This window comes from Sphingomonas sp. KR3-1, assembly GCF_040049295.1.
In the GTDB taxonomy this organism is placed as follows: domain Bacteria; phylum Pseudomonadota; class Alphaproteobacteria; order Sphingomonadales; family Sphingomonadaceae; genus Sphingomonas.
Genome location: NZ_JBDZDQ010000002.1, coordinates 288,356 through 399,454 on the forward strand (window position 1 = coordinate 288,356; position 111,099 = coordinate 399,454).

General features: G+C 67.9%; 112 protein-coding genes (2 of these 112 only partly in view). 45 read left to right on the forward strand and 67 right to left on the reverse strand.

The window, feature by feature from the left end:
- Nucleotides 1–174, forward strand: the end of a protein-coding gene (locus ABLE38_RS13195; protein WP_348974689.1) for a glycoside hydrolase family 43 protein. 1,500 nt of this gene lie to the left of the window's left edge; the window shows 174 of its 1,674 coding nt (coding positions 1,501–1,674); its start codon lies off the left edge, out of view; it ends in the stop codon at nt 172–174.
- A gap of 41 nt (nt 175–215) precedes the next feature.
- Nucleotides 216–1,979 (forward strand): glycoside hydrolase family 9 protein, encoded by a 1,764-nt coding sequence (locus ABLE38_RS13200; RefSeq protein WP_348974690.1) that lies wholly within the window; start codon nt 216–218, stop codon nt 1,977–1,979.
- Between the two features lie 155 nt (nt 1,980–2,134).
- Here the strand turns inward: ABLE38_RS13200 and ABLE38_RS13205 are convergent, their stop codons facing one another.
- On the reverse strand, nt 2,135–4,525 hold the full coding sequence (locus tag ABLE38_RS13205) for a glycoside hydrolase family 3 N-terminal domain-containing protein (RefSeq protein WP_348974691.1): 2,391 nt from the start codon (nt 4,523–4,525) through the stop codon (nt 2,135–2,137).
- A gap of 144 nt (nt 4,526–4,669) precedes the next feature.
- Between ABLE38_RS13205 and ABLE38_RS13210 the strand changes: the two genes are divergently transcribed.
- The 3 genes from ABLE38_RS13210 to ABLE38_RS13220 all read left to right on the forward strand — a co-directional run bounded on the left by ABLE38_RS13210 (nt 4,670) and on the right by ABLE38_RS13220 (nt 9,369).
- Entirely contained in the window at nt 4,670–5,761 is a 1,092-nt protein-coding gene (locus ABLE38_RS13210) for a LacI family DNA-binding transcriptional regulator (RefSeq protein WP_348974692.1), read from the forward strand.
- Between the two features lie 255 nt (nt 5,762–6,016).
- Nucleotides 6,017–7,420, forward strand: a complete 1,404-nt coding sequence (locus ABLE38_RS13215) for a sugar porter family MFS transporter (protein ID WP_348974693.1) — start codon at nt 6,017–6,019, stop codon at nt 7,418–7,420.
- A gap of 170 nt (nt 7,421–7,590) precedes the next feature.
- Nucleotides 7,591–9,369: an IlvD/Edd family dehydratase gene (locus tag ABLE38_RS13220; protein WP_348974694.1), complete on the forward strand. Its 1,779-nt coding sequence runs from the start codon at nt 7,591–7,593 to the stop codon at nt 9,367–9,369.
- A gap of 156 nt (nt 9,370–9,525) precedes the next feature.
- Here ABLE38_RS13220 and ABLE38_RS13225 read toward each other — a convergent pair whose 3' ends face one another.
- The 14 genes from ABLE38_RS13225 to ABLE38_RS13290 form a co-directional block, all read right to left on the reverse strand.
- Nucleotides 9,526–11,574, reverse strand: coding sequence for a hypothetical protein (locus ABLE38_RS13225; protein WP_348974695.1), 2,049 nt, complete (start codon nt 11,572–11,574; stop codon nt 9,526–9,528).
- A gap of 73 nt (nt 11,575–11,647) precedes the next feature.
- Nucleotides 11,648–12,727 carry an FUSC family protein gene (locus ABLE38_RS13230; protein ID WP_348974696.1) on the reverse strand — a complete coding sequence of 360 codons (1,080 nt, stop codon included), beginning with the start codon at nt 12,725–12,727 and terminating at the stop codon, nt 11,648–11,650.
- Between the two features lie 159 nt (nt 12,728–12,886).
- Complete coding sequence (locus ABLE38_RS13235; protein WP_348974697.1) at nt 12,887–13,348, reverse strand: MarR family transcriptional regulator; 462 nt, start codon at nt 13,346–13,348, stop codon at nt 12,887–12,889.
- Between the two features lie 100 nt (nt 13,349–13,448).
- The gene (locus ABLE38_RS13240) at nt 13,449–14,336 is read right to left on the reverse strand and encodes an SMP-30/gluconolactonase/LRE family protein (RefSeq protein WP_348974698.1); all 888 of its coding nucleotides are present in this window, start codon (nt 14,334–14,336) and stop codon (nt 13,449–13,451) included.
- 3 nt (nt 14,337–14,339) lie between these two features.
- The gene (locus tag ABLE38_RS13245; RefSeq protein ID WP_348974699.1) at nt 14,340–15,119 is read right to left on the reverse strand and encodes an SDR family oxidoreductase; all 780 of its coding nucleotides are present in this window, start codon (nt 15,117–15,119) and stop codon (nt 14,340–14,342) included.
- Between the two features lie 66 nt (nt 15,120–15,185).
- Nucleotides 15,186–16,289, reverse strand: a complete 1,104-nt coding sequence (locus ABLE38_RS13250) for a fumarylacetoacetate hydrolase family protein (protein ID WP_348974700.1) — start codon at nt 16,287–16,289, stop codon at nt 15,186–15,188.
- 108 nt (nt 16,290–16,397) lie between these two features.
- Complete coding sequence (locus ABLE38_RS13255) at nt 16,398–17,069, reverse strand: thymidylate kinase (protein ID WP_348974701.1); 672 nt, start codon at nt 17,067–17,069, stop codon at nt 16,398–16,400.
- A 46-nt stretch (nt 17,070–17,115) separates the two neighbouring features.
- Complete coding sequence (locus ABLE38_RS13260) at nt 17,116–18,243, reverse strand: helix-turn-helix transcriptional regulator (protein WP_348974702.1); 1,128 nt, start codon at nt 18,241–18,243, stop codon at nt 17,116–17,118.
- Nucleotides 18,244–18,332: 89 nt separating this feature from the next.
- A complete protein-coding gene (locus ABLE38_RS13265; protein WP_348974703.1) occupies nt 18,333–18,845 on the reverse strand; it encodes a hypothetical protein in 513 nt (170 codons plus the stop codon).
- Nucleotides 18,846–18,909: 64 nt separating this feature from the next.
- A complete protein-coding gene (locus ABLE38_RS13270) occupies nt 18,910–19,965 on the reverse strand; it encodes a sigma factor-like helix-turn-helix DNA-binding protein (protein WP_348974704.1) in 1,056 nt (351 codons plus the stop codon).
- A gap of 222 nt (nt 19,966–20,187) precedes the next feature.
- Nucleotides 20,188–21,246 (reverse strand): peptidoglycan-binding protein, encoded by a 1,059-nt coding sequence (locus tag ABLE38_RS13275; protein WP_348974705.1) that lies wholly within the window; start codon nt 21,244–21,246, stop codon nt 20,188–20,190.
- Complete coding sequence (locus ABLE38_RS13280) at nt 21,243–21,668, reverse strand: hypothetical protein (RefSeq protein WP_348974706.1); 426 nt, start codon at nt 21,666–21,668, stop codon at nt 21,243–21,245. Before ABLE38_RS13280 ends, ABLE38_RS13275 begins: the two co-directional genes overlap by 4 nt.
- Complete coding sequence (gene fliI / locus ABLE38_RS13285; protein WP_348974707.1) at nt 21,665–23,002, reverse strand: flagellar protein export ATPase FliI; 1,338 nt, start codon at nt 23,000–23,002, stop codon at nt 21,665–21,667. The genes ABLE38_RS13280 and fliI overlap by 4 nt, the downstream gene beginning before the upstream one ends.
- Nucleotides 23,003–23,013: 11 nt before the next feature.
- Nucleotides 23,014–23,406: a flagellar biosynthesis repressor FlbT gene (locus tag ABLE38_RS13290; RefSeq protein ID WP_348974708.1), complete on the reverse strand. Its 393-nt coding sequence runs from the start codon at nt 23,404–23,406 to the stop codon at nt 23,014–23,016.
- Between the two features lie 184 nt (nt 23,407–23,590).
- Here ABLE38_RS13290 and flgE point away from each other — a divergent pair, with 184 nt between their 5' ends.
- The 3 genes from flgE to ABLE38_RS13305 are packed head-to-tail and all read left to right on the forward strand — an operon-like array spanning nt 23,591 to nt 27,930.
- A complete protein-coding gene (gene flgE / locus ABLE38_RS13295; RefSeq protein ID WP_348974709.1) occupies nt 23,591–24,892 on the forward strand; it encodes a flagellar hook protein FlgE in 1,302 nt (433 codons plus the stop codon).
- Nucleotides 24,893–24,916: 24 nt separating this feature from the next.
- The gene (locus ABLE38_RS13300) at nt 24,917–27,001 is read left to right on the forward strand and encodes a flagellar basal body rod C-terminal domain-containing protein (RefSeq protein ID WP_348974710.1); all 2,085 of its coding nucleotides are present in this window, start codon (nt 24,917–24,919) and stop codon (nt 26,999–27,001) included.
- Nucleotides 27,002–27,021: 20 nt separating this feature from the next.
- Nucleotides 27,022–27,930, forward strand: coding sequence for a flagellin (locus tag ABLE38_RS13305; protein WP_348974711.1), 909 nt, complete (start codon nt 27,022–27,024; stop codon nt 27,928–27,930).
- Between the two features lie 44 nt (nt 27,931–27,974).
- On the opposite strand, the gene ABLE38_RS13310 is transcribed toward ABLE38_RS13305, so the two are convergent.
- Nucleotides 27,975–28,529, reverse strand: coding sequence for a DUF308 domain-containing protein (locus ABLE38_RS13310; RefSeq protein ID WP_348974712.1), 555 nt, complete (start codon nt 28,527–28,529; stop codon nt 27,975–27,977).
- Nucleotides 28,530–28,623: 94 nt separating this feature from the next.
- Between ABLE38_RS13310 and ABLE38_RS13315 the strand changes: the two genes are divergently transcribed.
- Nucleotides 28,624–29,208, forward strand: a complete 585-nt coding sequence (locus tag ABLE38_RS13315) for a TetR/AcrR family transcriptional regulator (RefSeq protein WP_348974713.1) — start codon at nt 28,624–28,626, stop codon at nt 29,206–29,208.
- A gap of 15 nt (nt 29,209–29,223) precedes the next feature.
- On the opposite strand, the gene ABLE38_RS13320 is transcribed toward ABLE38_RS13315, so the two are convergent.
- The gene (locus tag ABLE38_RS13320; RefSeq protein ID WP_348974714.1) at nt 29,224–31,044 is read right to left on the reverse strand and encodes a hypothetical protein; all 1,821 of its coding nucleotides are present in this window, start codon (nt 31,042–31,044) and stop codon (nt 29,224–29,226) included.
- Nucleotides 31,044–31,238, reverse strand: a complete 195-nt coding sequence (locus ABLE38_RS13325; RefSeq protein WP_348974715.1) for a hypothetical protein — start codon at nt 31,236–31,238, stop codon at nt 31,044–31,046. Before ABLE38_RS13325 ends, ABLE38_RS13320 begins: the two co-directional genes overlap by 1 nt.
- A gap of 112 nt (nt 31,239–31,350) precedes the next feature.
- On the opposite strand from ABLE38_RS13325, the gene ABLE38_RS13330 reads away from it, so the two are divergent.
- Nucleotides 31,351–31,755 carry a hypothetical protein gene (locus ABLE38_RS13330; protein WP_348974716.1) on the forward strand — a complete coding sequence of 135 codons (405 nt, stop codon included), beginning with the start codon at nt 31,351–31,353 and terminating at the stop codon, nt 31,753–31,755.
- A gap of 99 nt (nt 31,756–31,854) precedes the next feature.
- On the forward strand, nt 31,855–33,006 hold the full coding sequence (locus ABLE38_RS13335; RefSeq protein ID WP_348974717.1) for a hypothetical protein: 1,152 nt from the start codon (nt 31,855–31,857) through the stop codon (nt 33,004–33,006).
- A 121-nt stretch (nt 33,007–33,127) separates the two neighbouring features.
- Here the strand turns inward: ABLE38_RS13335 and ABLE38_RS13340 are convergent, their stop codons facing one another.
- Genes ABLE38_RS13340 through ABLE38_RS13355 form a run of 4 tightly spaced genes read right to left on the reverse strand, consistent with a single transcriptional unit; the run spans nt 33,128 to nt 35,740 of the window.
- Nucleotides 33,128–33,724, reverse strand: coding sequence for a hypothetical protein (locus tag ABLE38_RS13340; RefSeq protein WP_348974718.1), 597 nt, complete (start codon nt 33,722–33,724; stop codon nt 33,128–33,130).
- On the reverse strand, nt 33,724–34,131 hold the full coding sequence (locus tag ABLE38_RS13345; RefSeq protein ID WP_348974719.1) for a DUF6468 domain-containing protein: 408 nt from the start codon (nt 34,129–34,131) through the stop codon (nt 33,724–33,726). The genes ABLE38_RS13340 and ABLE38_RS13345 overlap by 1 nt, the downstream gene beginning before the upstream one ends.
- Nucleotides 34,131–35,150: a flagellar motor switch protein FliM gene (gene fliM, locus ABLE38_RS13350; protein WP_348974720.1), complete on the reverse strand. Its 1,020-nt coding sequence runs from the start codon at nt 35,148–35,150 to the stop codon at nt 34,131–34,133. The genes ABLE38_RS13345 and fliM overlap by 1 nt, the downstream gene beginning before the upstream one ends.
- Nucleotides 35,147–35,740 (reverse strand): flagellar basal body-associated FliL family protein, encoded by a 594-nt coding sequence (locus ABLE38_RS13355; protein WP_348974721.1) that lies wholly within the window; start codon nt 35,738–35,740, stop codon nt 35,147–35,149. The genes fliM and ABLE38_RS13355 overlap by 4 nt, the downstream gene beginning before the upstream one ends.
- A 65-nt stretch (nt 35,741–35,805) precedes the next feature.
- Here ABLE38_RS13355 and flgF point away from each other — a divergent pair, with 65 nt between their 5' ends.
- The 7 genes from flgF (at nt 35,806) to ABLE38_RS13390 (ending at nt 40,742) form a co-directional block, all read left to right on the forward strand.
- Nucleotides 35,806–36,543: a flagellar basal-body rod protein FlgF gene (gene flgF / locus ABLE38_RS13360; protein WP_348974722.1), complete on the forward strand. Its 738-nt coding sequence runs from the start codon at nt 35,806–35,808 to the stop codon at nt 36,541–36,543.
- A 29-nt stretch (nt 36,544–36,572) separates the two neighbouring features.
- Entirely contained in the window at nt 36,573–37,355 is a 783-nt protein-coding gene (gene flgG / locus ABLE38_RS13365) for a flagellar basal-body rod protein FlgG (RefSeq protein ID WP_348974723.1), read from the forward strand.
- The gene (gene flgA, locus ABLE38_RS13370) at nt 37,355–37,783 is read left to right on the forward strand and encodes a flagellar basal body P-ring formation chaperone FlgA (RefSeq protein ID WP_348974724.1); all 429 of its coding nucleotides are present in this window, start codon (nt 37,355–37,357) and stop codon (nt 37,781–37,783) included. Before flgG ends, flgA begins: the two co-directional genes overlap by 1 nt.
- A gap of 39 nt (nt 37,784–37,822) precedes the next feature.
- The gene (gene flgH, locus ABLE38_RS13375) at nt 37,823–38,569 is read left to right on the forward strand and encodes a flagellar basal body L-ring protein FlgH (protein WP_348974725.1); all 747 of its coding nucleotides are present in this window, start codon (nt 37,823–37,825) and stop codon (nt 38,567–38,569) included.
- Between the two features lie 333 nt (nt 38,570–38,902).
- Nucleotides 38,903–39,760, forward strand: coding sequence for a flagellin (locus tag ABLE38_RS13380; protein ID WP_348974726.1), 858 nt, complete (start codon nt 38,903–38,905; stop codon nt 39,758–39,760).
- A 152-nt stretch (nt 39,761–39,912) separates the two neighbouring features.
- Nucleotides 39,913–40,314, forward strand: a complete 402-nt coding sequence (locus tag ABLE38_RS13385; protein ID WP_348974727.1) for a hypothetical protein — start codon at nt 39,913–39,915, stop codon at nt 40,312–40,314.
- Nucleotides 40,315–40,469: 155 nt separating this feature from the next.
- Complete coding sequence (locus ABLE38_RS13390) at nt 40,470–40,742, forward strand: hypothetical protein (protein WP_348974728.1); 273 nt, start codon at nt 40,470–40,472, stop codon at nt 40,740–40,742.
- 303 nt (nt 40,743–41,045) lie between these two features.
- Here ABLE38_RS13390 and ABLE38_RS13395 read toward each other — a convergent pair whose 3' ends face one another.
- The 8 genes from ABLE38_RS13395 to ABLE38_RS13430 all read right to left on the reverse strand — a co-directional run bounded on the left by ABLE38_RS13395 (nt 41,046) and on the right by ABLE38_RS13430 (nt 50,698).
- The gene (locus ABLE38_RS13395; protein ID WP_348974729.1) at nt 41,046–41,723 is read right to left on the reverse strand and encodes a flagellar hook capping FlgD N-terminal domain-containing protein; all 678 of its coding nucleotides are present in this window, start codon (nt 41,721–41,723) and stop codon (nt 41,046–41,048) included.
- 9 nt (nt 41,724–41,732) lie between these two features.
- On the reverse strand, nt 41,733–43,229 hold the full coding sequence (locus tag ABLE38_RS13400; protein ID WP_348974730.1) for a flagellar hook-length control protein FliK: 1,497 nt from the start codon (nt 43,227–43,229) through the stop codon (nt 41,733–41,735).
- A 75-nt stretch (nt 43,230–43,304) separates the two neighbouring features.
- Nucleotides 43,305–45,386 carry a flagellar biosynthesis protein FlhA gene (gene flhA, locus ABLE38_RS13405; protein WP_348974731.1) on the reverse strand — a complete coding sequence of 694 codons (2,082 nt, stop codon included), beginning with the start codon at nt 45,384–45,386 and terminating at the stop codon, nt 43,305–43,307.
- Between the two features lie 37 nt (nt 45,387–45,423).
- On the reverse strand, nt 45,424–46,761 hold the full coding sequence (locus tag ABLE38_RS13410) for a sigma-54 dependent transcriptional regulator (RefSeq protein ID WP_348974732.1): 1,338 nt from the start codon (nt 46,759–46,761) through the stop codon (nt 45,424–45,426).
- 2 nt (nt 46,762–46,763) lie between these two features.
- Nucleotides 46,764–47,117 (reverse strand): flagellar motor switch protein FliN, encoded by a 354-nt coding sequence (fliN, locus tag ABLE38_RS13415; RefSeq protein ID WP_348974733.1) that lies wholly within the window; start codon nt 47,115–47,117, stop codon nt 46,764–46,766.
- Nucleotides 47,118–47,127: 10 nt separating this feature from the next.
- Nucleotides 47,128–48,738, reverse strand: coding sequence for a flagellar basal-body MS-ring/collar protein FliF (fliF, locus tag ABLE38_RS13420; RefSeq protein WP_348974734.1), 1,611 nt, complete (start codon nt 48,736–48,738; stop codon nt 47,128–47,130).
- Between the two features lie 259 nt (nt 48,739–48,997).
- Nucleotides 48,998–49,651 carry a FliH/SctL family protein gene (locus ABLE38_RS13425; protein ID WP_348974735.1) on the reverse strand — a complete coding sequence of 218 codons (654 nt, stop codon included), beginning with the start codon at nt 49,649–49,651 and terminating at the stop codon, nt 48,998–49,000.
- Nucleotides 49,652–49,663: 12 nt separating this feature from the next.
- Nucleotides 49,664–50,698, reverse strand: coding sequence for a flagellar motor switch protein FliG (locus ABLE38_RS13430; RefSeq protein ID WP_348974736.1), 1,035 nt, complete (start codon nt 50,696–50,698; stop codon nt 49,664–49,666).
- A gap of 95 nt (nt 50,699–50,793) precedes the next feature.
- Here ABLE38_RS13430 and ABLE38_RS13435 point away from each other — a divergent pair, with 95 nt between their 5' ends.
- Both ABLE38_RS13435 and ABLE38_RS13440 read left to right on the forward strand, forming a co-directional pair.
- Entirely contained in the window at nt 50,794–53,577 is a 2,784-nt protein-coding gene (locus ABLE38_RS13435) for a hypothetical protein (protein WP_348974737.1), read from the forward strand.
- A gap of 4 nt (nt 53,578–53,581) precedes the next feature.
- Complete coding sequence (locus ABLE38_RS13440; RefSeq protein ID WP_348974738.1) at nt 53,582–53,992, forward strand: flagellar basal body protein; 411 nt, start codon at nt 53,582–53,584, stop codon at nt 53,990–53,992.
- A 331-nt stretch (nt 53,993–54,323) separates the two neighbouring features.
- Here ABLE38_RS13440 and ABLE38_RS13445 read toward each other — a convergent pair whose 3' ends face one another.
- From ABLE38_RS13445 to ABLE38_RS13455, 3 genes are read right to left on the reverse strand one after another with little or no spacing between them, the layout of a single operon-like run.
- Nucleotides 54,324–54,749 (reverse strand): flagellar protein FlgN, encoded by a 426-nt coding sequence (locus ABLE38_RS13445; protein ID WP_348974739.1) that lies wholly within the window; start codon nt 54,747–54,749, stop codon nt 54,324–54,326.
- Nucleotides 54,749–55,051: a rod-binding protein gene (locus ABLE38_RS13450; protein WP_348975213.1), complete on the reverse strand. Its 303-nt coding sequence runs from the start codon at nt 55,049–55,051 to the stop codon at nt 54,749–54,751. The genes ABLE38_RS13445 and ABLE38_RS13450 overlap by 1 nt, the downstream gene beginning before the upstream one ends.
- Nucleotides 55,051–56,133: a flagellar basal body P-ring protein FlgI gene (locus tag ABLE38_RS13455; protein ID WP_348974740.1), complete on the reverse strand. Its 1,083-nt coding sequence runs from the start codon at nt 56,131–56,133 to the stop codon at nt 55,051–55,053. The genes ABLE38_RS13450 and ABLE38_RS13455 overlap by 1 nt, the downstream gene beginning before the upstream one ends.
- 101 nt (nt 56,134–56,234) lie before the next feature.
- Here ABLE38_RS13455 and ABLE38_RS13460 point away from each other — a divergent pair, with 101 nt between their 5' ends.
- The 3 genes from ABLE38_RS13460 (at nt 56,235) to ABLE38_RS13470 (ending at nt 58,602) form a co-directional block, all read left to right on the forward strand.
- Nucleotides 56,235–56,657: a flagellar assembly protein FliX gene (locus ABLE38_RS13460; protein WP_348974741.1), complete on the forward strand. Its 423-nt coding sequence runs from the start codon at nt 56,235–56,237 to the stop codon at nt 56,655–56,657.
- 182 nt (nt 56,658–56,839) lie between these two features.
- Nucleotides 56,840–57,253 (forward strand): DUF2147 domain-containing protein, encoded by a 414-nt coding sequence (locus ABLE38_RS13465; protein WP_348975214.1) that lies wholly within the window; start codon nt 56,840–56,842, stop codon nt 57,251–57,253.
- Between the two features lie 47 nt (nt 57,254–57,300).
- Nucleotides 57,301–58,602, forward strand: a complete 1,302-nt coding sequence (locus tag ABLE38_RS13470; protein ID WP_348974742.1) for an outer membrane protein transport protein — start codon at nt 57,301–57,303, stop codon at nt 58,600–58,602.
- A 33-nt stretch (nt 58,603–58,635) separates the two neighbouring features.
- Here ABLE38_RS13470 and ABLE38_RS13475 read toward each other — a convergent pair whose 3' ends face one another.
- The 6 genes from ABLE38_RS13475 to flgC all read right to left on the reverse strand — a co-directional run bounded on the left by ABLE38_RS13475 (nt 58,636) and on the right by flgC (nt 63,044).
- Complete coding sequence (locus tag ABLE38_RS13475) at nt 58,636–59,691, reverse strand: MBL fold metallo-hydrolase (protein WP_348974743.1); 1,056 nt, start codon at nt 59,689–59,691, stop codon at nt 58,636–58,638.
- Nucleotides 59,692–59,992: 301 nt separating this feature from the next.
- A complete protein-coding gene (flhB, locus tag ABLE38_RS13480) occupies nt 59,993–61,063 on the reverse strand; it encodes a flagellar biosynthesis protein FlhB (protein ID WP_348974744.1) in 1,071 nt (356 codons plus the stop codon).
- On the reverse strand, nt 61,063–61,821 hold the full coding sequence (gene fliR / locus ABLE38_RS13485) for a flagellar biosynthetic protein FliR (protein WP_348974745.1): 759 nt from the start codon (nt 61,819–61,821) through the stop codon (nt 61,063–61,065). The genes flhB and fliR overlap by 1 nt, the downstream gene beginning before the upstream one ends.
- Complete coding sequence (locus ABLE38_RS13490) at nt 61,818–62,084, reverse strand: flagellar biosynthetic protein FliQ (protein WP_348974746.1); 267 nt, start codon at nt 62,082–62,084, stop codon at nt 61,818–61,820. The genes fliR and ABLE38_RS13490 overlap by 4 nt, the downstream gene beginning before the upstream one ends.
- A gap of 215 nt (nt 62,085–62,299) precedes the next feature.
- A complete protein-coding gene (locus ABLE38_RS13495; RefSeq protein ID WP_348974747.1) occupies nt 62,300–62,614 on the reverse strand; it encodes a flagellar hook-basal body complex protein FliE in 315 nt (104 codons plus the stop codon).
- 22 nt (nt 62,615–62,636) lie between these two features.
- Nucleotides 62,637–63,044, reverse strand: a complete 408-nt coding sequence (gene flgC, locus ABLE38_RS13500) for a flagellar basal body rod protein FlgC (RefSeq protein ID WP_348974748.1) — start codon at nt 63,042–63,044, stop codon at nt 62,637–62,639.
- Nucleotides 63,045–63,159: 115 nt separating this feature from the next.
- Between flgC and ABLE38_RS13505 the strand changes: the two genes are divergently transcribed.
- The 5 genes from ABLE38_RS13505 to ABLE38_RS13525 all read left to right on the forward strand — a co-directional run bounded on the left by ABLE38_RS13505 (nt 63,160) and on the right by ABLE38_RS13525 (nt 66,064).
- Nucleotides 63,160–63,396: a FliM/FliN family flagellar motor switch protein gene (locus ABLE38_RS13505; protein ID WP_348974749.1), complete on the forward strand. Its 237-nt coding sequence runs from the start codon at nt 63,160–63,162 to the stop codon at nt 63,394–63,396.
- Nucleotides 63,396–63,950 carry a flagellar biosynthetic protein FliO gene (locus ABLE38_RS13510; protein ID WP_348974750.1) on the forward strand — a complete coding sequence of 185 codons (555 nt, stop codon included), beginning with the start codon at nt 63,396–63,398 and terminating at the stop codon, nt 63,948–63,950. Before ABLE38_RS13505 ends, ABLE38_RS13510 begins: the two co-directional genes overlap by 1 nt.
- Complete coding sequence (fliP, locus tag ABLE38_RS13515; protein WP_348974751.1) at nt 63,943–64,689, forward strand: flagellar type III secretion system pore protein FliP; 747 nt, start codon at nt 63,943–63,945, stop codon at nt 64,687–64,689. The genes ABLE38_RS13510 and fliP overlap by 8 nt, the downstream gene beginning before the upstream one ends.
- Nucleotides 64,690–65,157: 468 nt before the next feature.
- The gene (locus ABLE38_RS13520) at nt 65,158–65,559 is read left to right on the forward strand and encodes a hypothetical protein (protein WP_348974752.1); all 402 of its coding nucleotides are present in this window, start codon (nt 65,158–65,160) and stop codon (nt 65,557–65,559) included.
- Nucleotides 65,560–65,683: 124 nt separating this feature from the next.
- The gene (locus ABLE38_RS13525; protein WP_348974753.1) at nt 65,684–66,064 is read left to right on the forward strand and encodes a hypothetical protein; all 381 of its coding nucleotides are present in this window, start codon (nt 65,684–65,686) and stop codon (nt 66,062–66,064) included.
- A 365-nt stretch (nt 66,065–66,429) separates the two neighbouring features.
- On the opposite strand, the gene ABLE38_RS13530 is transcribed toward ABLE38_RS13525, so the two are convergent.
- The 15 genes from ABLE38_RS13530 to ABLE38_RS13600 form a co-directional block, all read right to left on the reverse strand.
- A complete protein-coding gene (locus ABLE38_RS13530) occupies nt 66,430–67,047 on the reverse strand; it encodes a PilZ domain-containing protein (RefSeq protein WP_348974754.1) in 618 nt (205 codons plus the stop codon).
- 86 nt (nt 67,048–67,133) lie between these two features.
- On the reverse strand, nt 67,134–67,583 hold the full coding sequence (locus tag ABLE38_RS13535) for a hypothetical protein (RefSeq protein WP_348974755.1): 450 nt from the start codon (nt 67,581–67,583) through the stop codon (nt 67,134–67,136).
- A gap of 22 nt (nt 67,584–67,605) precedes the next feature.
- Nucleotides 67,606–68,463 (reverse strand): flagellar motor protein MotB, encoded by an 858-nt coding sequence (locus tag ABLE38_RS13540; protein WP_348974756.1) that lies wholly within the window; start codon nt 68,461–68,463, stop codon nt 67,606–67,608.
- Between the two features lie 2 nt (nt 68,464–68,465).
- Nucleotides 68,466–68,801 carry a hypothetical protein gene (locus ABLE38_RS13545; RefSeq protein WP_348974757.1) on the reverse strand — a complete coding sequence of 112 codons (336 nt, stop codon included), beginning with the start codon at nt 68,799–68,801 and terminating at the stop codon, nt 68,466–68,468.
- The gene (locus ABLE38_RS13550; protein WP_348974758.1) at nt 68,801–69,325 is read right to left on the reverse strand and encodes a chemotaxis protein CheD; all 525 of its coding nucleotides are present in this window, start codon (nt 69,323–69,325) and stop codon (nt 68,801–68,803) included. Before ABLE38_RS13550 ends, ABLE38_RS13545 begins: the two co-directional genes overlap by 1 nt.
- Nucleotides 69,325–69,714 carry a response regulator gene (locus tag ABLE38_RS13555; RefSeq protein WP_348974759.1) on the reverse strand — a complete coding sequence of 130 codons (390 nt, stop codon included), beginning with the start codon at nt 69,712–69,714 and terminating at the stop codon, nt 69,325–69,327. Before ABLE38_RS13555 ends, ABLE38_RS13550 begins: the two co-directional genes overlap by 1 nt.
- The gene (locus tag ABLE38_RS13560; RefSeq protein WP_348974760.1) at nt 69,714–70,751 is read right to left on the reverse strand and encodes a chemotaxis response regulator protein-glutamate methylesterase; all 1,038 of its coding nucleotides are present in this window, start codon (nt 70,749–70,751) and stop codon (nt 69,714–69,716) included. The genes ABLE38_RS13555 and ABLE38_RS13560 overlap by 1 nt, the downstream gene beginning before the upstream one ends.
- Complete coding sequence (locus ABLE38_RS13565) at nt 70,751–71,587, reverse strand: protein-glutamate O-methyltransferase CheR (protein ID WP_348975215.1); 837 nt, start codon at nt 71,585–71,587, stop codon at nt 70,751–70,753. Before ABLE38_RS13565 ends, ABLE38_RS13560 begins: the two co-directional genes overlap by 1 nt.
- Before the next feature lie 38 nt (nt 71,588–71,625).
- Nucleotides 71,626–72,123: a chemotaxis protein CheW gene (locus ABLE38_RS13570; protein WP_348974761.1), complete on the reverse strand. Its 498-nt coding sequence runs from the start codon at nt 72,121–72,123 to the stop codon at nt 71,626–71,628.
- Nucleotides 72,120–74,312: a chemotaxis protein CheA gene (locus ABLE38_RS13575; protein WP_348974762.1), complete on the reverse strand. Its 2,193-nt coding sequence runs from the start codon at nt 74,310–74,312 to the stop codon at nt 72,120–72,122. Before ABLE38_RS13575 ends, ABLE38_RS13570 begins: the two co-directional genes overlap by 4 nt.
- Nucleotides 74,309–74,674, reverse strand: coding sequence for a response regulator (locus ABLE38_RS13580; RefSeq protein WP_348974763.1), 366 nt, complete (start codon nt 74,672–74,674; stop codon nt 74,309–74,311). The genes ABLE38_RS13575 and ABLE38_RS13580 overlap by 4 nt, the downstream gene beginning before the upstream one ends.
- Complete coding sequence (locus ABLE38_RS13585; protein ID WP_348974764.1) at nt 74,671–74,988, reverse strand: STAS domain-containing protein; 318 nt, start codon at nt 74,986–74,988, stop codon at nt 74,671–74,673. Before ABLE38_RS13585 ends, ABLE38_RS13580 begins: the two co-directional genes overlap by 4 nt.
- A complete protein-coding gene (motA, locus tag ABLE38_RS13590; protein ID WP_348974765.1) occupies nt 74,963–75,847 on the reverse strand; it encodes a flagellar motor stator protein MotA in 885 nt (294 codons plus the stop codon). Before motA ends, ABLE38_RS13585 begins: the two co-directional genes overlap by 26 nt.
- Before the next feature lie 80 nt (nt 75,848–75,927).
- Nucleotides 75,928–76,740: a class I SAM-dependent methyltransferase gene (locus ABLE38_RS13595; RefSeq protein ID WP_348974766.1), complete on the reverse strand. Its 813-nt coding sequence runs from the start codon at nt 76,738–76,740 to the stop codon at nt 75,928–75,930.
- Complete coding sequence (locus ABLE38_RS13600; protein WP_348974767.1) at nt 76,737–79,139, reverse strand: HAD family hydrolase; 2,403 nt, start codon at nt 79,137–79,139, stop codon at nt 76,737–76,739. The genes ABLE38_RS13595 and ABLE38_RS13600 overlap by 4 nt, the downstream gene beginning before the upstream one ends.
- A 116-nt stretch (nt 79,140–79,255) precedes the next feature.
- On the opposite strand from ABLE38_RS13600, the gene flaF reads away from it, so the two are divergent.
- On the forward strand, nt 79,256–79,618 hold the full coding sequence (gene flaF / locus ABLE38_RS13605; protein ID WP_348974768.1) for a flagellar biosynthesis regulator FlaF: 363 nt from the start codon (nt 79,256–79,258) through the stop codon (nt 79,616–79,618).
- A 68-nt stretch (nt 79,619–79,686) separates the two neighbouring features.
- On the opposite strand, the gene ABLE38_RS13610 is transcribed toward flaF, so the two are convergent.
- The 3 genes from ABLE38_RS13610 to ABLE38_RS13620 form a co-directional block, all read right to left on the reverse strand.
- The gene (locus ABLE38_RS13610; RefSeq protein WP_348974769.1) at nt 79,687–80,685 is read right to left on the reverse strand and encodes a DUF6624 domain-containing protein; all 999 of its coding nucleotides are present in this window, start codon (nt 80,683–80,685) and stop codon (nt 79,687–79,689) included.
- 118 nt (nt 80,686–80,803) lie between these two features.
- A complete protein-coding gene (locus ABLE38_RS13615; protein WP_348974770.1) occupies nt 80,804–82,660 on the reverse strand; it encodes a methyl-accepting chemotaxis protein in 1,857 nt (618 codons plus the stop codon).
- A gap of 78 nt (nt 82,661–82,738) precedes the next feature.
- Nucleotides 82,739–84,631, reverse strand: coding sequence for a methyl-accepting chemotaxis protein (locus ABLE38_RS13620; RefSeq protein WP_348974771.1), 1,893 nt, complete (start codon nt 84,629–84,631; stop codon nt 82,739–82,741).
- A gap of 219 nt (nt 84,632–84,850) precedes the next feature.
- On the opposite strand from ABLE38_RS13620, the gene ABLE38_RS13625 reads away from it, so the two are divergent.
- Nucleotides 84,851–86,191: an alginate export family protein gene (locus tag ABLE38_RS13625; protein WP_348974772.1), complete on the forward strand. Its 1,341-nt coding sequence runs from the start codon at nt 84,851–84,853 to the stop codon at nt 86,189–86,191.
- A 116-nt stretch (nt 86,192–86,307) separates the two neighbouring features.
- Nucleotides 86,308–86,658 carry a hypothetical protein gene (locus tag ABLE38_RS13630; RefSeq protein ID WP_348974773.1) on the forward strand — a complete coding sequence of 117 codons (351 nt, stop codon included), beginning with the start codon at nt 86,308–86,310 and terminating at the stop codon, nt 86,656–86,658.
- 7 nt (nt 86,659–86,665) lie between these two features.
- On the opposite strand, the gene ABLE38_RS13635 is transcribed toward ABLE38_RS13630, so the two are convergent.
- A complete protein-coding gene (locus ABLE38_RS13635) occupies nt 86,666–87,280 on the reverse strand; it encodes a response regulator (protein ID WP_348974774.1) in 615 nt (204 codons plus the stop codon).
- A complete protein-coding gene (locus ABLE38_RS13640) occupies nt 87,281–89,956 on the reverse strand; it encodes a PAS domain S-box protein (protein ID WP_348974775.1) in 2,676 nt (891 codons plus the stop codon).
- Nucleotides 89,957–90,188: 232 nt separating this feature from the next.
- Here ABLE38_RS13640 and ABLE38_RS13645 point away from each other — a divergent pair, with 232 nt between their 5' ends.
- From ABLE38_RS13645 to ABLE38_RS13655, 3 genes are read left to right on the forward strand one after another with little or no spacing between them, the layout of a single operon-like run.
- Nucleotides 90,189–91,610, forward strand: coding sequence for an amidohydrolase (locus ABLE38_RS13645; protein ID WP_348974776.1), 1,422 nt, complete (start codon nt 90,189–90,191; stop codon nt 91,608–91,610).
- Nucleotides 91,610–92,917 carry an amidohydrolase family protein gene (locus ABLE38_RS13650; RefSeq protein WP_348974777.1) on the forward strand — a complete coding sequence of 436 codons (1,308 nt, stop codon included), beginning with the start codon at nt 91,610–91,612 and terminating at the stop codon, nt 92,915–92,917. Before ABLE38_RS13645 ends, ABLE38_RS13650 begins: the two co-directional genes overlap by 1 nt.
- A gap of 56 nt (nt 92,918–92,973) precedes the next feature.
- Nucleotides 92,974–93,351, forward strand: a complete 378-nt coding sequence (locus ABLE38_RS13655; protein ID WP_348974778.1) for a hypothetical protein — start codon at nt 92,974–92,976, stop codon at nt 93,349–93,351.
- A 14-nt stretch (nt 93,352–93,365) separates the two neighbouring features.
- Here ABLE38_RS13655 and ABLE38_RS13660 read toward each other — a convergent pair whose 3' ends face one another.
- Together ABLE38_RS13660 and ABLE38_RS13665 are read right to left on the reverse strand one after the other, a co-directional pair.
- Complete coding sequence (locus ABLE38_RS13660; protein ID WP_348974779.1) at nt 93,366–93,605, reverse strand: hypothetical protein; 240 nt, start codon at nt 93,603–93,605, stop codon at nt 93,366–93,368.
- A gap of 166 nt (nt 93,606–93,771) precedes the next feature.
- Nucleotides 93,772–96,267, reverse strand: coding sequence for an alkaline phosphatase PhoX (locus ABLE38_RS13665; protein ID WP_348974780.1), 2,496 nt, complete (start codon nt 96,265–96,267; stop codon nt 93,772–93,774).
- 160 nt (nt 96,268–96,427) lie between these two features.
- Between ABLE38_RS13665 and ABLE38_RS13670 the strand changes: the two genes are divergently transcribed.
- From ABLE38_RS13670 to ABLE38_RS13685, 4 genes are all read left to right on the forward strand, one after another.
- Entirely contained in the window at nt 96,428–96,955 is a 528-nt protein-coding gene (locus ABLE38_RS13670; RefSeq protein ID WP_348974781.1) for a hypothetical protein, read from the forward strand.
- Nucleotides 96,952–97,431, forward strand: a complete 480-nt coding sequence (locus ABLE38_RS13675; RefSeq protein ID WP_348974782.1) for a GspMb/PilO family protein — start codon at nt 96,952–96,954, stop codon at nt 97,429–97,431. Before ABLE38_RS13670 ends, ABLE38_RS13675 begins: the two co-directional genes overlap by 4 nt.
- A complete protein-coding gene (locus tag ABLE38_RS13680; RefSeq protein ID WP_348974783.1) occupies nt 97,422–97,874 on the forward strand; it encodes a hypothetical protein in 453 nt (150 codons plus the stop codon). The genes ABLE38_RS13675 and ABLE38_RS13680 overlap by 10 nt, the downstream gene beginning before the upstream one ends.
- Before the next feature lie 68 nt (nt 97,875–97,942).
- Nucleotides 97,943–99,121, forward strand: coding sequence for a rhomboid family intramembrane serine protease (locus ABLE38_RS13685; protein ID WP_348974784.1), 1,179 nt, complete (start codon nt 97,943–97,945; stop codon nt 99,119–99,121).
- A 10-nt stretch (nt 99,122–99,131) separates the two neighbouring features.
- Here ABLE38_RS13685 and gspD read toward each other — a convergent pair whose 3' ends face one another.
- From gspD to gspG, 5 genes are all read right to left on the reverse strand, one after another.
- On the reverse strand, nt 99,132–101,195 hold the full coding sequence (gene gspD / locus ABLE38_RS13690; RefSeq protein WP_348974785.1) for a type II secretion system secretin GspD: 2,064 nt from the start codon (nt 101,193–101,195) through the stop codon (nt 99,132–99,134).
- Between the two features lie 11 nt (nt 101,196–101,206).
- Nucleotides 101,207–102,025 carry a type II secretion system protein N gene (locus ABLE38_RS13695; RefSeq protein ID WP_348974786.1) on the reverse strand — a complete coding sequence of 273 codons (819 nt, stop codon included), beginning with the start codon at nt 102,023–102,025 and terminating at the stop codon, nt 101,207–101,209.
- Nucleotides 102,025–102,405 (reverse strand): type II secretion system minor pseudopilin GspI, encoded by a 381-nt coding sequence (gene gspI / locus ABLE38_RS13700; RefSeq protein WP_348975216.1) that lies wholly within the window; start codon nt 102,403–102,405, stop codon nt 102,025–102,027. Before gspI ends, ABLE38_RS13695 begins: the two co-directional genes overlap by 1 nt.
- Before the next feature lie 98 nt (nt 102,406–102,503).
- Nucleotides 102,504–102,986 (reverse strand): prepilin-type N-terminal cleavage/methylation domain-containing protein, encoded by a 483-nt coding sequence (locus ABLE38_RS13705; RefSeq protein WP_348974787.1) that lies wholly within the window; start codon nt 102,984–102,986, stop codon nt 102,504–102,506.
- A 5-nt stretch (nt 102,987–102,991) separates the two neighbouring features.
- Nucleotides 102,992–103,432: a type II secretion system major pseudopilin GspG gene (gene gspG / locus ABLE38_RS13710; protein ID WP_348974788.1), complete on the reverse strand. Its 441-nt coding sequence runs from the start codon at nt 103,430–103,432 to the stop codon at nt 102,992–102,994.
- Nucleotides 103,433–103,513: 81 nt separating this feature from the next.
- Between gspG and gspL the strand changes: the two genes are divergently transcribed.
- The 4 genes from gspL to ABLE38_RS13730 all read left to right on the forward strand — a co-directional run bounded on the left by gspL (nt 103,514) and on the right by ABLE38_RS13730 (nt 107,986).
- A complete protein-coding gene (gene gspL, locus ABLE38_RS13715; protein ID WP_348974789.1) occupies nt 103,514–104,626 on the forward strand; it encodes a type II secretion system protein GspL in 1,113 nt (370 codons plus the stop codon).
- Complete coding sequence (locus ABLE38_RS13720; protein ID WP_348974790.1) at nt 104,623–105,120, forward strand: type II secretion system protein M; 498 nt, start codon at nt 104,623–104,625, stop codon at nt 105,118–105,120. Before gspL ends, ABLE38_RS13720 begins: the two co-directional genes overlap by 4 nt.
- Nucleotides 105,117–106,601 carry a type II secretion system ATPase GspE gene (gene gspE, locus ABLE38_RS13725; RefSeq protein WP_348974791.1) on the forward strand — a complete coding sequence of 495 codons (1,485 nt, stop codon included), beginning with the start codon at nt 105,117–105,119 and terminating at the stop codon, nt 106,599–106,601. The genes ABLE38_RS13720 and gspE overlap by 4 nt, the downstream gene beginning before the upstream one ends.
- A gap of 158 nt (nt 106,602–106,759) precedes the next feature.
- Nucleotides 106,760–107,986 (forward strand): type II secretion system F family protein, encoded by a 1,227-nt coding sequence (locus tag ABLE38_RS13730; protein ID WP_348974792.1) that lies wholly within the window; start codon nt 106,760–106,762, stop codon nt 107,984–107,986.
- A 139-nt stretch (nt 107,987–108,125) separates the two neighbouring features.
- Here ABLE38_RS13730 and gspN read toward each other — a convergent pair whose 3' ends face one another.
- Complete coding sequence (gene gspN / locus ABLE38_RS13735; protein ID WP_348974793.1) at nt 108,126–108,743, reverse strand: type II secretion system protein N; 618 nt, start codon at nt 108,741–108,743, stop codon at nt 108,126–108,128.
- 95 nt (nt 108,744–108,838) lie between these two features.
- On the opposite strand from gspN, the gene ABLE38_RS13740 reads away from it, so the two are divergent.
- The 3 genes from ABLE38_RS13740 to ABLE38_RS13750 all read left to right on the forward strand — a co-directional run.
- Entirely contained in the window at nt 108,839–109,879 is a 1,041-nt protein-coding gene (locus ABLE38_RS13740) for an ABC transporter substrate-binding protein (RefSeq protein ID WP_348974794.1), read from the forward strand.
- Between the two features lie 77 nt (nt 109,880–109,956).
- Complete coding sequence (locus tag ABLE38_RS13745) at nt 109,957–110,517, forward strand: type II secretion system protein GspJ (protein WP_348974795.1); 561 nt, start codon at nt 109,957–109,959, stop codon at nt 110,515–110,517.
- Nucleotides 110,514–111,099 carry the 5' portion of a Type II secretory pathway component PulK-like protein gene (locus ABLE38_RS13750; protein ID WP_348974796.1) on the forward strand. 290 nt of this gene lie beyond the right edge of the window, so the window shows 586 of its 876 coding nt (coding positions 1–586); its start codon is at nt 110,514–110,516; its stop codon lies off the right edge, out of view. The genes ABLE38_RS13745 and ABLE38_RS13750 overlap by 4 nt, the downstream gene beginning before the upstream one ends.

Here is a 111,099-nt window from a genome sequence, read left to right on the forward strand (position 1 = left end):
CATCTGCGGGTCGAGACGCAGGGCCGGCACTATGTCTTCAGCTATGCCGTGCCGGGCGGGCGGCACCTGGCCTGGCACCAACTCGTCACCGTCGACACCGACAGCCTGACCACCAAGGTCGCGGGCGGCTTCGTCGGCTCGGTGTTCGGCGTGTTCGCGGGAAGGGGCGAGTGATCGGGGTGAAGCTCTCCTCCCTGAAAGGGAGGGGAAGGCTATTGGCCCTCCTCGCCCCACTGCTGCTCGGCGCCACCTCGCCCGCAATCCCGATCGACCTCAGCCAGCTCGGCTTCCAGCCCGACGACCCCAAGATCGCGATCGTCACCATCGGCACCGGCCAGCCGCGCGAATGGCTGCTGGTCGACGAGACGGGCAAGACCGTCGCGCGAGGGATGACCGAAGTGTTCGGCAAGGACGCGGCCTCGGGCGGCTATGTCGAGCGCATCGACTTCAGCGGCTTCCGCACGCCGGGCAGCTATCACCTCGCCTCGGGCAGTTCGGCGAGCACGCTTTTCGAGATCCGCCCGAACCTCTACGCCCCGCTCGCCCGCGACGCGCTCGCCTTCTTCTACCACCAGCGTGCCGGCGTGCCGATCGAGGCGCGCATTGTCGGCGCCAGATGGGCGCGCCCAGCGGGTCACGCGCATGAAGTCGCGAAGTGCTTCGCCGGCAAGGACGAGCGCGACATCCTGTGGAGCGGCTGTCCCTACAGCCTCGACGTCACCGGCGGCTGGTACGATGCCGGCGACCACGGCAAATATGTCGTCAATGGCGGCATTGCGCTGTGGACGCTGCTGGGCGCCTATGAGCGCAATCCCGGGGCCATCCCGACGACGAACGGCGCCCCGCGCCTGCTCGACGAAGCGCGCGTCGAGATGGAATTCCTGCTGAAGATGCAGGTGCCCGACGGCACCCGGCTCTCGCTTCCCGCGGGTCCGCCCAAGTCGCTTGCCGCGAGCGCGGGCTGGCGCTCCGATCCGCCGGACTTCGCCACGCTCGATGCCTCGGGCATGGCCCACCAGAAGGTTGCGGACGCCCGGTGGACCGCGCTGCCCACGCCGCCTTCGGCCGACACGCAGGAGCGGCTGCTCTATCCGCCGACCACCGCGGCGACGCTCAACCTCGCCGCCACCGCCGCCCAGTGCGCGCGCGTCTGGAAGGGCGTGGACGACGCGTTCGCCGCGCGCTGCCTCGCCGCCGCCGCGCGCGCCTATGCCGCCGCGCGCCGCAACCCGCAGATATACGCTACCAACAGCTTCACCGGCTCGGGCGGCTATGGCGACGGAGACGTCTCGGACGAATTCTACTGGGCCGCGGCCGAGCTGTTCGTCACCACCGGCAAGGCGGAATATCGCCAGGCGCTCGAGGCCTCGCCGCATTTCCGCGTGCCCGCCGGCGAGCCCGGCTGGCCGCAGACCGCGACGCTCGGCACGATCACCCTGACGACGCGGCCGTCGGCGCTGCCCGCGGTCGAGGTGCAGCGCCTGCGCGCCATGCTGGTTGCCGCCGCCGATCGCTTCCTCGCGGACGAGGCCGGGAACGGCTACCGCATCCCGCTCGCCCACTATTCTTGGGGCTCGAACGGCGCGCTGCTCAACCGCGCGATGGTGCTGGGGGTGGCGGGCGATCTCACCCGCGATCCGAAATACCGGGCCGGGGTGATCGACGCGGTCGACTATGTCCTCGGCCGCAATCCCAATCGCATATCCTATGTCAGCGGCTATGGCGCGGACTCGATGCAGAACCCGCATCACCGCTTCTGGGCGCATTCGCTCGATCCGGCGCTGCCCGGCCCGCCGCCGGGCGTGCTCTCGGGCGGCGCCAATTCCACCGCGATGGCCGATCCGGTCGCGATGAAGCTGCAGGGCAAGTGCGCGCCGCAGCGCTGCTGGGCGGACGACGTCCACGCTTACGCGCTCAACGAAGTCGCGATCAACTGGAACGCGCCGCTGGTCTGGGTGGCGGCGTGGCTGGCTGAGTAGAAAATCCTCCCCCAGCTTGTCTGGGGGAGGGGGACCGCTCGCGAAGCGAGGGGTGGAGGGGCGGCGGTGGAACACCGCCGACTGCGTCGGCGGCCCCTCTACCATGCTGCGCATGGTCCCCCTCCCCGAGCGGAACTCGGGGAGGAATTGGGAAATCACTTCACCGTCAGCACGGCGCTCTTCAGGTCCACCGAGTTCGGCCCCGCCGAGATGGTGAAGGTGCCCGGCTCGACGACATGCTTCATCTGCACGTTCCACAGCGCCAGGTCGTCCGGGGTCAGCTCGAAGCGCACCGTCTTCTTCTCGCCCGGCTTCAGCGTCACCCGCTGGAAGCGCTTGAGCTCGATCAGCGGGCGCGTCACGCTCGCTTCGTCGTCATGGACGTAGAGCTGGACCACCTCGTCGCCGGCGCGCTTGCCGGTGTTGGTCACGTCGACGTTCACCGCCACCTTGTCGGCGATCCCGATCGTGCCGGCGCCGAGCACCGGTGCGCCCACCTCGAACGAGGTGTAGCTGAGCCCGTAGCCGAACGGGTAGAGCGGGGTGGTGTCGCCGAACAGATAGCCGCGCCGCGCGCTCGGCTTCTTGTTGTAGTAGATCGGCAGCTGGCCGACATTGCGCGCCACCGAGACCGGCAGCTTGCCGCCCGGATTGTAGCGCCCGAAGAGCACGTCGCCCAGCGCGTTGCCGGTCTGCTCGCCGAGATACCAGCCCTCGATCAGCGCCGGCGCCTTCTCGGCGAGATAGTTGACCGCATAGGGTCGGCCGTTGAGCAGGATCACCACCACCGGCTTGCCGAGCGCGAAGATCTCCTTGGCGAGCTGGTCCTGCGGCCCGGGCAGGTCGAGCGTCTCGCTGTCGCCCAGATGGTTGTCGGCCCAGGCCTCGCGGCTCAGCGCCTCGTTGCCGCCGAGCACCATCACGATCACGTCGGCGTCCTTCGCCGCCGCCACCGCATCGGCGCGCAGCCTGTCGTTGGTCGCGGCATCGGTGAGCTTGACGTCGTCCTGCGCCCAGACATGGCCTTCGGTGAGGCGGATGCCCTCCGAATAATCGACCTGGAACTTGCCCTTGCCCTCGGCCTGCATCGCCTCGAGCACCGAGACGACATGGTTCGGCACGTCCGAATAGCCGCCGATCGGGGTGTCCTTGGCGTGGGTGCCGATCACCGCCATCCGCTTGATGCCGCTGGCGTCGAGCGGCAGCAGGCCGTTCGAATTCTTGAGCAGCACCACGCTCTCGCGCGCCGCCTGGCGGGCCAGCGCGATCGCCTCGGGCGTGTTGGTCTTCGCCGCTGCGGTCTTCACATCGGCATAGGGGTTCTCGAACAGGCCGCCCTCGAACTTCATCTCGAGCACGCGGCGCACCGCATTGTCGATCTGGCCCTGGCTGACCTTGCCTTCCTTCACCAGCTGGATGAGGAAGTTGTAGCCCTCGCCATCGGGGGTCTCGACATCGACCCCGGCATCGAGTGCGCGGGCGCCGGCGTCCTTGACGTCCTTGAACATCTTGTGGCGGGTGACGAGCTCGCGGATCGCGAAATAGTCGCTGACCACCGCGCCCTTGAAGCCCCATTCGCCGCGCAGCACGTCATGCAGCAGCCATTTGTTGGCGTGGCTGGGGATGCCGTCGATCTCGTTGTAGCTTGCCATCACCGCGCGCACCGGCAGCTGGGTCACTGCCTTCTGGAACGGCGGGAAGAAGTCCTCGCGCAGCGTCCGCTCGCCGAGCGAAGCGGGGCCGACATTGGTGCCGTTCTCCGGCTGGCCGTGCCCGGTCATGTGCTTGAGCGTGACGAACACCTTGTCCTTGGCGAGCGGCAGCGTCGTGCCCTGGAAGCCGCGGATCGCCGCGAGGCCCATCTCGGAGACGAGATACGGGTCCTCGCCATAGGTCTCCTCGATGCGGCCCCAGCGCGGATCGCGGGCGACGTCGACCACCGGGGCGAGGACGAGGTTCGCGCCGCGCGCACGGGCTTCCGAAGCGGCCACCGAGAAGATCTTCTCGAGCAGGCCGGGATCCCAGGAAGAGGCGAGGGCGATCGACTGCGGGAAGCTCGTCGCCCCCGGCGCGACCAACCCGTGCAGGGCCTCCTCGTGCATGATCATCGGGATGCCGAGCCGCGTCTTCTCCACCGCCCATTTCTGCGCGGCGTTGATATAGGTCGCGGTCTCCACGGCGTTGCGGTTCGCGGTCAGGTCGGCGCCGGCATTGGCGGTGCCCGCGGTGATGCCCTTGCGGTCCGACGGGCGCGAGATCATGCCCAGGCCATTGGGGAAGCTCTGGCTCGCCTTCGCCGCATCGAAATCGCCGGTCGGCGTCTGCACCTGGCCCTTGTTGAGCCACAGCGCCACCAGCTGCGAAACCTTTTCCTCCAGCGTCATCCGCCCGAGCAGGTCCTCGACGCGCGCATCGACGCTCTGGCTCGCATCCTTGTAGAGCGGCTTGTCCGCCTGCGCCTTTTGCGCCTGGGCCGGGACGGCAAGGATCGGGGTCAGCGCCGTGGCGGCGATGGCAAGCGCGGCGATGCGGCGGAAGTGGCGCACGTGTCTCTCCTCGGATTCGCGGCGCAGCACGCGCCGTCTTCTGTTAGCGCTATCACTATCAACGCGAGGCCGTAACGGTCAACCGGCGTAAACGATACCCCATGCCGATTGCATTTACCGTAACCGCAGCATATCCCCGAAACGATGAGCAGACCCAGCCGCAGAAGCCGAGGCACGGTCACCGTACAGGATGTCGCACGCGCTGCCGGCGTGTCGGCCATGACGGTGTCTCGCGTGGTCAACGGCGGATCCAATGTTAGGGAAACAACCCGCCAGGCGGTTCTCGAGGCGATCTCGAAGCTGAACTATTCGCCCAACAGCGCGGCGCGCAGCCTCGCCGCGGGCGAGGCGACGCAGATCGGCTTGCTCTATTCGAACCCGTCGGCGGCCTATCTCTCGCAATTCCTGATCGGTGCGCTGGCCGCGGCCCGGCGCGCGGGCTGCCACCTGGTGCTCGAGGCGTGCGAAGGCGAGCGCGCCGACGAGCAGGCCGAGGCGACGCGCCAGTTCGCCTCGACCAGCGTCGAGGGCGTGATCCTGCCGCCGCCGCTCTCCGAGGCCGCGCCGGTCCGCGCCGAGCTCGAGACCGCGGGCATCCCCTGGGTCTCGGTCGCGATGGGCCTGCCGCCCGAGCGCAGCCTCAACGTCCGCATCGACGACGCCGCAGCAGCCTCCGCAATGACCCGGCACCTGATCGACCAGGGCCATCGCCGGATCGGCTTCATCCGCGGCAACCCCAACCAGACCAGCTCCGCCGAGCGCCATCGCGGCTTCGTCGAGGCGATCGAGGCCGCCGGGCTCGACATCAACGCGATGCCGGTCGAGCAGGGCTATTTCACCTTCCGCTCGGGAATCGTCGCCGCCGAGCGGCTGCTCGACCGCAAGGATCCGCCGACGGCGATCTTCGCCTCGAACGACGACATGGCCGCAGCGGCCGTCGGCGTGGCGCATCGCCGCGGGCTGCACGTGCCGCAGGACATCAGCATCGTCGGCTTCGACGACACCTCGCTCGCCACGACGATGTGGCCCGAGCTGACCACCGTCCGCCAGCCGATCGCCGCGATGGCCGAGAGCGCGCTGACGCTGCTCCTCGCCCGCCTCCGCGCGCACCGCGCCGGCACCACCGACAAGCTCGAGGAGCAGGTGCTCGACCACGAGCTGATCCTGCGCGAATCCTCCGGCCCGCCGCCGGGGGCAGGGGCCAGGCCCGCACCGGCGAAGAAGGGGTTCCGCTAGCCTCGTCGCTTTGCCGTCGTCCCCGCGAAGGCGGGGATCCAGGGTTTCTCTGCTGTTTCGCCCTGCCACTCTGGATCCTCGCCTTCGCGGGGATGACGGAGAGGGCTTGGTCTCCCGCGCAAACAGGTCCAGCATGACAACGCGGGACAGACTCGCTCGATCGAAGCAACCCCACTTGCTTTTCCCGTCGGTTCGAGCCACCGTTACCGCTAACAATGTCGCCCGGTCGGGGCGCGATGGAGGGGAACGAAGCAGATGAATGATACGGCGCAAAGGGCCAATTTCGGCCTGATCGGCGCCATCGTCGCGGTGGCGACGATCGGCGGCCTGCTCTTCGGCTATGACAGTGGCGCAGTGAACGGCACGCAGGAGGGGCTCAAGGCCGCCTTCAGCCTCGACGAGGCCGGGCTCGGCTTCACCGTCGGCTCGTTGCTGATCGGCTGCGTGTTCGGCGCCTTCTTCGCGGGCACGCTCGCCGATTCGATGGGCCGCCGCAACGTGATGCGCCTCGCCGCCTTGCTCTTCCTCGGCGGCGCGCTCGTCCAGGGCATGGCGCACGACCACACCATCTTCGTCGTCGCCCGCATCATCGGCGGCATGGCCGTCGGCGCCGCCTCGGTGCTGTCGCCTGCCTATATCTCCGAAGTCGCCCCCGCGAACATTCGCGGCCGGATGACGACGGTGCAGCAGATCATGATCATCTCGGGCCTCACCGCTGCCTTCGTGGTCAATTACTATGTCGCCAAGGCGGCGGGCAGCTCGCTCAACCATCTCGGCGGGATCGAGGCGTGGCGCTGGATGTACCTGATGCAGGCGATCCCGGCCGCCGTCTTCCTCGTCGCCTTGTTCTTCATCCCGGAGAGCCCGCGCTACCTGGTTGCCAAGAAGCGCAATCCCGAGGCGCTCAAGGTCCTCACCAACCTGTTCGGCGCCACCGACGGCGCGCTCAAGCTCGCCGAGATCCAGGCAAGCTTCAGCGTCGATCACCGTCCGCGCCTGGCCGACGTCCTCTCGCCGAACGGTTTCCTCGGCGTGCGCGCGATCGTCTGGGCGGGCCTGCTGCTCGCAGTGTTCCAGCAGCTCGTCGGCATCAACGTGATCTTCTATTACGGCGCGACTTTGTGGCAGCTCGCCGGCTTCACCGAGAATGACGCGCTGCTGATCAACATCGTCTCGGGCGCGGTGTCGATCGCCGCCTGCTTCGTCACGATCGCGGTGATCGACCGCATCGGCCGCAAGCCGCTGCTGCTGATCGGCTCGGCCGGCATGGCGATCACGCTGTTCGTGATGGTCTACGCGTTCAGCCAGGGCACGCTCGACACCGCCGGCAAGCTGGTCCTCACGCCGCAGATGGGCATGGTCGCGGTTATCGCCGCCAACCTCTACGTGATCTTCTTCAACGTCAGCTGGGGCCCGGTGATGTGGGTGATGCTCGGCGAGATGTTCCCGAACCAGATCCGCGGCTCGGCGCTGGCCGTCTGCGGCTTCGCGCAGTGGACCGCCAACTACATCATCGCCCAGACCTTCCCGAGCATGGCGAAGTGGAGCCTCACCGGCGCCTACACCTTCTACGGCGTCTGCGCGGTGATCAGCTTCTTCCTGGTCCAGAAGTTTATCCACGAGACCAAGGGCAAGGAACTGGAGGCGATGGAGGGCTGAGTTCTTTCCCTCTCCCGCCTGCGGGAGAGGGAAGGGGCCCGTCGCGCAGCGATGGGAAGGGTGAGGGTGAAAGCTGGCCGCGGGCACGTCGCTCGCGGCCAGCTTTCACCCTCACCCCAACCCTCTCCCGCAAGCGGGAGAGGAGATTTGATGACTAGAGGCTTGACCAGATGACGACCCGCACCCCCGTCCGCCCCTTCCGCTCGCGCGAATGGTTCGCCGCGCCCGGCCGTGCCGACATGGCGGCGCTCTATCTCGAGCGCTTCATGAACTATGGCATCACGCCCGAGGAGTTGACGTCGGGCAAGCCGATCATCGGCATCGCGCAGTCGGGCTCGGACATCGCGCCGTGCAACCGCATCCATCTCGAAACCGTCAAGCGCGCCCGCGCCGGTATCCTCGCGGCGGGCGGCATCCCGATGGAGTTCCCGCTCCACCCGATCTTCGAGAATTGCCGGCGTCCCACCGCGGCGCTCGACCGCAACCTCGCCTATCTCGGGCTGGTCGAGATCCTCAACGGCTATCCGATCGACGCGGTGATCCTCACCACCGGCTGCGACAAGACCACGCCGAGCTCGCTGATGGCCGCCTCCACTGTCGACATCCCGGCGATCGTCCTCTCGGGCGGCCCGATGCTCGACGGCTGGCACGAAGGCGAGCTGGTGGGTTCCGGAACCGTCATCTGGCGGTCGCGGCGGAAAATGGCCGCCGGCGAGATCGACGAGGCCGAATTCCTCAAGCGCGCGATGGAGAGCGCCCCCTCGTCGGGACATTGCAATACGATGGGCACCGCCTCGACGATGAACAGCATCGCCGAGGGCCTCGGCATGTCGCTCCCCGGCTGCGCGATGATTCCCGCGCCCTACCGCGAGCGCGGCCAGATGGCGTACGAGACCGGCAAGCGCATCGTCGAGATGGCGTACGAAGACCTGCGCCCCTCGAACATCCTGACAAAGGCAAGCTTCCTCAACGCGATCCGCCTGCTCACCGCGATCGGCGGCTCGACCAACGCCCAGCCGCACCTCGTTGCGATGGCCCGCCACGCCGGCATCGACATCACCCCCGACGACTGGCGCTCGGGCTATGACCTGCCCTTGGTGGTCAACATGCAGCCCGCCGGCGAATATCTCTCCGAGCGCTTCCACCGCGCCGGCGGCATCCCCGCGGTGCTGACCGAGATGCTGGCGAACGGTGCGCTCGACGGCAGCGTGATGACCTGCACCGGCAAGACGCTGGCCGAGAACATCACCGGCCATCCGGTCACCGACCGCGCCGTGATTTTCGACTGGGACCAGCCGCTCAAGCAGAAGGCCGGCTTCCTCGTCCTGTCGGGCAATCTCTTCGACATGGCGATCATGAAGACCAGCGTGATCTCCGACGATTTCCGCGCCCGCTACCTCTCGCGCCCCGGCCACGAAGGTGTGTTCGAGGGCCGCGCGATCGTGTTCGACGGCTCGGACGACTATCACCACAACATCAACGATCCGGCGCTGGGGATCGACGCCAACTGCATCCTGGTGATCCGCGGCTCGGGCCCGATCGGCTGGCCCGGCTCGGCCGAGGTGGTCAACATGCAGCCGCCCGACGCGCTGATCCAGCAGGGCATCATGTCGCTCCCGACGCTCGGCGACGGCCGCCAGTCGGGCACGTCGGACAGCCCCTCGATCCTCAACGCCTCGCCCGAAAGCGCGGCGGGCGGCGGCCTGGCCTGGCTGCGCACCGGCGACGTGATCCGCATCGATTTGAACGCGGGCACCTGCGATGCGCTGGTGGAAGCCGACGAGATCGCCCGCCGCAAGACCGAGCCGGCCCCGCCGATCCCGGAGAGCAATACCCCCTGGGAAGAGCTCTACCGCGAGAAGGTCGGTCAGCTCGGCGAGGGCGGGGTGCTCGACTTCGCGCTCAAATACCGCAAGACCAGCGAGAAGGTGCCCCGGCACAATCACTGATCCGATAATTCCTCCCTCAGCTCGCTGGGGGAGGGGGACCGCTCGCGAAGCGAGTGGTGGAGGGGCGGCGGTGGAACACCGCCGACTACCGTCGCCGGCCCCTCCACCAGCCTGCGGCTGGTCCCCCTCCCCGAGACAAGCTCGGGGAGGAATTGGCTAGGCCGCGACGTCCAGCACTTCCCCCGCCTTCTCCCCGTCATACCAGTCGTCGATCATCCCGCTGATCTTCCTCAGCGCCGACGGCACATAATGGTGCGCGTGGACCAGCTCGTCCGCCGCCAGCACGTCCTTGAGCTCGACCAGCGTGAAATGCCCCGGATATTTCGCCGCCACGCTGCGCCAATGGTGGTTGAGCACCGGGTGCCACACCCGGCTGCGCTCGGGCACGCAGCCGGCATGCAGCTCGTACATCTTCAGGCTCAGCCCCTGCGGCGGCAGGAAGAGCAGCACCTTGTGCCCGCCCTTCACCACCATCTCGACGAACAGGGCGACGCATTCGAGGAAGATCTCGTAATCGATCTCCTTCGAGAATTTCTCCCAGCGCCAGTCGATGAAGTCGGTCGCCGCGGTGTAGACCAGGTAGCGCGGGAAGCTTTGCTCGCGGTACGCGCCGGTCTTCATCTGGGGCAGGCTGAACAGCCGCGGGTTGTTGTCGAAATCGGTCACCGCCTGGTGCCGGCTATAGTGGAAGAACGCGCCGGACTGGCAGTCCGCCATGATCCGCAGGTCGACCTTGCTCCAGTCGCGCGGCGCCTCCGCGGCGAGGATGCGGGCGCGGACCTCGGGCTCGGCATAGGGCAGCACGGTGATCGCGCGCGCCGATTGCGGCGGCAGCGGCTTGCGGAACGCCGGGCTCGCCTCCAGCCGGTAGCCGCGCTCGGCGAGCATGCGGATCATCGCATCCTCCACGCCCATGTGCATGATCCGGCACGAGAAGGCGAAATGCTCGAGCGTGCGGGTGCGGAAGGCATAGACCGCCACGCCGACCAGCCCGTAATAGCCATATTTGTCCCACACGAAGGCGCAGAGCACTTCGTAATGGTCGATGTCCTGGATCTTGTCGCGGATCGTGCCGGGTTCGATCCGGCTCTCGGTATAGTTGAGCTGGTTGGAGCGGTTGACCAGTTCCTCGATCCGCTCGGCGAACTCGAGATTGTCCATCCGGTCGGTGAAGGTGGCGTGGATGCCGCTCTTGCGCAGGAATTCCTCGTCGCTCAGCGCATTGCCGGTGCGCTCGGCGACCTTGGTCTCTAGCAGCCGGTAATCGGCCACGCGGCTCTTCTCGACATGCGCCTGGCCGGCGAGCAGTTCGGCGAGCAGCGCGTCGCATTCGGGCGTGGTCGCATCGACCACCCGGATCCCCGGCACGGCGTCGGCCACTTCGTGCAGGTTGTGCGGATTGTCGTCGATGAACAGCACGTTCTGGGCACGCAGCTGCATGTCCGCGATCATCTGGCGGATCACCGCGCCCTTGGGCACGAAGGCGATGCGCGGGAAGACGAATTCATCCCACAGGCCGAAGACCTGCAGCTTCTCCTTCGCCCGCGCGAACTCGTTCTTCGAGCAGATCGCCGAGACCACGCCGTGGCGGTTGAACGCGCGGACATAGTCGGCGCGGTGCGCGATCAGCGCCGGCTCGTCGCCGTCGGCCAGCGTGCCGTGCCACAGCGTATCGTCGAGGTCCCAGATGATCAGCTTGGGCTTGAACGCCTCGGCCTTTGCCGGCGCCGGCGCGAAATGCGCGGCGATCGCATCGGCGGGCGGGCCGAAGAAGCTTGCGACGCGGCCCGGCCGCGCCTGGTCGAGGAAGGTCGCCACGGCCTCCCGCTGGCCGCTCGCCCCGGCGAGCAGCGCCACGCAGAAGACCACCGCATCGTCGAGCTCGGCCGGCGCCGCCAGCGCGCCCTCGGGCAGCGCGGCGACCAGCAGGTCGAGCGCCTGCTGCGCCAGTGCCGGCGGGCAGGGGTGCATCGCGGCCAGCGCCTCGGCCACCTCGCCCCCGTCGAGCGTGTCGACCAGCAGGTTGAGGATGCCGGCGAGCACCAGCTGCCCGCGGTCGCTCGGCCAGAAACCGGCGTGGCGCTCGGCGAGGAGCAGGATCTGCGGCAACGCGGTGACGTCCGCCTTGAGTATCAGCGCCTCGGCCAGCGCGGCGAAATCCTCGTCGGTCAGATCGGTGGCGATCCAGGTCGAAATCTGCTGCACGTCATCCCCCAAAACGTTCGCGCGCGAGCATGGCAGCGAGAGGGTTAACGCCGCGTAAGCCATGGGGCGGACGCTAGGTAGCCTTGCGGCCCTCCATCGCCCGGTCCATCGCCCAGTTGGCCGCGAAGATCACTGCGGCGCCGCCCAGCGTCGCGATCAGCCGGTCCGCCAGCAGCCCCGCCTCGCCCTCGGTGCCCGCGTCGATCGCCAGCAGGATCACCGGGGTCGAGAGCAAACAATAGAGTGCATAGTTTCCGGCGCGGGCGAGCGGCGCGGCGACGCCGAGCGCCACCACCATCGCCGCCAGCAGCACATGCCCCGGCGACAGCCACAGGATCGCCCCGGCCAGCGCGACGCCGGCCAGCGTCCCCGCCACGCGCTGGGTGATCTGTACCGGCAGATGCTCGATCGCCCGCGGAGTGAGCAGCGCGATGGTCAGCACGATCCAGCCGAGATGCCGCTCGGGCCACAGGTCGCGCAGCAGCACCGCGGCGGTCAGCCCGAAGCCGAGCCGGATCGGATATTGCCAGCCCTGGAGCGTCCCCATCGTACGGCGAAAGTGGATCCGCCGCTGGCGGGGCGTCACCACCCGCGCCGGTGGGGCTTCGGGTGCGGCGGGGGCAGGGGCGTGGCGCGGGCGGAACAGCCGCCGCAGCACCGCGCGCCACAGCGCGCCGATCCCGAACAGCAGCGCCGCGCCGCCGCGGTGCGCGCCACCGCCCGCGGCGCTCAGGCCGAGGTTGAGGATCAGGAAGATGATGAAGCGCACCGCGCCGCCCGCGGCGGGCCGGCTCCAGTTGACCAGGGTCGCCGCCGCCGCGCTCAGTCCCACCATCGCCGCATCGCTCCAGGGCACGCGGCCGAGCAGCATCGCCGCCGGCACCGCCAGCAGCGCCGGCACGATGCTCGCGCCCCAGCCATGCCCGCCCTCCGTCGCCTGTCCTGGCGCTTGCCCCGGTGTCTCATTGGCGAGCAGCATCGATCCCAGGCCGATCACCAGCCCGAGCGCGGGCTTGCCGAGCGCGAAGCCGGTGATGACGGGAACGCCCATCGCGAACATCGCTATCGCAAGTGTCCGCAAGGTGAGCGGCTCGATCGGGGTCCAGTGGAACGCTTCGCCCAGATGGGCGCGATGCTTCGTCGACAAGCGCATGCCGGCGTGCCTTTCGGTTTGGGAGGCAATTCCCCTCCCTGCAAGGGAGGGCTAGGGGTGGGTTAGGAAAGGTTGGGCTCGATGCCCGGCCTTTCCTTTTTACCGAGGGCGGCTTGCTGGGCGCCCCCAGCCCCACCCTTTCAGGGAGGAGAGCAGCGTTCAGCTCGTGTTTGCTTCCGCGTCGTGCCCAATGTCGATCAGCGTCGCGAGCACCTCGCGGGCATGGAGCAGCTTCTCGGCGCCCAGCCGCGCGGTGAGCTCCGCGTCGATCGCCTCGCGTGCTGCGATCTGCGTCTCGGCGGCGGCGCGGCCGCGCTCGGTGAGCGTCACGGTCAGCCGGCGGCGGTCGTTGGAGTCCACTTCGCGCTCGAGATAGCCGCGCAGCACCAGCGCATCGACCAGCTGCCCGGCCGCCTGTTTGGAGACGCGCAGCTCGCGAATGATTTGCGATAGCGGTGCCTCGCCCAGCGCCAGCGCGCCGATCACATAGAGGCCGTTGCCGGGGATATCGTCATAGCCGCCCGCTTCCAGCGCCGCCCGCATCGCCGCACCATAGGTGTGCCGCGCATGCCGCAGCAGCGCGGGCAGGGCGATCTGGAGGAGGGGCGAATCGTCGGTCATGCGAACACTTTACTGTCCGCATAAAATACAGTCAATATAGTTGACTATTAAGCCTCGAAGCCGTGCGTTTGGCGCCACCTTGGCCAATTTGAGCGTCCGCTCAGCATCCTTGGCGGATCGACGTCCCCGCCACCCCGGGCACCGAGACCCGGAAGGAGAACAGGTCTCCCGCGGTCGGGTTGGCGGCCTTCTCCTCGGGGGTCAGGTGCTTGTTGGCGGTGGTGGCGTAGACGGTCTTCAGGTCCGGCCCGCCAAAGGCGATCTTGGTGATGGCATCGACGGGAAAGGCCAGAGTTTCAAGCAGTTCCCCCGCCGGCGAATAGCGCCGCACCGCCGATCCCTTGTACAGCCCTACCCACAGGCAGCCCTCGGCATCGACGGTCGGCCCGTCGGGATAGCCCTGGTCATTGGGGATGCGGGCAAATTCGCGCCGGTTGGTCAGGCTGCCGTCCGCGCCCAGGTCGCAGGCATGGATCACCCCGCCCAGCGTATCGATATGGTAGAGCGTCCGCCCGTCGGGGCTCACCGCCGGGCCGTTGGTGATGCAGCAGAGCGGGCTCGCGGGTACGCAGCTGCCGTCCTCGGCCAGCCGGTAGATCGCCCCGGTGTCTGCGACCTCGCTGTCGTCCATCGTGCCGAGCCACAGCCGGCCCTGCGGGTCGACCGTCGCGTCGTTGAGCCGGTTGCCGGGCAAGTGCGGCTCGGGATCGGCGAGGGGTGTGAAGCTGCCGTCGCTGGGGTCGAAGCGGGCCAGGCCGGTCTGCAGCCCGGCGACGAACCCGCCGCTTTCCGCCGGCAGCACGAAGCCCACCTGCGCCGGCGCATCCCAGCTCCTCTTGTCCCCGGTTCCAGGGTCGTAGCGGTGGATCTTGTGGCCCTTGATGTCGACGAACCACAGCGCCGCGTCGCGCGCCACCCATATTGGCCCTTCGAGCAGCGGTGCGGCGAGCGACCAGACACTCACCGGTGCCGAGGTCACCACGCCCATCGCTCAGCGCCAGCCCGCGTCGACGAAATACTCGTGGCCGGTGATCAGCCGGGCATCGTCGGAGGCGAGGAACAGCGCCATTGCGGCGATGTCGTCGGGCACCAGCCGGCCCTTGAGGCACTGCGCCTTGACGATCTCGGCCTCGCCCTCGGGCGTGTACCATTTCATCTGGCGCGGGGTCTTCACATTGCCCGGCACGATGCAGACCGAGCGGATATTGTCCGGCCCCAGGTCGCGCGCGAAGCTGCGGGTCATGCCCTCGATCGCCGCCTTGGCGGTCTGGTAGAGGATCAGTCCCTCGAGCGCGAGGTGCCAGGAGATCGAGCCCAGGTTGATGATCACGCCCTGGCCCTTGGCCTTCATGCCCGGGATCACTGCCTGGGCGCAGAAGAACAGGTGGCGCAGGTTCACGTTGAGCCGGTTTTCCCAATAGTCTTCCGTCACTTCCTCGATGGTGTGGCGGTCGTCATTGGCGGCGTTGTTCACCAGCACGTCGAAGCTGCCGAAATCCTCGATCAGCTGCGCGATCCGGGCCTTGGCGCCCGCCATGTCGGTCAGGTCGACATTCTCGTAGACCGGCGGCTGACCCTGGCCCGACAGGCTGGCGACCAGCGCCTGCGAATCCGCATCGGCGATGTCGAAGAAGGTGACGTCGCAGCCTTGGCGGACAAAGCCCTCGACCATGCCCGCGCCGATGCCCGAGCCGCCGCCGGTGACCAGCACGCGCTTGCCCTTCAGGCTCGGGTAGATGGCGCGCTGATCGCGGCTCTGGGTCACGTTCATGGGATCAGCTTCCGACATGTGGATGAGGTACCTTGGAAAAACGAGTGAGGTGAGCGAGCGCGGCGCTCATAGCAGGCCGCGGCCCGCCAGGTTGCGCATCAGCGCGCGGATGCCGAAGGTCCAGGGCGCGGCGGCCTTGGAGGTGGTGACGCGGTTGGTCAGCGCGCCGAGCTTGGGGCTCGAGATGCGCACCACGTCGCCGTCCTTGTGGGTGAAGCCGCGGCCCGGATGGTCGCGGTCCTGGATCGGCGCGAACAGCGTGCCGAGGAACAGCGCGAAGCCGTCCGGATACTGGTGCTCGCTCAGCGCCTGGCGGACCAGATCGGTCGGGTCGCGGCTGATCTGGCTCATCTTGTTGGTGCCCTCGAGCCGATAGCCCTCGGGCCCGTCGATGACGAGGTCGATCTCGGCCGCGCGGACGTCGTCCATCGTGAAGCTGTCGTCGAACAGCCGGATGAACGGCCCCAGCGCGGTCGAAGCGTTGTTGTCCTTGGCCTTGCCGAGCAGCAGCGCGCTGCGCCCCTCGAAATCGCGCAGGTTGACGTCGTTGCCGAGCGTCGCGCCCCTGGGCGTGCCGTTCCTGTCGACGATCAGCACCACCTCGGGCTCGGGATTGTTCCAGTCGCTGTCCGAGCGCACGCCGATGTCCGCGCCCCAGCCCATCGCCGAGAGCACCGGCGCCTTGGTGAACACCTCGGCATCGGGGCCGATCGCGACCTCGAGATATTGCGACCACATGCCCGCCTCGATCAGCGCCGCCTTGAGGTTCGCCGCCTCGGGCGTGCCAGGGACGACCGAACGGATGCCCGATCCGACCTTGGCTTCCAGGTCGCCGCGGATCTCCGATGCCTTGTCGGCATCGCCGCGCGCGCGCTCCTCGATCACGCGCTCGATCGCCGAGAGCGCGAAGGTCACGCCGCACGCCTTGACGCATTGCAGGTCGATCGGCGCGAGCAGAGCGGGGCCGTTATCGCTACCAAGATCGGACACGGCGCCGATGTCGGTGCCCGCCGCATTCGCCGGGTCGGCCAGGTCGAGCAGATCGGCGACGGTCGCGGCGCTGGCCGAGACGTCATAGATGCGGCCGCCGCGCAGGATAACCGGGCTGGGGCCGGCATCCGTCTGGACGCGGCCAACCAGAATCGCCTGCGCATGATCCACAGGCAGCATTTCCGCCGGAGACGCTTTCAAATCCTCTCGCCCCAAATTCTTGCTTTGATAGCGCTACCATGCGGTGTCGCAGGGGCGGCTGTCAAGACGGTCCCACCGGTTTGAGGCTTATTGCGGAAACGCTTCCAGCAACTTGGCGATTTCGCCGACGATCTCGGCGGGCGGGCGCATCGCTCCGTCCGCGCTGGCATGCACCATCTGCCAGGGGCCGAGCATCCCGGCCTCGACGATCGACTCATAGTTGGCTCGCACGCGCTGTTGCAGCGCGACGTCCGCCTCATATTCGTCGAAGCTCTTGCTGGTGTAGCTGCGCTCGGCCTTTTGCAGGATCAATGCGCGGGCAAGCTCCCAGGGCGTGTTGAGATAGAGGGAGAGCGTCGGCGCGGGCAGGGCGAACTGGCCGGTCTCGAGCGCCAGGATCCATTCCATCAGCGCGCGGCTGTCCCCTGCCGGCACGCGGGCGCCCTGATAGGCCATGTTCGAGGCGACGTAGCGATCGAAAATCAGCACGTCGTGCGTCGCCACCGCGTCCAGGATGTGGTCGCGCCATTCGAACCGGTCGAGCGCATAGAGGGTGGCGGCGGCATGCGGCGTCACCGGCACGGGAACGTCGCCGGCGAGGTAGCGGCCGATCGTCACTCCGGCGACCGTCTCGCCATAGCGCGGGAAGCCGATCACGGTCGCGGTCTTGCCCGCGGCCTGCAGCGTCTCGCAGAGCAGCCGGGAGGTGGTGTTCTTGCCGACGCCGTCGGCGCCCTCGATCGCAACGATGATCCCCATGGATCAGCGCCCTAGCACGGGGCCTGTTATCAGAGGAAGCGGGCGATCAGAGGAAGACGGCGGAGATGATCGCGGCGAGCGCGGCCGGATCGCAATCGTCGAGCGCGATCTCCAGGTCGGGATTGACGCTGTAGCCGATCATCCGCCCGTCGCGGCTGGAGGCGACCGAGAGCAGCCGCCAGTCCTCGCCTTCGCGCAGCGCGGCGAGGCCGCCCGGCACGGGCGGCCGGTCCGGATCGGCGACCACCGTCGCCTGGGCGGGCAGGCCGCCGCCCAGCGTCGCGCGGCAAACCTTGAGCCCGAAGGCGCGCGGCCCGGCGACATGCGGCGCCTCGACTTGCTCGCCGGTCGGCTGGTGGGCGATCAGCCCCTTGGGAAGCGGCGTGCCATAGACGGGAAGCAGCCGGACCGAGCCCATCCCGCCCGCGGTCGGCAGCACGGAAACCGGCGCTGAGGCGGGCGCGAGAAGCGTGGGTGCCGGCGCTTCCTCGTTCAGCGCGGCGGTCAGCTCGGTGACGCGCTCGCGCGTGCGCGCCTGGCGTGCCTCGGGATTGGCGATGCCCGTCAGGAAGCTTTCGAGCTGCCCGGCGGCGTGGCGGCGGTCCACCTCGGCGCGCAGTTCCGCCTCGTCGCCGACGCCGAGCAAGGCGAGCAGCGCGTGCTGGACCGCGGCGTTCCAGCGGCCGAAATGCTTCTGCGCATTCTCGACGCGCGAGAGGTTGACCGGCGGCAGGCCATAATCGCGCTCGATTGCGGCGATGGTCAGCGCGGGATCGAGCGTGCGGCGGGCGCGGACGGCGGCGCCGAGCAGCACCGCGAAGCGCTCCTCGGTCAGGTCGACCTCCGCGCCGTCGCTGAACGGCTCGGCCCAGGCCGCGATGTCGAAATCGGGCGAATCGATATCGAGCAGCAGGTCGGCCGGCGCGATGTCCAGCGCCGCCGCGACCCGGCGCAGCTCGTCCGCCCGCGCGACGACTTCGCCGCGCTCGATCTTCGAAAGACGAATATACGGGATCTCTGGTATCTTTGCAGAGAGGCGGAGCAGCTTGGCAAAGCCCTTTCGTTGCCGCTGCTCACGCACCCGGTTGGGGAAAACGATTGCACGATAGTAATCGATCAGGGGTTCGCCTGCGGATCCTGTCCGCATCTTGCCCTTGCCGTTTGCCCTTGCCATCGCCGATCCCCTCTTCCTCGAGAGAGTCTTGAAGCAATTCAAGGATAATACAAGGTAAACAAAGTTTCCATAATGAAGCTATCTGAAACTCAGTGGAATGTTCCTGCAACATTACCGCCGGCGAGCAGTCCGCACGGGCCCATCGGATCGAGATCGAGGATCATCGCCAGCGAACCTTCGCCGCTGGCATGGCGCATCAGCCAGCCTTCGGCCGAAGGGGCGGGGTGATCGGGGGCGAAAGCCACGCCGGTGCCGTCGGTTACTACGCCCAGTGCCTCGGGCGGACTCGGCCAGCGGCCGGCGAGATAGTCGAGCAGCGCGGCGGCGGCCTCCTGCAGCGCGCCCTCGTCGCTGTCCTCGGCGCAGAAGGCGTCGGGCGTCGCGGAGATGGCGGCGATGCGCTTGAAGTCGCGCTGGCGCCACCACAGCAGGTGGATCTGGCCGTCGGCGGTCGCCTCGAGGCCGAGGATCAGGTTGCTGCCGGCGGGCAGCAGCGGCCGGGCCAGGCGCGCCACGTCCTGCGCGAGCGCGGTCAAATGGCGGTTCGGGCGCGGCAGCGAGCCCTTGGTCTCGGCGCCGCCCCAGTCGAAATTGCGATGCATCAGTTCCTCCATCCCTCTATGGAGAATTATAGGATAGTCGGCCGCCAGGTGCGGCCCGATGCGATCAATGGAGTGAGGCAGTCGAGGGGGCAGGCGCGATCGCCAGCTGGACGGCCTCGACGCGCTCGGCCGGCTGGGCGACGACCGCGATGCCGGCGGCGAGGGTCGCTGGATCGACGGCGCGGACGCTGGCGAGACGGTTGTGCGGCAGGCTGACGTCCGGGAGCAGCGAGGTGCGCGCGGCAGCGGCCGGGCGGCGCTTCGGGGTGCCGGGCTGGCCATATTCGGCCATCAGGGCGAAGCGCGGATCCTTGGCGGCGATCTCGGCGATCGCCTTGGCGGCGCGCTTGGTGATCTGGCGGACGCGCTCCTTGGTGACGCCGGTGTCGAGCGACAGGTCGTCGAGCGTGGCGGTCTGGAACACGCGGCGCTCGACGATCTCGCGGTCGCGGCTCAGCTTGGCCTCGAGCTTCTCGAGCTCGGCGGGATCGATGCCGTGGGTGGCGGTGCGCAGGCGCGGGCCCTCGGCGCGGCGCAGTGCGGCTTCCTGGCGCTTCGGGCGGGGGCGGCGACGCAGCGCCTCGACACCGACCTTGCGGAGCTGGTCGACATAGGCGTCGATGAGCTGGGTGACGGCGCCTTCGGCGAGGTAATCGGATGCGGCGGCCTCGGTGCGGCCCAGCGCTTCCTCGTCCTCGATCATCGCCTCGGGCGAGATCTCATCGCCGTCCGGCGAGAGGGCGAGGGCGGAGAGCGAGACGGTGGTCGCCTCGACCTTCTTTGCCGAGGGGCGCTGATCGGTCATCAGGCGGAAGCGCAGGCTCTGCAGCTCGCCGCGGATCTGCCAGTTCACGAAAGTGGTGAACTGCGCCTTGGCGGGATCATAGGCCTCGATGGCGCGGTGCACGGCGATCGCGCAGCACTGCTCGGCGTCTTCCCAATGGGCGACCAGGCCGTACTGGCGGACGAAGTGGCGGATGCGCGGGGCGATGAGCTTGAGGATCTGGGCGAAGGCACGATCGACATAGACGCGCTGACGGTTGGTCTGCGGTGCGTCCTTGGGCGTGTTCTCGATAACAGTAGCGACGGCGGCTTCGAGCGCGATCGTGATCTTCGACATTGATGTTCCCCTGTAGTCTGGCAGCGTTGGCCGCCGCCGTTCACAGGTGCAACATGGTCTCTAATCCTTTAACAGATCCCTTAAAATCCTATATGTAGTCCTACCACTCGTACATTCCCCTCAGGAGGGGAGTGGAATGGTAAACAGCAGATTTTACGTGTTTTTTGCGGGTTTCCGTCAATCCGGGTACCGCTGCTGAAAACATTATAGGATAAAAATATTTCAGCCGGCGAATTGTTCGGGACGGATTCTGCGATCGATGAACCCGAGCAGCCACTGGCGATGCGCCTGGGTGGCGTTGCCCCCGGCGGACGCGATTCGCTGGTCCGCCGCGCCGCCGCCGATCTGCGCCGCGAGCAGCATGCGCGCGCGGCCCGGCTCGATCCCGCCGGCCAGGAACTTCTTGGCATCGCCGACGCCGAGGTGGTGCGAGAGATAGGCCGACTTGGCCAGCGTCTCGGCATCGGTGCTCACGCGGATGCCCGATTGCTCGAGCCGGTTGAGGTTGAGCTTGGCGAGATCGGCGACGCCCAGGATCGATGCCTGGCCGTCATAGCGCAGCGCCAGCAGCTCGCTGCGCGCGCCGGCCTGGACCTTGCCGCGCCCATCGAGCCAGCCGCGCTCCGAGGCGACCTGGTTGAGCCAGGTGCCCGAAGTCTCGGCCAGCTGCTCCCAGGTGCCGCTCAGGAACTGGCCGAGCCCGGCAGCGCTCGAGCGCGGATTGCGCGACATCGTGTTCCAGGTGCCGTCCTGCCCCTTGGCCGCTTCGGCATCGACGATCGCGGCAAGCGCGGTCGCGGGAATGCCGGTGCGGCTCTGGGCGAGCGCCAGGGCAGGGGCGAAGCGGGTGTTGGCACCGAGCGCCAGGCCGGAGCTCACCGCGCCTTCGGCCACCGAGACGGTCGCGCCGGTGCCCATCGCGGCCGCCATCTTGCGGCTGCTCTGCTCGGCGGCGCTGCCGATCGCGTTGCGCAGGTCCTCGATGCAATTCTCGGCGAAGCTCGCCGCATTGTTCTGGTGGCAGGAGCAGGTGCAGCCGCAATTGCAGCCCTGCACGCCGCCGTTCGCCTGCGCGCCGGTCTGGCCGTTCAGCAACTGGAGCAGCGAGTCCCCGGCCAGGCCGTCCTGGCCGAGCGTGCCCTTCTTGTTGTCGCTGCTGTCGCCATCGCCGAGCGCGGCGCGCCACAGGCGGTTGGACAGCTCGGACTGCGCCTCGGCATAGATCACCTTGGCGCGGGCGGCGGGCGAAAGCTGGGCGAGGTCTGCGGCGCGCGGGATCATGCGGTGCGCTCCCCGTCACGGCGGGCGCGCATCAGCTTGGCGGCGGCGATATCGTCGATCGCGGCCTGCTCGGCAGTGGCGGCGACGCGCTCGGCCTCGTCCTTGAACCGGTCGGCAGCGCCTTCGATCGCGCGCATCGTGCCATAGGCCTCGACGGCCTTGCCGCGCAGATGGGTGAGCCGCATCTGGGCGAGCTGCGCCTGGTGATCGAGCCGGGCGCGCTCTGCCTTCATCCGCAGCGTCCAGGCGTCGCTGGCGATCGGTGCGGTGGCGGCGAGCAGGCGCTCCTCGCGCATGCGCAGGTCATGCGCCGCGGTCTGGCTGGTGATCGTGGTGATCGTGGTGATCGTCTCGCTGATCGACACCTTGACGGTATCGACCTCGCGGCGCTGGACGCGCAGCGCAGTGTCGAACGGAGTCATTCCGCCACCTCGGCGCCGATGGCGACGATCTCGGCGAGCGCGGCAAAGGCGGCGTCGGCATGGCCCTGGTCGTTCTTGCCCTGGTTGAGCATCTTCTCGATCTCGGGGGCGAGCGCCACGGCGCGGTCGACTTCCGCCGACGAGCCGGCCTTGTAGGCGCCGAGCCGCACCATCTCTTCCATGTCGGAATAGGTGGAGAGCAGCTTGCGGGCGGCGAGGCGCGTGCCGTTCTGTTCGTCGTTCATGCAGTGCGGCAGCGTGCGCGACACCGATTTGAGGATGTCGATCGCCGGATAGCGGCCGCGCTCGGCGATCGCGCGGCGCATCACGACGTGGCCGTCGAGGATGCCGCGGACGGCGTCGGCGACGGGCTCGTTATGGTCGTCGCCGTCCACCAACACGGTGAACAGCCCGGTGATCATGCCCTTGCCGGGCGCGCCGGGGCCGGCACGCTCGAGCAGCCGCGGCAGCTCGGCGAAGACGGTGGGGGTATAGCCCTTGGTCGCCGGCGGCTCGCCCGAGGCGAGGCCGATCTCGCGCTGCGCCATGGCGAAGCGGGTGACCGAGTCCATCAGGCAGAGCACGTTGAGGCCCTGGTCGCGGAAGTGCTCGGCGATGGCGAGGGTGGTCCAGGCGGCCTGGCGGCGCATCAGCGCGGGCTCGTCCGAGGTGGCGACGACGACGACCGAGCGGGCCATGCCCTCGGGGCCCAGGTCGTCCTCGATGAATTCCTGCACTTCGCGGCCGCGCTCGCCGATCAGGCCGATCACCGCGACGTCGCACTGCGTCCAGCGGGCGAGCATCGAGAGCAACACCGACTTGCCGACGCCCGAGCCGGCGAACAGGCCGAGGCGCTGGCCGCGGCACAGCGGCACGAACATGTCGAGCGTGCGTACGCCGGTCTCGATCCGCTCGGCGACACGGGCGCGGGTGGCGGCGGCGGGCGGGGACGCCTTGATCGGCTGCGGATCGGCGCCATTGGGAAGCGGGCCGAGCCCGTCGGCCGGCTGGCCGAGCCCGTTGATCATGCGGCCGAGCCAGGCATGCGAAGGGCGTACGCTGAACTGGCCAGCGGCCAGGTCGGCGCGGGCACCCAGGCCGACGCCCTGCGGGTCGACAAAGGGAAGGCACAGCGCGACTTCGCGATCGAGCGCGGTCACTTCGGCCTGGACGTTGCCGTTCGGCGAGGCGATCTCGATGCGGCTGCCGATCTGCGCGGCACCGGCGAGCCCCTCCACTTCGATCAGCGCGCCGCGAACCGCGACGACGCGACCGAAGCGGCGATCAGGGGTCATTTCCCGGATCGCGCGGGCTGCGCTGGCTAGCGTTTGCATCGCGAAGCGCCTCAGGCTGCCTGCGGTTCGGCAGTGGCTTCCTCGAACGCAATCAACTCGCGCGCGGCACCCAGCGCCTTGTAATAGTCGCCGCCGGCGATGTCGCTGGCGAAGCGGATGCAGGCTGACTTGGCCTCGGCGGCCGGCAGCGTGTGGATCAGCCCGCCGAGCAGGCCGACGATCGCATCCTGGTGGATGTCGCGGCTGGCCGGATCGATATAGGCGAGCATCGCAGCGAAATAGAGCTGGCGCGCAGGGGTGGTGGCTTCCTCGGGGCGCATGATCTCGCGGCCGCGCAGGATGGACACCTTGTTCTCTACGGCGATCTGCGTGCGGCCCACCGCGCGGATGACCGCGCCGTTGATGATCGCCTTCTCGCCATCGCGAAGCGTGATGCGGAGCATTGGGGAACAGCCTTTCGTTCGTTTGGCTGCATTATAGGATGCGTTTACCCTGCCGCGTGCCGCACCCGGCAATTTTTGCCCAGCGCATATCTTCTTGCCCTTCGAATTGGGTCTTGTCGCGCTTCATCCTACAATTGGGGCACAGGCCTGCGCGCGTTTCGCGGGCATCGAGGGAGTATCTGTCTTGAGCCTCTATTCCGCTCTCTATGCCGGCGTCTCCGGCCTCAGCGCGCAGTCCGCCGCGATGGCGACGGTTGCCGACAACATCACCAACATCAACACGGTCGGCTACAAGGGCGTCGAAGCCCAGTTCCGCACGATGGTGACGGACGGCCGCGCGAAGAGCAACTATTCGGCAGGCGGCGTGGTCGCTGCCCCGGTTTCGATGATTTCCAAGCAGGGCCTGATCCAAGCCTCGGCCAGCACCACCGATCTCGCGATCGACGGCGGCGGCTTCTTCGTCACGCGCTCCACCCCGGATTCGTCGGGCGATGTCGCTTATACCCGCGCGGGCTCGTTCCGCCCGGACGAGGAAGGCTTCCTGAAGAATGCCGGCGGCCAGTATCTCTATGGCTGGCGCCTCGACGCCACGGGCGCCTACACCAACACCGGCAACGTCAACGGCCTCGAGCCGGTCCGCGTGAGCGACCTGATCGGCACCGCGTCGCCGACCACGCGCATCCAGGCGCGCGCCAACCTCCAGTCGACCACCGCGGCCTATACCGGCACCTACAATGTCGGCGACCTCGCCACCGGCACGGTCGCGAACCAGTTCGAGCGTTCGTTCGACGTCTATGACTCGCAGGGCGGCGCGCACCGCGTCACCATGGCCTTCGTCAAGACCGGCCCGAACGAGTGGCAGGGCGAGACCTTCGCCAACCCGGCGAGCGACGTGACCGCGACCAACGGCGTGCTGGCCAGCGGCACGATCAAGTTCAATCCGGACGGCAGCCTCGACCGCGCCGGCTCGAGCGCGGCGTTCTTCAATCCGATCACCCCGAGCTGGACGAACAACGCGGCCTCGGTTCCGATCAACCTCTCGCTCGGCGGCGACAAGGGCATCGACGGCCTGACCCAGTTCGGCACCGAGAGCTCGCTGATCTCGTCAAACGTCGATGGCGGCATGCTCGGCAATCTCTCGTCGATCGACATCAGCAAGACCGGCACGGTCAGCGCGATCTTCGACGACGGCACCACCCGCGCGGTGTTCCAGCTGCCGATCGCGACCTTCCAGAACCCGGACGGCCTCACCCGCCTGTCTGGCAATGCCTATACCTCGAGCAAGCAGTCGGGCGGCGTGACGCTGAACGTTCCGGGCTCGCTGGGCGCCGGCAACCTCACCTCGAGCGCGCTCGAGGCCTCGACCGTCGACCTGGCCGGCGAGTTCACCAACATGATCCGCTTCCAGCGCGCCTACAGCGCGTCGTCGAAGATCATCACGACGGTGGACGACATGCTGCGCGAAGTTTCGGACCTGAAGCGCTAATACTCTAATTGAACGCAGGGGAAGATGGCGCTCAACGACATTCTCGGCACCGCGGTGTCCGGCCTGGCAGCTGCCCAGGCCGGACTCCGGGCGGTATCCAACAACATCGCGAATGTCGGCGTCGCCGGCTACGCCCGGGAGAAGGTCAGCCTCTCCACGAGCGTGGTCGCGGGCAAGGTCAGCGGCGTGGTGGTCGGCGAGCCAACCCGCATCGCCGACCGCTTCCTCGAAGGGACGGTCTATACCCGCTCGGGCGATTATGGTCGGGCGGACGTCACCTCCAGCTATCTCGACCGGTTGCAGTCGCTGCTCGGCGAGCCCGGCGCCTCGTCGGGCCTGCCGGCGCGGCTCGACGCGATCTCGGCCTCGGCCGTGGCGATGACCGGTTCGCAGGCCTCCACCCAGACGGTGGCGCAGTTCACCGGCGACGTGCAGGACGCGATCTCGTCGATGCAGCAGGTCGGCAACGACGTCGAGACGCTGCGCGCCGATGTCGAGTCCGAGGTCGGTTCGTCGGTCGACAAGATCAACACGCTGCTCCAGCGGATCAGCGACCTGAATGGCGCGGTTGCCCAGGCGACCGGCCTTGGCCGCAGCGCCGGCGGCGCCGCCGACCAGCGGATGAGCGCGATCGAGGAGCTGAGCGGGCTGATGCAGGTCACCGTCCGCGACCAGCCGGACGGGCGCGTCTATATCGAGAGCGCGAGCGGCCAGGTGCTGCTCGACAAGCGGCTGCGCCAGCTTTCCTATGCCAGCACCGGCGCCGGCGTGTCGCAGCCCACCTATCCGCCGATCGAGATCCGCTTCGCCAATCCCGATGCCTCGACCGGCGACAAGATCGATTCCGCCGCGATCGGCGGCAAGCTCGGCGGCCTGCTCGACTTGCGCGACCGCGCGCTGCCGTCCTTCTCGGAGAAGCTCGGCACGCTGTTCACCGGCCTGTCGCAGACGCTCAACGCCGTCTCGAATGCCAACAGCACCGTGCCGCCGCCCGCCAGCCTGACCGGGCGCAACACCGGCCTGACCGGCGGCGATCGGCTCGGCTTCACGGGCGCCGCGACTTTCGCGGTGACCAAGAGCGACGGCACGCTCGTCGCCAGCACCAAGATCGATTTCGATGCGATGGGCCACGGCGCCACCGTCGACGACATGGTCGCCGCGATCAACGCCGGGCTGGGTGGCGCAGGCACCGCGACCTTCACCGATGGTTCGCTGAAGATCGCCGCGACCGCGGCCGGCACCGGCATCGCGATCGGGCAGGACGCGACTGCGCCCAGCGCGCGCGGTGGCGTGGGCGTCTCGCAATATTTCGGCCTGAACGACCTGGTCCGCAGCGACACCAGCGCGCTGGTCCCCTCGGGCTTCGCCAGCAGCGACCCGACCGGCTTCACCACCGGCCAGACCGCGCAGATCGTGCTGCGCGACAGCTCGGGCCGCGCGCTGACCAGCTATACGCTGTCGCCGAGCACGGGCGGCACCTTCGGCGACGTCGTCAACGATCTCAACGGCAGCCCGCTGTCGAACTTCGGCACCTTCTCGCTCGACGACAGCGGCCGGCTGCGCTTCCAGGCGGCGCCGAACGTCGCCGGCGCGACGCTGTCGATCCCGTCGGATTCGACCAATCGCAGCGGCACCGGCCGCTCGCTGTCGCAGCTGATGGAGCTGACCGGCGCGTCGAGCGGCCTGTCGACCGCGCAGGTCCGCCAGGAAGTGCTCGCCGACCCGGCCAAGCTCGGGCTCGCGCAACTGCAGAACGTCGCGGTGGGCGCCAAGGCGCTCGGCGCGGGCGACACGCGCGGCGCTACTGCCTTCGTCAACCAGCTCGCCAAGGCAGTCGACCTCGGCAAGGACGGCGTGAGCACGATCGACGCCTATGCCAGCAACCTGATGGGCCGCATCGGCCTCGACGCCAACCAGGCCGCGGGCAACCTTTCCGATGCCAGCGCGCGCCGCGACGATGCCGTCAACCGCCGCGACAGCTTCGCTGGCGTCAACATCGACGAGGAACTCTCGCAGATGGTGGTGCTGCAGAACAGCTATTCGGCGGCCGCACGCGTGATCACCACCGCGAACGACATGTACGACACGCTCCTCGGCATGCTCCGCTAAGAGAAGAGAAGGGAAGACCCATGACTCGCGTTGCTACCATTCCGCTCCAGCGCACGATGGCTGATGCCATCCAGCGCTCGCAGGAGAAGCTTGCCGTCACCCAGACGCAGCTTTCCACCGGCAAGAAGGCGTCGACCTTCGCGGCGCTGGGCACCGAATCGGTGCGCAACCTCTCGGCGCATTCGCTGCTCGCTCGCCAGGAAGCGCAGTCGACCGTCTCGAAGCGCGTCGGCACCACGCTGTCGCTCTACCAGGCGAACCTGGAGGGCATCGACAGCGCGACCACCGATCTGCGCTCGACGCTGATGAACGCAGTCGGCACCGGCGACAGCTCGGGTCTGCAGGAAGCGATCCAGACCGCGTTCGACCAGTTCCGCACCGCGCTCAATGCCTCGGAAGGCGGCACGCCGCTGTTCGGCGGCAGCCAGATCGGCACTTCGCCCTTCGCGGTGGACACGCTCGCCCAGGCCGCGACCACGCCCGCTAGCGACGCGTTCAAGAACGACACGGTGCGTTCCACCGCGCGCGTCGCCGACGGCGTCGACGTGACCTATGGCATCGGCGCCAGCGAAGTCGGCTCGTCGCTGTACGAGGCGTTCCGCGCGCTCGGTGCGGTCGGCGATATCGGCCTCAAGCCGACCGACGCGCAGATGGACGCGATCAAGGAGGCCGTATCCAAGCTCGACACCGGGCTGGGCGACCTGCGCGCCGTCAATGCCGACAATGGCCGCAAGCAGAACCAGGTCGACACGCTGGCCGATCGCGGCGATGCCCGCGCGGTGGTGCTCAAGGGGGTGATCCAGGACAATGAGGACGCCGATCTCGGCCAGGTCGCGATCGACCTTGCCCAGCAGAAGAGCGTGCTCGAGGCGAGCTATTCGGTGTTCGCCCAGCTCTCGGGCCTGAACCTCACCAATTATCTGAAGTAAGCGGCGACGGCCCGGAGCAACACGCGCGTCTCCGGGCCCGCCCGTCACCGGCTGCGCCGGACCGTCAGCCAGAGCGCGGACACCAGGAAATAGAAGGCGCCGAACGCGGCATAGGGCGCGATCCGCGCGATGTCCGGCACCGGGCCGCCGCGCGACTGGACGATGAAGAAGCCGCCGGCCAGCGCAGACTGCGCGCCGCTCAGGATCATCGCCCATTGCGCGCCCTGCGACTTCCAGCGGCGAACGCCGGTGGCGAGCTGCAGCAGCCCGGCCAGCGTCGCCCATAGCCCGAACACGGCCAGCACGGCCCGCATGTCCCCGATCACGGCGAACACCGCGAGGGCCGTAACGGCGCTGACCAGGACGTTGATCGCCTGGGTGCGGTTGCGGCGCAGGCCGCCGCTGCGCGCGGCATCGGCATAGTTCGCCGCAGCATCCCAGGCGGGATAGGCGACCAGCAATATCCCGGCGAGCGGCATCGCCCGCCCGATCGTGAAGGCGGCCGCCACCCATGTCGCCGCGACCAGGGCGCGAACGAGATAATAGTTTCGCAGCGAGGCGGGGGCGCCCTCAGCGCCCGCGGTTGCAACTTGGGTCATCACGAGAATCCTTATCTACCTATCAGTAGGTAGGATGCCTAGAGCGTTGCGGCTGCTGCGGCAAGGGGCTATCTACCTATTGGAAGGTAGATGCATGGAAACGACGCGAACCACGGCCGAGCAGATCGTCGACGAGGCCCGGCGCCTGATCATGACGCGGGGCTATAACGGCTTTAGCTATGCCGATATCGCCGCGGCGATCGGCATCCGGAAGGCGAGCATCCACCACCATTTCGCCAACAAGAGCGACCTCGCCAGGGCCGTGGTCGACCAGTCGCGCGCGGGCATTCAGGCGCAGGTCGCGCTGCTCGCGGAGATCGAGCCCGAGGCGGGCACCCAGATCCGCGCCTATGCCGGCTATTGGGAACGCTGCATCCTCGACGGCAGCGCGCCATTCTGCGTCGCCGCGATCCTCGCCGCCGAGATGCCGAGCCTGCCCGAGGCGGTTGCCGCTGCGGTCCGCGCGCATTTCGAGGAGCTGAAGGCCTGGCTGGCGCGGCTGCTGGCGCTGGGCGTCGCGCAGGACGGCGTGTCGCTGCTGCGCTCGCCCGAGGAAGAGGCCGAGGCGTTTCTTTCCGCAATCTATGGCGCGATGCTCTCCGCCCGCGCCTTTGACGATCCGCGGCGCTTCGTCGCGATCGCCGAGACGCTGCTGTCGCGGGTCATCCGGCTCCACTGAGCCGGAGCGCGGCGCTCAGCCGCCCGCGTCGAGCAGGTCCCCGATCGCGCCCGCTGGGCTCGCCTCGGGGATCGCGGCGATCGCCGCATCGAGCTTGGTTGGATCGACCTTGTCGAGGCTTGCGGTCAGCATGTCGAATGCATTGGCGCTCGGCAGGCCCTTGAAGGCGCCGACATAGCGGGCGCGCAATGCGCCGAGCTTGTCCTCGCGGTTGCTCATCGCCAGCGCCACGGCATAGCGCAGCACCGCGGCCTGTTGCGGCGCGCCCAGACTCCTGGCCGGCGGCAGGCTGGCTTCGCTCTCGGTGATGAAGCTGCCCCAATCCTGGGTGCGCCAATGGATCTCGGCACGGATCGCCGCGCCATCGGGCACGCCGTCGAGCGCGGCCGAAGCGGCATCGTCCTTACCGAGGCGGTGGAGCGCTACCGCTTCCATCCGCTTGCGATCCCAGCGCATCTGATCGGTGTAGCTCGGCTGCTCGGTGGTCTGCAGCGCGGTCAGCGCTAGGTCCGGGCGGCCGGCGAGGATCTGCAGCGTCGCCACGCGCACCGAGAGCGGGCCCTGCGCCACGTCCTGCGCGCGCTGGGTGAGCTGATAGGTGAGCAACTCGGCGGCCCGGGCATAGAGTCCCGCGGCCTGGAGCCGATCGGCCAGCCGGTTGGCGAGCACATCGCCGTCGCCGCCGGCGGGCGCTAGCTCGCGATAGTCCCAATAGAGCCCTGCCGCCTCGGCCAGCGGCATCGTGCTGCCCGGCGCCAGCACCGCGGTGAGCGATTGCTGCAGCTCGGCGAGCATTGGGCCTGCCTGGGCGCCCAGTTTGAAATAGCGCAGCAGCGTCGCGCCGGCACGCAGTTCCGCGCGCAGGTCCTGCTGTTCCTTGGCCAGGCTATATTCGATAGTCAGCGCGCGCTGCTCGATCGGTCCGCCGCGCCAGCTGTAGCGCACGGCGTCGAGCTGCTTGATCGCATCGGGCGGCGCGATCGAGTGCGCGGCGATGCCGACTTCGATCAACCCCAGCTTGGCACCGGCCTGGATGTCGGGCTTGCCGGCAAGCTGCGCGCGCTCGAAGCGCAGGCGGGCGCCGGCCATGTCGTTCTGGGCGAGCAGCGCGCGGCCGCGCAGCAGGTTCGCCTGGGGATTCTGCTCGCCGAACAGGCCGAGCCATTGCAGCGCCGGCGCCGGCTGGCCCGCGGTGATCGCGGCATCGGCGGCAGCGGCCATGAAGTCGACGCGGTCGCGTGGGGCGCGGGCGTTGATCGCGGTGCGCGCGCAATTGATCTGCCCCACCGCATCGGCGGCCGAGCCCGAATGGGCAAGCGCGCGCATCCGCCAGGCGCACGCCTCGGGGTTGCTGGCCAGCTCGGGCAACGCGAGCGATTCCACGGCCTCGGCGTCGCGGCCGAGCAGTGTGAGCGCGGCGCCGCGCGCCAGCGCATAGGGAGCGACGAGCGCGAGATCGGGGTCGGCGAGGTGCATCACCTCGAGCACGCCGAACGCCTCGGGGCCACGGTTCGCGGCGATCAGGCCCTTGGCATAGCTCCAGCGTACGGCCTGGCGCCGATCCGGCGTGGCGGTGGCGAGCTGGTGCCAGGCTTCGGTGCCGGTGACGCCGCTCCAGCCGTCACCGCCGGTGATCGACGGCATCTGGGCGAGCTCGGCGGCGAAGCGCGGCAGCGCGGGGCCGGGCAGGGTGGCGGCGACCGTGCCGCTCGGCGCGGGCGCGGGGCCGGCGGCGGCGACGGCCGCGTGCGTGCCCTCGGCGCCGTGCGACGCGGGCGGGGTGACCGCCGGCGCAGCAGTGGTGCCAGCGGCGAGGACGAGGAACAGGCTGCGCATCAGCCGAGCCCGAACGGGCGGATCACGGCGATCAGCACGCCGCCGCCGATGCAGGCGATGAGGAACAGGATGGCCTTCATCATCGGCAGGCCGGGCTTGGCCGCCGGCGCTGCGGCCGGCTTGGACGAGACGACCTCGGCAGTGCCGTCGATGGTGGGCCGCACCTTGGGCCCGCCATCCTGGACGACACGCATCTTTCCGGGGCGTTGATCGTAGCTCAAACCGTCACCTGTTCGCTGATTCCATTCTATTATAGAGAGATGGTTGCCTCAGCGGCGCCACGGCACGGATATCGGAGAACGGATTTTGCGACGCGAAACGCTGGCTGCGCTGGGTCTTGCGGCATTGCCGCTGGGCGGGGGCGCGCAGGCTTCGGGCGGCGGTGGTGCCAGCGCCGAGGGCCTGCATCTCGTGCCGATGGAAGAAGTCACGGTGCCGATCATCGATGCGGACCGCGTCAACGGCGCGCTCACCTTCAAGCTGGTGATCGACGCCGGCTCGGCGGAAGTCGCGACCAAGATCAACGGCGAGATGCCGGTATTGCGCTCGGCGACGATCGCGGCGGGGCTCGAGTTCGCCCGGCTCAACGCCTCGGCGCTGCGCGCGGTGGATGCGCAGCAGCTCGACCAGGATCTCAGCGCCGCGCTCAAGGCCGCCGAGCCGGGGCTGCAGAAGGTGCTGATCGTCGAGGTCGAAGCGCGCACCGGCTGATCGTACTTCGCGGCGAATAGGAAAAGGCCCGCCCGGCACGATGTCGCGGCGGGCTTTTTCGTATCGGCCGGCCTTGGCCTCGATCGCCAAGTAATTACCGTGACTTATCCCGATTTCGAGCCCTCCGTCACGCATTCCGGCTTGATTTGCGTCAGTATTTTCGCGCGCCAATCCGCCTTGACGTCACCCTCGCATGCCGCTGAACTCGGTGCGGGCAAAATGGGGGACTTCATGCTGAGAATGATTCGAGTCAGCCTTGCGGCGTTGCTTGCCACGCTCTTCATCCAGCCGGCCTATGCGCAGGACCAGTGCAAGGATATCTTGGAAAGCGGCGTGTTCAATAGCGTCGACACTTCAAGTCGTTCTGAATACCAGGAAATTATCATCTCCCGGTTTCTCTCGTCGACCTATGAGGGGTCGAAGCGCTCGGGCTCGGGCATCGGCGTGAAGTCGCTGGGCGAGCTGGTCATGGGCAGCGGCTATACCGAGAACGAGTATAACCAGAAGAAGGCCATGCTCCGGCAATCCTATGCGCGCACCCTGACGCGGACGGAAGAATGGTCGCTCGCGACGCGGACGGCCGACAAGGACATCGTCGCCGCATGGCAAGGCTGCATGGGCGGGAAGAGCGGCCTGTTCGCCCGCTTCGAAACCCAGCCCGGCGACGGGCAGAACGTCACGCTCGTGCTGACCGTCAACGGCGCGATGGGCCTGAACCAGGTGGAGCTGTCCGCCGACACGACCATCCCCGCCACCGCGCAGATCTTGAGCCAGTCGCAATATGCGAAGTGCCTCAGCAAGGGCGCCGTGATCACCGCCACTGCGCCCTGCCGCGTGGCCTTGCAGCTGCCGGCGGCAACGCCCCTCAAGCTGATCGTCTCGACGCCGCAGGGGGACGCCGAGGCCTATATCGGCAAGCGCCTGCGGTGGAACTTCGAGAAGAAGCCGTTCCGCGTGACGCGGGAACAGACCCTTAAACCCAACTCGACCTCTTGGGAGTCGGGTGTCGTCACGCTTGCCGACGCCGATGTCGCCGCCGGCTTCACTCTCACCCCGGGCAGCATCCAGATCATCGGCCCGGATCAATATTATGGCAGCGGAGACGGCAGGTGCGATCATTTCACGCAAACGCCGGGCGCCACCGAGATCGGCTATCGCTACCGGATCTATTCCACCGACAACGCGTCGACTTCGTGCAGGCTGACCATCATCGCGACGATGGAGAAGGGCGCGTTCGTCGTCGACGAATGAGGCTGTCCGGCTGAGGACTGCGTCCGCGCCGACAAACGAAAAGGCCCGCCCGGCGTGATGCCGTGGCGGGCTTATTCGTAAGACAGGCGTCCCGGAGAGTCGCCGCGCCCGGTCGTCTCGCTCAGCGCCGCGCGGCACCCGCCGGTGCTGCCGGCGCGCGGCCGCCCGCTTGCGGCTGGGCCTGCGGCTTGGCGCCGCGCCGGGCCATCGCCATGCTCAGCGTCGCGGCGCCCTTGGGCGTCATCGCGGCCATGATCATTGCGGTCGAGCGCTCGCGCATGCGCTGCGCGACCTTCATCTGCACTTCCATGTCGAGCTGCTCGAACACCACCGCGGCGGCCTTGGGCTTCATCGCCTGGTAGATGCGGGCGAGCTCGTCGAACTGCGCTTCGGCGGGCAGCGGCGCGCCAGGGGCTGGGGGAGCGCCGTTCGCGCCGGCCGCGCCCTGTTGCTGCGCCTCTTCCTGCTTCTTGCGTGCCTCCATGTCCGCCGCGAGGCGGGCCGAGGCTGCCTTGGCCGCCTGCTCGCGCAGGTCGAGCCCGCGCTTGCGGCGCGCGGCGGCCGCATCGCGGTCGCTCATGTCCTGCGTGATCGCATTGCCCAGCCGCGTGGTGTTCGGGCTGTTGTCCTGCGCGCCGGTGGCGATCGTCGCCGCATTGGCGACGACGGCCATCCCGGCGACGCCGGCGGTAAGGAGGAGCAGGGAAGGGCGTGCCATCACGCGGCTTCCGCGATCGAAGCGACGGCCTCGGCGATGGCTTCGGCTTCCGCCGTGTCCGCCGCGATACCCTCGGCCGGGCCGCGCTGGGCATTGGCCATGCTCACCGCATTGACGATCCGCTCGGCGGCGGAATCGGCGATGCCGGTCATCAGGCTGAGCTCGTCGCGCAGCTCGCGCGCGCGCTCGACCAGCTGGGCGTGGCGGGCGCAATCGGTGCCGAGCGTGTGCTTCATGTCCGAAAGCACGGCGCGGGCCTGCACGGTGGCGACCTGCAGCGCCTCGACCACCTGGGTCAGCGCGCCGTCCTTCACGGTGCGCAGGCTCTTCATCATCCGCACGCTCTGCACGAGCACGGCCATGCACAGAATGATCGTCAGCACATTGGCGAGTAGCGCGATGCTCATTACTTCACCTTCTTGTCGGAGGAAACGTCACTGACCAGGCGCACGGCGACCTTGCCGTTGCGCTGGCCGATCTGGGCCTGGGCGAGCTTCACGCCGCCGCAGGCGATGTCGAGGGGATCGTCCGGCCCCTTGTGGAGCGAGATGGTCTGGCCGATCTCGAGGCTGCGCAGGTCGGCGATGGCCATCGCCTTCTCGCCGAGCAGCACGTTCATCGAGACGTTCGTCTTGCGCACCTCGGCGGCCATGTGCGCCTCCCAGATGCTGTCGCGGCCGCTCTTCTCGCCCATGAAGCGCTGGAGCAGCTTGTCGCGCACCGGCTCGAGCGTGGCATAGGGGAACACCAGGGTGAAGCGCCCGCCGCGGCCGTCCATGTCCACCCGGAAGGTGGCGGTGGCGCAGATGTTCGACACGCCGGCGATCGCCGCGAAGCGCGGGTTCGTCTCGATGCGCTCGAGATTCATGTTGACCGGCTCGATCGGTGCGAACGCCTCCGAGAAGTCGCTGAGCGCCAGGCTGAGCATGCGCGAGACCAGGCCGGTCTCGATCGTGGTGAAGGCGCGACCGTCGATCACCATCGTCGAGCCGCCGCCGCCGCGGCCGCCGAGCAGCGCGTCGACCACCGAATAGATCAGATTGGAATCGACGGTGACGAGGCCGTAGCTCTCCCACTCCTCGATCTTGAACACGCCGACCATCGCGGGCAGCGCGACGCGGTTCATGAACTCGCCGAAGCGCGTGGAGGTCACCTCCTCCAGGCTGACGTCGACGCCGTCCGAAGTGAGGTTGCGCATCGAGCTCGCGAACGAGCGGACGACGCGGTCGCACACCACTTCGAGCATCGGCAGACGCTCATGGCTGATGACCTTGGATTCGATGACCGCGCGCAGGCCCTTCTTGCCCACCGTGGGCCCGAAATCGCCGAACAGCGCATCGATGTCCGCCTGGTCGAAGCTGCCGCCCCCGATATCGCCCATCGGCGCGGGGGGATCGGGCAGGTCGAAATCTTCGAGATCGATCATTGCTGGACCAGGTCCTGAATCAGAATGTCCTTCACCTGGCCGTCGCCGAGCGTGGCGGTGGCGCGCACCATCATCTCTTCCTTGATCCGGAAGACCGCGGCGGAGCCGGCGAGATCCTCGGGGCGCAGCTCGCGCAGGAAGGGCTGATAGGCGTCGAGCACCAGCGGCAGCTTCTCCTTGAGGTCGTCGACCGCGACGCCGTCGGCGGGGACGATCATGAAGTGCAGCTTCAGGAAGCGCGCCTGGCCGTCGGGCGAGCGCAGGTTCACCATGAACGCCGGCACGTCGAGAAAGGCATCCTTGCCGGCCGCCGCGCCTTCGCCGCCCTCGGCCTTCTTCTCGTCCTTCTTCTCCGCGTGCGCGTCCTTGGCGCTTTCCGCCTTGGCGCTGGAGCCGGTCAGCATGAACGCCGCGCCGCCGCCACCGCCGAGCAGCAGCACGCCGGCCGCGGCACCGATGATGATGATGAGCTTCTTCTTCGACTTGGGCTTGGCTGCATTCGCAGCCTCCGCGCCCTCCTCGATGATTTCCGGAGACGACATTCCCTGGTGACCTTCCGAAATCTGCACGCCGACACCGCGCCGGTGCATTTCATTCTATTATAGGAGCAGTGCCCGGCAATTGTTGCCTAGTGCGAATTTTTGAGGGACGTCCGGTGGACATTTCTTCCTATGTGCTGCTGAGCCAGGAAACGGCGCTGCGCCGTCGCATGGACGTGGCGGCGAACAACCTCGCCAACATGAACACGGTTGGCTTCAAGCGCGAGCAGCCGGTCTTCCGTGAATATATGGAAAAGACCGAGAGCGCGGTGAAGCCGGCGCAGCAGACGGCGTTCGTGCTCGATTACGGCGCGACCCATGATTTCAGCCAGGGCGCCTTCCAGCCCACCGGCAACCCGCTCGACGTGATGATCGAGGGCAATGGCTATCTGTCGGTGCAGGCGCCCGACGGCTCGACTGCCTTTACGCGCTCGGGCCAGCTCAAGATCCTGCCCACCGGCGAACTCGCCACCTCGAGCGGCAACAAGGTGCTGGGCGAGGGCGGCAAGCCGATCACGATCCCGCAGGAAGCGGCCAACCAGATCGAGATCGGCAAGGACGGCACGATCAACGGCCCCGGCGGCCCCTTCGGGCGCCTGACCGTGACGCAGTTCGACGAGGCGGGTGTCGATCCGCGCGGCGACGGGCTGTTCACCGGCACCGGCGGCAAGGAGCTGTCGGCGGGCGAGACGCACCTCCAGACCGGCGGCATTGAAGGCTCCAACGTCAACGCGATCCAGGAGACCACCGACATGGTCGAGATCCTGCGCGCCTACCAGACCAGCCAGAACCTCTCCCAGAGCATGAACGACATGCGCAAGTCGGCGATCGACCGGCTGAGCAAGGTCGGCTGACCCACACACCGAGCATAAGGAACTAGTCCATGCGTACGCTCTCTATCGCCGCGACGGGCATGCTCGCGCAGCAGACCAATGTCGATGTGATCTCGAACAACATCGCCAACATGAACACCACCGGCTTCAAGCGCCAGCGCGCCGAATTCCAGGACCTTCTCTACGAGCAGGTCGTGCGGCCCGGCTCGGCGACCAGCGCGCAGACCAACAGCCCCACCGGCATCCAGATCGGCTCGGGCGTGAAGACTGGCGCGATCTACCGGATCCACGAGCAGGGCTCGGCGCAGCAGACCGACAACCAGTATGACCTGGCGATCCAGGGCCATGGCTATTTCCAGATCACCATGCCCGACGGCACCACCGGCTATACCCGTGACGGTTCGTTCGGCGTGTCGGACCAGGGCGAGCTGGTCAATTCGGACGGCTTCCCGGTCCAGCCCGGCATCACCGTGCCGCAGAACGCGGTGAGCGTCACCGTTTCGAAGACCGGCCAGGTCGATGTCGTGCTCTCGGGCAACCCGACGCCGCAGACGCTGGGCCAGCTCCAGCTCGCCACCTTCGTCAACGAGGGCGGCCTGGAGGCCAAGGGCGGCAATTTGTTCCTCGAAACCTCGGCCTCGGGTGCGCCGATCGTCGGCGCGCCGGGGGATCCGGGCATCGGCACGCTGATGCAGGGCTTCGTCGAGGCCTCGAACGTCAATCCCGTGGCCGAGATCACCGCGCTGATCACTGCGCAGCGCGCCTATGAGATGAACAGCCGCGTCGTGAAGACCGCGGACGAGATGCTGGCCACGACCAGCCAGCTGCACTGATGCTCGGCCTGCTCAGCCTCGCCCTGCTCGCGTTCGGTACCCCGGAAGAGGTGCCGGTCGCGGTGCTCGGCCATGCCGTGCAGAAGGGCGACCGCATCGACGCGGGCGACTTCTCGGTCGAGCAGCGCCCCGCCGCGGCGGCGCGCGGTGCGCTCACCGTTGACCAGGCCTCGGGCATGGAGGCGACGCGCAACCTGCCGGCGGGCACCGTCGTGCGCCAGAGCGACCTGATGCGCCCGCAGATGGTGCGTCGTGGCGAGCCGGTGACGATCCGCATCATCAGCGGCCCGCTGATCATCACCGCCTCGGGCCGCGCGCTCGGCGGCGGCTCGCAGGGCGAGGCGGTTCGCGTCGTCGCCAGCGCCACCAACCGCACGCTCGACGGGATCGTCGAGGCTTCGGGCACCGTGCGGATCGTCACGCCGTAAAACCTACCGCTTCAACTTGCAGCTTACAGGGAAAGTAGCATGCGTAAGATCCTTCTCGCGGTGACCATCGCCGCCACGCTTTCGGGTTGCGGCGCAGCCGGCCGGCTGAAGGCCGTCGGCAAGGCGCCCAAGCTTTCGGAAATCCAGCCGATCGACACGCCGGAGATCGAGCCGTCGCTGGCGATGCCGGCCGACCGCTCCAACGCTCCCCACAGCGCGTCGGCGCAGCCGGCGAACAACGCCTCGCTGTTCCGCACCGGCGCCGGCGCGCTGTTCCGCGACCAGCGCGCGAACAAGCTCGGTGACATCCTGACGATCAAGATCAACATCGCCGACAAGGCGGACCTGGGCAACAACACCTCGCGCACCCGCGGCGGCAGCGAGAGCGGCGGCCTGGGCGGCCTGCTCAACATCAGCCCGGTGAAGAAGCTGCTCGGCGCCGATGCCAATGCCGCGCTCGAGACCAATTCGGGCTCGAAATATGCCGGCGGCGGCACCACGGCCCGCTCCGAGACGATCAACATGACCATGGCCGCGATCGTCACCCAGGTGATGCCCAACGGCAATCTGATGATCAAGGGCCGCCAGGAGGTCCGCGTGAACTTCGAGATGCGCGAGCTGATCATCACCGGCATCATCCGACCCGAGGACATCGCCCGCGACAATTCGATCCGCCATTCGCAGATCGCCGAGGCGCGCGTGATTTATGGCGGCAAGGGCCAGCTCACCGACGCGCAGCAGGCGCGCTGGGGCCAGCAGATCTACGACGCGCTCTTCCCGTTCTGAGCCCGTCAGGAACGCATCGAGGATCGCCTCGCAGCCCGTGCTGCGGGGCGATTTTCTTTTGGGATCCAAATTAGCCCCTCTCCTTTTGGGGAGTGGCTCAAGACGGCACTTTCGTCGGGATGACGGAGGCGCCCAAACCCCTGGAATCGCTGCCCTACCGGATGCCAAATTCGAATTAACCCTTTGCTAACCATTTAAATTCGCGGACTAATTTGGGTCATCCTATAAGTTTTCCCACAATGAACATGCGGGCGTACCGATCACGTTCCGTCGCGAACCGGCGTCTCCGGTTCGGGTCGCAGAAGCGGCTCTGATCCAAGAAGGATTTTTATCATGGCATTTTCTGTCAACACCAACGTCGGCGCGATGGCGGCTCTTCAGAGCCTCAACGACACGAACAAGGGCCTGTCGCAGGTTCAGAGCCGCATCAACACCGGCCTGAAGGTTGCGTCGACCAAGGACGATTCGGCCTCGTACACGATCGCTCAGGGCCTGCGTGGCGACATGGGCGGCCTCTCGGCCGTTTCCTCGTCGCTGAGCCGCGCCAAGAGCGTGACCGACGTTGCGGTGGCTGGCGCCGAGCAGATCTCGGACGTCGTGAACCAGATGAAGGCAAAGGCCTACCAGGCTGCTGACGCCGGCATCGACACGTCGACCCGTGACGCGCTCAACAGCGACTTCGTTGCGCTGCGCGACCAGATCACCACGATCGTGAACTCGTCTGACTTCAACGGCACGAACCTGCTGAAGGCTTCGGGCGGCACCGTGACGGCCCTGCAGTCGCTGCAGGACTCCGACACGTCGTCGGCCACCACCTGGAACCCGGACTCGCTGAGCGTTGCCAACCAGGGTCTCGACCTTGGCGGCTCGGTCATCACGATCTCGGCTTCGGGCAACATCAGCAGCCAGGCCTCGGCGCAGGCGATGATCGACACGATCAGCACCACCCAGGACAACCTGAAGACCAGCCTGAGCACGCTCGGTGCGGCCTCGCGCAAGATCGACGCTCAGTCGACCTTCACGAGCAAGCTCTCGGACGTGATCGAAGGCGGCATCGGCAACCTCGTCGACGCCGACCTGGCGAAGGAATCTGCAAAGCTGCAGGCCCTTCAGGTCAAGCAGCAGCTCGGCGTGCAGGCTCTGTCGATCGCCAACCAGGCGCCGTCGACCATCACGTCGCTGTTCCGTTAAGGCCAGACTTTTCCCTGGAGTCTATGGCCCTGACGAAGGGGGTCGGAACGCAAGTTCCGGCCCCCTTTTTCGTTTCTGCTCCGTCGGTTTCGGCGCGTTCGCGCGTCTAAGTTGGTTGATGCCTCTATAATGATCCCAGAGGAGAAGAGGTCTTGTTTCCCAGGATCAGAGAAATCACCGATGCTTTCGGCGGCCGCCTTCAGGTAAGCGTCGAGGAGCATCCATCGGGTGCGCTGGTCGTGCTCGAACGGCCGGACATGCTTGGTCGTCCGCGTGTCATGTTGGACGGCTACGGCGTCGATGTGTTGTCAGGCTATATCATGTCGGCGCGCCTTGCCGTGCCGCACACCCTCCCGGACGAGCATATCGACGGTGTGTTCGCCACGCGCTTCCGCCTGGGGCTTGATCCCTGCGCGGCGCTGGCGCTGCACCAGTCGGGCGGTCCGTCGCTCGATATCCCCGCGCCGTTCTGGGACCGGCTCTATGCCGAGCTCTGCCTGGTCGCGGCGCATGCGCGCGAGCTCGGGCGCAGGGCGGAGGCACGCGTCCATTAACTTGGGGAAAACCACATACGGGCTTGCCCGTACTACGCGAGAGTCCGCGTTTGCGGCATCTAGGCGCAAATTCAAACGAACGGGTCAGGGGCAGACATATGGGCGTTGGTGACATGGCGTACGGTTCAAAGGTTACGACCAGCTTTACGGTATCGTTGAGCCTCACGGTGGAGGACGTCCGCGCACTCTGGGCGGCCGCTGCCGACCGCGCGCTCGCCGCACCGGGTACGACGCTCGCCGACGTGCTCGACACGATCGGCCCGCGCGAGGATCCCTCGATCGCCGATTGCATCGCGATGCTGACGGCGCCCAGCGCGCTGCCGGGCTGCGCGCTCGAGGCGTTCGACGTGCGCGAGGATGTGCCCAGCCTCGCCCCGGCGCAGATCATCCAGCTGCCTGCCCAGATGCTGCGCGCCGCGCACGCCTGATCGCCCGGGCATCTCGGAACAACCAGACGGGGTCCTTCGGGGCCCCGTTTTCGTTTGTGCTGTCTGCTGCTGATCGCCTGGCGGCGCCGGCGGAAAGCTGCGCCTGTGCCGGGCACAAAAAAAGAGCGGCCCGGTGGAGGAGGTACCGGGCCGCGCTATTTAAGCGAAAGGAAAACACGGCGCCGGGGCGCCAGGCAGAGAGACGAGCGGGTCGCGAGGGGATTGATACGCCCGCCCGTCTCTCTGATTTCATTATAGAAAGCGCGCGGTGCCCACCCAAATGGAAGCACCTCAGGAATTCCCCTAGTTCACCGTCTCGCCGATGCGGGTGAGCACGCTGGAATCATACTTGTTGCCGTTCACGGTCACGAGCACGGCGCCATTGTCGAGCTGCACGTCGCTCACCGTGCCGATGGCGTGCACCGAGGTGTTGCTGAGCTCGGTGCCCGAGCTGTCGAGCGCCTTGATCGAGATGCTGTACTTGCCCGCGGCCATCTGCTTGCCGCTCGTCGTCGCGCCGTCCCAGGCGAGATTGCCCGTCGTGCCGGAGACGTTCACGGTGCGCGTATCGACCGTCTTGCCATTGGCATCGGTGATCGTCGCGACGATCGTCGAGGCGTCGCGTGGCGTGTTCCAGGTCCACTGCGCCGGCAGCTTGTCGGTGAGGCCGGCGATCGGCGAGTCCGCTTCCACCGCATGGCCGATCAGCGACGATGCCTGGGTGAGGTTCTGCGTGCCGAGCGACGACAGGATGTCCTTCAGCGTCGTGTTCTGCTGCATCGACTGCTCGACCTGCGAATATTGCACCAGCTGCTGGGTGTACTGGCTGGTGTCCATCGGGCTCAGCGGGTCCTGGTTCTGCATCTGCGTGGTCAGCAGCTTCAGGAACATCGTGAAGTCGGCGTTGAGGCCGGTGGCGCTCGGCGTCGCCGTCGTCCCGGTGGTGTTCGTGGTGTTGGTCGTGTTGGTGACGGTGGTCATGTGCTGCTCCTAGGCGAGGAGATCGACCTGGCCGTCGCCGCGGATCTCGCGGTAGACGGCCTGGGCGGTTTCGGGTTCGTCATTGCCGGCGAACGGACCGGCGGAATTGCTGTTCTGGCTCTGCTGCTGCTGCGCCTGCGCGCCGCTGCCGCCGCCGTTGCCGCTCTCGAAGCGGAAGCTTTGCGTGTCGGCGCGGATGCCAGCCTGGTCGAGCGAGCGACCGAGATCGGGCATGTCCTGGCGCAGCATGTCGAGCGCCTGCTGGCTCTCGGCGCGCACCGTGGCGCGCAGCGTGCCGCCATCGTCAAAGGCGAGGGTGACTTCGACCTTGCCGAGATTGTCCGGGTTCAGCCGCACGCGCAGCGTGTCTTCGCCGGCCTCGACCTTGCGCGCGATCTCGACGCCCATCTGCTGGCCGAGATGGCCCGGGCGCGCGGTCACCACCGGTTCGGCGGCAGCGACGGCCGGTGCGCCCTGCGCCTTGGCGGTGTCGCTCGCGGCATGGGCTGGTGCCGCCTGGGCGTCGTGGCGCAGCGTGAAGGCCGGGGCCTGGCCGCGCTCGTCGCTTGGCGCATTGTCGTTCTTCTCGCCCTGCTTGCCGGCGATCGCGGAGACCGTAGCGCCGGCCTTGTCGTTTACCGTCGGCGCCGCGCCCTTGGCGGTCGCATCGGCCGGGGCCGCGCGTGCGGCATCGGCCTTGCGGCCGCCGAGCGACACGTCGCCGATCTGGCGGGTGGGCGAGGGCTGGGGCTTCACCGCCAGCTCGGGACGCACCGGCACCTGCTGCTGCACGACGGCAACGGCGACGGGATCGACCACCGCGACTGGCGCAGCGTCGGGCCCGGGCTGGTCGCCGGCGTCGGTATCGGCACTCGCAAGGCGCGGGCCGCGCTTCGCGGGGGCCTCGGCCTTGGCTTCCCCGGCCGGCGGTTCGCTAGCGGCTTCGACCGGCGTAGCGGCGAGCTGCTCGGCGAGCGTCTCGGCCCGCGGATCGGCGGCCGGCTTCGCGCCCGGCGCCGCCTTGGCCGGCTTGGCGTCAGTAACCGGCTTGGCGTCAGTAACCGGCTTGGCGTCGGTAGCAGGCGCGGCGGCTTCCGGCTTGCCCGGCAGCTCCGGCGCGGCGAGCGCGGGATCCTGCGCCACGACCGGTGCCTGTGCGCCAGGCTGGGGCTGCGCGTCGGCCAGCGACGGCGCATCGGCGAGCGGCTGCGCAGCGACCGGCGGCTGGGCCTCGGCCGGCAGCTGCGCCTGCGTCAGCGGCGTCGTCCCGGTCGCCAGCGGCGCCGCGGTGGTGAGCAGCTGCGCCATCGAGACGCTCGGCGTGCTCGTGGCGGGCAGGGTGGAATCATTGGCGGCCAGGGGCGGCGTGATGCCGGCCCCGGCGGGGTTGTTCGGCGCACCGAGCAGCAGCCCGAAGGCATCGCCCATCCCGCTGCCGGCAGCAGCGGTGCTGGCGCCTCCTGCGCCGAGGAGGCCCGCGGGAAACCCGATAGTGTTTATCTGCATTCAGGCGCCTCATGGGCGGGCGTCGCGGCCCGCAATATTCCTTATAGGACGGTCACGGCTGGTCGGGTCAGGACGTCATCCGATTGTGCCGAGCGCGCGGATGCGGGCGCGGGAGTGGATCTCGTTCTGCGAGAGCACCACCGTTGCCGGGCGCACCCGCTCGATGATCGAGCGGACGAACGGGCGGATCGCCGGGCTGCACAGCATGCACGGGATCTCCCCGTCCTGCGCCAGCCGGTCATAGGTCTCGCGGACATGCGCGATGAACTTGTGGAGCGAGGAGGGCGCCATCGCCAGCTGGCGGTCGTCGCCATTGCCGAGGATGCTCTCGGCGAACTCCTGGTCCCATTCGGGCGACAGCGTCACCACCGGGATCGCCTCGCCGCGCACCTGCGACGCGCTGATCTGGCGCGCCAGCCGCGAGCGGACATGCTCGGTCATCTGCGTCAGGTTCGCGGTCAGCGGTGCGGCCTCGGCGATGCCTTCCAGGATCGTCGGCACGTCGCGGATCGAGATGCCTTCGCTCAGCAGGTTCTGCAGGATGCGCTGCACGCTCGACACCGAGACCTTCGACGGGACGATGTCCGCCACCAGCTTCTCGACGTCCTTGTGGACTTCGGTGAGCAGCTTCTGCGTCTCGGTATAGGAGAGCAGGTCGGCGATGTTTTCCTTCACCAGCTCGGTCAGGTGCGTGGTGATGATCGTGCCGCACTCGACCACGGTCAGGCCGCGGAAGCCTGCCTCGTCGCGCAGCTCGCGATCGATCCACAGCGCGGGCAGGCCGAACACCGGCTCCTTGGTCGTCTCGCCGGGCAGGCCGGCGGGGCCGCCGCCCGGATTGATCATGAGCAGCTTGTCGACCCGGATCTCGCCGCGCGCCGCCTCGGTCTCCTTGATCGTGATGACATACTCATTGGGCTTCAGGCCCATATTGTCGATGATGCGGACCGAGGGGAGGACGAAGCCGAAATCGGTCGCCATCTGGCGGCGCAGCGCGCGGACCTGGTCGTCGAGGCGCGGCTCGCGCTGCTCGTCGTTGATCATCGGCAGCAGCGCATAGCCGATCTCGATGCGCACCGCGTCGATCGCCAGCGTCTGCGAGATCGGCTGCTCGACCACGGCGTCGGCGGCCTTTTGCTGCGCAGCCACGGCCTTTTCGAGCGCGACCTTGGCGGCGGCGTTCTTGCTCATCTTCCACGCGGCGAAGCCCGAGGCGGCGGAGAAGATCGCGAAAGGCAGGAAGGGCAGGCCCGGCATCAGCGCCAGCGCGCCCATCAGGAACGAGACCATGCCGAAGGCCTTGGGGTAGCGGCCGAGCTGGTCGCCCAGCGCAGTGCCCGTCTTGCCCTTCACGCCGCCCTTCGAGACGAGCAGGCCCGCCGCGATCGAGATGATCAGCGCGGGGATCTGGCTGACCAGGCCGTCGCCGGCGGTCAGCACGGTATAGGTGTGGAACGCCTCACCGATCGGCACGCCGTGCGAGACGACGCCAATGGTCAGGCCGACGACGATGTTGACCGCGGTGATCAGCAGGCCGGCGACCGCGTCGCCCTTCACGAACTTCGAGGCACCGTCCATCGCGCCGTAGAAGCCGCTCTCGGCCTCCACTTCGGCGCGGCGCTCCTTGGCTTGGTCCTCGTTGATCATACCGGCCGAGAGATCGGCGTCGATCGCCATCTGCTTGCCGGGCATCGAGTCGAGGCTGAAGCGCGCCGCGACTTCGGCGATGCGCCCGGCGCCCTTGGTGATCACGACGAAGTTGATGACGATCAGGATGATGAAGATGGTCAGGCCGATGATGACCTCGCCGCCCATCAGGAACTCGCCGAACGCCCCGATCACGCCGCCTGCCGCGTCATGCCCTTCATGGCCGTGCGTCAGGATCAGGCGGGTCGAGGCGAGATTTAGGCCGAGGCGCAGCATCGTCGCGACGAGCAGGATCGTTGGGAAGGCGCTGAGCTCCAGCGGCTTCTCGATGAACAAGGCTGTCATCAGGATCATCACCGAGACGGTGATCGACAGCGCCAGGCCGAGGTCGAGCAGCCAGCCCGGGATCGGCAGGATCAGCATCGCGATGATGGCGACCACGCCGCCCGCGAGCGCGATGTCGCGGTTGAGGCCGAACTTGTTCAGAAGGTTCAGGATCGCCGGAGGCATTCTGCTCTCGCTCTACTAAGGGTTCGTCGGGTGCGGCTCAGGCCGCCGGCGGCACGGCGATGCCGCCCTCGATGAAGGTGCGCAGCTTGTTGCGCATCGTGCGCACCGAGATGCCCAGGATGCTCGACGCCGAGGTGCGGTTGCCATGGCAGCGCTCCAGCGTGCCGAGGATCAGCTCGCGCTCCACCTCTTCCACGGTGCGGCCGATCAGGCTGTCGACTTCGATGCGGCCGTCGGCCGCCGGCAGCGAGACCAGAGCTTCCAGCGGCGAACCGTCGGCGCGGGTCAGGTCCTCCGCCTCGATCTTCGCGCCGTGCGCCAGCAGCGAGGCGCGGTGGATGCATTCCCTCAGCTCGCGGATATTGCCCGGCCAGCCATAGGCGCGCAGCACCGCGATCGCACCGTCCGAGAGCGGGCGGGCAGGAAGCCCGTCGGCCTGGGCGAACTGTTCGATGAAATGATCGGCGAGCGCGGCGATGTCGTCGCCATGCTCGGCCAGCGCCGGCACTTCGATGCGGGCGAGGCCGAGACGGACGAGCAGGTCCTCGCGGAACGTGCCGGTAGCCACTGCTTCTTCCAGATCGAGGCTGGTCGAGACGATCAGGCGCGCCGCGAACGGCACTTCCTCGTCCCCGCCCAGGCGGCGGAAGCGCTTCTCGATCAGCGCGGCGAGCAGCCGGGCCTGGGTGGCCGGCGCCAGCGCGCCGACTTCGCGCAGCAGGATCGTGCCGCCACGCGCGCTCTCGAGCCGGCCGACGCGGCGTGCGGCGGCGCCCGGAAAGGCGCCTTCCTCATGCCCGAACAGCTCGCTCTCGAGCACGTCGGCGGCAACGCCCGCGCATTCGACCGTCACGATCGGCTCCGGCCGGCCCGAAAGCCGGTGGATCTCGCGCGCCATCATTTCCTTGCCGCTGCCCTTGCCGCCGGTGACGAGCACCGGGGCGCTGCTCGGTGCCACCGCGGCGGCGAGCGCCATGGCGTGCTCGAGCACGGGGTGATCGCCGATGCGCACCTGCGCCTGGCGTTCCACCACCGAGGCGATGGCCGCGGCGATCAGCTCGCGCTGCGGCGGAAGCGGCACATAGTCCCGCGCTCCGGCACGGATCGCCGCCACCGCGCGCTCGGCCGGGGCGGAGATGCCGCAGGCCAGCACGGGCACGACGAAGCGCTCGCGGCGCAGGTCGCCAAGGAAGGAGACGACGTCTTCAAGGACGTCGATCATCACGAGGTCGGCACCCTGCGCGCGCAGCGTGTCCAGCGCGGGGGCGGGGGCGTCGGCCATGGTGACCTCCGCGCCGGCGCTCTGCGCCAGCTCCGCTGCCCGGCGGAATTCGCTGCCCGGGGCGCCGATCAGCAGCATCCGGATGGGTCCCATGATCAATGCTCGGCCCGCACGATCTCGGTGAGCGTGACGCCCAGCGCATTGTCGATCAGGACGACTTCGCCACGGGCGATCAGCCGGTCGTTGACGAAGATGTCCACCGGCTCGCCGACGCGGCGGTCGAGCTCGACTACGGTGCCGGCACCGAGCTGGAGCAGCTCGCCGATCGGCATGCGCGCGCGGCCGAGCACGGCCTGGACCTTGACGGGCACGTCATGGACGGCCTCGAGGCCTTCGCTGCCGGTATGGCTGACGTCGTTGCCCAGGTTCAGATCGAAGTCCTCGAACACGGGCGAGGGCTGATCGGACGCCGTATCGGTCGGAATGATGTCGTGCGGTTCGATGTCCATGGTCACAGTCCTATGCATTCATCCACTGGCGGATCACCGAGGCCGCCTCGGGCGGGCTCGCGGAGATCGCATCCCCGATGCGCTTGAGCGCGGAGAGCTTGATGCGGCCGTCGACCTGGGCGAGCGCGATCTCCTGATCGAGCTGCGGCACGTCGGCCGGGGTCATGTTTTCGAGCTGCTGCATCGCCTCGACGTCGCCGTCGGCGGCGCGCTCGGCGAGCGCGAGCATCTCGGGCGAGGGGCCGCTGGGCAGTGCCGGGCCGGCCTCGGCCATCTCGATCGCGGGCACGGGCTTGGGCTTCAGCATCCGGATCGCGACCAGGCCGACCACGCCGATCACCACGAGCTGGAGCAGGCCCCAGATCCGGTCCATCGGCAGCGACGAGAGGAAGCTCGTCGTCGCATCGGCAGGCGCGTCGCCGGTATTGAACTTCATGCTCTCGACGACGACCGAGTCCCCGCGCTGGGTGTCGGCGCCCACGGCATTCTCGACCAGGCGCTGGAGCCGGTCGATCTGCGGCTGGGCCAGGCCCTTGTCGCCGCCATCGACCATCACCGCGACGCTGAGGCGCGTCACCTTGCCCGGCGTGCGGACGGTGACCGTCTTGGTCGAGCTGTTGTCATAGGTCGTGTCTTCGGAAGTCTGGTTGCTGGCCGACTGGCGCGAGGTGCCGGGCGCGTTGTTCGCGGCGCTCTGCGCGGCGGGCAGCTGGTTGGCGACCGAGGCGGTCTGCGCGCCGGCGTCGTTCTCATGGTTCTGGTCGCCGGTCTCGACGCTGACCTGGTGCGAGATCACCTGCTTGTCGGGATCGAAGACGTTCGATTCCTCGCGCGACTGGTCGCGGTCGATCTGGGCCGAGACTTCGGCGCGGACCTTGCCCTGGCCGACGATCGGCTCGAGCAGCGATTCGATCTCGTCGCGCAGCTTGCCCTCGACCGCCTGCTGGCGCTCGTCGGCGTCGCCGGCGCTGGCCGTGCTGGGATCGCCGGCACGGGCGAGCAGCGCGCCGGTCTGGTCGACGACCGAGACCGAGTCGGGCGAAAGCTCGGGCACCGAGGAGGAAACGAGATAGCGGATCGAGGCGACGGTCTCGCTCGGGATGCGGCCGCGCGTCTTGACGGTGACCGCCGCGGTCGCCTTGCGGCTCTCCTCGGCGAACATCGCGCGCTCGGGCATCACGATATGGACGCGCGCGGCGGTGACGTTCTGGATGGTCTGGATCGACTTGGAGAGCTCGCCCTCGATGGCGCGTGTCTCGTTCATCTTGGCGCGGCTGGCGGAAACGCCGAAGGGCTGTTCCTCGTCGAGCACCTCATAGCCGATCTTGCCGCCCAGCTTCTCGCCGGCCATGCTCATGCGCAGCTCGGCCAGCTTGTCCTGCGGCGCCATGATCGAGGTGCCGTCGGCCGAGAGCTGGAACTCGACATTCTGCGCCTTGAGCTTCTCGGTGATCGCCGCAGCGGCCGAGGGATCGAGGTCGGTGTAGAGGAACCCCATGGTCGAGGTCGAGCCGCGGGTGGCGACGAAGGCCAGGGCGGCGAGCAGTGCGAGTGCCACCCCTCCCATCAACATCAGCCGCTTGGGGCCGAGCTGGCCCACCAGGTTTTTGATCGCTTCCAATGTCGCCCCGTGGGTGAGAACCGGCGGGGCGGTTGCCCCTTCCCTTCAATTATAGAGGGGCGGGCGGGGCGGCAGTTTTTGCCGGGGGAAATTTTTGCCTAGTGGCTTTTGCGGAAACGACTTTCCCGAAGATGCGGGAGCGGCGCCCGCCGGAATCGTCATCCCCGCGAGGGCGGGGATCCAGGGTTGCAGGCGATGGCGCCCTTGGCTCTGGATCCCCGCCTTCGCGGGGATGACTTCCGATCGGTGAGGGGGAGGCTTAAGCCGCCTTGAGCAGCGTCTGGAGTTCCTCGGCCACCGCGGCGCGGCGTGCCTCGGCGTCGAGCGCCAGCCCGCCTTCCTCCCAGCCGATCCGCGCATCGCCCACCGCAATGGTGGCGTCGGGGACGACGGTGAGGTTGAGCTTGCGGCGGTCGCGCGACTGGCGGTCGGCGATGCGGCCCTCGATGTCTTCCATCAGGTCGGGATGGACGCGGATCTGCAGTTCCGTCCCGCGCGCGACCTGGCCGAGCACGCGGCCGAGCGCCTCGTCGATCGCCACGCCCGGCGCCACTTCGAGCGCGCGGCCGGCGATCAGCTCGGCAGCGGCGAGCGCGACTTCGGTCGCCTCGCCGGTCACGCGCTCGGAGACCGCGCCGAACTGCGCGTCGATGCCTTCGATGCCGGCCTGCAGCGCGTCGACCGCGCTCAGCAGCGCGACTTCGCGCTCGGCGCGGGCCTGGGCGAGCCCGGCCTCATAGCCCTGCGCGCGCGCCAGCGTCAGCGCCGCTTCCTGTTCGGAGCGGAGCAGCGCCAGCTCGGCGCGCAGCGTCGCGACTTCGAGCGCCGCGTCGGGGCCGATCGGGCCGCCCTTGCCCGGCGGCACGGCGAAGATGCGATCGAAGCCGAAGCGCTCGACATTGTGCAGGCTCATGCGGCGTGCTCCTTAGATGATCATCGCGTCGTCGGACTTGGGGTCGACGAGCAGGATCTCGCCGCGGTCCGCCAGGTCCTTGGCCAGGCGCACCAGCGCCGACTGGGCCTCTTCGCAATCGCGCGCGCGCACCGGGCCCATGCCCGCCATGTCCTCGCGCAGCAGCTTGGCGGCGCGCTCGGTCATCGCCCCGAAGAACAGCGTCTTCAGGCTCTCCGGCGCGCCCTTGAGCGCCAGCGCCATCTGGCGCTTGTCGGCGTTGCGGACGATCGCGGCGATCGCGGTCGGCAGCAAATTGCCCAGGTCCTCGAAGGTGAACATCAGCGCGCGGATCCGCTCGGCGCTTTCCGGCGCCTTGTTGTCGAGCGCGTTGAGCATCGCTTCCTCGGTCGAGCGGTCGAGCGAGTTGAACAGCTCCGCCATCGCCTCGTGCGGATCGCGCTTTTGCGAGCGCGACAAATTGGTCATGAACTCGGCCTTGAGCGTCTGCTCGACCTGGTTGATCACGTCCTTCTGCACGGTCTCCATGCGCAGCATGCGCATCACCACGTCGACCGAGAAGTCGCGCGGCAGCTCGGCGATCACGCGCGCGGCATGATCGGGGCGCAGCTTGGTCAGGATCACCGCCACGGTCTGCGGATATTCGTGCTTCAGCGCGCCGGCGAGCACGGTCTCGGAGACGTTGGAGAGCTTGTCCCACATCGTGCGGCCCGAGGGACCGCGGATGTCTTCCATGATCTCCTTGACCTTCTCGCTCGGCAGGATGCCGGCGAGCAGGCGCTCGGTGGTCTCGTAGCTGCCGTGCATCGAAGACATCGAGGCGATCTCGCCGGTGAACTGGACGAGGAGATGCTCGACGACTGCCGACGGGATGCGGCCGAGCCCGGCGATCGTGGAGGAGAGCTCCTTCACTTCGTCGGTGGAGAGCTGTTCCCAGATCGGCGCACCATGTTCGCGGCCCAGGGCGAGCATCAGCGCGGCTGCGCGCTGCGAGCCACTGAAGCGCTTGAGTTCGGGCGGTTCGGCAATCGGCGCCATCATCGTCATTTTTTTCGTTTCCCTCGCGAAAAAATGCACCCGCACACGAGGGTGGGGGCGGCTTTCCCTCTATTATAGGACCAAGGGATCGAGGGCGGTGTCGCATGACGGTTAATTTATCGGGCAGTTTGATCGGGTTGAGCATCCTCTCGGGGTCGAGCTCGACGATGACCTCGGCTGTCTCCGCCGTCACCTATGACAGCAAGGCGGTGCGCACCGCCAAGGCGCAGTTCACCCTCGCCAGCACGCTCGCGCCGTGGAAGAGCGACGACGCGCTCCCGGTCAATTCCAGCCAGGTCGCCTCGATCACCGCGCTGCGCTCGATCATCGACAAGTCGGTCACCGATGCCAACGGCACCTATCTCTCGGCCGACGTCCAGACCAGCTTCACCACCTACAAGGCGCTCGACAAGCTGCGCGTGCTCGCCGAGACGGCAGCCGCCACCACCACCTCCGACGCGCAGCGCGCGGCGATGCAGAAGACCTTCCTCAAGGGGCTGGGCGATCTCTCGACCTATCTCGCCACCGCGCCGTCGGACAAGGTCAACCTGGCCTATGGCAAGCCCTCGTCCAGCGCGACCTCGACCAAGCTCGCCGCCACCGACGTCTACGAGACCGAGGGCAAGGGCCTGGTCAAGGTGCGCAGCGATGCGATCCCGGGCTTGACCGGCAACGAGCAATTCTCGGTCACGCTGAGCAAGCCCGGCGTCACCGCCCAGACCGTCTCGATCGACCTGTCGCAGGGCACCCAGCCGCCGACGCTCGACAGCGTCGCCGCGCAGCTCAACGCCGCGATGGCCTCGATCCCCAACCTCAAGACCGACGGCACGCCCCAGCTCGATACCAACGGCAATGTCGTGCCGCGCTGGAAGTCGAGCTTCAAGGTCGTCAACGAGGGCGGCAAATGGGGCTTCACGCTGTCGAACCCCACCGGGATCGAGCAGGTCACGCTCGACCAGACCAATGCCAAGGATGCGCTGGTCGTCGCCACCGGCCAGACCGCGCTCGACGCGCCGAGTTCGACGCAGATCTTCCGCCTCGACGATCCCGCCGGCGACAACAGCCGCGTCGCCATGGGCACGATCCAGGCGCTCGATCGCCAGGCGACCGCGCAGAACGTGCTCGCCGGCAAGACGACGACGGTCACCACCACGTCGACCAATCTCGACGGCAAGACGATCACCAACAAGACGACGACCAGCAACGTCTATTCGAGCACCGATGCCGCCGCCGTCGTCACCGATCCGCAGGGCAATAGCTATGTCGTCGGCACCACCAAGGGCGACCTTGGCGCGAACCTGTCGGACGGCGACAACAACCTGTTCCTCACCAAGGTGGACGGCGCAGGCAATGTCGTGTGGCAGCGCAGCCTCGGCGCCACCGGTTCGTCGACCGGCGCGGCGATCAGCCTGGGTGCCGATGGCAGCATCGTCGTCGCCGGCACGGTGACCGGCAGCTTCGGCGGCGCCACCACCGATGGCGACATGGTCGTCGCCAAATACGCCGCCAATGGCGACGAGAAATTCTCCACCGTCGTCCGCTCGGGCGGCACCGACGTCGCCAAGGCAGTCGCGGTCGGCGCCGACGGCTCGGTCTATGTCGGCGGCCGCGTCGCCACCGGCAATGACGGTTTCGTCGCGCGCATCGATCCCGCCGGCAAGATCGCCGAGCGCCGCACGATCACCGGTCCGGGCAGCGACAGCGTCAATGCGCTCGCGGTCGACAATGACGGCAACGTCCTCGCGGTCGTCGGGCATGACGGCGATGCCGAGGTGCGCAAGCTCCAGGGCACGTCGCTCGCCACCGATCTCGGCAGCATCGATCTCGGCACCGCCGACGCGCGCGCCATCGCCATCGCCGATGACGGCACGATCGCCGTCGGCGGCGCGACCTCGAGCACGCTCAACGGCGCCCAGGTCAACACCAGCAGCGGCGCGCGCGACGGCTTCGTCACGCGGATCGACGCCGGCCTGTCGGGCGCCAGCACCACCTATCTCGGCTCCGCCGCCGACGACCAGGTCGACAGCATCGCCTTCATGAACGGTGAGCTGTATGCCGGCGGCCGCACCACCGGCGACCTGGCCGCGACCCGCCGCGGCCCGACCGACGGCTTCGTCTCGCGCATCGACGCGTCGACCGGCGCGATCGAGAACACCACCCAGTTCGGCCAGGCGCTGCTGCGCACCGAGCCGGTCCGCATCTCGGCGGACCAGGGCGGCGCCAGCGCGGTCTCGGCGCTCGGCTTCGGCCGCGGCACGATCAACGCGGTCGCCTCGGCCAAGGTGACGACGCAGACTGCGCTCAAGGCCGGCGACTATTTCTCCTTCGCCGCCGATGACGGCGCCACGCGCAAGCTCACCATCCTCGCCGACGATACGCTGTCGTCGATCGCCACCCGCCTCCAGGGCATGCTCGGCGCGTCCAAGGCCACCGTCACCGCCACCGCGGTCGACGGCGTCCAGCAGCTGCGCATCACGATGAAGTCGGGCCATGAGCTCGATCTCATGGCGGGCACCGGCGCGAACGACGCCCTCGCCAAGCTCGGCATGGGGCCGCAGCGCATCGCGAGCCCGGCCCCGGTGTCGAGCAGCGCGCCCAAGGTGCGCCCGGGCGGCAATTTCGGCCTCGATCTCGGCGACGGGCTCAGCCTGCTCACCGCGGACAGCGCCAAGGCGACGCTCGCCAAGATCAAGGACGGGATCTCGATGACGCAGACCGCGTATCGCTCGCTCTATTGGGACGACACCAAGGCCAAGATGGTCGACGGCACCAAGACCAATGCGGCGACCGGCACCCAGTCGACCTCGATCGAGCAGGCGCAGCTCGCCAACTACCAGGCGGCGCTCAGCCGGCTGAACAGCTCCACCCCCACGACCTACGGATTCTGATCGCATGGACATGCCCCCGATCCTTTCCGGTATCCGCCGCCAGATGGAGAACCTCTCCGACAAGCAGCGCGTGATCTCGCAGAACATCGCGAACAGCGAGACGCCGGGCTTCAAGGCGCGCACCGTGCAGGACGCCGATTTCTCGGACCTGGTCGGCAGCAGCGCCGGCATCTCGATCGCCCGGCCGCAGGTCCAGCTGACCGCGGGGATGAAGGGCCTGGGCGCGATCCAGCCGGCCGGCGCCGGCATCGTGCTCGACAAGGATATCAGCGAGACCAAGCCCGACGGCAACAACGTCACGCTCGAAGACCAGCTGCTCAAGCTCGGCCAGGTCCAGGCCGACTTCACCGCGATGACCAACCTCTACCGCAAGCAGATCAGCATGCTGAAAACCGCTGTCGGCAAGGGCGGCTAAGCCGTTCTTTCCCAGTGGAAATGCAAGAGGCCCGCGAGCGATCGCGGGCCTTTTTGCTAGCCCTCTCCCGCAAGCGGGAGAGGGCTTTCGACGCGCCCTTGCAATGTAGGATTTCGCGTGATTGCGTCGGCAACGCCGGGACTCGCGTCCGGCCGCTCTTTGACCCGTAGGAAATGTAGGACCGGCCCGGTGCTCTACGCGCGCAACAATGCTGCGAAAGCGCAGGGAGGCGCACGCCCCTTGACTGTCGCGGCCTTTGTGACTTTTCGCCACGCCCTTGGCGCTGCGCTGTAGGAAGCTCCACGCCGCGCAAAGGTGCGCTTGGCGTGATTTACAGCCGGGCGTTGATCGAGATCGGCGCCGGCGCGTCCATGCCGCCCAGGCCGCCACAGGCGCCATAGGTCATGCTGCGGGTGCCGGTCAGGCGCTGCGCCTCGGCGGCGATCGCGCCCATCATCTCGGTCGAGAGCTCGATCTGGCGCGCCAGGATCTGGGCGTTGACGGTGGAGGCGTCGCGCAGCCCGCGGCTCGCCTCGGCCAGCTCCTCGCGCTCCTCGGTCGACAGCTTGTCGGCCCAGTCGTCGGGCGCCTCGCGCTTCATCCGCGCGACCTGGGCCTCGATCTGGCCGGTGAGGCGCAGCTTGACCGTGGCGATCTCGGGAAGCTCGGCGAAGAACGGCCCTCGGGCGAGCCGCTCGCTCTCCTCTTCCATGATCTGGGTGAGGGACACCATCGCGTCGATGAGCTGCTCGGTCATTATTTGGAACCCTGTTGAAGCTTGATGATCTGGTCGAGCACCATCGGTGCCAGGCCGATGCCGCCGCGGTCGGCGATCGAGTTGCCGAGCTTTTCCGCCATGATGCCGCGGAACATCTCTTCGCCGTGCCCGCCCGAGAACTCGCCTTCGCCCTGCTGCACGCTCTCGAGCATCAGCTGAGTCATCTGGCCGAGGAACACGGACTCGAAGTTCTTGGCGGTCGCCTTGTTCTTCGCATCCTGCTTGGGATTGGCCGGCGGGGTGGGGGCCTGGGGGCCCTGGACGGAAGTCAGGTCGCGCATCATTGCACCTCGATATCGGCCTGGAGCGCGCCGGCGCTCTTGATCGCCTGAAGGATGGTGATCAGGTCGCGGGGGCTGACGCCGAGCGTGTTTAGCCCGCTCACCAGCGTCTGCAGGCTGGCGCCGTCGACCAGGGCGAGGCTCGCGCCGTTGCCGTCGTTGACCTGCACATTGGTGCGCGGCACCACGGTGGTCTGGCCGTTCGAGAGCGGCGCGGGCTGCGAGACCTGCGGGCTTTCGGTGACGGTGATCGTCAGCCCGCCCTGGGCGATCGCCACCGGCGTGATCCGCACGTCGGCGTTCATCACCACGGTCCCCGAGGCTTCGTTGATCACCACGCGGGCCGGCTGGTCGACCTTGACCTGCAGCTCGCCGACGCGGGTGACCAGGTCGATCACGTTGCCGACGAAGTTCTGCTGCGGGACCAGCTGGACGGTCGCCGGGTCGAGCACGGTGGCGCTGCCCGGATATTTGCCGTTGATCGCCGCGGCGATGCGGTCGGCGGTGGCGAAGTCGGGGTTCTTGAGCGCCAGCTTCAGCCCGGTGGCCGATTGCAGCGAATAGGGAACCTCGCGCTCGATGATCGCGCCGCCGGCGATGCGGGCGGAGGTGGTCACGCCGCGGCTCACGCTGGCGGCGGCGCCCTGGCCCTTGAAGCCGGAGACCGCGACATTGCCCTGGGCGACCGCGTAGATCTCGCCGTCGAGGCCGCGCAGCGACGAGACGATCAGCGTCCCGCCCTGCAGGCTGGAGGCGTCGCCGAGCGCGGAGACCTGGACGTCGATCCGCGAGCCGTTGCGGGCGAAGGGGGGCATCGTCGCGGTGATCGAGACGGCGGCGACGTTCTGCGTCTTCATCTCGGTGCCGCGGATGTTGACGCCCATGCGCTCGAGCATCGCCTGCATCGACTCTTCGGTGAACGGCGAGTTGCGCAGGCGGTCGCCCGTGCCGGCGAGGCCGACGACGAGGCCATAGCCGACGAGCTGGTTGTCGCGCACGTTCTCGACGTTGACGACGTCCTTGATCCGCGTCTGGGCAGTGGCAGTCTGTGCGATGCCCAGGCTCAGCAGCAGGGCGATCATGGGAGCGGCGAAGCGCAGCATATAACCCCTGGAAGTGGAAAATTTCCGATAATTCTCTTATAGGATAGAGGTAGGCAAAAAGTGCCCGGGGAATGAATTTCGTGCGTATCGAGAACCTCCAAGCGCCCTTGCTGCGCAGCCTCCTGGCTGCGTTGCCCAAGGCTGCGTCGGGCTTCTCGGTTGCCGAGGGCGAAACCGCCCCGGCGCGGGCGCCGCTGCCCCAGGGGACCGTCGCCGCGCAGCCGCTCAATCCCTCGGTCGCGATGCTCGTCACGCTTGCCGCCGCCAATCCGGCGATCGAGCGCCGCCGCAAGCAGGCAGCCGATGCCGAGCGTGGGATCGACATGCTCGACAAGCTCCACCGCGAGATCGTCGCCGGCGTCGTCGCGCCCGCGCGGCTCCAGGAAATCGTCGAATGGGCGCAGACCTTCGAGCCGTCGGACAACCCGGTCCTCGCCTCGATCCTGTCGGATATCGACCTGCGCGTCCGAGTCGAGCTCGCCAAGCACGATATCCAGGCCTGATCGGGGCCCGGCCTGCCGCTACGGCATCCGCGGCTTTTCCGTTTCAAATCCGAACGTAATTGCATACCGGGTTTTTGGAACCTAGGGAGGCGGCAGCGGTTTCGCGTTCAAAAGCGCGCGATCGTTCCCCCATGACCGGCCGAAAGAGCGCGGCATGGCGACCCCTCGAGGAGAGTATGCGTATGTTGGCTTTGCTGATCGGGCTCGCTGTCGCGGCAGCCCCGGCACCTCAGTCCACCGATGCCGTGGTCGGCCGGTGGAAGACCCCGGTGAAGAACGGTATCGTCGAGATCCAGCGCTGCGGCGCGTCGATCTGCGGCCGGGTGATTTCCTCGGATGGCCTGCGCGCCAATCCAAACCTCGCGGATGTGAACAACAGCGACAAGGCGCTGCGCAACCGCAAGATCCAGAACCTCCAGATCCTCGCCGGCTTCAACCAGCAGGGCGGCGGCTGGTATGGCGGCAAGATCTACAATGCCGAGGACGGCAAGACTTATAGCGCCGAGGTCACGATGAGCGGTCCCAACCAGCTCAACCTGCGCGGCTGCGTGTTCAAGCCCTTCTGCCGCACCCAGACCTGGACCCGCGTCCGCTAAGGCGCGCTTCGCCGTTTTTCAGTTTCGTACGCGTAAGGATTACCCACATGTCTCCGTTCAAGATTTCGCTTGCCGCCGGCACTGCGCTGCTTTCGCTCGTCGGCTTCGCCCAGGCCGCCAATGCCCAGGCCTTCTACCTCCAGGAACAGTCCGCCCGCGGCGCCGGCCGCGCCTTTTCGGGCGAGGCGGCCGACACCGGCTCGGCCTCGATCTGGTGGAACCCCGCCTCGATCGGCGGCATCGACAGCGGTGACGCGACGATCGGCGTCTCGGCGATCCTGCCGAGCGGCGAAGTCGCCGACAACGGCACGCTGATCGTCCGCCCGGGCGGCACGCCGGCCCCGGTCGGTGGCAATGGCGTCACCCGCAACCCGATCAACAACGGCGTGCTGCCCTCGGGCGCGATCGCCGTGCCGCTCAACGATCGCATCGCGCTCGGCCTGTCGATCACCTCGCCGTTCAGCTTCACCACCGATTATCCGGCGGATAGCTGGGCGCGCTACAGCGCCGACAAGACCAAGCTGCGCACGATCGACATCCAGCCGAGCGTCGGCGTGGCGGTGACCGATTGGCTGCGCGTCGGCGCCGGCCTCAACGTCGAATATACCGATGCCAGCCTCAGCAACGCGCTGCCCAACCTCGCCGCCGCGCTGCCCGATGGCAGCCAGCAGCTGAAGGGCGACGGCTGGGACTTCGGCTGGACCGCCGGCGTGCAGCTCCATGCGAGCCGCTTCACGCTCGGCCTGTCGTACAAGTCGGCGATCGAGCACACGCTGAGGGGTGACCTCACCGTCTCCGGCCTGCTCGGTCCGCTCGCCACGTCGAACATGGCGCTCTCGGGCGTCCAGGCGAAGTTCTACACGCCGTCGCAGGCGATTGCCGGCCTGCGCTTCGGTGCGACCGACAAGCTGACTCTGAACGCGCAGGTGATCCGCTATGGCTGGGACAAGTTCGATGCGATCCGCATCGGCGCGCCGGTCAACCAGGCGATCCCCGAGAACTACCGCACCAGCTGGAGCTATGCCGGCGGCCTCGACTATGCCGTGTCGCCCAAGGTGACGCTGCGTGCCGGCGTGCAGCGCGCGATCACGCCGACCCAGGACGGCGAGCGCGACGCCCGCGTGCCGGACTCGAACCGCTGGAACTTCGGCCTGGGCGGCAGCCTCAACGCGAGCAAGAAGCTCAGCTTCGACCTCGCGGCGAACTATGTCAGCTTCGCCGATGCCACGATCGATCGCGTGACCGCCGCCTATGTCGGTACCGCGGCGCAGACGCCGATCCTCACCAAGGGCGAGCTGCGCGACGCCCACGCCGTGGTGCTCTCGGCCGGTGCGCGCCTGAAGTTCTGATCGGATGCGGGCGGGGGCCTTGCGCCTCCGCCCTCAACCCAGTTCGATCTGGCTCCCGACAACGGTGCGGAACACCTTGTCGGGCATCCGCGCGATGGCCGGCGCGATGAACGCCTCTCCCGTGCAGTGGCCGGGGAAGACGAAGGCGGGGTCGAGCCCCGCGATCAGGTCCAGCGTCTGCAATGCCTGGGCCGGCGTCTGCGGCGCGACGAGATGGAAGCCGCCCATGATCGCGTGGACCTTGTCCACGCCCGAAGCGGCCCTGGCGGCGAGCACCGTGTTGACGATTCCGCGGTGGCTGCACGATCCGATCACCACCAGCCCCTTGCCCTTCAGGTGGAACGCCGTGCCGAGCTCGTGCACGGCATCGTCGACGAAGAAGTCGAGGTCGCGGCGATCCGCGTCCAGCTCGGCGCGGACACAGCCCTGGCCGGGGAGCATCGCCGTCGGTACCTTGGGTTTCTCGGGCGAAACCAGCGGGATGCGGCCGGTCGTGAAGGCCGCATCTGCAATCGTCTTCGGGGTGGATGACACCCGCAGATCGATGCCGCCTGCGCGCAGCTCCGCCTTTTCGAGCGTGCCGAAGCTCGGATTGCCGGGCTCGGTGCCGCGCAGCCGGGCGCAGAACGCCTCCTCGCCCCCGACATAGAGCGGCGTGCCCTTGCGCACGCGCCCGGCAACGGCGGGCAGCCCGCCGAAATGGTCGTAATGGCCGTGGCTAAGCACCATCGCATCGATCGTCGCCGGATCGACGCCGAGGATCGCCATGTTGTTGGCCAGCCCTTCGGGCGTATAGCCGAAGTCGATCAGGATGCGGTGCTGCACGGCGCCGGTCCAGGCCTCGGCGAGCACCGAATAGCCCCATTCGCCGCGCAGGGTCAGCCGGTAGGAAGAGGCGGCGCGCGCCGGCGGCGACAGGCGCAGACCGGGCCGCTCGACCGAAGGCGCGAAGCTCGAGACGTTGCTGTCTGCCAGGATCGTGAGCCGCAGCCGGTCGATCACCGGCACCGCGCCGGCGGGCTCCGCGCGCGCGTTCAGCGCGGCGATGCCGGCAACCCCGGCTCCGAGCAGTGCCCTGCGTGTCCACATCGTCGCGTCTCCCTCTGCCCGACGAAACCAGGGCAGGCGCAGACGTTAGGGTCCGTACCCGTTACCCGCAATGGCCGTGACGGAGCGGATTTTGGCGCGGAGCGAAGAGGGAGCGATGCAAAGGCTTCGTGACCGACGCCGCTGGGCGCCAAAAGCCGCCCGCCGCTTCGCGGTCGCCCGGAGACGAACGCTGGATTGCGTCAGTTCGCTTGCCAGTGCCCTACCAGCCCGCACTGCGCGAACTTCCTTGCCGCGCCCGTCTCCGGGCGATCACGGCCGTTGCGGGTAGTGGGTACGGACCCTAACGCTTCTTCTTCGCAATCTTCAGCACGTAGCTGATCACCTCGGCGACCGCGGCATAATGCTCCACCGGGATCGGATGATCGATCTCGGCGCTGGCATAGAGCGCGCGGGCCAGCGGGCGGTTCTCGACCAGCGGGATGCCGTTCTCGCCGGCGATCTCGCGGATCTTGAGCGCGATCGCATCGACGCCCTTGGCCACCACCACCGGCGCGGCCATCGCGCCGTGATCATATTGCAGCGCGACCGCATAGTGGGTCGGGTTGGTGATCACCACGCTCGCCTTGGGCACGTTCTGCATCATGCGGTTGCGCGAGCGCTGCATCTGGAGCTGGCGGATCTTGCCCTTGATGTGCGGATCGCCTTCGCTCTGCTTGTGTTCGTCCTTGATCTCCTGGAGGCTCATCCGCATGCGCTTCATGAAGCTGCGGCGCTGCCAGACGAAGTCGAACAGCGCGAGCGCGCCGACCAGCATCGCGATCGGCTTGAGCATCGAATAGACGATGCCGTGCGCGGCGGTGCCGACGTCCTGCAGGTCCGCGCCGACCAGCGAGTCGACCGTGGCGGCATGGGGCCATGCCAGATATGCCGCCACGCCGCCGACCAGGCAGAGCTTGGCGAGCGTCTTCAGATATTCGATCAGCGCCTGCTTGCCGAACATCCGCTTGGCGCCGCTCATCGGGTTGAGCTTCGACCATTTGGGCGAGACGCGGCTCCAGCTGATCATCGGCCGCCCCTGCAGGATGCCGCCGAGCAGCGCGATCGCGAACAGCGTGCCGAGGATCGGCAGCAGCGCATGCGCGACGGCGCCCATCAGCCCGGTCGCGAAGCTCTGCGCGCCCTCGGGCTCCATCCGGAAATCGTCGGCGCAGCCCCATAGCCGCACGAACAGCGCGCCCATCAGCTGGAGCGTATAGGTGCCCAGGCCCCCCATCACGATCAGCATGCCGATGAAGATCGCGGCATGCTTCATCTCGGGCGCCATCGGCACGTCGCCCTTCTCGCGGGCATCCTCCAGCTTCTTGTCTGTAGGATCGTGTGTCTTGTCGTCCTGGTCGGTATCGCCCGACATCACCAGCCTCCCTGCATCGCGTCACCCATCGCGCTGGCGAAATAGGTGAGCATGGTGCCGAGCGTTGCGGCGGCGAGGCTGGTGCCGAGCAGCAGGTTGAGCGGCTGGGCGATGAAGAAGACCTGGATCGCCGGCGCCACGCGTGCGGCGAGGGCGAGGGCGACGTTGAAGACGATGCCATAGATCAGCAGCGGCGCGGAGAGGCTGAGGCCCAGCGTCATCGAGCGGGTGATCGCCTCGACCGCGAGCATCGCGAAGTCGTGTGCGGGCGGCATGCCGCCGATCGGGAAGGTCTGGTAGCTGTGGACGATCGCGCCGAGCCAGAGGTGGTGGACCTGCATGCCCATGCACACCAGCGCGGCGGCCATCGCGACGAACTTGGAGATCAGCGGCGTGCTGCCGCTCTGCGCGGGATCGAAGATCACTGCGGAGGAAAGGCCGATCTGGGTGGAGATCACCGATCCGGCCATCGAGATGGCGAAGAACAGGATCTTGACGATCATGCCCATGGCGAGCCCGGTCATCAGCTCGGTGACGAGCACGGCGGGTAGCACCGCCCCCGCCTCGACCGCAACGCGGGCAGGGGCGCCGACCAGGCCGTACATCGCGGCGGAAAGCCCGAAGGCGATCAGCAGCCGCACGCGGCCCGGGATCGCCTCGTCCCCGAAGATCGGCAGCAGCATGAGCACCGCGCCGACCCGGGCGAAGACGATGAAGAAGGCAGAGACCTGCAGCGCGAGATCGGGCGGAAGCGTCATCCGCCGGTCACGATCAGGCCGCTGATCTTGGTCATGAAGTCGTTGAGCGCCGCGCCCATCGTCGGCAGCATCAGCAGGAACACCAGCCCCATCGCCAGCAGCTTGGGGACGAAGGTGAGCGTGGATTCCTGGATCTGGGTGAGCGCCTGGAGCAGGCCGATGACGGTGCCCACGATCAGCGAGGTCAGCAGCAGCGGACCCGCGACGGTGAGCACCAGCATCAGCGCGCTCTGCGCCAGCGCCATGACCTGAGACGGCAGCATCGTGGTTAGAACCGATCCATGTTCGGGAGCAGGTTGGACGCGGTTGCAATGCCGTTCGAAAGATGCGTTCCCATGTCCCGTCCTTTCTCCGTCACCCCGGCCTTGTGCCGGGGCCACTGTGCCGCGTTGGATGGGCTAGAGCCTCTTGCCCAGAACTCGCCTCCCGGTGGACCCCGGCACAAGGCCGGGGTGACGGGTAGGGCGCGGGGCTACCGTCAGATCTGCATCCGCATGATGTCGGTATAGGCGTTGACCACGCGGTCGCGTACCGCGACCATCGTGTCGAGCGCGGTCTCGGCGGCGCCGATCGCGGTGACGACGTCGATCAGGTCGCCCTTGCCGGCAACCTGCTGCGCCGACGCCTTTTCGGCGGTGCGCATCTGGTCGGCGGTGCCGGTGACCATGTTCTCGACCATCTCGCCGAAGCCGCCGGCGCTGCCGCCGGTCTTGATCGGGTCCGTCTTGCTGTTGCCGCCAAGGCCGGCGACACGGCCATAGGCCGACATCGCATCAAGTGCGCCGATGGACATTCCCTGTATCCTTGTTCGAGAGTTACTTGAGGAGGTCGATGGTGCGCATCGTCAGGCTCTTCGCGGCCTCGATGGCATTGAGATTGGCTTCGTAGCTGCGCTGCGCCGCCTTCATGTCGGCAGTCTCGATGATGCCGTTGACGTTGGGCTTGAGGACGTAGCCGTCCTTGTCCGCAGCCGGGTGGCCGGGCTGGTAGACCTTGATGAAGTCGGACTTGTCCTCTTCCACCGACTTGACCTTCACGCCCACGCCGCCGGTCTGGCGGTCCATCTCGGCGGAGAAGCTCGCGACGCGGCGGCGATAGGGATTGCCGCCCGGCGTGTCGGCGACCGAGTCCTGGTTCGCCAGGTTTTCCGCGATCACGCGCATGCGCAGCGACTGTGCGCGCAGGCCCGAAGCGGAGATGCCAAGCGAGGTCTTGAGGTCCATTGCCGTTCTTCCCGAGAGGCCCGAGGGCCGTTTCCTCCATTGTAGGCAAAATTTGCCGGGGTGGGCGCCGGGCACGGAAAAAAGGTTCCTATAAGTCATCCAGAAAGGAACACGCATGTCGGTCCTCGAAGGAATTATGGTGGATCTCTCGATCGTGCTGGGCTCGGCGGACGTGCCGATCCGGCAGATCCTGCAGATGAGCCGTGGGGCAATGATCCCGCTCGAAAGCAGCCAGGACGATCCCTCGCTGGTGTTCGTGAACGACGAGCTGGTCGCCAAGGGCGTGGTCCTGGTCGACGGGGAAGTGATGTCGCTCGAGATCACCGAGCTTTTGAAGAAGCAGCGCCACTGATGGATATCCTGTCGATGCTGCGCACCCTGGGTGCGCTGGGGATGGTACTCGGCATGCTCGCCGGTGCGCTGTGGTTCGTGAAGCGCTATGACCTGAAGCTGCCCGGCCGCGTGACCAATTCGCGCCGCAAGCGGATCGAGATCGTCGAGCGGCTGTCGGTCGATGCCAAGCGCTCGGTCGCGCTGATCCGCCGCGACGGCATGGAGCATCTCGTGATGTTCGGCCCCGAGGGCCAGTCGACGATCGAGACCGGCATCGCCGCACCCGTGGCGGCCGAGCCCGAAGCGGCGCCGGCGCCCGAGCCCGTCGCCAACCTTGCCGAGGATCTCGCGGCGCTGCGCGGCAGCTTCGCCAAGCTGGTCGAGCTTCCGAAGAAGATCGAACTCCCCAAGAAGATCGAGCTGCCCAAGGCGCCCGCGCCGCGCGCCAATGGCCGCGCCACCACCGTGGTCGCCGCCGCGACGCCGGCGCCGCGCCCGCCCAAGCGCATTCGCGAGCAGCGCAACACCACGCGGTGGAACCGCGCAGCGGTCCGGGCCGCGCTCGATGCGTAAGCTCCTCGCGGTGCTGGTCACCGCCCTGATCCTCATGCCGGCTGAGGCCTATGCCCAGTCGAAGGGGACGACGATCAACATCGGCGGCGCCACCGGCGCGGACGGCGCGCTCTCGGCCAAGGCCATCCAGCTCGTGCTGATGCTGACCGTGCTCAGCCTGGCCCCGGGCCTGCTGATGACCGTCACCAGCTTCACCCGTATGGTGGTGGCGCTCTCGCTGCTGCGCACCGGCATCGGCGCGCCCGGCGTGCCGCCCAACCCGGTGATCATCAGCCTCGCGCTGTTCCTCAGCTTCTTCGTCATGGCGCCGACCTTCAACAAGGCGTGGGAGCAGGGCGTCGATCCCTATACCAAGGGCAAGATCACCGAGACGGTGGCGTTCGAGCGCACCGCCGAGCCCTTCAAGAAGTTCATGCTCGCCCAGGTGCGCGACAGCGACCTCAAGCTGTTCGCCGACCTTGGCAACACGCGGATCCAGAACCGCGCCGAGACGCCGCTGACCACGCTGGCGCCCGCGTTCATGATCTCCGAGCTGCGCCGCGCCTTCGAGATCGGCTTCCTGCTGCTGCTGCCGTTCCTGGTGATCGACCTGGCGGTATCCGCGGTGCTGATGGCGATGGGCATGATGATGCTGCCCCCGCCTACGATATCCCTGCCGATGAAGATCATCTTCTTCGTGCTGGTCGATGGCTGGGCGCTGGTCGCCGGGTCGCTGGTCAAGAGTTTCGCCGTCAGCTGAGGGCCAAGGCCCGGCTGAGGTTCAGGGAAGGGGCGGGCGCCGGGGGGGGGCGTCCGCCCCTTTTTTGCTTCTGGGCTCGGCAACCCGCTGCGGCAGCTTGCGCCCCAGTTGCGGACTTTCGCCTTTTGCGCGATCCGTGGGGGATGGCAGTTGGAAGGGTCATGCCGATCCGATTTTACGGAGCGCAGATTGTCTGCGTCACCATCTACGTAGCGATAGCTACTTACATATCGATCCTGTTGGAGGTGCGGCCAAGCCCTTGGAACGTCGTGTGGATGCCGCTTCTCCCTATAGCAGTTGGCTTGGCGATTAACCGAGGGGCGGCACGCATTGTAATGGCGGGCTTCCTGCTTATCGCATCGTGGATTGTCGCAGGAGTTGTCGGAACTGCTATGGGCGGCATGTAATAGGGACATGTCCGCTTTCATCTCATTTGCAGACAGTCTTAATCTTTCGCATAATGGATAGATGGGCGGTTCAACAATTTCAGTACTGGCGGCTTTGGCGCTGGGGGTTCATCCGGCTGATCGCAGCGCATTTGATGCTTGCCGCGCGGAGAGCAAAAGCATCGGCCAATGTAATTGGCGCGATGGCAGATTCATTTCTTTCAATGGACAATATTCAAATCGCATCGCTACGAATGCGGGATGGATAGCCGTTGAACAATCAAAGCAAATTAATCCGAACGAATATGCGCCTACTGGTGTCGAAAAAATATTGGAGCGGAGCCCGAATCTGTGGGCAGTTGAAGGTAATTTTCTGATCTGCCCATTGAAGCAGCCGCACGAGATCGATTATTTACGCGAGAATCATCTGAAAATTGCGTGCCTCGCCGGTGCAAGGAGGCTGTCTGCTCGTCGGATGCCTTGAGGCATGAACGCCCACTTCCCACCCAATCGCAGGCGCTCCCGTCGCAATTTGACCGGCTGGGAGCAGCCGCTAACGTCCCAACAGTGGCCATTGTCGGCATGGCAAAAGCGCCTAAGCTGTCTGCATGGCAGAAGCTGATGCGGCAGTCTTACGTTGGACAAATGAAACCGATCCCGGCCAGGCCGGGCCCGGCGAGGCTCAGCAGCTACTTTCTCTTGGGTTAGATCAACGAGTCGTCAGCGTGATCGAGCAAAGTGATGAGTGGGCACGCATCCGTTTTGGAACCAACGATTTTTGGGTACGGCACGAGCGCTTGATGCCCATCGGGAGGCTATCATTCGAGGTGGGCGATGCTGTGGAAGCAGGAGGAATTCGCAGCGTCGTGAGAGACATTATTTGGCACTTCAAGGACGGAGAGCCGAACTTCTACGTCGAGCGTGACGGGAAACTGCTCGCGAAGCGCTTCAAGACAAGCGATTTGCGGCCCGCGTCAAATGGCAGCTAGCCACCCAAAAGCGGAATACATCGCCGCTTTGCTCCGGTGCGTCCCCACGCTTGCAATGTAGGATTTCGCATGGTTACGTCGAAGCGTCGGGGCTTCCCGGCCGCTCTTTGACCCGTAGGAAATATAGGACCGGCGCAAGTCGGCGCACGCGCAACAAGGTTGCGAATCCCTCATGGGGGGAGAGCGCCGTGTCGCGGCTTTCGTGACTTTCCGCGGGCGAATCATCGCCGCGCTGTAGGATTTTCCCCGCCTCGCTTTCGCGCCACGAAAGCCGGCGAAGGCGCGAGCTGGCGCGGCAATCCCGGACAGCAAAAAGGGGCGCCCGTGCCGCAGCACGAGCGCCCCTCTTCGTCCCGTCGAACCCGTCAGCCGCGCGCGGTGGGGCTGTCGAGCCAGGTCGAGAGTTCGGTGTACGAGATCGGGTCGTGGAACGAGACGCCGGCGAACTCGTCGTCGCTCCAGCGCGTCGTGCAGCGGCGCGAGGGCAGGCCCGGGATCATCAGGATCACTTCGCTGTCCGCACGCAGCGTGCGCTGCAGGCGCAGGCAGGCGCCGCCCTGGGACAGGTCTGCGACGACCACGTCGATCGAGCGGCCATAGGAGCTGATCCGCGCCGGGATCTCCGCCACGAAGCGCGGCGAGCGCGGGCGCGGGGCGGCGGCTTCGGTGTGCGGCTTGCCGAGGATCTCGGAGACGTCGATCGGCGCATCGAAGCGCACGCCCGCGCGGTTGCCCTTGGTCCAGGCGATCGCGCCGGTCAGCGTCGCGCCGCCGCGCAGCTCCACGGTGATGTGCATTGTCGGGAGCAGCGGCGCGATCGTGTCGATCTGCATGCCGTGCTCGGAGATGTTGCGCACGCGGCAGAGCTGGCCGGGATTGCCCTCATGGCTCAGCTTGCCGACGAGTAGAGTGGCGACGGCTCGCGGGGCGCGCTCGATCCACTCCTGGCGGTCGTCGAAGGCACTGGCGGGGATCGATTCCACGATATCCTCGGATAAGTTGCGGTTCTCTTTGATTTATAGGGGGATTGCGGGTCGGAACGGGTCCGTTGCCCGCAAAATACGTAGTTTTACGCAGGGGTCGCCTGGGTGATCGCCACCTTGCGCACCACGCCCGCGCCGAACGCCTCGTTCGCCGAAACCTCGACGACCTTGCGGAACGCGTCGAGCCCGGGGATCAGTCCGTCCTTGCCCGCGGCCATTGGCGTCTTGAAGGTGCGCATGTTGATCGCGTGCAGCAGCAGCGGCAGCCGCGCGGTCACGTCCTGCGACTTGTCCTCCGCCACTTCGAGGTTGAACTGGAACTGGACATAGCCGGTCAGCCGGCCGTCGTCCGACACCAGCGGCGCGAGCAGCTTGTCGACCGGCACGAAGACCGGCTTGGCATCGGCGTCCTCGGTGGGCGCCGTGGCGGCATGCGCGGGCCGGGGGCCGAGCAGCATCAGCGTGGCGAGCGCGGCACCGCCGCCCAGGCCAAGCCCGGCAAAGCCCACCACCAGCATGAACAGGATCTTCTTCATGACGCGGATACTCGATACTGGGTCAGAACTTGAAGCTGCTGTCGGTGGGAAGCGACGAGGCTTCGGCCTTCAGCACGATGGTGATGCGGCGGTTCTCGGCGCGGTCGGGCTGGTCGGGGAAGACCGGCCGCGTGCCGCCCATGCCGATGATCTGCGCGAAGCGGTCCGGCGTCAGGCCCGAGGCGATCATCGCCTGGCGGGCGGCGAGGGCGCGGGCGCTCGAGAGCTGCCAATTGGCATCGCTCTGGCCGCCGCCCGCGGCATCGGTGTGCCCCTCGATAGCGATCTGGCCGCCCGACTGGGCGAGCTTGGCCGCTGCCTTGGCGATCAGCGAGCGGGCGAAGGGGTTGAGCTCGGCGGTGCCCGGGCGGAACATCGATTGCTTGTCGGTGTCCATCAGCGTGATCCGCATGCCGGCGGGATCGGGCTCGATCTGGACGTTCTTGTGCGACTGGTCCTGCGGCACGCTGTCGAGCGCGACCTGCAATTCGCTGGCGAGCACGCGCATCGACGTGTCAGGCACATTGGCGGTGCCGCCGCGCGCGGCGCCGTTGGTCGCCGCCTCGGTGGTAGGCGTGCCATTGGCGCGGCTGCTGTCGTTCGACGCCTTGCGCGCCTGGCCGCCGGCGCCTTCGGACGATCCCATCACGGGCGTCGAGGGGGCGGTGTCGGACACGGTCGGCGAGAAATAGGCGGCGAGGCCCTTCAGCCGCTGTTTGTCGGGATTGGCGATCAGCCACAGCAGCATGAAGAACGCCATCATCGCGGTCACGAAGTCGGCATAGGCGACCTTCCAGGCGCCGCCATGGTGTCCCCCGGCGACCTTCTTGATCTTCTTGACGATGATGATCGGACGGTCATTGCCGCCATAGGCCGCCACGCTCAGGCACTCCCGAGCGCGTCGCGCATGCGCTGCTGCACGGCGCCGAGGCGGATATGGCTGATCGCGGTGAGCGAATCCTCGCCGCCCGCGATGCGCTCGAGCAGGTTCACGCACTCATCGGCGTGCTGGATGAGATAGTCGAAATCCTGCAGCTGCTCGAGGTACGAGGCGGCGAAATGCTCGTCGCAGACGAGCACTTCGGCGAGCGCTTCCAGCTTGACGCGCATCTCGCGGATCTCGTTGGCCACCACCGTGTGCAGCGCCGGCGCAAAGGGATCGTAGCCGGTAAGGGCCTGCGCGGCGGAGAGCTGCGACGGATTGGGCATGCAGGACATCAGAACAGCTCCAAATCGCCACCGGAGACCGGGGCTTGAACGGGGACCGGCGGGCGCTCGGGCACGCGGTCCGTAACCTTGACGCAGCGGCTGCGGCCTTCGTGTGGCAGGAACTCGATCTTGCGCGCGCTCGTGCCGCCCAGGTCGCTGTGCGCGACCGGGATGCCTTCGGTCTCCATGAAGCGCCGCGCGAACGCTGCGTTCGAGGAGCCGATCGCGCCCAGCCCGGAGACGATGTTGGCGCCTCCATACAGATGCCCCATCAGCCGGCCGCGCACCGCGCCCCGCTTCATCATCCCGTTGATCAGCAGCTCCATCGCGTGCACGCCGTAGCGTGCCATCTCCGTGGCGGCGACGTGCTGGTCCGCACTGGGTTCGCCGAGCAGGAAATGGTTCATGCCGCCGACCCGGGCTACCGGATCGAACAGGCACGCGGCGACGCAGCTGCCGAGCAGGGTGGAAATGACCACCTCCGGCTCGGCGACCACGGCGTGCTCGCCCTGGACAATGGCGAGCCGGCGCATCAGGTCAGCTCGCCGAAGACGCGCTCGATCTTCTCCTTCAGCGCCGCCGGCGCGAAGGGCTTCACGACATAGTTGTTCACGCCGAGAGCCGCCGCCTTCTGGACGATCTCCTTGTCCGACGAGCCGGTGAGCATGATGAACACCGTCTTGCCGATCACCGCGTCGGTGCGGACCGCTTCCAGGAACTGGAGGCCGTCCATCTCCGGCATGTTGAAATCCGAGATGATCAGATGAACGCGGTCGCTCTTGACCGCGGCCAGGGCCTCGGTCGCGCTCGGCTTGTCGCGTACGTCCTTGAACCCGAGATCCTGCAGTGCGCGACGGATCATCGCGCGCATGCTGGTCTGGTCATCGACGACCATCACCTTGATCGCTGCAGCAGCAGGCATCAGACGCTCCCAATCTTTTCGCGGCATGCCCTGAGAATGGCCTCTGGCATGCCTGACAAACCAACTTCATGTTCCACCGCACCCAGCTCCTTTGCCGAGCGCGGCATTCCCCAGACCACGCAGGTTTCCCGGCTCTGGCCCAGCGTGCGGGCACCGGCCTGGCGCATGGCGAGCATGCCCTGCGCTCCGTCCGAACCCATGCCCGTCAGGATCACGCCGACCGCGGCATTGCCGAGCGGCGCCACCGAACGGAACAGCATGTCCACCGAGGGACGGTGGCCCGAAACCGGATCGCTGTCGCGCAGCTTGATCCGGCCGCGGGCGCCGCCGTGCAGCTCCATGTGGCGCTGCCCCCCAGGAGCAATATAGACGGTTCCCGGCAGCACCGGAGCACCGTCGGTCGCTTCGACGACCTGGACCCGGCATTCGCCGTTCAGCCGATCGGCGAAGCTGCGAGTGAACGCCGCCGGCATGTGCTGTACGATCAGCACCGGCGGGCAGTTCTCCGGCAGCGCCGGCAGCATCGAGAACAGCGCCTCGACGCCGCCCGTCGACGAGCCGATCGCGATCAGCCGGTCGCCTGTGGCGCCTGCCGCGATGCTGGGCTGGGCGGGCAGGCGCATCGGCCCGGCGCGGACCGCGGAACGGGCCGCGGCCTTCACCTTCTCGCACAGCAGCGTCGCGTCGCGCTCGATATCCTCGGGCGTGCCGCTCGGCTTGGTGACATAGTCGACCGCGCCGAGGCGCAGCGCCTCGATCGTCACTTCCGCGCCGCGGGCGGTCAGCGTCGAGCACATCACCACCGGCATCGGCCGGAGGCGCATGATGCGCTCGAGGAACGACAGCCCGTCCATCCCCGGCATCTCGACGTCGAGCGTCAATACGTCGGGGTTGAGCGTCTTGATCATCTCCCGCGCCGCGAACGGCTCGGGCGCCATGCCGACGACCTCGATATCGGGGTCGGCCCTGAGCATGCGGTTGAGCGTCGCGCGCATCGAGGCGCTATCGTCGACGATCAGGGTGCGTACCGGTGCCATCAATGCACCTCCGGCTTCTGGTAAATGGTATGTCCGCACGAACGCATGTGACGCGCCGCCGGTCCAATCAGCCGTTCGGAATGGCCGATATACAGGTGACCGCCCGGCATGAGCTGGTTGACGAAGCCCGCCTCCAGCTCTTCCTTCGCGGGATCCGCGAAATAGATCATCACGTTGCGGCAGAAGATCACGTCGTACGCGGCCTTGAGCGGCCACGGCTCGAATAGGTTGAGCACCTTCGCCGTGACCAGCGAACGCGCCTCCTCGGCCATCTGGAAGCCGCCCTGCACGGGCTTCATCCAGGTGCTGCGATAGGGCTCGGGCACGCCTTCGGCGACATTGTCGGCATAGAAGCCGCGCCGCACCGATTCCACCACATGCGGCGCGATGTCGGTCGCGAGCAGGCGGACGTCGGCATTGCGCAGCCAGGTCGCGGACGTGCGGTCCGGCCCGAGCAGGCACATCGCGATCGTGAAGACTTCCTCGCCCGACGAGCATCCTGCCGACCAGATCCGGATCGGGCCCTGCTTGCGCTTGAGCACGGGGAGCACGGTCGAGCGGAAATGATCGAAGTGATGCGGCTCGCGGAAGAAATGCGTGTGGTTCGTGGTCAGCGCCACCACCATCGCATGGCGTTCCACGGGATCGCTATGCACCAGCGCGACATAGTCGGCGAAGCGGCTCAGGCCATGCTCGCGCAGCCGGCGCCCCAGGCGTGACTGGACGAGCGTGGTCTTCGCTTCGCTGAGCGCGATGCGCGCATCCTCGTGCATGATCGCGGCGATGGCGGCGAAGTCGCGGGGCGTGAGCTCCGCATTCGCAGCCGCCATGCCCATCCCGACGCCGGCAGGCGCCAGGGCGCCCCCGGCCGCGGTCACGCTGCGATGTCCAGATGCTTGGTGAGGCTCAGCGCATCGAGGTCGAGCAGGAGCACCATGATGCCTTTCTCGTCCCGCGTGCCGTCCTTCTGGCGCGTCGCGATGCGCACCAGGCCGTCGATCACGCTGGACTCGATCGTCTCGACCTCGGGGGCCGGCTGGATCTCGGTCTCGCCGATCGCGACGATGTCGTTGACTTCGTCGACCAGGAAGCCGGCCTGCTTGCCCGCGATGTTGACGACGAGCACGCACGAGCGGGCATGGATCGCGCTCGGCTCCCAGCCCAGGCGCTCGGCGAGGCCGACCACCGGGATCACGTTGCCGCGCAGGTTGGTCACGCCCTTGATGAAGCCCGGAACGTTGGGAAGCGGCGTCGGCTCGTCCCATTCACGGATCTCGATCAGCGCGCGCATGTCGATCCCGAAGGTCTGCTGGGCGAGCGAGAAGGTGACGATCTTGCGGTCGGCACCGGCGTTGTCGTTGGTGGTCGTCATGCTGCCAGTCCTTTCGGGGTGTAGCGGTTGGTCGAGGCGACGAGCGCTTCGATGTCGAGGATCAGTGCGATCGAGCCGTCACCCAGGATGGTGGCGCCGCCCAGGCCGCGGATCGGATGCAGGTTCTGGTCGAGGCTCTTGATCACCACTTCGCGGCGATCGTCGATCGTATCGACCACCAGGCCGACCTTGCCCGAGCCTTCGCTCTCGACGATCACCACGAGGCTGTCCTCGACCTGGCGGTCGTCGTTGAGGCCGAAGATCTCGGTCGCACGCTTCACCGGCACATATTCGCCGCGCATGTCGATCACTTCGCTGTCGGGCGAGGTACGCTTGACCTGGCCGATCTCGGGCTGGACCGTCTCGAGCACATGCGCGAGCGGCAGCACGAAACGCTGGCCGGCGAGGCGGACGATCATGCCGTCCAGGATCGCCAGGGTAAGCGGCAGGATCATCGTGAAGGTCGTGCCTTCGCCCGGCACCGAGTGGATTTCCACGCGGCCGCCCAGCGCCTCGACGTTCGAGCGGACCACGTCCATGCCCACGCCGCGGCCCGAGATGTTCGAGATCGTCTCCGCGGTCGAGAAGCCCGGGGCGCAGATCAGCTGGTCGATCTCCTCGTTGGACAGCTGCGCGTCCGCCGAGATGATGCCCTTTTCGATCGCCTTTGCCTTGACGCGCTCGCGGTTGATGCCGCGGCCATTGTCCTGCACGCGCACGAAGATGCGGGCGCCGCGCTGCTCGGCCGAGAGCTTGATCGTGCCCTCGGGCGACTTGCCTGCGGCAATGCGCTCCTCGGCGCTTTCCAGGCCGTGGTCCGCGGCGTTGCGGATCATGTGGGTCAGCGGATCGCCGATCTTCTCGATCACGCCCTTGTCGACTTCGGTGGTCTCGCCGATCGTCTCGAGGTTGATCTGCTTGCCGGTCTCGACCGAGAGGTCGCGCAGCATGCGCGGCACGCGGCTGAAGGCCTGCTTGATCGGCTGCGCGCGCAGCGACATGACGTTGTCCTGGATCTGGCGCGTCAGCCGCGCCAGCTCCGGCAGCTCCACGCGCTGGCGATCGGCCGGCGACAGCCGGTCGGCCAGGATCGAGTTGCGGATCACCAGCTCGCCGACCAGGTTGAGCAGCAGGTCGAGCTTGCCCAGGTCGACGCGGATCGTCTGCTGCGCATCGCCGGCGCCCGCCTTGGGGGCGATGGCGGGCGTCTCGACGCTGCCGATCGGCGGCGAGGCCGCGGCGATCTGCTCGACGACACGCTGCATCTCGGCCGCGAGATCCTCGACGCCGGCGGTCACCGGCACGAAGCCGAAATCGTCCTCGGCCGGCGCTGCCGCGGGGGCAGGCGCCACCTCGGCCACCGGCGCGGCGGCAACCGCGTCCCGGCGGACTTCGACGACCGAATCCGGCGCGACGAAGTCGAAGCAATCGGTGATGTCGCTTTCCGGCAGTTCGGCCGGCAGGCGCAGCGTCCAGGTGAAATAGGCGTCCTCGGGATCGAGGTCGCGCAGCGACGGCACCGTGCCGGTGTCGACGCCGATGATCTCGGCACCGAGCGTCTCGAGCTCGCGGATGATCAGCAGCGGCTCGCCGGCATTGGCGAGCGCGGCGCGCGACGGCTTGAACGTCACGATCCAGGCGCCGTCCACTGCGGCCGGGGCTGCCGGTGCGTCGAAATCGTCGAGCGACACGGCCATCGGCACGAAGCCGAATTCGTCCGCCTCGCCAGCCGCGGCCGGGGGCTCCGCCGCCACCGGAGCAACGGTGGCGGCAGAGTTGGCTGCGGGCGCGCCGTCATCGGCGCCCTTGTTGGCAAGCACCTGCTCGAGCGCATCGAGCGCGGCCTGGTCGGCCGGGCGAGGCGCGAGGCCCTTGGCGCATTCGACATGGTCGCTCAGCACGTCGAAGGCGCTCAGCATGACCTTGACCACGCCGGGGCTCGGCGGGATCTTGCCGCCGCGCACTTCGTCGAGGACGTTCTCGAACTTGTGCGCGAAGGCAGTCAGGTCGGCATGGCCGAACGCGCCGGCGCCGCCCTTGATCGAGTGGACCGCGCGAAACACGCCGGCGATCACTTCGGCCGAGACGTCGCCGCCCTGCATGGCCGAAAGGCCCTGCTCGGCGGTCGTCAGACCTTCGGTGCATTCTTCGAAGAAGATTGCCTGGATATCGTCGAACTCGTCGCTCACGGGCACACGCGGCGGATCGCCGCCCCCAGCTTCGTGGCTTCGAAGGGCTTGGTGATCCAGCCGGTCGCGCCGGCAGAGCGGGCGCGGGCCTTCTTCTCGTCCGAGAATTCGGTCGACAGCACCAGGATCGGCGTGCCGCGGAACTCGTTCACCTGGCGCACCGCCTCGATCAGCTCGAAGCCGTCCATCTTGGGCATGTTGATGTCGGTGATCAGCAGGTCCGGCTTCACCTCGTGCATGCGCTCGAGGCCGTGCTGACCGTCGTTCGCGCTCTCGATGCGGAAGCCCTGCGCGGTCAGCGACGTCTTGAGCAGCATGCGCATGCTTGCCGAGTCATCGACGGTAAGGATCAACTTGCTCACTGGACGTCTCCGGTATCGAGGCCAATCGCCGCGGCCAGCTGGCTGCGGTTCACGCGATCGACAAAGGCAGGGCTGGGGTTGGCAATGCGGAATTCCTGGCCGTTGCTCGCCGCCTCGTTGCGCGCGGCAACGAGGAGCTGGAGCACGGCCTGGCCGACGCTCTCGACTTCCGATGCATCGATCTCGATCGCATCGTCGAGGTCCGCGGCGAGCACGAGGCGCACGCGCAGATCTTCGGCCGTAACGGTGGTGCCGTGGGCGGGGAGGCGCAGGTTGCGCTCCTCGAGATCAGGCAGCTGCTGGGACTGGTCCATTCTTGGCCTCGTCAAGTGCGGTTTCGAGTTGCTGGAAGGTCGGCGCATAGGCCGACGGCGTCATGCGGCGGGCGATCTCGATCGCCACCTGGACCGGCTGGTTCTGGGCGTAGGCGACGATCGCCGTCTTCACGATGAAGAAGGGCTTGCAGTCGCCGTCGATCGTCTCGAGCAGCTTGGAGGCGAGCGGACCCACCACGCAGTAGCTGAGCAGCACGCCCATGAAGGTGCCGACGAGCGCGCCGCCGATCATCGCGCCGAGGATCTCGGTCGGTTGGTCGATCGAGCCCATGGTCTTGATGACGCCCAGAACCGCGGCGACGATGCCGATCGCGGGCAGGCCGTCGGCCATGATCTGCAGCGCGTGCTGCGGGCCGGCCTCTTCGTGGTGGTGCTTCTCGATGTCCGCGTCCATCGCGGCCTCGATCTGATGCGGGTCCTCGAAGTTGACCGTCATCATCCGCAGATAGTCGCAGATGAACTCGATCAGGTGATGGTCCTTGAGCAGGCGCGGATAGGGCGTGAAAAGATTGCTCTCCTCGGGCTTGTCGAGATGCGGCTCGAGCGCGGTCGCGCCCCCCTTCTTGAAGGTGGAGAGCACGGTGAACATCAAGGTGAGCAGGTCCTTATAGTCCTGCGCCTTCCACTTGCCGCCCTTGAACGAGCGCATGATGCCCTTGCCGGCCGCCTTCACGGTCGCCATCGAGTTCGACACGATGAACGCGCCGATCGCGGCACCGCCGATCGCCATGAGCTCGTGCGGCAGCGCTTCGGCAATGATGCCGAACTTGCCGCCCGACATCATGAAGCTGCCGAACACGCACACGAGAATGATGATGAAACCTACGCCGTTCAGCATGGCGGTTCGCCTGATGTCCCAGTTGTTTCCAGAATTATAGGAAGGATTTGGCGGGCGCGGTCCGCGCGCCGCCAAATTGCCTAAGCGGCCATGCGGTCCTGGAATTCGATCACTTGCAGATAGTTCTGCAGGCGATTGGCCTCGAGCGCGGCGAGCAGCTTGTTGTTGTGCCAGGGCACGATCATCTCGGCCAGGGCAGGGGCCCAGGGCGCGGAACTGTCGAACAGCACACCGAGCCCGAACACCGCCGGAACATGCGCCCAGGCGAGCGGACGCGCCTCGGTGCCGGCCTGTGCGCGGAAGTCCTCCACCGCAGTCAGCACGCCGTTGCGCGGGCCGCCTTCCTGGAGCGCCCAGGCGAAGTGGCCGCCGCCGCGGAAGCCGCGATTCTCGCGCCAGCCAGCATCGCCCGGGACCACGCCCGCGTCATAGCTGTGCGGGTGACGGTGCTCGGCCGGGATGCGCTCGGGCGCATAGTAGAAATCGCGGCGCGCGCACGGCCAGGAGACGTCGTGCAGGATCGCGAGGAAGTGCTTGCCGTCGCGCTGCGACAGCTCCTCGGCGATGCGCAGCTCGTTGAACACGGTGTAGTAATTATGGTCGCCGTCGATCACCCAGGCGTCGACGTCGCGCAGGCCCGGCATCGCGTCGAGGCTCGGCTCGGCGATGTGGCGCACCTCGGGCGTCTGGCCGGCCCAGGCGATGAACTCGGGCTTGGGGCAGGGGTCGATGCTGGTCAGGCTGCCGCCTGCAACGCGCGCATAGGCGGCGAGCTGCTGCGACATGCCGCCGAACTCGGCACCCACCTCGGCGATGTTCCGCGCGCCGGCGATCTGCAGGCTGTGGAGGATCAGGTCGGAGAATTCCGACATCGAATGGATCAGAAGGCTCACGCGTGGGCTCCTGCAAGAAGGGCATTGGTGGGGGCGGGCTGCGGCGCAGCTGCCTGGCGCGCGGCGATCGGGCGGAACACGACCGCCAGCATCATCGGCTTGTCGCCCTGCCGCGGCGGCGGCGGGACCATCATGAAGGCGAACTCGTTCTCGCACTGGAAGAGATGCGGTGCGACCTGGGCCATGCCCTCGAGCGACGGCGCCGCCTCGATCTCGCCGGTGCCGTGCGCAACCTTGTCGCTGAGGAAGGCGTCGACCGGCATGAAGGTAGCGCTTTCCACCTGCACCCAGTCATAGAGCTGGCCGAACTGGACGCCCACCGAGAAGCGGCTGTCGCCGATCGGGATCGGGGCGAGGAAATAACCGTCATGCGTCGGCGTGGCGGTGACGGTGCCGGTCGAGACCTGGCTGCCATCGGCCACGATCAGCGGCAGCGAAATCGAATTGTCGACGAAATCCTGGTACTTCAGCGGCAGCGCGAAGCGGCGGTGCGCGAGCAGGCTGAGCTTGAGCGACAGGCCCTCGCCATGCAGCTCGGCCGGCAGGTACATCCGCTCGGATGCCTTCATGTAGAACAGCCCGCGCTGGCGCAGGCCCTTCTTCGCGGTGGCCGCGTCGAACAGCGAGACGGTGTTGTCGACGCCCAGGTTGATGTCGTGCTCGAACTCGCCGAGCACCGCCAGCTCTTCCTGCAGCGGCACGTACATCAGCCGGCCGAGCACGCCCGCCGCGCCGCGGCGCCACAGGATCGCCTGGTGCGGCGGCTCGGCGGCGCGGATCGTCACGCTGCCCTCGTCGCGCACGAATCGCAGGCAGCCGGCCTGGACCCGGTCGCGCACGTCCGACTGGCGCGACTTGATCGAGTTGCCGCGGCGGACGGCACTGCCATCGGCCTCATAGCTGACCACCGAGCCTTGGGCTGCGGTGCAGAGCTGCTCGAGCACGGCGACGTTGGCGCACATCGCTTCGAGTGCGGCGCAGTCATAGTCATCGTGACCGATAAAGCCCTTCTTGTCGAAGCCCGAGCGCGACTGCTCGCGCAGCAGCAGATAGCGGCCGGCGACCTTTACGCCGAGCGCGCCGGCGAGCAGCGTCTCGACATCGTTCTGGACCGAGCCGTTATAGCCCAGATCGACCAGCATCAGCGTGTCGCCCTTGGCGGGGTTCACTACCTTGCGGACATGCGCGACCAGCCGCTCGGCGAAGGCACGCGACGCCTGGTTGATCCGGCGCATGCGCTGCGGCTCCTGCACGGCCTTCAGGAAGGCGGCCGGGCGGGGATTGTCCTTGACCAGCTTGGCCGCCTCCGGGGCAGGCAGCAGCATCTGCTTGGCGACGGCGTTCAGGTCGCCCAGGATCTCGCGTTGGAGATACTGGTCGACCGCTTCCTTGGTGCCGAGCGAAGCGGCGGTGGCGGTGAAGCGGCTGATCTCGACGGCATGGCCCTCGCCGCCGCGCGCCTCATAGACGCGCATCGGCAGATACCCGTCGCGCATCAGGAACACGGCGTGCACCGTGCCGCCATTCTGCGCCTGCAGCGCTGCGGCCTCGTCGACCAGCCAGCGGTCGAACCCGTGCAGCACCGGGCCGAGCGTGGTGTAGCCCAGCCGCTCGGCAGCGTCGCGGATGTGCGGCTCGAACGCGGCGATCGTCGCGCGGTGCGGCTGGTGGGTGATCGCCACGCCAGCGGCGGTCGGATGGAAGATCGAACTGATCGCGCTCTCCAGGCGGATGCGCTGCTCGCTCGCCTCGGTGAACTGCTTCAGGTGCAGCGTGTTGACGCCGAAAGGGGCGACGCCGTCGACGTCCGCCTTCTTGTTGTCGCCGATGTGCAGGATTTTCTCCGGCGCGAGCTTCAGTGCCTTGAGCACCGGCTCGTACAGGCCTTCGCTCTTGGCCTTGCCGTAGAAGGACGAGCAGAAGATGCGGCCGATCAGCCCGGCTACTTCCGGGCCGGCGGCAGCGGCGATCAGGCCGCGCAGCTGCTTCTCGTCGAGATAGGTGTCCGAGACGATGATCGTCTCGATGCCGCGGGCCTTGGCGGCACGCATCAGCGCCACGGTGGGCTCGAAGGCGAAGCAGTGCGCCGCCTCGGCATCGAGCTCGGCCTGCACGGCCGCGGCGCGCTCGGCGGCGCGCGCGTTCGGCATCAGCTCGGCATAGATTTCGTCGATATGGACTTCGTTGCGGCGGTGGCGGACCGCGGCGGAGCTCCGCGCGGTCTGCTCGGCCCAGCCGCGCTGGAGCAGATTGGCTTCGCCGAGCGCGCCGAACAGGTCGCGCGGGGCATGCACGTCGCGCCACAGCAGCGTGTCGAAACAGTCGAGCGACAGCAGGGTCACGCCCGGATAGGCGTCTAGTGCCGACGGCAACGCGTGCGGAAGGATCTGATTGGCCAATGAATTTCCCCGGATGCGCACCACGATTTCGAGTGGCGCACTAATCTTATAGGATGTGCGCACCCCGAACGGTCGCAATCGTCCTAGAATGAGAGGGTCAAGCAAATGGAGCGAGCATGACCCTTAGTGCCTATCAGGCGGCCCGTGCCCGGGCCGAAACGCCGCGTTCGGCAGAGCTCAGGCTTTTGGGCGAGATTACCGGTCAGATGATGGAAGCGGAGGAGCGCGGCCTGAAGGGCGCGCTGCTGATGCCGTCGCTGCATCGGAACCGCGAGATGTGGAACGCCTTCCACAATGACTGCAACGATCCGAACAACAGCCTGCCGCGCGAGCTGCGCGCGCAGATCGTCTCGCTGGCGCTGTGGGTCGACCGCTTCACCAGCGACGTGATCGCCGGCCGCGAGCGGATCCGCGAGCTGATCGACGTCAACCGCACGATCATGGAAGGCCTGCGCATGCCCCAGCGCATCGCAGCCTGACGTCATCAGCAGACCTGAAAAGGGGCGCCCGGCAAGAGCCGCGGCGCCCCTTTTTCATGGGCGCGGGATCAATGCGCGCACTGCTCGCCATAAGCGGCGATCAGCGATTTGCGATATTCGGCCAGCGGCTGCAGGCCGACCGATTTCCGCCACTCCTCCACCCCTGCCTCGTCTTCTAGCGGCCGGGGACGCCAGCCCGTCTCACCGCAGACGAACTGCGATCCGTAGCGCTGCTTTCCCGTGAGCGGCAGCATCACGCGGTCGTACAGCAGGGCATAGTTCCGGCCGTCGACTTCCCGGCGCGCGAGCAACGGCTCCATCAGCTTGAGCATCCTGAGCTGGAAGATCGGGTCGTCGTCGGCGTGCTGCACGAGCAGCCAGGCATTGCCGGCGGCAAGCTTGCCCACCGCCGAGATGGTCGGCCAGCCGTGCTGTGCGACCACGGTCTTGAGCCAGGCGGTATTGCGATGATCCTGGTCGCGGATGGCGCGCCAGAGCAGCGCGATCAGCACGCGGCGGCTGTCCGGGTCGAGTGCCGGCGCATCCGCTGCATCGCCCTGGCCCCACACCGTTGCCATTCGTAGCACCTGGTCGGGAATGACCGCGACGTGCAACTGGTCCCGCAACTCCCCCAGGCTGTTGGGCGCGGCGGATGCCGCCTGGCGGACGGCGAACAGATAGGTGTGATAGACCGGAAGCGCGGTCGCCAGGGCACGCGAATAGCTCGGCCAGTCCTTGAAGTCCTGCGCGGTCCAGCCGGCCATCATGACCTCGCTGCAGACGTCGGTCGCATAGGCGGACCAATAATCGGCCGGGGCATGATAGCCCAGTGCCGCCAGTGCTGCTTCGTCGCGCGGAGGATTGGCGCGGCAGCTGTCGAGATAGGCCTTGATCGCCTGCCAGTGGGCAACCTCCGCCGCGTTGGCGCCAGGCAGGCTGCCGCGCAGCCACGCATAGTCGCCGGGGTCGAAATACCCGTCGCGCACATGGCTGGCGATCTGCGGCGGCAGCGACTGCGCGGATGCAGTATTGGCGAGAAACGCGAGAACGAGCAGCAGCGCGCGCAATGGACAACCCCCTTCAGCCGATGACGGCGCGAGCCTATTTCCCGGAAATCGGAGCCGCAAAGAAAAAGGGCACCCCGGCCGAAGCCGAGGTGCCCCCGCGACCCCCGAGGGGGAAGGCTCAGAACGAGGCCCAGTCCTCGCTGCCGGCCGTCGCCAGCGCGGGCATCGGCTTGACCGGCGAGACATAGGCCGCTGCCTTCTTCGCCGCCGCCTTGGCCGGGCGCAGCGCCGGCCGCATCGCGGCACTGGCGCCAACGGTAAAGCGGCTTGCCTGCTCCGAAAGCGCGCTCACCTCGGTGTTGAGGTTGCGCGCCGCCGCCGAGGTTTCCTCGACCATCGCGGCATTCTGCTGGGTCGACTGGTCCATCGTGCCGATCGCGGTGCTGATCTGAGTGATCGCAGTCGACTGCGCCGCATTGTCGGTCGCCATCTCGGCGAGCAGCGTGTGCACTTCGCTCACATCGCTCGAGATGTTGGCGAGCGCGCTGTCGACCTTCTCGACCATCTCCACTGCCGAGACGATATCGGTCTGGGTGGCGGTCAACTGGTCGCGGGCGCGGCCGGCTTCCTCCTCGGCGCGCATCGCGAGCGCCGAGACGAGGTCGGCGACGACCGCGAAGCCGCGGCCCGCCTCGCCGGCGCGACCGGCTTCGACTGCCGCGTTCATCGCGAGCACGCGCGTCTGGAAGGCGATCTTGTCGAGGCCCTCGATCACGCTGTCGATGCCCTTGGCGGACTCGTTGACGCGGGTCATCGCCTGCATCGCCTCGTCGGCGATCGCGCGGCCGCCCGAGACGGTGCTGATCGCCCCGTCCGCGCGCTCCACGGTGCGCCCGGCGGAGGTGGCCATCGCGCGCAGGCGCTGGTCCATCTGCGTCACGGCGGCGGAGGTCTCCTCCAGGCTCGCCGCGTTCGCTTCGGTGCGGCGCGCCAGGTCTTCCGATGCCTGGGCGATCTCGGTCGAGCCGGTGTGGATCGTCGAGGTCGATTCCATCACCGATCCGATCAGCGTGCGCAGGCTGGTCAGCGCCTCGTTGAAGTTCGCCTTGAGCGCCGCATAGTCGGCCGGGAAGTCGCGGTCGATCGACGCGGTCAGGTCGCCCTTGGCGACTTCGCCGAGATTATGGCCGAGCGTGTCGACCACCATCTTCTGCTCGGCATCCGCGATTGCCTTGGCGGCGGCGGCGGCTTCTTGCGCCTGGGCGGTGTCGCGGAACACCAGCACGGTCTTCGCCATCGCGCCCAGTTCGTCGCCGCGATCGGTGCCGGGCACCTCGACGCGGTTGTTGCCGTCGGCGAGCGCACGCATCGTGTCCTGCAGGCGGGCGAGGGGGTTGGTGATCCCCGAACGCGAGACGAAGAAGGCGACCCCCATCGCCACCAGGATCGACAGCACGCTGACGGTCAGCATCGTGTAGGTGGTGCTGTCGCTGCTCTTGCCGAGCTCGACCGACTGGGTGCGGCCATCGGCGACGATCTGGTCGTTGAACTTGACCAGCACTGCCGCCAGCTCGCTGACCAGCGGATCCATCTGCGCCAGCAGCGCCTTTGCCCCGTCGTCGTCATTGCGCTGGCCGAGCACGATCGCGCGCGAGGCCAGGTCATGGATCTTGGCGAGGCGGCTGCGGAAGTCGTCGAGCTGTGGCTTCAGAGAGGGCTGGAGCCGCTCGGCATTGCCGAGCAGCTTCTCGCCCGCCTGGTAGTTGGCAAGCTCGATCTCGTCCGCTTCCTGCGCGGTCTTCGAGCTGCCCTCATAGGCGAGCGCACGATAGCCGGCATAGGCCATGTCCGACGCGCGGCGATTGGCGCGGGCCAGCTCGGTCGCCACCGGCATGTGGTTCTGGACGAGGTCCGAATAGTTGGAATCGATGCGCTGCAGCTCCTTCGAGCCGAACAGCGACATGGAAAGCCCGACCGCCGCGACAATGGCGACGAGCGCCAGGATCTTGGTCGGAATCTTGAACTTGGCGAGCATCTTGATTTCCCTGTGCGGAAGCGGGCCCTCCAACCGGAGAACCCGCTTCAAATCATTGCGTCGTTGGAAACGAGGGCATCAGAACGACGTCCAGTCGTCGTCGCCGCCGCCGCTCGTCACCGGCTTGCTGAGGGGGAGGGGTTTCACCGGCGAGACATAGGATGCCGCCGGCTTCTTGCTCGCCGGTTTTGCCGGTCGAGCGGGGACCGGCATGGGCGCGGGGCGCATCGCCGGGCGAACCGCGGCGGTGCCGACCGTGAAGCGGCCTGCCTGGTCCGAAAGAGCACTCACTTCGGTGCTCAGGTTGCGCGCGGCGGCGGAAGTTTCCTCCACCATCGCGGCATTCTGCTGGGTCGACTGGTCCATCGTCCCGATCGCCGAGCTGATCTGGGTGATTGCGGTCGACTGGGCCTGGTTGTCGTTTGCCATTTCTGCGAGCAGCGTGTGCACCTCGCTCACGTCGCCCGAGATGTTGGCGAGCGCGCCGTCGACCTTCTCGACCATCTCCACCGCGGCGACGATGTCGGTCTGCGTCGCGGTCAGCTGGTCACGGGCGCGGCCGGCCTCTTCCTCGGCGCGCATGGCGAGGGCGGAGACGAGGTCGGCGACGACCGCGAAACCGCGGCCGGCCTCGCCGGCGCGGCCAGCCTCGACCGCGGCGTTCATCGCAAGAACGCGGGTCTGGAAGGCGATCTTATCGAGGCCCTCGATCACGCTGTCGATGCCCTTGGCGCTGTCCGCCACGCGAGTCATCGCCTGCACGGCTTCATCGGCAATCGCGCGGCCGCCCGAGACGGTGCTGATCGCGCCGTCGGCACGCTCCACGGTGCGGCCTGCCGAGGCGGCCATGGCACGCAGGCGCTCGTCCATCTGGGCGACAGCGGCGGAGGTCTCCTCCAGGCTGGCGGCATTGGCTTCGGTGCGGCGCGCCAGGTCTTCGGAGGCCTGGGCGATCTCGGTCGAGCCGGTGTGGATCGCCTGGGTCGATTCCATCACCGAGCTGATCAGCAAGCGCAGGCTGGTCACCGCCTCGTTGAAGTTGGTCTTGAGCTCGGCATAGGCGGCCGGATAGGCGGCGGTGATCTCGGCGGTCAGGTCGCCATGGCTTAGCGCCTGCAGCGTGTCGCGCAGCGTCGCCATCACAGCCTGCAGCTCGGCGGACGAGCGGGCATCGGCCTCGGCGCGGGCCTTGGTGCCCAGGCGGAACTGCTCGACGGCATTGGCGATCTGGCCGAGTTCGTCGGCACGGTCGCGGCTCGGCACTTCGGCCTCGCCACCCTGCGCGAGCACGGTGGTGGCTTCGGTCAGCTTGGCCATCGGCAGCGCGACGGTGCGGTTGATGATCAGCCAGATGCCGATCAGGCCGGCAAAGGCCACCAGCGACAGCAGGATGGTCATCGCGAACGAGAAGGTCGTCTGGCTCTGGCCATAGGCATTGTCCTTGGCCGAGCGGTCGCGCGTCTTGGCGAGCAGGTCGTCGGCCGCCTCGATCGCGTCGTGCGACTTGTCCTTGCCCACGCCCTTGATCGCGGCGAAGGCGCCGGCCTGCTCGCCCTTGTCGTGCAGGTCGAAGATCGTCTTGTTGGCGTCGATCAGTGCGGTCGCCTTGCCGCGCAGGTCGTCCACGCTGCCGCTGAAGTCGCTGCCGGCGACCTTGCTGTAGGAATCGATGTCGGCAAGCAGCTTGGCCTCGCCCTTGGCGCGGCGCTCGACCAGGCTGGCCGTGTCCTTCTCGCTGGCGGCGTTGTAATAGCTGTAGACGATGATGCGCAGCTCGCGGATGTCCGCCAGGATGTCGGTCAGGCCGGAAAGCCCGGTGATGCCGTTCTCGACATGGCGGGTGGCGACGCCGCTCAGGACTTTGTTCGAAGCATAGCCATTGATGCCCATGCCGAGCACCAGCGCGCCGAGAAGGGAGAAGGCGATGAGCAGCTTCTTCGCAAGCGGCCAGCTGTTGACGGTCCTGAGCATAGCGGTGTTCCACTGACTTTCGGCGCCCGGTAAGACGCGATGGATAGGCCCCGAGGTGGGGAAAACTATCTCCATTATAGGACTGGCGGTCCCTTTGGCCCCGGAACTACGTAGTTCGCCGGAGGCTAACGAGAAAGAACAGCAGCCAATCCTTGCCGAGGCCGCGGTGGTCTTCGGCTCGTCCTATAATTGTCACGGTAACCATTTCCGGAGTGTTCCGTGGCCTCTTCCGTCTCCCTTCGTCTCGCCTGCTCTGCGATCCTGCCTCTCCTCGCCGCCACGCCCGCCTTCGCGCAGGATCAGGTCAAGCTTAGCATCAACGGCAGCGTCCGCGCCCGCGCCGAGACGATCGACGGCCAGTTCCGCCCGAACACGCCGGAGAGCGACAGCTTCCTGTCGTTCCGCACGATGGTTGCGGCGAAGATCGATATCGGACCGCTCACGATCGGCGGCGAAGTCGTCGATGCGCGCGGCTATGGCGAGAGCGACAAGAGCTCGGTGCGCACAAACGAGATCAACGATCTCGAGCCGGCCCAAGTCTATCTCGCCTATCGCCCGGCCAAGGGCGTGCAGGTCACCGTCGGCAAGTTCTCGATGGACATAGGCTCGAGCCGCCTCGTCGGCCGCACCGATTTCCCCAACGGCGTGCCCACCTATATGGGCGCCAAGCTCGAGGCGCAGGACAAGCACAAGAATGCGCTCGTGCTGTTCTGGACGCGGCCCTTCACGGCGCTGCCCGACACCCCGGCCGACATCTATGACAACAAGGCCCAGCTCGACCGCGCGACCGAGAATATCGAATTCTTCGGCGGCGACGCCACGCTCGCCCGCCTTTTCGGCACGACCTCGCTCGAGGCCTATGGCTATCGGCTGATCGAGCACGACCGCGCCACCCACCCGACGCGCAACCGCCGCCTGGTCACCTTCGGCGCGCGCCTGCGCCGGGCGCCGGCCAAGGCCAAGTTCGACTATGAAGTCGAAGGCGCCGTCCAGCGTGGCCTGGCGCGTGCGACCAGTTCTGTAAGCGACGTTCGCGACCTCAGGGTCCGCGCCGGCTTCGTGCATGGCGAGGCGGGCTATACGATCGCCGGCAAATGGGCACCGCGCATCTCCGCGATGTTCGACTATGCGAGCGGCGAGACCGCCAATCCCAACAGCTACACGCGCTTCGACACGCTCTACGGCGCGCGCCGCGCCGATTTCGGCCCGCTCTCGCTCTATGGCCCGTTCGGCCGCGCGAACATCGTCTCGCCGGGGGTGCGCTTCGAAGCCAAGCCGTCCAAGCGCCTCGACCTGATGGCATCGGTGCGCGGTGCCTGGCTCGCCTCGGCGATCGACAGCTTCGCCTCGACCAGCGTCATCGACAAGACCGGCCGCTCGGGTCCGTTCGGCGGGGCCCAGCTCGAGCTGCGCGCGCGCCGCTGGCTAGTCCCGCAGAAGCTGCGCCTCGAGCTTGGCGCTGCCTATCTTGCCAAGGGCCCTTTCCTGCGCGACGCGCCCAATGCGCCGCATACCGCCGACACCAAGTTCGGCCATGCGGACCTGTCGTTCGCCTTCTGATTTCCGCCTGCAGGCCGGCACTTAGGTAGAAGACACGGATGGGACACATTCCGGATTCTGCGTAAATTGCGGCATCCACGGGCAGCACGTCCGGGTCGCAACTGCAGGAGGGCCAATTGAGCCCGACGGTTCCATTGCTGGTGCTGGTGGTCCGCGAGGCGGGGCTTCGCAGCACGCTCGTCGCGCGCCTCTCCATGGCGGGCGGCGATGTGGTCACGGTCGACAATCTCGACGATCCGCGCGTCGAGCGCTGGTTGGCGAAGCGCCCGGTGCTGATCGTCGACGACGCCGCGCTCGCCGGGCGTCACGGCGGCGAGGCGGCGCTTCGCGGCGATCCGCGCTGGCGCGCGGTCGCGGTGGTCGGCGGGCAGGCGGCTGAGGGTGCCGCCATCCCGCGGATCGCGCCTGCCGATTCGGCCAGCGTGCTCGAGGCGATGCTGGCCGGCTGGGGCTATCCCGAGCGCTGAGCCGGGCTCAGTTCTTCGGGAACATGCCCGCAGCAAAGGCGATACGCAGCGCCTCGGAAAGGCTGCGCACTTCCAGCTTCTCCATCAGGTTCGCGCGGTAGATCTCCACCGTGCGCGGGCTGATGTCGAGCTCATAGGCGATGATCTTGTTCGAGCGCCCCTCGATCAGCCCTTTGAGCACGTCGCGTTCGCGCGGCGAAAGCTTGGCGATCTTGGTCTCGGCGACATTGACGCGGCTGGCCGCCTCATTGCCTTCTTCCAGCCGGGAGAAGGCGAGGTCGATCGCGGTCATCAGGAACTCGGCCTCATAGGGCTTCTCGATGAAATCGAGCGCGCCGGCCTTCATCGCCTGCACCGCCAGGCCGACATTGCCCTGGCCCGTCAGGATGATCGCCACGAAGCGCGGGTCGCTGCCCACCGAATTGAGCACGTCCAGCCCCGTCGATCCGGGCATGTGGAAATCGAGCAGCAAGACGCCGGGATCTAAGTCCGGCAAGGATTCGAGGAATATGTCGCCCGACCGGAAGGCCCGGATTACCAGGTCTGAGCGCAAGGATAGCAGGCTGTGCAGCGACGCGCGGACGGCGTCGTCATCGTCGACGATATAGATCGTTTTTGTCATCTACTCTCCACCCTGTTCCGTGGTGGGCAGCGTGAAGCGGAAGACCGCGCCACCCTCAGGCCGGTTTTCCGCGCTCAGGACCCCACCATGTGCTTCGATGATACGCTTGCTGATGGAAAGTCCAATACCCATTCCGCCGCCCTCTCGCTTCGTCGTGGTGAAACGTGAAAACAGTTGGGCCAGCATTGGTTCCGGTATGCCCGGGCCGCTATCGGCGATTTCTATTGCAACCATGTCGTCATTCGACTTGCACGAACTTACGGTGATCCGGCGATCGTTGCCGCCTTGTTGACGAAGAACATCTATAGAATTGCGCAGAAGATTGACTACGACTTGCTGCACTTGCACACGGTCTGCGAAAACGCAGGGTATTTCGGGGTCCAGGTCATAGGTTAGGCGAATGTTGAACTGGCTGGTTCCTATGAGAACCAGGTCGGCGGCGTCGCGGATGGTTGGCCCCAGCGGCGTGTCGCGCATATCTACATCGCCGCGCATAGTGAAACTGCGCAGCCGGCGGATGATCTCGCCCGCGCGCAGCGTCTGTTCATTGGCCATCCGCAGCAATTCGCCCACGCGCTCGATCTCTTCGCCCTTGCCGAGCATCATCCGGGCGGCGGCGAGGAAGTTGGAGGTGGCGGCGAGCGGCTGGTTGAGCTCGTGCGCCATGTCGGCGGCGAGCTCGCTCATCGCCGACTGGCGGCCGACATGAGCGAGCTGGGCGTTGAGCTCGCTAAGCTTTTCCTCGCTTTCGAACTGCTCGGTCAGGTCGCGGGCGAACAGCGTGAAGAGCAGATGCCCGTCGACCCGGGCGACGCTGGCGCGCACTTCCATCGGAAAACGCGTCGACGCGCTGGAGAGGCCCATCGCCGCGATCGTCTCGCCGCGCGCCAGCGGCGTGCCGGTCTTGAGGAAGCTCGCCAGCCGCGATTCCGCTTCCTCTTCATCAGCCGGATAGGGCGTCAGCATCGATACGTGGTGGCCCAGCACCTCTGGCGCGCGATAGCCCCAGAGTTCCTCGGCCGCCGCGCTGAACACCCGGATCGTGCCTTCCTCGTCCACCGCGAGCATCGCCTCGGGAACGGTCTCGATGATCGAGCGCAGCTGCGCCTCGCGCCGGCGCAGCGCGGCCTCGCGCTCTTCGCGGTCGGTCACGTCGAGCATCGCCCCCACGGTGTGGGTCAGGTTGCCCCAGGCGTCGTAGAAAGCGCGCGAGGATCCCTCCACCACGCGCACCGATCCGTTGGTCTTGGTGAAGCGGTAGCGGAAGCGGAACAGCGGCGCGCGGTCGGCCACCGCCTGCTCGATCGCCTCCATCACTGCCTCGGCGTCTTCGGGCTCGATCTGCTCGCGCCAGCTGTCGAAATCGGTGATCGTGCCCGGTACCAGCCCCAGCCGCTCCTCCGAGCCCGCCACCCAGGTGATCCGCCCGGACTCCACATCCCATTCGAACACGCCCACTTCGTGCGTTGCTGTGGCGATGGCGAGCCGCTCCTCGCTCTCGCGCAGCTCGGCCACGGCCTCGGCGCGGTCGGAGATATCGGTCATCTTGTGGACCATCACCGGATCGCGCCCGGCGATCTCGACGCGGTGGGTGCGCTCGAGGATGGCGATCTCGCGCCCATCCCGGGTGATTTCCACCAGCTCCTGAGCCCCGTCTGGTGCGCGGCGGGGCAGGACGGCCTCGGCGCTCTCGCAGCGCGAGTGGAGCAGCAGATACTTGTACTGCCCGACCACTTCCTCCTCGCTCCAGCCGAACAGGCTCGCTGCGCCCTCGGACCAGTGGACGATGCGGCCGTCCGGCGTGGTGATCGCCATGGTGGTCACGTCGATCGCCGCGCTCAGCTCGTCCTTGCCCGATTGCTCGCGGGCCACGCGGGTGACCGCCCAATAGGCGATCGTGCCGACGACGAGGATGTTGGCCAGGACGATCAGCAACTGGCCCGGCATCGTCGCGATGACCAGCTTGTGGGTGAAGGTCAGCTCGAGCACGGCGGGGAGCACCGGCAACAGCAGCGCGGCGGGCAGCAGAATCTGCAGCACGCGGCGGTTGCCGGGATCGCGCGCCATCGTGCGCATCCAGCTGAACCCGCTGTTCCAGGCGATCGCGGCCAGCGCCAGCGAGATCGAGATCACCGCGCCGGGCAGCGAGGTGGTGAGCAGCGGCACCGACGGGTTGCTGCCCGGTCGCGAGAACAGGATGATGATCGCGGCCGCTGCAGCCAGGCCCAGCGCCACGGTGGCGACCAGGCTGCGTATCTCCTTGGCGAGCAGGTCGTGCACGCTCTGGCTGAGACCCGCCAGTCCGAGCACCAAGAACACCGCCGCCGGGTTCACGCCGGTGCGCCCAAGGGCCGGGAATTGATATTCGGCAAGCTGGTTGGGAAAGAGCAGCGCGTCGACGCCGAGGTCGGCACCGCTCCAGCGCTCAAACAGCGAGACCAGCGCGATGGTGAACGGCGCGGTGAGGCTCGCCACCGCCGTTTTGCGCCGCCCGGCGAACGAGGCGAGAAACCCCAGCGACAGCCCGACATAGCCGATCGTGGTCCAGGGCCAGGCGGGATATTCGGCAAAACCGAACCCGCGCAGCGACGGAATGTTGAAAAGCCAGCCGGCAAACGCGGCCAGACTGCAGGCCAGCCCAAAACCGGCGAGCGCCACGGCGACTCGTCTGTTCACCGGCGCCGCCTGCCGGGAGAGCAAGAGCGGCCGCCTGGTAGGGTCACTTGCGAGACGCAACGATGCACCTTCCCCTTCCGGGAACTGTCAATAACACCAATCAAGCTCAAGAGAAAATGGGGATAGTCCAGAGTGGTTCAGTCTTTTTTTGAGGGTTAACCTTCTTAGGCACCCTTGCCAAAGGATCAGTACCTGCGCGATCACGGATTGTTACGCAGTGGAGGGCAATCTTTTGATCCGCACATTGATCATCCTGGGAGCGCTGGCGGGGCTCGCCGCCTGCGATGCCGGCGGCGGCCGCGCGCAGAGCGCTTCTTCCGATCCGGCACCCGCTTCCTCGGGCCCCGGCAAGGGCAAGGGCTATAGCCACGATCCCTTCCCCTCCACCTACCATGCCTATCCCGGCGTGCCGACGCTGCTGACCAACGTCACCGTGTTCGACGGCGAGGGTGGGCGAATCGACAAGGGCCAGGTGCTGTTTCGCGACGGCAAGATCGTCGCAGTCGGGCAGAGCCTCGATGCTGGCGGCGCCACCGTGATCGACGGCAAGGGTAAGTATGTCACCCCTGGCGTGATCGACATCCATAGCCATCTCGGCGACTATCCCTCGCCCGGCGTGCAGGCCAATTCGGACGGCAACGAGATGACCGGCCCGGTCACCGCCGATGTTTGGGCCGAGCACAGCGTCTGGCCGCAGGATCCCGGCTTCGGCCGCGCGCTGGCCAATGGCGGCGTCACCACGCTCGAGATCCTGCCCGGCTCGGCCAACCTGATGGGCGGCCGCTCGGTGGTGGTGAAGAACGTCTATGCCCGCACCATGCAGGGGATGAAGTTCCCCGGCGCGCCCTATGGCCTCAAGATGGCGTGCGGCGAGAACCCCAAGCGCGTCTATGGCTCGAAGGGCCGCATGCCCTCCACCCGCATGGGCAACATCGCGGTCGATCGCGCCACCTGGGCGCGCGCGGTCGAATATAAGCGCCGCTGGGACCGCTATGAGGAAAAGGGCGGCGAGCCGCCGTCGCGCGACCTCGCCATGGATACGCTCCGCGGCGTGCTCGAGGGCGAGATCCTCGTCCAGAACCATTGCTACCGCGCCGACGAGATGGCCATCGTCCTCGATATGGCCAAGGAGTTCGGCTACCACGTCTCGGCCTTCCACCACGCGGTCGAGGCCTACAAGATCGCCGATCTGTTGAAGGCGAACAACACCTGCGCCGCGGTCTGGGCCGATTGGTACGGCTTCAAGATGGAAGCCTATGACGCGGTGCCCGAGAACCTCGCCATCCTCGACAAGGAAGGCGCCTGCGCGATGATCCATTCGGACGACGCCAACGGCATCCAGCGGCTCAACCAGGAAGTCGCCAAGGCGCGTGCCTCCGGCATCAAGGCCGGCATCCCGATCAGCGAGGAACATGCCTGGACCTGGCTGGCGATCAACCCGGCCAAGGCGCTGGGCATCGCCGACAAGACCGGCAGCCTCAAGCCCGGCAAGATGGCAGACGTGGTGCTGTGGAACGGCAATCCGTTCAGTGTCTACACCCGGCCCGAGATGGTCTGGGTCGATGGCGCGCTGATGTATGATGCCAAGGACCCCAAGCGCCGGCCGGTTTCCGATTTCGAGCTCGGCCAGCCGGGCGAGGGGGATGTGAAGTGATGACGAAGAAGCTCCTCCTCGCGGCCACTGCCGCGCTCGCCTTCGCCGTACCTGCCGCCGCCCAGACCGTGGCGATCACCAACGCCAAGCTGGTCGTCGGCGACGGTGGCCAGCCGGTCGACGGCGGCACCGTCGTGATCCGCGACGGCAAGGTCGTCGCGGCCGGTCCGGGCGTCGCCGTGCCCGCCGGTGTCCGCGTGATCGATGCCGGTGGCAAATGGGTTTCGCCCGGCATCTTCGCCGGCTTCACCCGCATGGGCATCGTCGAAGTCGATGGCGTCGACGAGACCAATGACAGCGGCGCGAGCGGCACGGCCTTCCACGCCGCGATCGACGTTGCTCCCGCGGTCAATCCCAAGTCGAGCCCGATCGCGATCAACCGCGCCGAAGGCATCACGCGTGCCGTCGTTGCGCCCGACAATCGCGGCTCGATCTTCGCCGGCCAGGGCGCGATCATCGATCTCGGCGCGGACATGGACGCGGTCAGCAAGCCGCGCGCCTTCCAGTTCATGGAATGGGGCGAGAACGGTGCGCGCGCCGCCGGCGGCAGCCGCGCGGCGGCCTATGCCACGCTCAAGAACGCGCTGTTCGAGGTCCGCGACTATATCCGCGCGCCGGCGAGCTACACCGATCGCGGCAAGGATGCCTTCCTAACCCGCGCCGATGCCGAGGCACTGGTGCCGGTGGTGCAGGGCCATATGCCGCTGCTCATCCATGTCGAGCGCGCATCGGACATCCTGGTGCTGCTGCAGCTCAAGAAGGAGATGCCGGCGCTCAGGATGGTCTTTGTCGGCGCGACCGAGGGCTGGACCGTCGCCCCGCAGATCGCCGCCGTCGGCGTGCCGGTGATCGCCACTGCGCTCGCCGACCTGCCCGAAAGCTTCGAGCAGCTTGCCGCCAGCCAATCCAATGTCGGCCGGATGACCGCCGCCGGCGTGCTCGTCGCGGTCGGCACGATCAACCAGGACGAGGCGCGCCAGGCGCGCTGGGAGAAGCAATACGCCGGCAATCTGGTGGCGCTCAACCGGGTGCCCGGTGCCACCGGCCTCGATTGGGGCGCGGCCTTCGCGGCGATCAGCTCGAAGCCCGCGGAAGCGCTGGGCCTTGGCGGCGAGTTCGGCTCGCTCAAGCCCGGCCGCCGCGGCGACGTGGTGATCTGGGACGGCGATCCGCTCGAGATCGGCACCTCGGTGGTCAGCGTGTTCATCGACGGTGTCGAGCAGCCGCTCGAGACGCGGTGGACGCGCCTGCGCCAGCGCTATCTCGATCCGAAGGACGGCGCGCTGCCCAAGGCCTATCAACACTAGGAACCTATGGTTACGGTCCCGCATTGATTGGGGGATTACATAAAGGGGACGCGGACATGTTGAAGCACATCATCGTGCCGGGCCTGGCAGCGCTCGCGCTTGCCGGCTGCGGCGAGCCGCCGAGCAGCACCAACCTCACCTCGAACGAAGCGGTCACTGCCGAACCGCTAAACGCCGCGGAAGATGGCAATGCGGCGGACACCACCAACTACAGCGCCGCGGTGCTCGGCCTGAACGACGCCCAGCGCAACGCGACCTTCATCCGCGCGCTCCAGGACGCGCCGCTACCCTGCGATCATGTCGATGCCTCGACCCGCATCGCGGACCAGGACGGCGTGCCGACCTGGCGCGTCACCTGCAAGGGCGGCACCAACTACATGATCAGCATGCCCAGGAACGGCGTGGCAAAGATCATCAGCCGCACGGATCGGTAGGGGCGACGATCAGGTCATTCGGGGTTTCGGCGATTCCATCGGTTGATCAGGACAGCGCCAAGGAATGGAAGCACCGCCTTGCTCAACGCGGCGAGTGTTCCGGTCAGCATGCTCAGGAAAAACATGGGCGCGGAGCTAATCGGTTCCCCGGCAATGATGGCCGCGTGGCCGGCATTCTTCAATGCGAGCAGCGCCTGCCCAAATGGGGAAGATGACCGCGCTGAAGGATCATCGAAGCCTGCCGCATCGCCCAATCGTAAATTCGCATGGTCCCCGCAGCCTGGCGGGGTCATGATTAGAGCGTTTCCCCGGTCAATGCGCGACCGGCACCAATCTGGTCACTTCGCGTCCTGCATGGTCAAATGAAGAGGGAGGCTCCCTCGCGGGAGCCTCCCTCTTCATTTCGAACAACCGGAACGATCAGAGGCCGATCACGCCGCCGTCATTCTTGGTGATCACCACCACCGCCGAGCGCGGGCGGATCGTGGCGGCGGCCGTGCCCGTCGCCTGGCTGTCCGGCCAGTGGCTGGTGATCGTGGTCGGGTTGGAGGCGGTCAGGCCGTTCTCGCCCGGGTGCTGGATGCCGACGAACAGCGTGCGGCCGTCCGGCGTCGAGTCCACGCCGGTGATCTCGCACTCGATCGGGCCGACCAGGAAGCGCTTGAGGTTCGCCGCGGTCGGCGCCGCGCCGACGCGGGTCGCCTGGGTGGAGGTGACTGCAGTCGCGCTGGTGTTGGTGATCGTGCGCGCGCCGCCATCGCCGACGCCGCCCGGCATCGCCGCCAGCATCATGCAGTTGGTCACGTCGGTGAAGGCGCTGTCGTCGGTCTGGAACCACATCATCGGCTTGACCTGGCCACCGGCATGGCTCGGCCGGCTGAACGCCATGCCGTCCGGGCTCGAGAAGTCCTGGTCGGCGGTCAGGCCCGAGACGTTGATGTTGGTCGCATCCAGGTCCGAACCGGCGCCGAACAGGTAGATGTCCCAGGTGAAGGTCGTCGCCTCGGTCGTGGCACCCGTCTCCTTGAGGCGGATGATGTGGCCGTTGCGATTGCCGCGCGAGGCGCTGGGCGGATCGACATAGACGCGCGGGTTGGCCGCATCGGTGCGACGCTGGGTCGCGCTCGGCGTGTCGGTGCTGACGACGCGGTTGGCGTTGTTGGTCAGCGTCAGATAGACTTCGCCGGTGACTGGGTTGACCGCGGTCCATTCCGGGCGGTCCATCGGGGTCGCGCCCGCGGCATCCGCGGCGAGGCGCGGGTTGACCAGCACGTCGACCTGGTTGGCGAAGGCATAGGGCGCGTAGGTCGCGTCGATGCCGTTGCTGCCGAAGGTCAGCGCTTTCCAGCTGCCGGTGCCGTCGGCGTTGAACACCGCGACGTAGATCGTGCCGGCATCCATGTACTTGTCGCCGATCGACAGGCGGTCGGTGGCGTCCGCATCGGCGGCGACCCAGGCGGTGTTCGAGACGAACTTGTAGAGATACTCGTTCACCGCGTCGTCGCCCATGTACCAGGCCGGCTTCTTTCCGACGACGAACGCGCCCGGCCAGCAGCCCTCATGGCCCATGCGGCCCAGCGCCGTGCGCTTGCGGGGCGCCTTGCTCTTGTCATACGGATCGAGTTCGACCACCCAGCCGAAATTGTTCGGCTCGTTGCGGAAGTCGGAGAGCGCATCGGCACCGGTCACGCGCGCGTCCCAGCGGCGGAACAGCGTGTTCGTGGCGTCGGCCGCTATCACGGTCGACCAGCCATAATTGCCGGTGCTGGTCACGCCGTAGCGGTTGAGCGCGGTCAGCTCCTTGGCCGTCCGGCCGGCGACATCGGTGCTGGCGCGGCGGAAATAGCCGGCCCAATTCTCTTCGCAGGTCAGCGCCGTGCCCCACGGGGTGGTGCCGTTGGCGCAGTTGTTGATCGTGCCGCGGCCCTGGGTGCCGTCGGTCGAGAAGGCGGTCTTGAGGAAGTCCGATCCCTTCACCGGGCCGTTGAACACCATAGGCGTGCTCGGGGTCAGGCGGCGGTTGAAGGTCGAATCCTGCTTCACCGTCCAGGCGCGGTTGGCGCCTTCGCTCACCTCGGTCACCGAGACGCCGTGGCACTCGATTTCCTTGAGCGCCTCGCTCTCGGGACGCGCGCCGGCCACGGTGGTGGCGCCGGCGACGTGGAGATACTGCTGGTTGATGTTCTCGTGGTTCTGCACGATCAGCCCGCGCGTCGAGCTGGTCGCGTCGCGCGTGCCGGTGGCGCTCAGGCCATACCAATACATCGCGTCGCCATGGTCGCCGATGCGCTGGGCGAAATTGGTGTCGGTGCCGTCATTCTTGTAGGCGTCGACGCCGGCGGCGATCGGGTCGCCGGTGCGGTTGATCACCTGCACGGTGTAGCCCGTCGGCACGGTGACGACGTCGAGCTTGTTCTTGGCGATCGCCGCGAAGCCCAGCGCCGCGGGGTTGACCGTGATCGTCACAGTCGAGGTCGTGGCCGGGCCGGTGCCGTTGGCGGCGGCGAGCTGGAACACCAAGTTGGTCGCGGCCGCGACCGAGGGGGCGAGGAAGCTGGTGGTCGCCGTGGTCGTGCTGCTCAGCGCCACGGTCGGGCCGCTCAGCTGGGTCCAGGCCATCGTCGAGGAGGTTGAGGTGCCGGTCAGCGTAACCGTGCGGCCCGAATTGGTGGTCGCGGCGGTGCCGGCGCTCACCGTGGGGCCGGCATCGTTGGGGATGCTGGGCAGGTCGTCGCAGCCGGCGAGCAGCGCGCCGCCCATGGTCGCGGCGACGATCGCGGTGCCGCCGCGCTGCAGCGTGTCGCGGCGCGAATAGCGCTGGTCGATCAGCGCGCCCAGCGTCGGCGCGGTGGTGTGGACGTTGGTGTCGACGTCGCCATCGGTATAGCCGAAGCCGGTCTCGGTGAGATTGGTCATGGAAACCCCCAAGCATCCGAGTCACTGGCGACCCGGTTGCCCGGTCCTTGGAAGGCCGAGATGACGCCAGCATGCGATAGCTGTTTCGTCTGCATGACGTTTAAATTGCGCATCGATGACGCTTGGCTTGGGCGGGCGGGAGCGCTTAAGCAGGCGCACCATGCAAGCCGGCCCACCCGATCCCGAAGCGCCGCCGATCGCGGCGGACAGCCTGGCGCACCGGCTTTCCGGCGCGCTTTCGGCCGTGCGCGTACCAACCAGTGGCTGGCGCACGGCGGCGGCGTTCGGTGCGCTGGTCGCGGCGGGGCCGCTGCTGACGATCCTCGGTGCAACCCTGCTCGCCCAGCATGAAAAACGCGCGACGGCGCAGTTGCAGAACGATCTCGCCCCGCGCATCCAGGCCGAGGCGGCGGCGCGCGAGGCACGTGCCGCGCTCGCCAACGCCGCCGGCCGGGCCGCGCCGGGCACGGTGCTCGAGACACTCGCCGGCGTGCTGCCGGCCGAGGCGAAGCTTACCCGGATCGAGCGCACCGCGGACGGCGGCCTCGAGTTCGACATGGCGGGCGGCGATCCCGACGGCCTGCGCGCCGCGATCCGCCGCGCGCCTGAATTCGCCGGCATGCGCAACACCAGCCAGCGTCGCACCGATGCCGGGATGATCGTCTCGATGCGGCAGGACGCGCAGTGAAGCTGCCGCCCTTCGTGGTCGGCGGGCTCGCCGGGCTGGTCGCCGCGCTGCTGCTCGCGCCGTTCACCGGCACCGCGCTCGGCGAGCTCGCCTCGGCCCGCGCCGAGCATGCGAAACTGGCGGCGCTCGCCGCGAGCCCGGCCAAGCCGCCGCCCTTGCTCGCCCCAGGGCTCGGCCTCGGCGTCGCCGACCCTGCGGCCGGGCGCGCCGCGATCATGACCCGCGTCCATGCGCTGGCGCAGCGCAGCGGCGTGCTGGTCGAGGAGATCAGCGCCGCCCCGGCGCCCGCCGGCGTGATCGCATTGCGCATCCGCCTGTCGGGCGCGGAAAAGGCCGTGGTCGCGCTCGCCGATGCGCTTGAGCGCGACAAGCCGCTGATGCGCCTGCGCAGCTGGCGGATCGAGCCTATCCCCGAAGGCGGCCCGGAAAACAGCGGCGTCCGGCTGATCGGCGAGGTGGTCGCGGCATGGCAGTGAAGCTGCGTCCAGAATGGATTGCGCTCGGCATCGCCGGCGCCGTCGCAGTGGCCATGCCGACCGCCCTGCTGCTGCCCGGCAAGGCAGGCAAGGGCGTCGAGCGCGCGCCCGTACCCGCGCCAATCGGCGCCGGCACGATGCCCGTGCTCGCCCGCGCCTATGAGCGCCTGATGTTCGCTACGTCCGAACCGGCCGAGGCGCCCAGCGACGCGCCGCAGCTCGTCGGCATCGTCGGCCGGCTCAATGTCGACGCAGTCGCGCTGGTCAAGTCGAGCGACGGCTCCACCCGCACGCTGCGGGTCGGCGAGAGCGTCGACGGCTGGAGCCTGGCCAGTCTGGCGATCGACGCAGCCTTCTTCACGCGCGGCGCGGAGCGCGTGCGCGTGCCGCTGCCGATCGAGCCGGGGGCGGAGGAAGCGGCGCCGACGGAGCATGGGCAATAGTCTCCACGTCCGGCCGGGTGAAATCGCCTGACATTGCAAGGAAGTCGGCGCTGCGCCACAAGGTGCACATGGCGCTTGAAGAAAACGAGCTGTCGATTCGATCGCGGCACGGAATGTTGCGCGACCTGCTCCCGATCTACAGTGTCTATCAGCTCTTTCCCAACGTCCTGGCCCTTGGCCTGATCGTCTGGCTAGGTCTTTGGCTCGGGCATATTCCGGCAATAGTGCCGCTTGTCGTGATGCTCGGCTGGCTATTTCAATTCGTCACCCGGCCTTCGGTGATGGCGGTGTCGAAAGCACAGGCCAGCTGGATCGAAGAGGTCCTCGAAGAGCAGGGATTTTACGAGCAGTCCGAAGTCGATGGCCGGTGGCGCCTGATCGACAGGCAATGGTGGCAGCGCCTGCCTCATCTGTTCATTGAATTCCTGCCCGGCGATCCGATCACGGTAATCGCGCCGCGCGACGTGATGGAGGCGCTGCGGGGCACGCTCGAGCTTTTCGAGGAGCATGAATTCCTGTTTCCGCAGGGCGACTCGCCCTTTTCATTTCAGCCGGCCGAGCCCGATCCGCTGCCCTGGCACGCACAGGTGCCAACATTGGGATTGGTGGCTGCGTGTGTCGGCGCCTGGCTCTGGTACGCCGCGACGCACGAGGCGGGCGGGATGGGCGATTGGGGCCTGTCCGGGGCCGCGCTCCGCCAAGGCCGGTTCGAAAATATCCTGCTGCACATGGTCGCCCATGGCGGCGCGATGCACCTGACCATGAACATGTCGATGCTGGCGGCGATCGGCGGCGCGCTCACCTTGCGGCTGGGCTCGCCGCCGCTAAGCTGGCTGCGCTTCCTCTTGCTGTTCCTGCTCAGCGGACTGGCCGGCGCAGCGCTGTATCTGCTGGTGCACCCGGCGGGGACGGTGCCGATGGTCGGCGCGTCGGGCGCGCTGTATGGCTTGTTCGCCCTGTTCATCCGGGCGCCTGCCGATGGCCGGGGCACGCTGTCGCTAAAGTCGCGGCGGATTCGGCGTGTCGGCTGGGAGCTGGCCAAGCAGAACCTGTTCCTGTTCGGGCTCCTCGCGGCGCTGGCCTGGGCGAGTGGAGGCGCAGGCGGGCTGGCTTGGGAAGCGCATCTCGGCGGCTTCCTGTTCGGCTTGCTTGTCGGCCCGAAGCTGTTGCCGCGAAATGCGGAAGCCCGCTCCGGCATCGAGGGGCCACCGGTGCTGATCCCAGGGACTGTCGCGCCGGCCGACTGAGCGCGTCCCCTCAATAAATCCCGTCGATCTCCACCGTCAGCCGCGGCGTCGGCGGGGCGAGGAGCAGGCTGCCGCGCTTGGCATTGGCGATCTCGTCCGCGCGCAGCCGGTTGTAGCGGTCCTTCGATGCCGCCGCCGCATCGGCGCCGTCGCGCAGGATCGTCGGCTTGAGGAAGATGAACAGCGTGCGCTTCTGGTGCTGCTCGCGGCGGCTCTTGAACAGCTCGCCGACGATCGGGATGTCGCCCAGGATCGGTACCTGCTGGCGCGTATCGGTATAGTCGTCCGCGGTCAGCCCGCCCAGCACGATCGTCTGGCCGTTGTCGGCGAGCACAGTGGTGGTGATCGCGCGGCGATTGGTGACCAGGTCGGAGGCGGCGGCGGTCTGAGCGGTGGCGATCGACGAGGCTTCCTGGTTCACCTGCAGGCGGATCGTGTCGCCGGCGTTGATCCGCGGGAGGACGCGCAGCGTGATGCCCACATCCTTGCGCTCGATCGTCGTATAGGGGTTCACGGTGCTCGAGCTGGTCAGCACCGAGCCGGTGATGAACGGCACGTTCTGGCCCGAGACGAACTCGCCCGCGACATTGTCGAGCACGGTCAGCTGCGGGGTGGAGAGCAGGTTGGCGCGGGTCGAGGTGCCGAGCGCCTGCACCAGCAACGAGAAATCGTCACCGATCGCGATATTGGCGGTCAGCCCTGTGCCGAGCACCTTGCCCGCCGGAACGCCCAGCGCGGTCAGAATCGTGCCCATCGACACGCCGGCGGTGTCGAACGAAGTCGCGCCGCCCTTCACTTGGTTGAGCACGGCGCCGCTGGTGCCGAGCTGCACGCCGAGCTGCTCGGCATCGTCGCCGGTGATCTCGGCGATCGCCGCCTCGATCAGCACCTGCGGGCGGCGCACGTCGAGATCGGTGATCAGCTGCTCGATCGATGCGATTGCGGTGGCGGTGCCGCGCACCACTACCGCATTGAGCTCGGGCGCCGGCTGCACGGTGAGCTCGGGCGTCGAGAAGCCCTTGGGCGTCTGCGTCTGCACCGCCTGCATCGCCGTGCCGTTGGTGTTGGCGCTCTGCATCGCGCTGCCCATGCCGCCGCTGGTCGAGGCCGCGCTGTTGGGCAGCGCCGAAAGGTTATTGTTGCCCTGGCTCAGCCGCGCGAACGGGTTGGAGCTGCCGCTGCCCAGGCTGGTCGCCACAGGATTGTCGGCGCTGTCGCCCTGGCCCAGCACGCCGCGCAGCACGTCGGTCACGGTCTCGGCATCGGCATAGTTGAGGCGGAACATCCGGGTGATCGGCGTCGCGCCGCCCGGCTGGTCGAGCGAGATCAGCATCTTGCGCGCCTCGGCGACCGATGCCGGCGTGCCGCGCACGATCACCGTGTTGCTGCGCGCATCGGCGGCGATGCGAGTGCCTTCGCCCAGCACGCCCTGCAGCGCGGTCGCTACGTCGGTGGCGTTGCCGTTCTTCAACGAGACGGTGACGAAGGTCGCGCCGCTGCCGCCGTCGAGCTGGCGGGCGATCGCCTCCACGCGGCGGACATTGTCGGCATAGTCGGTGATCACCACCGCATTGGGCGTGCTCAGCGGCTCGACGCTGCCGAAGGTCGCGACCAGCGGGCGCACCACGCGGGCGACATCGGCGGCGGGCACGTTCTGAAGGCGGACCATCCGCGTCACCAGCTCCTGGCCGGAGGCGCCGCGGCTCGGGATGCCGCCGTCGCGCACCGCATTGGCCGCGGGCACGATCCGCCAGGCCCGGCCCGAGCGCACCGCCGAGAAGCCGTTGGCCCGCAGCACCGACTGGAACAGCTCCCACACCCCGGCAGGCGACAGCGGAGTCGACGAGGTGACGGTCACCACGCCCTTCACCGCCGGATCGAGGATCAGCGTGCGCCCGGTGATCCGCGAGATCTGGTCGGCCACGTCGGAAATCTCGACGCCGCGCATGTTGACCACGACGTCGCCGGTGCCGGCGTCCTGCGGGGCTGGGGCGGGCGCAGTCTGGGCGAGGGCAACCGTATCCAGGGCGATCCCGGCGAGCGCTAGGGCGGCGATGGCGGAGCGAATCTTCACAGGGGCACTTTCTAACGGAGTGGCACGGTAAGCGTCAGCCGCTTCCCGTCGCGCAGGACCTGGATCTGGGCATTGCCGCTCGACTGGGCGGCCGCGAAGGCGCCCTGGGCGGCGGCGGTATCGGTGAGCGCGGTGCCGTTGATCGACTGGATCACGTCACCCGCCACCATCCCCGGCGGGGCATTGTCGCCGATGCGGTATCCGCCCGAGACCGGGCTCGCGTCGAAGCGCTGGAGCAGGCCGGACATCGCTGCGGCCGGCGGGGCAGGCGGCGCGCCGGCCGGGCGGACCACCGGCGGGCCGTCGGGCGCGGTCACCGGGTTGGAGGGCGCGGGCGCGGCCTGGCCCTGCGCCGCGGCCTGGCGCTGCTCGGGCGTCAGCGTCGGGTCGGGGAAAGCGAGGAACTCGTTGCGGCCGCCATTGGCCAGGATCACGCGGTCGCGCCGGATCGCCTGGATCGTCGCGCCGTTGACATTGTCGCCCACCTTGTACGGCTTGGCCGGCTGTCCGCTCACCGAGATGAAGGCCGTCGAGAGCTCGGCCGGGCTCGCCGCGATCACGCCCTTCAGCTCGAAGGGCAGGGTGGTCGCCTGGCCCGCTTCGGAGACCGAGGGCTTGCCGAACGGGGCCAGCGCCACCGCGGGGCCGATGTCGGGCGCCACCGCGGGTCCGGTCGCGCCCGACGGCACGGTGATCGCACCGGTGCCGGCATGGCCGGCGATCCGCCAGGTGAGCCCGGCAAGCGCGATGGCCACCGACACGACGACCGCGCCGGTGAACAGGTCGAGCCCGATGCGCGCCTGGCGCGGCGTGAGGGTCAGGGCAGCCATTACAGCTTCCGTCCGTCCACGAAGCCGTCGAGCGATGCAAGCGCGCTCTTCTCCTCGCCCGCGAACACTTCGACGCGGACGCGCTCGATTTCGGGGTCGTCGGTCCGCCGCTTCTCGACCGAGACGCGCCAGGGCTGGCCGAGCATCTCGACCTGCTCGCGGCCCGGCGCGCCCGCCTGCAATTCGGCCATCCGGTTCTCGGCGACCCACATCGCCGTGGTTCGCCGCTCGATCGCCCGTGTCGAATCGATATGCGATTCGACCGTGCGCATCAGCCCGACCGTGGCGATCGCGAGCACCGCGAGCGCGACGAGGGCCTCGATCAGGGAGAAGCCGTCATCCCGACCATCTTCTTTTCCCCGGCGAAGGCCGGGGACCAGCCCGTCAACGCAATCGCGCGCGGCAGCGCGCTTTCGCGCGCACGCTGAGTCTGGACCCCGGCCTTCGCCGGGGAAAAGGAAGGAGGAAATGCCTGCGCTCACAGCTTCAGCTCCCCCACCGGAAACGCCCGCACGGTCATCCCGTCATACACCACGGTCCAGCGCTTCGGCCCGCTCTGGATCACCGCCTGCATCGGTTTGCCCGTGCCGTCGACGCCTAGCACAACCGGCGGGCGCACGCTCAGCGTCATCACCATGCCGCCGGGCAGCTTGTGGAAGCCGAACGCCTCGTCGGTGCGCGGCACGGTCTTGCCGTCGGCGCTCATCATCGCGAAGCCATAGCCGTTCTTCTGCACGGTGAAGGCGATCGTCCGGTCGCCGAGCATCGCGTCGTCCGCCGCGGCCTGCAGCCGGGTGGCGAGGCGCCGCGCCTCGGTCTCGACGCTCGGCGCGCGCGTCACCGATCCCATGCCGAGCGACACCGCCCCCGCCATCACGCCGATGATGACCAGCACGATCATCATCTCGATCAGCGTCATGCCCGCTTCGGAGGGGCGCGCAGCGATGCCGGTCCCCCCCACGGGCCTTATCCCTTGCCGTCGATATCGGCGTCGACGCCTTCGCCGCCGACCTTGCCGTCCTTGCCGAGCGAGCGGATCGTGAAGCCGCCGCCTTCGGACGTATATTCATAGGGCTTGCCCCAGCCGTCGACTGCCGGGGTGGAGAGGTACCCGCCCTGCGGGAAGGTCGAGGGCACCGGCGGCGCGGTCGGCTTCTCGCTCAGCGCCTTCAGGCCCTGCTCGGTCGTCGGGTAATCGCCATTGTCGAGCCGGTACATCTTGAGCGCGCCGGAGATGGTGGCGATGTTGCTCTTGGTCGCGGTGGCCTTGGCCTCGTCCGGCCGGCCCATCACGTTCATCGCGACGAGCCCGGCGACGATCGCGATGATCACCAGCACGATCATCATCTCGATCAGCGTCAGGCCGGCCTCGCTTTCGGGCACGGCGTGGCGCTTGCGGTTATGCACCTGAGGTGCAATGTCATGGAACTGTTTCAAAACTATGCGCATCCCCGCCCCATGCGTCCTGCCCATGAAGCAAATGTGACAATGAGCCCAAACGCCCCGGGTGCGCCCGACCCATATGAGCCCCCCGCCGCAGGCGTGTGGACGCTGGCGGGAGACCGCCTGATCATAACCGTGCGCGAGTGGCCCGCAACCATTCTCGTGCCCACCGGGCAGGTGCGCCTGCTCGCGGTCGACCTGCCGCTCCCCAGCCACGCCAGGCGGATGGCCGCCTTGCCCTTCGCGATCGAGGACCGAATCGCCGAGCCGGTCGATTCGGTACATATCGCGCTCGGCGAGGCGATCGCGCCGAACCGCTATCTGGTCGGCATCGTCCGCCACGACGTGATGGCCCGCTGGATCGCCCAGGCCGAGGAGGCCGGGATCGGCCATGCCGCAATGGTCCCGGACGTCCTCACCATGCCGCGCCCCGAGCAGGGCTGGGCCGTCTCCCAGGCGAATGGCCGCGCCGCGGTGCGCGATGCCGAGGGTACCGGCTTCGAGGTTCCCGCCGCCTTGCTCCGCCCCGCCTGGGAAGCCGCCGAGCGGCCCGCGGTCGCCAGCTATGGCGAGCGCCTGCCCGACGACATGCAGAAGGCCGCGGCGACGCTCGACCCGGCGAGCTTCGGCCCCGCCGCCGGTGCCGCGGTCGCCGCGCTCAACCTGCGCCAGGGCGCCTATGCCGTCCGCAAGGTCTCGGGCGGGCCGAGCCTGTGGCGCAAGTTCGCCTGGATCGCCGCGATCGGTGCCGCCGCGCACATCGTCATCGCGCTCGGCGACGTGGTCATGCTGCGCAGCATCGCCGATCGCCGCGAGGCCGAGACCCGCGCCGCCGCCGCGCTCGCCGCGCCCGGCGTGGCGCTCGGCGACGATCTCGCCAATTCGGTCACCGGCATGCTGCCCACCGGCGGCGGTCAGGTGCCGCAGGTCTTCGTGCCGCTGGTCACCCGCGTCTCGGGCGCGCTCGGCCCGCTCGGCGGCTCGCTCGCGGTGCGCACCATGACCTTCCAGGGCAGGCTGCTCACCCTCGATCTCGAAGCCTCGCTCGATGCGAGCCTGGCCCAGCAGATCGACGCCGCGCTCAAGGCAAACGGCATCGCCGGCCAGGCAGTGCGCTCGCCCGACGGCGCGATCCGTATTACGGCGAGTGCCGCATGAGACTGATTCTCGCCCGCATGCCGGCGCTCGACGCCGCGCTGATCCGCTTCGATGCGTGGTGGAGCACGCGCAGCCCGCGCGAGCGGCTGATGTTCGGCGTCCTCGCCGCGCTGCTCGCCGGGGTGATCCTCGTCTACGGCGTGGTCAAGCCGCTCCAGTCCGCCCGCGCTTCGGCGCTGCAGGACATCCGCACCTATGAGACGCTCACCGCGCGCATCCGCGCCGCGGGCACGCTCAGCGCCAGCCAGCCCCAGCGTCGCCAGGGCTCGCCCAACGACGTGATCCTCGGCTCGGCCCCGAGCTTCGGCTTCACGCCGGTGGTCGCGCCGATCTCGGGCGGTGCCCGCGCGACGATCGCCGATGCCAGCTATGATTCGCTGATGGCCTGGCTCGCCGATCTCTCCGCGACTTCGAGCCTGCGCGTCACCCGCGTCGAGATCCAGCGCCGCCCCGATGCTGGCCGCGTCAGCGCCGTAGTGGATTTCGGCGGATGAGCGAGATGCTGATCCTCACCGACGACGTGCCCGCGTCGCTGCCCTACAGCTTCGCCCGCAAGAACGGCGTGCTGCTGCGCGCCACCGATGCCGGGCTCGAATGCGTCCACCGCGCTAGCGCCGCGCTCGACGGCCTGCTCGAGGTCCAGCGTCTCGCGCCCGGCGCGCGCTTCGTCTCGGTGCCCGACGAGCAGTTCGACGCCGCGCTCAGCGCCGCCTATTCGGGCGCCGGCGCCGCTGCGGACATCGACCTCGGCGACATGGACCTGGCCGCCCTTGCCGACAGCGCCGCCAGCGTCGACGACCTGCTCGACACCCGCGACGACGCCCCCGTCATCCGCCTGATCAACGCTTTGCTGCTCGAGGCCGTGCGCGAAGGCGCATCGGACGTGCATATCGAGACGCAGGAAAAGCGCCTCGTCGTCCGCTTCCGCATCGACGGCGTGCTGCGTGACCGGGTCGAGCCGCCGCGCGCGCTCGCGCCGCTCCTCGTCAGCCGCATCAAGGTGATGGCGAAGCTCGACATTGCCGAGCGCCGCGTGCCGCAGGACGGCCGCGTCACGCTGCGCATCGGCGGGCACGACGTCGACGCCCGCGTCTCGACGATCCCCACCCAGCATGGCGAGCGCGTCGTGATGCGCCTGCTCGAAAAGGGCTCGCTCCGCCTCGACATGGAAGTGCTCGGCATGAGCGAGCGCGACCGCGGCGTGTTCTCGCGCCTGCTCGAGCGCCCGCACGGCATGCTGCTCGTCACCGGCCCCACCGGCTCGGGCAAGACCACCACGCTCTACGCCGCGCTCAACCGGCTCAACGATCGCAAGCGCAACATCATGACGGTGGAAGATCCCATCGAATATGAGCTGGCGGGCATCGGCCAGACCCAGGTCAATGCGCGCACCGACATGACCTTCGCCCGCGGGCTGCGCGCGATCCTGCGCCAGGATCCCGACGTGATCATGGTCGGCGAGATCCGCGACCAGGAGACTGCCCAGGTCGCGGTCCGCTCGTCGATGACCGGCCATTTCGTGCTCTCGACGCTCCACACCAACAGCGCGGTCGGCTCGGTCACCCGCATGATCGACATGGGCGTCGAGCGCTATCTGCTCGCCCCGATGGTCGTTGGCCTCTGCGCCCAGCGCCTGGTCCGCAAGCTCTGCCCGAGCTGCGCCCGGCAGGACGAGGCGACCGAGGCGGACTCGCTCCTCCTCGGCGGTGCGCTGCGGCCCGGCAAGAAGCTCTGGCGCGCGGTCGGCTGCGCGGAATGCCATGGCGAGGGCTATCGCGGGCGAGCCGGGCTGTACGAAGTCGTCGCGGTCGACGAGAAGTTCCAGAAGCTGATCCATGACGGCGCGTCCGAAGCCGATCTCGAAGCCTATGCGCGCCGGGACAACCCCAGCCTGCTCGACGACGGCGTGGCGAAGGTGAAGGCCGGCGTGACGACCGTGGAAGAAGTGGCGCGGGTGGTTCGCGATGAGGCCTGACCTCCAATTCCTCCCCCAGCTTGCTGGGGGAGGGGAACCGCGCCCGCAGGGCATGGTGGAGGGGCCGCCGTCGCAGACGGCGGTGTCCCACCGCCGCCCCTCCACCACCGCTTCGCGGCAGTCCCCCTCCCCGAGACAAGCTCGGGGAGGAATTTAGCATGCCGGCCTATGCCTACCGCGCCGCCGACAAGGCCGGCGCTGCAAAGAAGGGCATCATCGAAGCCTCCAGCCCCGCCGCGGCGCGCGCGCTGCTGCGCGAGCAGGCGCTGCTGCCGCTCTCGGTGGAAGTCGCTGCCGACAAGGGCGCGAGTTTCCTCAACATCCAGCTGCCGCGCTTCGGCCGCGGCGGCATCTCGTCCAAGGCGCTCGCCACCGTCACCCGCCAGATCGCCACGCTGGTCGGCTCGGACATCGCGATCGAGGAAGCGCTGCGCCTCGTCGCCACCCAGTCCGAGCAGGCGCCGACCAGCTCGCTGTTGCTCGACGTTCGCGCCGCGATCCTCGATGGGCGCAGCTTCGCCGCGGCATTGGCGCAGCATCCGCGCGCCTTCCCCGAATTCTACCGTGCCTCGGTGGCGGCGGGCGAGGCCTCGGGCCGGTTGCCCGACGTGCTCAACCACCTCGCCGAATTCGTCGAGAACCGCCAGGCGAACGGCCAGAAGCTCCAGCTCGCCTTGATGTATCCCGCGCTGCTCGCCTTGGTGTCGTTCGGCATGATGGCGCTGCTGCTCGTCTATATCGTGCCCGATATCGTCAAGGTGTTCGTCTCGCGCGGCGCCGATCTGCCGCTGCTGACGCGCCTGCTGATCGCGGTGAGCTGGTTCCTCCAGAATTTCGGGCTGTACCTGATCCTCGCGCTCGCGGTTATTGGCCTGGCTTTCGGCCGCTGGGCGCGCGTGCCCGCCAATCGCCTGCGCATCGATCGCTTCTTCTCGGAGAACCGCCCGTTCCGCCGCTTCAGCCGCCAGCTCAGCGCCGCGCGCTTCGCCGGCAGCCTGGCGACGCTGGTGGGCAGCGCCGTGCCGTTGGTCGACGCGCTTCACGCCGCCGCCGCGGTCACGCCCAATCGCTGGGTGCGCGAAAAGGCGCTCGGCGTCGCCGCCCGCGTCCGCGAGGGCATCAGCCTGCGCGCGGCGATGACCGAGGCTGGCGTCTTCCCCTCGATGCTCGTCGCGATCGTCGCCTCGGGCGAAAGCTCGGGCCGCCTCGCCCCCGCGCTCGACCGCGCCTCGAGCGAGCTGCAGCGCGAGCTCGACGCGATCGTCGGCACGCTCGTCGCGCTGGTCGAGCCGATGGTGCTGCTGGTGATGGGCGGGCTGGTGCTGATGATGGTCCTGGCGATCCTGCTGCCGATCATCAATCTGAACAACCTGGTGGGGCTTTGATCTAAAATTCCTCCCCGGAACGGGGAGGGGGACCATGCGCAGCATGGTGGAGGGGGTGCGCCCCAGGTGATTCCCTTTGTGGAGAGCCCCCTCCGTCAGCGCTGCGCGCTGCCACCTCCCCGTGCCGGGGCGGAACTAACTACATCTGCCCCTGGATCGTCGCCCCGCCCGGCAGTCCCACGAACGGCAGCACCGCCGCGCCGTCCGGCGTCATCGAGATGTCGAGCGAGCCGTCCTCGGTCAGCACCGCGGTCAGCAGCGTCTTCAGCCGCTGGGCCGAGGGCGCGACGCGGATCGTCGTCTTGTCGCCGACATGCTCGGCGGTGATGATCAGGGCAGGGACCGCCACCGGCCCGCCGCTCCTGGCGCGGCAGCTGCCCGGGTCGGTGGTCACCTTGCCCTCCGCCATCCGCGCGCCGCCGCCGGTGGCGATGCGCTGCATCTCGACCTGCAGCGCCAGGTTGCAGGTGAAGGGCAGGTTGGGCTGGAGCGCCTTGAGCAGGCTCGCATCGGCGGATCCGCTGACATGCTCGAGCACGCTGCGCCCGCCGATGTGGCGGATCATCTGCCCGCCCAGATCGGTGTTCGGCCCCGTCGCCTTCCAGTCGGCGGCAAAGGCCAGGCTGGTCAGCGAGCGCAGCGGCGCCATCTGCCAGTCGAAGCTCGCGCCTCCGGCCACGCCGACCTCGCCGTTCCATACCGTGCCCGCCACGCCGGTGCGCCAGGTGCCGTTGGGGAAGATCACGCTCGCTGGCATCGTTACGATCAGCGCGAGCAGATAGGCCCCTATGCCGAGCAGGACGAAGAGGATAATAGAGCGCCGTGACCCGCCCCCAACTCCCAGAGTCGGCAATGGATCGACGGACCCTGCTGAAGTCGCTGCAATCAGGCCTGGTCGCGTCAGCGGCATCGGTCGTGCTTCCCTCGTCGGTGTTCGCAGCGGAGAAGAAGGACAAGCGTCCGATTGCCCTGCTGCTGCCGCTCACGGGCCCGCGAGCGCGGCTGGGGCTTAGCATGCGGCAGGCCGCGTTGCTCGCGGAAAACAGCGCCTTCGTCCAGAGTTTCGACACCGGGGGCACCGCCGCCGGCGCCGCCACGGCCGCCGCGGCCGCTCTCAAGATCAAGCCGGCGATGATCCTCGGCCCGCTCGGCTATGAGGAGGTCCCCGCCGTCGCCAGCACCGTCGCCGGCCGCGTGCCCGTCATCGCCTTCAGCAATGACAGCGTGCTGCGCGCGCCCGGCACCTGGATCTTCGGGATCACCGCCGGGCAGGTGACCACCGCGATCCTGCGCTATGCCCGCACCCGCGGCGTCAAGACCCTGGCGATGATCGACGACGGCTCGCCGTGGAGCGCCGCCGCCGCGCTCGCCGCCGGCAAGGCGGAGGCCGAGCTCGGCATCGCGGTGCGCGTCATCCCGTTCGAGAACGACCAGCGCATCGCCGGCATCCAGAACCTGCCCGACGCCGTGCTGCTCCCCGGATCGGGCGAGAAGGTCCTCGCCGCCGCCGGCGCGCTCAAGGACAGCGGCGCCCAGCTGCTCGGCACCTTCCAGGCGCTCGACAACCGCCCCGCCGCGCTCGAGGCGCTTGCCGGCGCGTGGCTGGCGAGCCCGGACCCGAACGCCTTCGGCACCTTCGCCAGCGCCTTCCAGGCCCGCAACGGCGGCGAGCCCGGCACGATCGCCGCGCTCGCCTATGACGCCGCCGGCATTGCCAACACGCTGCGCGCCGACAACCGCCTGGGGGTCGAGGGGCTGATGGACGCCAAGGGCTTCCACGGCGTCACCGGCCCGGTCCGCTTCCGCACCGACGGCTCGGTCGCTCGCGACTTCGCGATCGTGGTGGCGGGCCCGACCGGCTATACGCCGGTGGCGGCGAGCTCGGGCTCGTGACTCTTCTGATCCTCCCCAGAATGGGGAGGGGAACCGCGAAGCGGTGGAGGGGGCTTTCCGCAAGCACTCCGCGCGAGGTGAGCCCCTTCCACCAGCCCCGCGCCGGGGAGGAGCAGGGCTTCACCCTGATCGAGCTGATCATCTCGATGGGTCTGTTCGCGCTGATCGCGGTCGCCGGCCTCGCGCTGGTCGATGGCATCATCAAGGTCCAGGGCCGCACCGAGAAGCGGATGGATCGGCTTGCAGACCTCCAGCGCGCGCTGTTCGTCGTGTCGAGCGACATCGACCAGATCTCGCGCGGCCCGGTCTCGGGCGGCGGCGAGCATCTCAACTTCACCCGCGCCGCGCCCGGCTTCGGCGGCCCGGCGATCGACCTCCAATATTCGGTCGCCAACGGCAATCTCGTCCGCGGCTCGGGCCCGCTGGTGCAAACCGTGCTCGGCGGCGTCAGCGACGTCCGCTGGCGCTTCTTCGACGGCGCCGCCTGGGCCGATCGCTGGCCGGTCAAGGACGAGGACAAGGACAAATGGCCCCGCGCCATCGCGGTCGACTTCCAGGCGATCGGCCCAGGCGGCACCCCCGGCGCGCTGCGCCGCGTCGTTACGCTGCCCGACCAGGCGGAGTATCCCAAGCAATGAGCCGGGCCCGCGAGGACGAGGCGGGGATGATCCTCGTCAACGTGCTGATGTTCGTCGCGATCGCCGCCGGGCTTGTGCTATTGCTAATCAATCGCGAGGAATTGGCGCTCGATCGCGCCCTGCGCACCCGCGAGGCGGCGCGGGCATTGTCGGTCGTCCGTGGCGGCGAATTGTCGGCGGTGGTGGCGCTCCGTCGCGACATGGTCACCGCCCCCAACGAGGACGACCGCACCGAGCCCTGGGCCAAGCTGTCGGAGAACGGCGCCAGGATCGAGGGCGGCAGCTTCGACCTCGCGATCGCCGATGCCGAGGGCCGCTTCAACCTCAACGCGCTGCGCGCAGGCGACGCCGGCGCGATCGTGCTGTTCCAGACGATCGCCCAATATGTCGGCCTGTCGACCGACGACGCGGTCAAGGCGATCGCCTATATCCGCCTCTACGGGCCGCTCACCGATGTCCGCCCGATCCGCCTCGCCGGCTTCGATCCGCAGGCGACGGCACGGATGGAGCGGCTGGTCACTGCGCTCCCCGGCACCAGCTCGATCAACCTTAACGCCGCCGATCCCGAGATGCTGCAGGTGC

What these genes read in the sequence shown, in the direction of transcription:
- ABLE38_RS13455 (WP_348974740.1), bottom strand. Translation starts at nt 56,133, where the DNA reads ATGATCGCCCTGCTGCTGAGCCTGGGCATCGCACAGACTGCCACTGCC.
- ABLE38_RS13250 (WP_348974700.1), bottom strand. Translation starts at nt 16,289, where the DNA reads ATGCTGCCTGTGGATCATGCGCAGGCGATTCTGGTTGGCCGCGTCCAG.
- ABLE38_RS13290 (WP_348974708.1), bottom strand. Translation starts at nt 23,406, where the DNA reads ATGCTCCGCATCACGCTTCGCGATGGCGAGAAGGCGATCATCAACGGC.
- ABLE38_RS13325 (WP_348974715.1), bottom strand. Translation starts at nt 31,238, where the DNA reads ATGCGTGTCGTCCAGGATGGCGGGCCCAAGGTGCGGCCCACCATCGAC.
- ABLE38_RS13685 (WP_348974784.1), top strand. Translation starts at nt 97,943, where the DNA reads ATGGCGCTTGAAGAAAACGAGCTGTCGATTCGATCGCGGCACGGAATG.
- ABLE38_RS13220 (WP_348974694.1), top strand. Translation starts at nt 7,591, where the DNA reads ATGACGACCCGCACCCCCGTCCGCCCCTTCCGCTCGCGCGAATGGTTC.
- ABLE38_RS13450 (WP_348975213.1), bottom strand. Translation starts at nt 55,051, where the DNA reads ATGCGCGACCTGACTTCCGTCCAGGGCCCCCAGGCCCCCACCCCGCCG.
- ABLE38_RS13620 (WP_348974771.1), bottom strand. Translation starts at nt 84,631, where the DNA reads ATGCTCAGGACCGTCAACAGCTGGCCGCTTGCGAAGAAGCTGCTCATC.
- ABLE38_RS13215 (WP_348974693.1), top strand. Translation starts at nt 6,017, where the DNA reads ATGAATGATACGGCGCAAAGGGCCAATTTCGGCCTGATCGGCGCCATC.
- flhA (WP_348974731.1), bottom strand. Translation starts at nt 45,386, where the DNA reads ATGCCTCCGGCGATCCTGAACCTTCTGAACAAGTTCGGCCTCAACCGC.
- ABLE38_RS13730 (WP_348974792.1), top strand. Translation starts at nt 106,760, where the DNA reads ATGCCGGCCTATGCCTACCGCGCCGCCGACAAGGCCGGCGCTGCAAAG.
- ABLE38_RS13275 (WP_348974705.1), bottom strand. Translation starts at nt 21,246, where the DNA reads ATGATCCCGCGCGCCGCAGACCTCGCCCAGCTTTCGCCCGCCGCCCGC.
- motA (WP_348974765.1), bottom strand. Translation starts at nt 75,847, where the DNA reads ATGCTGAACGGCGTAGGTTTCATCATCATTCTCGTGTGCGTGTTCGGC.
- gspE (WP_348974791.1), top strand. Translation starts at nt 105,117, where the DNA reads ATGAGCGAGATGCTGATCCTCACCGACGACGTGCCCGCGTCGCTGCCC.
- ABLE38_RS13270 (WP_348974704.1), bottom strand. Translation starts at nt 19,965, where the DNA reads ATGTCGAAGATCACGATCGCGCTCGAAGCCGCCGTCGCTACTGTTATC.
- flgC (WP_348974748.1), bottom strand. Translation starts at nt 63,044, where the DNA reads ATGGACCTCAAGACCTCGCTTGGCATCTCCGCTTCGGGCCTGCGCGCA.
- ABLE38_RS13670 (WP_348974781.1), top strand. Translation starts at nt 96,428, where the DNA reads ATGCAAGCCGGCCCACCCGATCCCGAAGCGCCGCCGATCGCGGCGGAC.
- ABLE38_RS13525 (WP_348974753.1), top strand. Translation starts at nt 65,684, where the DNA reads ATGGCAGAAGCTGATGCGGCAGTCTTACGTTGGACAAATGAAACCGAT.
- ABLE38_RS13430 (WP_348974736.1), bottom strand. Translation starts at nt 50,698, where the DNA reads ATGACGATGATGGCGCCGATTGCCGAACCGCCCGAACTCAAGCGCTTC.
- ABLE38_RS13465 (WP_348975214.1), top strand. Translation starts at nt 56,840, where the DNA reads ATGTTGGCTTTGCTGATCGGGCTCGCTGTCGCGGCAGCCCCGGCACCT.
- ABLE38_RS13355 (WP_348974721.1), bottom strand. Translation starts at nt 35,740, where the DNA reads ATGCACCGGCGCGGTGTCGGCGTGCAGATTTCGGAAGGTCACCAGGGA.
- fliP (WP_348974751.1), top strand. Translation starts at nt 63,943, where the DNA reads ATGCGTAAGCTCCTCGCGGTGCTGGTCACCGCCCTGATCCTCATGCCG.
- ABLE38_RS13565 (WP_348975215.1), bottom strand. Translation starts at nt 71,587, where the DNA reads ATGGGCATGGCGGCTGCGAATGCGGAGCTCACGCCCCGCGACTTCGCC.
- flgH (WP_348974725.1), top strand. Translation starts at nt 37,823, where the DNA reads ATGCGTAAGATCCTTCTCGCGGTGACCATCGCCGCCACGCTTTCGGGT.
- ABLE38_RS13440 (WP_348974738.1), top strand. Translation starts at nt 53,582, where the DNA reads ATGGACATGCCCCCGATCCTTTCCGGTATCCGCCGCCAGATGGAGAAC.
- ABLE38_RS13425 (WP_348974735.1), bottom strand. Translation starts at nt 49,651, where the DNA reads ATGAGCCTGCACAATGTCGAGCGCTTCGGCTTCGATCGCATCTTCGCC.
- ABLE38_RS13210 (WP_348974692.1), top strand. Translation starts at nt 4,670, where the DNA reads ATGAGCAGACCCAGCCGCAGAAGCCGAGGCACGGTCACCGTACAGGAT.
- ABLE38_RS13495 (WP_348974747.1), bottom strand. Translation starts at nt 62,614, where the DNA reads ATGTCCATCGGCGCACTTGATGCGATGTCGGCCTATGGCCGTGTCGCC.
- ABLE38_RS13265 (WP_348974703.1), bottom strand. Translation starts at nt 18,845, where the DNA reads ATGCATCGCAATTTCGACTGGGGCGGCGCCGAGACCAAGGGCTCGCTG.
- ABLE38_RS13280 (WP_348974706.1), bottom strand. Translation starts at nt 21,668, where the DNA reads ATGACTCCGTTCGACACTGCGCTGCGCGTCCAGCGCCGCGAGGTCGAT.
- ABLE38_RS13655 (WP_348974778.1), top strand. Translation starts at nt 92,974, where the DNA reads ATGTTGAAGCACATCATCGTGCCGGGCCTGGCAGCGCTCGCGCTTGCC.
- fliN (WP_348974733.1), bottom strand. Translation starts at nt 47,117, where the DNA reads ATGGACATCGAACCGCACGACATCATTCCGACCGATACGGCGTCCGAT.
- ABLE38_RS13305 (WP_348974711.1), top strand. Translation starts at nt 27,022, where the DNA reads ATGACTCGCGTTGCTACCATTCCGCTCCAGCGCACGATGGCTGATGCC.
- ABLE38_RS13320 (WP_348974714.1), bottom strand. Translation starts at nt 31,044, where the DNA reads ATGCGCAGCCTGTTCCTCGTCCTCGCCGCTGGCACCACTGCTGCGCCG.
- ABLE38_RS13255 (WP_348974701.1), bottom strand. Translation starts at nt 17,069, where the DNA reads ATGGGGATCATCGTTGCGATCGAGGGCGCCGACGGCGTCGGCAAGAAC.
- ABLE38_RS13315 (WP_348974713.1), top strand. Translation starts at nt 28,624, where the DNA reads ATGGAAACGACGCGAACCACGGCCGAGCAGATCGTCGACGAGGCCCGG.
- ABLE38_RS13475 (WP_348974743.1), bottom strand. Translation starts at nt 59,691, where the DNA reads ATGTGGACACGCAGGGCACTGCTCGGAGCCGGGGTTGCCGGCATCGCC.
- flgA (WP_348974724.1), top strand. Translation starts at nt 37,355, where the DNA reads ATGCTCGGCCTGCTCAGCCTCGCCCTGCTCGCGTTCGGTACCCCGGAA.
- ABLE38_RS13230 (WP_348974696.1), bottom strand. Translation starts at nt 12,727, where the DNA reads ATGCGCTTGTCGACGAAGCATCGCGCCCATCTGGGCGAAGCGTTCCAC.
- ABLE38_RS13545 (WP_348974757.1), bottom strand. Translation starts at nt 68,801, where the DNA reads ATGTCCTGCATGCCCAATCCGTCGCAGCTCTCCGCCGCGCAGGCCCTT.
- ABLE38_RS13345 (WP_348974719.1), bottom strand. Translation starts at nt 34,131, where the DNA reads ATGAGCATCGCGCTACTCGCCAATGTGCTGACGATCATTCTGTGCATG.
- flgG (WP_348974723.1), top strand. Translation starts at nt 36,573, where the DNA reads ATGCGTACGCTCTCTATCGCCGCGACGGGCATGCTCGCGCAGCAGACC.
- ABLE38_RS13635 (WP_348974774.1), bottom strand. Translation starts at nt 87,280, where the DNA reads ATGACAAAAACGATCTATATCGTCGACGATGACGACGCCGTCCGCGCG.
- ABLE38_RS13395 (WP_348974729.1), bottom strand. Translation starts at nt 41,723, where the DNA reads ATGACCACCGTCACCAACACGACCAACACCACGAACACCACCGGGACG.
- ABLE38_RS13510 (WP_348974750.1), top strand. Translation starts at nt 63,396, where the DNA reads ATGGATATCCTGTCGATGCTGCGCACCCTGGGTGCGCTGGGGATGGTA.
- ABLE38_RS13505 (WP_348974749.1), top strand. Translation starts at nt 63,160, where the DNA reads ATGTCGGTCCTCGAAGGAATTATGGTGGATCTCTCGATCGTGCTGGGC.
- ABLE38_RS13550 (WP_348974758.1), bottom strand. Translation starts at nt 69,325, where the DNA reads ATGCGCCGGCTCGCCATTGTCCAGGGCGAGCACGCCGTGGTCGCCGAG.
- fliI (WP_348974707.1), bottom strand. Translation starts at nt 23,002, where the DNA reads ATGCAAACGCTAGCCAGCGCAGCCCGCGCGATCCGGGAAATGACCCCT.
- ABLE38_RS13340 (WP_348974718.1), bottom strand. Translation starts at nt 33,724, where the DNA reads ATGGCACGCCCTTCCCTGCTCCTCCTTACCGCCGGCGTCGCCGGGATG.
- ABLE38_RS13615 (WP_348974770.1), bottom strand. Translation starts at nt 82,660, where the DNA reads ATGCTCGCCAAGTTCAAGATTCCGACCAAGATCCTGGCGCTCGTCGCC.
- ABLE38_RS13680 (WP_348974783.1), top strand. Translation starts at nt 97,422, where the DNA reads ATGGCAGTGAAGCTGCGTCCAGAATGGATTGCGCTCGGCATCGCCGGC.
- ABLE38_RS13585 (WP_348974764.1), bottom strand. Translation starts at nt 74,988, where the DNA reads ATGGACCAGTCCCAGCAGCTGCCTGATCTCGAGGAGCGCAACCTGCGC.
- ABLE38_RS13400 (WP_348974730.1), bottom strand. Translation starts at nt 43,229, where the DNA reads ATGCAGATAAACACTATCGGGTTTCCCGCGGGCCTCCTCGGCGCAGGA.
- ABLE38_RS13435 (WP_348974737.1), top strand. Translation starts at nt 50,794, where the DNA reads ATGACGGTTAATTTATCGGGCAGTTTGATCGGGTTGAGCATCCTCTCG.
- ABLE38_RS13665 (WP_348974780.1), bottom strand. Translation starts at nt 96,267, where the DNA reads ATGACCAATCTCACCGAGACCGGCTTCGGCTATACCGATGGCGACGTC.
- ABLE38_RS13300 (WP_348974710.1), top strand. Translation starts at nt 24,917, where the DNA reads ATGGCGCTCAACGACATTCTCGGCACCGCGGTGTCCGGCCTGGCAGCT.
- ABLE38_RS13245 (WP_348974699.1), bottom strand. Translation starts at nt 15,119, where the DNA reads ATGAACGTGACCCAGAGCCGCGATCAGCGCGCCATCTACCCGAGCCTG.
- ABLE38_RS13260 (WP_348974702.1), bottom strand. Translation starts at nt 18,243, where the DNA reads ATGGCAAGGGCAAACGGCAAGGGCAAGATGCGGACAGGATCCGCAGGC.
- flaF (WP_348974768.1), top strand. Translation starts at nt 79,256, where the DNA reads ATGACCCTTAGTGCCTATCAGGCGGCCCGTGCCCGGGCCGAAACGCCG.
- ABLE38_RS13490 (WP_348974746.1), bottom strand. Translation starts at nt 62,084, where the DNA reads ATGCTGCCGTCTCAGGTCATGGCGCTGGCGCAGAGCGCGCTGATGCTG.
- ABLE38_RS13535 (WP_348974755.1), bottom strand. Translation starts at nt 67,583, where the DNA reads ATGAAGAAGATCCTGTTCATGCTGGTGGTGGGCTTTGCCGGGCTTGGC.
- ABLE38_RS13650 (WP_348974777.1), top strand. Translation starts at nt 91,610, where the DNA reads ATGACGAAGAAGCTCCTCCTCGCGGCCACTGCCGCGCTCGCCTTCGCC.
- ABLE38_RS13470 (WP_348974742.1), top strand. Translation starts at nt 57,301, where the DNA reads ATGTCTCCGTTCAAGATTTCGCTTGCCGCCGGCACTGCGCTGCTTTCG.
- ABLE38_RS13380 (WP_348974726.1), top strand. Translation starts at nt 38,903, where the DNA reads ATGGCATTTTCTGTCAACACCAACGTCGGCGCGATGGCGGCTCTTCAG.
- ABLE38_RS13570 (WP_348974761.1), bottom strand. Translation starts at nt 72,123, where the DNA reads ATGACGACCACCAACGACAACGCCGGTGCCGACCGCAAGATCGTCACC.
- ABLE38_RS13310 (WP_348974712.1), bottom strand. Translation starts at nt 28,529, where the DNA reads ATGACCCAAGTTGCAACCGCGGGCGCTGAGGGCGCCCCCGCCTCGCTG.
- ABLE38_RS13520 (WP_348974752.1), top strand. Translation starts at nt 65,158, where the DNA reads ATGGGCGGTTCAACAATTTCAGTACTGGCGGCTTTGGCGCTGGGGGTT.
- flhB (WP_348974744.1), bottom strand. Translation starts at nt 61,063, where the DNA reads ATGTCGGGCGATACCGACCAGGACGACAAGACACACGATCCTACAGAC.
- ABLE38_RS13240 (WP_348974698.1), bottom strand. Translation starts at nt 14,336, where the DNA reads ATGGGCGTGGTGACCTCGGCACCGGTGAGTGTCTGGTCGCTCGCCGCA.
- ABLE38_RS13720 (WP_348974790.1), top strand. Translation starts at nt 104,623, where the DNA reads ATGAGACTGATTCTCGCCCGCATGCCGGCGCTCGACGCCGCGCTGATC.
- ABLE38_RS13740 (WP_348974794.1), top strand. Translation starts at nt 108,839, where the DNA reads ATGGATCGACGGACCCTGCTGAAGTCGCTGCAATCAGGCCTGGTCGCG.
- ABLE38_RS13235 (WP_348974697.1), bottom strand. Translation starts at nt 13,348, where the DNA reads ATGACCGACGATTCGCCCCTCCTCCAGATCGCCCTGCCCGCGCTGCTG.
- fliM (WP_348974720.1), bottom strand. Translation starts at nt 35,150, where the DNA reads ATGATCGATCTCGAAGATTTCGACCTGCCCGATCCCCCCGCGCCGATG.
- ABLE38_RS13410 (WP_348974732.1), bottom strand. Translation starts at nt 46,761, where the DNA reads ATGGGACCCATCCGGATGCTGCTGATCGGCGCCCCGGGCAGCGAATTC.
- fliR (WP_348974745.1), bottom strand. Translation starts at nt 61,821, where the DNA reads ATGACGCTTCCGCCCGATCTCGCGCTGCAGGTCTCTGCCTTCTTCATC.
- gspL (WP_348974789.1), top strand. Translation starts at nt 103,514, where the DNA reads ATGAGCCCAAACGCCCCGGGTGCGCCCGACCCATATGAGCCCCCCGCC.
- gspN (WP_348974793.1), bottom strand. Translation starts at nt 108,743, where the DNA reads ATGCCAGCGAGCGTGATCTTCCCCAACGGCACCTGGCGCACCGGCGTG.
- ABLE38_RS13560 (WP_348974760.1), bottom strand. Translation starts at nt 70,751, where the DNA reads ATGGCACCGGTACGCACCCTGATCGTCGACGATAGCGCCTCGATGCGC.
- ABLE38_RS13695 (WP_348974786.1), bottom strand. Translation starts at nt 102,025, where the DNA reads ATGGCTGCCCTGACCCTCACGCCGCGCCAGGCGCGCATCGGGCTCGAC.
- ABLE38_RS13445 (WP_348974739.1), bottom strand. Translation starts at nt 54,749, where the DNA reads ATGACCGAGCAGCTCATCGACGCGATGGTGTCCCTCACCCAGATCATG.
- ABLE38_RS13555 (WP_348974759.1), bottom strand. Translation starts at nt 69,714, where the DNA reads ATGCCTGCTGCTGCAGCGATCAAGGTGATGGTCGTCGATGACCAGACC.